The following is a 112,146-nucleotide window of genomic DNA, read 5'->3' as shown; positions in this document are numbered from 1 at the left end:
CGGCCGCCACGACAGCTTCTTCGCCCTCGGTGGGCACTCGCTGCTGGGGGTGCGCCTGATCTCGCGCATTCGTAGCACGCTGGGATTGGAACTGCCGCTGGCGACGCTGTTCGCGCAACCACGTCTGCGCGAGTTGGCCCAAGCTCTGGACAACACGGCCACCAGCACCCTGCCCGCCATCGTGCCGGCAGATCGTCATGCGCCGCTACCGCTGTCCTTCGCGCAGCAACGGCTGTGGTTCTTGAACCAACTCGATCCACGCACCGGCACCACGTATCTGATGCATGACGGCGTGCGCCTGAGCGGTACGCTGGATGTCACGGCGTTGCGCCGCGCATTGGATCGCATCGTCGCCCGCCACGATGCCTTGCGTACACATTTTTCGAGCGTGGACGACGTTCCCTGTCAGATCGTCGCAGCGCCATTTGCATTGGCGCTGCCGTTGATCGACGTGAGCGACGAAGCGGACACGGAGGCCGCCGCGCGTGCACATGCCCTCGCCGAAGCCAGCACCGGCTTCGACCTCGCCAACGGGCCACTGATCCGTGGCCGTCTGCTGCGCCTGGCCGAACATGAGCATGTATTGCTGCTCAGCATGCATCACATCATCTCAGACGGATGGTCCATCGGCGTCCTGATCGAGGAACTGGGCGCCTTGTATACCGCGTTCGTCAGCGATGCGCCCGATCCGTTGCCGCCATTGCCGATCCAATACGCGGACTACGCCGCCTGGCAACGTCGCTGGATCGATGACCAGCAGCAACAGCGCCAATTGGGTTACTGGTGCGATCAGTTGCGCGATGCTCCGGCGCTGCTGGAATTGCCGACGGACCGGCCACGCCCGCCGGTACAGGACACCGCAGGCGACGATGTGGAACTGGTGCTGGACGCAGACCTGAGCATGCGCCTGCAGGCATTGGCGCTGGAGCAAGGCACCACGAGCTTCGCGCTGCTGCTGGCAGCGTGGGCGGTGTTGTTGACGCGCTACAGCGGCCAAACCGATGTGGTGATCGGCACACCGTCGGCCGGCCGTCGCCACAGCGAACTGGAACCGCTGATCGGCTTCTTCGTCAACACCTTGCCGCTGCGCATCGACCTGTCGGCTCGGCCCAGCTTCATTGCATTGCTGGAGCAGGTGCAGCGCAACCTGGTGGCGGCGCAAGCCAACGAAAGCATCCCATACGAACGCATCATCGAAGCGGTAGGCCCGGCGCGCAGCCTGGCGCATGCACCGTTGTGCCAAGCGATGTTCTCCTCCGATACCACGCCGTCGCGCGCACTCGACCTGCCGGGATTGCAACTGTGCGCCTACCCGAACGAGCATCGGGTCGCTCAATTCGATCTGTCGCTGGACATGCAGATTGCGCCATCGAGGATCGGCGGCGTGCTGCGTTACGCCACGGCGCTGTTCGATCGCAACACCATGCAGGGGTATCTCGCGCATTACGCACGCCTGCTGGCCGCACTGGTCGATGCACCGACGCTGGCGGTGGACCGACACCCGCTCGTGGATGCGAGGCAATGGCACGCGTTGCAGCAATGGAACCGCACCACCGCCCTATTGCAGGCACCGACGACGCTGCACCATGCGTTCCAGGCGCAAGCCCGCCGCACACCGGACGCGATCGCCGTCATCGACGGCACGCAGCACCTGTGTTACGCCGAACTGGACGCGCACAGCGACCGGATCGCGCAGCACCTGGTGCAGGCTGGCGTGGCCCCTGGCACATGCGTGGCGACGCTGCTGCCGCGCAGTGCCGCACTGGTCGCCGCGCAACTGGGCATCCTCAAGGCGGGCGCGGCGTATGTGCCGTTGGATCCGCAGCAACCGGCGGCCCGACACGCTCAGTTGGTCGATGCCTGCCAGGCGCGTGCCATCGTGCATGCGCCCGGCGAGGCACCGCCATGGGCGAACGTCCCCTGTCTGCCGATCACGCTGGACATGATCGCGGTGATGCCATTCGCCGCGCCGCCACTGCCAGCCCGCGCACCGGCGTATGTCATGTACACCTCCGGTTCCAGCGGCACGCCCAAAGGCGTGGTCATCCCGCATCAGGCCGTCCTCAACCTGGTGCATGCTCCGGACTACGCCCATTGGCAGGCGCAGGACCGTTTCGCATTCGCGTCCAACCCGGCGTTCGACTCCAGCACGCTGGAAGTGTGGGCGCCGTTGTTGAGCGGCGGCAGCGTGGTGGTCGTGCCGCAGGAGGTGATGCTCGACCCGAGCGTACTGGCAGACTTCGCCCGCGATCACGCCATCACCGTACTGATCCTGGTCGCCGGTGTGCTGCGTGCCTATGCGAGCGAACTGGCACGCGCACTGCCGACCTTGCGCTATCTGATTACCGGTGGCGACATCGCCGATCCGCAGGCGCTCGCCATGCTGCTACACAACAACCCGCCACAGACCTTGCTGCAGACCTATGGCCCGACCGAAACCACGCAGTTCGTCACCGCCATGGCGTTGAGCGACGTGGCGGACGATGGCCGGCGCATTCCCATCGGCAAACCGATCGGCAATCTGCGCGTACATGTCCTGGACCGCCATCGTCAGGCCGTGCCGGTGGGGATGCAGGGCGAACTGCATATCGCCGGCCTGGGCCTGGCGCTGGGTTATTTGGGTCAACCAGGGTTGACCGCCGACCACTTCGTCCCCGATCCCTTCAGCGAAGAACCGGGAGCGCGCATGTACCGGACCGGCGACCTCGGCCGCTGGCGTGCCGACGGCCTGCTCGAATGCCTGGGCCGAGGTGATGCGCAAAGCAAGATCCGCGGGTTCCGGCTGGAACCGGGCGAGATCGAGGCGGCGTTGCAGCGCCATCGGCAGATCAGTCAAGCGCTGGTGCGCGTGCGCGAGGACATGCCGGGGCAACGTCGTCTGGTGGCCTATGTGATCGGGACCGATGCCGTATCGGCACCGGAGCCGAGCGCACTGCGTCGCCACTTGGCCGCCAGCTTGCCCGAGTACATGCTGCCAGACGCCTACGTGGACATGCAGGCCTGGCCACTGACCGCCAACGGCAAGGTGGATGTGCGTGCGCTGCCTGCCCCCGACGACGCCCAGCGTGGCATCGCCGAGGTCGAGCCGCCACAGGGCGAGAGCGAATGTGCACTGGCGCAGATCTGGTGCGAATTGCTCGGCGTCGGCAGTGTCAACCGACACGACAACTTCTTCGACATCGGCGGCCATTCGTTACTGGCGGTGCAACTGACCACGCGCATTCAGGCAAAGCTCGAACGCCGACTGCCGCTGTCGCGTTTGTTCGCCGAGCCCACGCTCGCGCGCATGGCTGCGGCAATGGCCGACAGCCACGTCGCTTCCAGCGCCCCGATCGCCGCATTGGTGGACCGTAGCCGTTACTACGACTGATCCCGAAGACCCGGACACGCACTTGTCTGACCTGGATCCCATGCCAGGCAAGTGCGTGTCACATCGAGTCAAGCGCACCCGCGCGGCAACGGAGAAAAAGCGCACTCACACTGCGCTTTCGGTGCATCGCACGCAATGGGTCTACGTGCGAAGCGTCGCTGGCACCGCTTCTTCTAACTTGGCGAACATTCGCCGACAGCGCTATGGTTGCCGCTGAACTGCCCATCGCCCACCACGTTTTCCATCACATGCCCGCACATCCCACATCACGCCAGCAGGCCGATCCGCAGCTCGGCGGCCCCAACGCACGGGACAGCCATGCGCTCGTCGTCCGCGCCCACGGGACACGTCCGCCGCTGTTCGTAGTGCCGACCGGCGCCGGAGATATCGCCTACGCCTTCGCGCTGGCAGAACATCTCGAAGCGGACATCCCGGTCTATGCCCTGCCCTGGCCAGACCCGTTACCGACCATGATGGAAACGCTGGCCGCACAGATGGTCGAAACGATCCGCGCAGTGCAGCCACATGGCCCGTATCACCTGTTCGGCGACTCCTCCGGCGGCTTGCTCGCCTATGCCATCGCCCAGCACTTGGGCATACACAACGAGTCGGTGGCCTTCCTGGGCCTGCTCGATTGCCACTGCCCTGACCGCGCGCCGGATCCCATGACGTTGGATGAGACGTGCAAACAGCACCTGCTCGCACGCATGAAACTGCTACTGCAGCGCACACCGGCGGACCACGACGCTGCCACCCAGGCGGCGCTCGACGAGCTGGTTGCGAAAGCAGAACAGGCATCGTCACAAGCGCTGGCCGCGTATGCCCACGCGGATCGGCTGTTGAACGATCTGGCCGCGCGCGCGCAGACCAGCGTGGAGCAGATCTTCCACACCAGCCGGATGCGTGCAACATTCGAAAGGATGTGGCCCACGTATTGGGTACAACGGCTTGCCGCGCACTGCCCACTGACGGTATTCCATGCGTCCGAGCCGTTCCCCGAGGACACGACGCTCGGCTGGACACGGCTGTTGCCGGCACGCCAGGTGCAATCGGTGGCCGTCCCCGGCCATCATGGCACGCTGATCGAAGCCGAACATCTACCGCGCCTGGGTCGGTGTCTGTCGAGCGCGCTCTGCGCGTGCGGGTCCACGGTTGCGGCATCGGCTTACGAACCCGCATTCACGCTGCAATCGGCGCGCCCGACCGCGCCCGTGGTCGTCTGTGTGCCGGGTGCGGGCGACAGCATGACAGGCTTCGTCGACCTGAGCACCGCGCTGGGACAGAGCTGCCATGTGATCGGCATGCAACCGCGTGGCACCGACGGCAGTGGCCCGCCGTTCGGTTCGGTGGAACTTGCCGCACAACACTATCTCGATGCCTTGCCCAGCAACGCCAACAATGCCGCTGCCCTGCATCTGATCGGTCATTCGTTCGGCGGCTGGGTGGTGCTGGAGATGGCATTACGCCTGCATGCCCTCGGCCGCCCGCCCGCCAGCCTGACCCTGATCGACACCCGTCCTCCACATCGCGCGCTGGCACCGCACGACTGCAAGCGCGACATCATCGTGGACTATTTCCTCGACGCATTGCAGATGCGTGTACGCACGCCACTGAACATCGACCGCCAGGCGCTGCATCGTCTCGGCCAGGATGCGTTGATTCAATCGGTGCATCGGGTCATGGTGGAACACGGACTGATGCCGCCACGCTCGCGCAGCGAGGCGATCCGCGGCAGCCTGACCACGTTCGCCCAGTGCTGCCGAACCACCTACACGCCGGCCAAGCCCTATCCAGGCACGTTGCATCTGGTCCTTGTCGACAACGCCCTGCACGAAAAAACGCAACTGGCCGACACGTATCAGGGACTGAGCGAAGCCTGGACCCCCCATGCCGCCGATCTACGCCCCTGGCACGGCCCCGGCAATCACATGACCGTGCTTGCCAAACCGCAGAGTCAGACCTTGGCCGAGTGGTGGATGTCCAACGTGCGCGATGCAGCGACCGCCACAACCGCCTCCGCCCTGCCTGCTGCAGCAGTCGGCAGGTAATCGCACGTTTCGGGTTACCGGGACGACGCATCGGCTTCGCCCGGCACAGCGCAGGAGCGTGACCGCGCGAAGCAGGAGGCAGACGCCTCCCTCGACAATGGCGGGCAGGCGCGGTGACACGTGGCATTCGGAACCTGAGCGTGCGAAAACCGCAAGCGCACGCCTTGCGTCCAAGGCAACACGGCACCAGCGCCGTTGCCATCGGCGCCCCGCGCGGACTCAATGATCGCCGCGACGATACCGCAACGGCGAGGCGCCCATGTGCTGCTTGAACAAGCGACTGAAATGCGGAGAGCTACTGAAGCCGAAAGAATAGGCAATCCCGGTAATGCTCTGGTTGCCTGGCCCACGCAACTCTTGCGCGCACTGTTCGACCCGTCGTCGCCACAAATAACTGTTCAGACTCTCGCCGTCGCTGCTCTTGAATGCGCGATAGACCGTGCGTTTGCTCCAGCCCAGCGCACGCGCGATGCTCTCCGGGGAAAGCTCCGGGTCGCGCAAATTGCGTTCGACGAACTGCACCACCATCTCCCGCGACGGCCGGTTGGGTTCCAACGGTGGCTGCACGTCGCTGGACTCTTTGAACGTCAGTTCAAGCAAATTGGTCAGGGCTTGCGCGAGGAAGTGCTCGCTGTCGGAATTGCACAGCCCCGGCTCGCTGAACAAACGCTCGATCAGACTGCATGCCAGCCGCTGCATCGGCGCCGGTCCGCACAGCCGCTGCGATGCGACCTCATTGACCAGCTTCATCGCGCGCCGCGGCTGCGCAAACCAAATGAAGTAATTTTCGACACTGGCCTCACTGGCGAAACAAAACTGCCGATCGATCTGCAACACGGCCAGCTCGCCGGCGCGCAGTGCGGTCGAGACGCCATCGCACACCATCCGGCTCGCGCCCTTTTGCTGCAGCGCCACCAGGATGCGCGGCCGCTCATCGTCGTTGTCGGCCAGAGTCAGATGGAATTCATGTCCTGTCGCCAACACCTTGGCAAGATGCACATCTCCAAGGCGTAGCTGGTTGATACACCCGTCGAACACCGGTTGCACAGGCGAAAAAGAGAATTTGCGCCGCGCCCGTATGCCAGGCCGATCCACGCCGATCGAACGCGCCATCCAATCGAGCCAGCGCGGCACGCGCTCGCCAGGATGCACTTGCGAAGTAAAAAATGCATCGAAGACGCTGGACACGGGAGCAACCCGTGCTTCCACCACATCACGAGGAGACTCTCGCTGCACTCGGCATATCTTAGCCATCTCATCCGGCCTCAGAAGTCAGTTTCTGGGCGGCGCATGCTATGCAGAAATTGCGTCCCTCTTATGACAAATCTCGCACAAGAGAATTGTATCGAAACACAAAATTCATTTCTTAAACATAAGTTTCATGTAAATAAAATTGATTTTAAACGTTGCCACATGCCCCCCCCTTCCCGACTGCGCCTGGCGGCATTGCAACAAACCGCGCCACGGCTGACATGAAGACGCAGGGCAAACTGAAACAACCGCTCTCCGACATCGAGACAGCGCAAAAATCGAACAGGCGAACGCACGCCCCACTGGCTGCCGCGACGCATGGACGCAGATCGTCGGCGACGAACACGCACGCGGTCTCCAGCACCTGAGGTTGCCGCGCAGCAAGCAGTGCCGGCCCTGCCTATCCGAAAATGACGGCCGCGCACGCATCCACAAATCTGCAGGCGAAATTGTCATCGCAGCTTCGCATTGGCAGCGTAGCCTGACCGGGCATGCGCAACTTCCCGTTAGATGCGAACCGCGCAGAACGTCTGCCGCATCCCAAGTTGCCATGCCACTCATTCAGTGAACACACGTTGGCCGACGGTCTCGCCGCACAGACAGATGAATCTCGCGCACGGCATGACATCGATTATCGGCACACCTTGCGACAACGAACGGAGCACTCCATGGCCGATACTGGCAGATCCCCCGAAAGCGCGTTGCAGTACCACACGATCGATCACATCGCGCTTGCCGTACAGGACCTTGAAGCGGCCATCGCGCTGTTTCGCGACCAACTTGGCTTCACCTTGACCAAGCGCCGCCACATCACCGGGCAACGTACCGGCATGCTCTCGGCGGAAATGCAACATGGCGCGATCACCTTCGTCCTGTGTCAAGGCACGGAACCGCAGTCTCAGGTCTCGCGCCTGATCGAACATCATGGCGTGGGCGTGGCCCACATCGCCTTGCGCGTGGACAATACGCACGCCGCTGTACAGCGTCTGCGTGGGCGCGGCTTGCGCTTCGACACCGATGTGATCCAGGGCGATGGATTGCGCCAGGCATTTTCCAGCCGCGACGCGGCCACCGGACTGAGCTTCGAATTCATCGAACGCAATGGCGAAGCCGGCTTCCAGGAGTCTTCCGTCGCCGAACTCTTCGCGCAACTAGAACGCAGCGGCGCCTATTGATCGATCCACGTCCACGCCGGAGCCTGTCCATGCACAGCCCCACTGCCGCCCATGCCACTGGCGGCAATCGCCTGGAGGTCATGAATTTTCTGAATGAAATCGCCTCGCGCCATCCCGATGCGATTTCCTTTGTCTCCGGGCGCCCGAGCAACGACTTTTTCGATCTGCAGGCATGGATGCAGGCGCTGCCGCGCTTTGCCGACCACCTCGCTCGACGGCATCGGCTGACGCCCTCCCAATCGCTGGATACGATCGCACAGTACGGCGCGACCCAGGGCATCGTGAACGACCTGATCGTCGCGCAACTGGCCATCGACGAGGGCGTACCGGCCAGCAGCGAACGTCTGTTGGTCACCGCCGGCTGCCAGGAAGCGCTGCAGTTGTGCGTCACCGAGCTGTGCCGGGAGCCAGGCGATGTCGTGCTGGTGCGCAACCCGACCTATATCGGCATTACCGGCGTCGCCGATAGCCAGCGGATCCCGATCACCGCATTCAACCGTGGCGACCGCGCCGATGTCGGCGCATTGGCCGAAACGCTCGACGCACTGGAAGCCGCCGGACAACGCGCACGCCTGCTCTACCTGGTCCCGGATTTCGACAACCCCACCGGCAGCGTCCTGGCGCGCACGCAACGCGAAGCGATCATTGCCTTGTGCGCGGCACGCGGCGTCGTGATCCTGGAGGACAACCCCTACGGACTGTTCGCGTTCGAGGCCGAACGCCTGCCCACCATGCGCGCACTGGACCGCCACGGCTGTGTGATCTACCTGGGCACCTATTCCAAGACCTTATGTCCCGGACTGCGCGTGGGCTTCGCGGTCCTGCCACCGACGTTATTCGGCGATGCCTGCGCCGCAGATGCCTTGCAGCAGGCGCTGACGCAGCGGAAAAGTTTCGGCACACTGAACACCGGTCAAATCGCCCAAGCCATTGTCGGCGGTGTCTTGCTCGAACACGGCGGCAGCCTGGAGGCGTTGATCCAGGCCCCACGCGCGCAGTACCGGCGTAATCGCGACCGCATGCTGGAGTGCCTGAGCAAAGAACTTGGCACGCTGGCAGCGGATGTGCAGTGGAATGTACCGTCCGGCGGATTCTTCCTGATCGTCTCGCTCCCGTTCGTGTTCGCCGAAGAGGAAGCCGCGCGTTGCGCACGCGACTACGGCGTCCTAGTGATGCCCTTGTGTTTCTTCGCCATCGACGGTGGCTGGCGCCAACACGTGCGGCTTGCCTACAGTCATGTGGCGACGGAAGCGATCGTCGAGGGTATCGCACGCTTTGCGCGCTTCGTGCGCGACCGGCTACACGCACTGGCAACGGCGCAAACGCCGCTGCCCCTGCCCGACTGCGCTTGAAACGGCCGCAACCGCCTCACGACAACATGCGCGGGCGGTGAGCACTTGGCACACCCAATTCGCCCCTGCCCCTCGCGTCGGCCACAAGCATCCACGACACACGCCGCGCCCGCGCCTGACAGCGACGCCATCGGTGCGATCGACGCGCTCGCAGCGCCCTCCTCACGACAACAGGATTCCACGGTCGACCGCCGCGATTTCCGTGCGTCCGCACAATGCCATCGTCAACTCCAGTTCGCGCTGGATCAACGCCAGCACATGTGCCACCCCCGCCTGCCCCAGGGCGGCAAGACCATACAACCACGCACGACCGATATAGGTCGCACTGGCGCCGAGCGCCAACGCCTTGAGCACGTCCTGGCCGCAGCGAATGCCGCTGTCCAGATGCACATCGGCACGGCCAGCGGCCAACTCCGCAATGGCGGGCAACGCGCGTACGCTGGAACACGCGCCATCGAGCTGGCGGCCGCCGTGATTGCTGACGACCAGCGCATCGGCACCAGCGGCAATGGCCTGACGCGCGTCCTCCGCATCCAGCACGCCCTTGATTACCAACGTCCCACGCCAACGCGAACGGACCCATGCCACATCCTCCCACCCGATCCCCGCATCGAATTGCTGCGCGGTCCAACCGGATAGCGTCCGCAAGTCGTTGCCGGCAGGCGCATAGTCCACGAGATTGCCGAAGCAGCGACGACGCGTGCGCAACATCCCCAAGGCCCAGCGCGGATGCGCGAGAAAATCCAGCAATGCCGCAGGCTTGAGCCGCGGCGGCACACTCAGGCCATTGCGCAGATCGGCATGACGCTGGCCCATGAACGGCACATCCAGGGTGAGGACCAGCGCCGCGCAGCCTGCTCGTGTCGCACGCTCGATCAGCGCCGCCACGATGCCGCGATCGCGCATCGGATAAAGCTGGAACCAGCATGGCGCCCGCAGCACCGCACAGACTTCTTCCAGCGCACAGATGCTCATCATCGACAGTACAAACGGCACACCGAACGCTTCGGCTGCACGCGCGCCCAGGATCTCGCCATTGGCCCAGATCAGCCCCGCCAATCCGGTGGGTGCCAGCGCAACCGGCATGCTGACCTGGCGCCCCAGCATGCACGCGGCGGTGCTGCGCCGCGCGACATCGCAGCCGATGCGTTGACGCAGCGCCAGCGCATCGAAGTCACGACGGTTGGCATGCAAGGTCGACTGCGACCAACTACCGGCATCCACGTAGTCATAGAACATGCGCGGCACGCGGCGCCGCGCCAAGGCTTTCACATCGTCCAAGCACGTCAGCGTCTGCATCCGCATAGGCTAGATCCTGTAAATGACCAGAATACGTTCATCCGGCGCAACACACGATTATTCCTGACGACCACAGAAAGAACATCCGCCTACAAAAAAAACATCTTTCCGTCACATAGCGGTCAATACATGGACCGATACTTGGCCTAGCAAGTAAAAAGTGAACACATCAGGCGCGATACCACGAGCATAGCGACGACTGCGGCCAGATACCCGGGCCGAGCAGAACCTACGACATCATATTCACAACACTCGGCGTACTTAAGCACACGCCGACTTCGCTACACGATTAGAGAGCCACATGAGCGATCCTCGCTTGATATTCCAACGCCACGAATCCAACGTCCGCAGCTACTGCCGCTCCTTTGATGCCATGTTCGTCCGCGCATCGGGAAGCCTGATGTTCGATGCACAGGGTCGTCGCTACATCGACTTCCTAGCCGGCTGCGGCTCGCTCAATTACGGACACAACGATCCAGACATGGCCGAGGCACTGATCGGGCACCTACGCAACGGCGGCTTGGCGCTCTCGCTGGATATGTACTCGCAGGCAAAGCACGACTTCATCGATGCTTTCGTGGAAAGAATCCTCAAGCCGCGCGGACTTACCCACCGCCTGCAGTTCACCGGCCCGACCGGTACCAATGCAGTCGAAGCCGCGCTCAAGCTGGCACGCAAGATTACTGGGCGTCACAACGTCATTGCCTTCAGTAATGCCTACCATGGCTTATCGATGGGAGCACTGGCGACGACCGGCAATCGCCACCATCGCATGGAACTAGCGCACACCGGCGTCACCCGACTGCCCTACGACGGCTATCTCGGCGAGAGCGTGGATAGCGCCGCTTTGCTGGAAGGCATGCTCGACGACCCCTCCGGCGGCATCGATCCACCCGCCGCGATCATCCTGGAACTGGTGCAAGGCGAAGGCGGGCTCAATGTGGCGTCCACGCCCTGGTTGCGCCGCATATTCGCCGCTGCCCGCCGCCACGGCGCGCTGGTCATCGTCGACGATGTCCAGGCAGGTTGCGGACGCAGCGGAGGCTTCTTCAGTTTCGATGGGCTGGACCTGGTCCCAGACCTGATCGTCCTGTCCAAATCCCTATCCGGTTTCGGCCTGCCATTCTCGCTACTGCTGGTCGCACCCGAGCATGACCAATGGCGTCCTGGCCAACACAACGGCACCTTCCGCGGCAACAACCATGCGATGCTCACCGCCAGCGTCGCGCTGCATAAATTCTGGGCCGACGACACATTCGCCACGCAAGCGGCAGCGCGTGGTCAGCGCGTGACCGAAGCACTGACGCGGATCGCCGCGCAGGTGCCGGGGGCACGCGTCAAGGGGCGCGGCATGTTCATGGGGATAGATGTCGGGACCACTCAACTCGCCGCCTCGGCACGCGCGCATGCGTTCAAACACGGCTTGGTGATCGAAAGCGCTGGCCCGAACGACGAAGTACTGAAAGTAATGGCTCCGTTGACCACACCCGATGCCCTACTGGATGAGGGCCTGGACATTCTTGCGGATGCGGTACTGCATGCCTGCGAGCAAACGCAACAGGTCAAACTGAGCCGGGTGGCATAAGACCGAGGTACTCCAAGCAGCTCGATGGCCGCGCTGCTGCGGCCGACCCGGCTGTCTTGAGCGTTCCGTGCGCAGCGAGTGCTCACATTGCCCCGGCACTGCCACCACAGGTTCGTTGTTCGTCCACGCCTGCCTGTCATCGCACACAGCGTAGGAAGCCTTTAACGCCGCCCGGTCAACGCACGTCCCGGCCTTTCCTTCGTTGCGTTTGACGCTCGAATCCAGACAAGGCAGGCATCGCACCCCAGGCACGCTGGCCCAAAATGAAAAGCCCCGCAACGCGGGGCTTTTGGGATCTGCGCGACACGGACGAAACCGTGTAACTCAGAACGGAATATCGTCGTCGGCGAAATCATCCATCGGTGCCGATTGCGACGGTGCCGGCTGTTGGCGTCGTGGAGCATAGTCCTGCCCGCCACCGCCCATGTCCGAACGCTCCTGACGCGGTGGTGCCGAACGCGCCGGGCGGTCGCCGCCGCCCATACCGCCGCCGCCTTCGCCACGGCCGCCAAGCATTTGCATTTCATCGGCGACGATGTCCGTGGAATACTTCTCCACGCCGTCCTGGCCGGTGTACTTGTCGTAGCGCAGCGAACCTTCGACGTAGACCGAACTCCCTTTACGCAGGTACTCGCCAGCGATTTCGCCCAGCTTTCCGAAGAACACCACGCGATGCCACTCGGTGCGCTCCTGCTGGTTGCCGTCGCGGTCCTTGCGCACGCTGGTTGTCGCCAGACTGACGCGGGTGATGGCCATGCCGGACTGGGTGTACTTGGTGTCGGGATCGTTGCCGAGATTGCCGACGAGGATGACTTTATTGATGCCGCGGGCCATGAGCTGCTTCCGTCTGGGGTCCCCACGGCCAGAGGGCACGCGGAGCGGTAAAGAACACGATTAGGAACTCCTAATCCGCCAATCCTAACATTGCCGGGCTGGCCCCACCCGCGCCGAACGCCTGCAAAGGCCTAGGGAAACCCCGCGCCACACGACCGCAATGCCGGCAACGCAGCACCGGCAAGGCTCTCCAGCCCCCGCCCCACACCGCCCAGACCAGCCCGATCACGCCCGGCGCAGGACGGATGTCGCCGCGCAGCCTATACTCCGCGCACGCATCCAGCCTTGTCCGCATGAGCATCGCCGAAGACCTCCCCACCCTGGGCCTGCCCCAGATCCAGATGCTCGCCGCAGCCGACATGGCGGCAGTCGATACCTTGATCCGCCACCGTCTGGCGTCGGACGTGGTGCTGATCAACCAGATCGCCGACCACATCATCTCCGCCGGCGGCAAACGCCTGCGGCCGATGCTGGTCATGCTGGCCGGCCGCGCCTGCGATGGACATGGACCAAAGCACCACCAGTTGGCGGCGATCATCGAATTCATCCACACCTCCACCCTGCTGCACGACGACGTGGTGGACGAATCGGACCTGCGTCGCGGCCGCAGCACCGCCAACGCGCTCTGGGGCAATGCGCCCAGCGTGCTGGTCGGGGATTTCCTGTACTCGCGCAGTTTCCAGTTGATGGTGGAGCTGGACAACATGGCGGTGATGCGTTTGCTCGCCGACACCACCAACCGCATCGCCGAGGGCGAGGTGCTGCAACTGCTGCACGTCCACAACCCCGATACCGACGAGGCCGCCTACCTGCAGGTGATCGAACGCAAGACCGCCGTGCTGTTCGCCGCCGGCACTCGCCTGGGCGCACTGGCCGCCGGTGCCAGCGACGCGGTGCAGCAGTGCTTGTACGCATACGGCATGCACCTGGGCTACGCGTTCCAGATTGCCGACGACGTGCTCGACTACACCGCCAATGCCGCCGATCTGGGCAAGAACCTGGGCGACGATCTGGCCGAGGGCAAAGCCACATTGCCACTGATCCACGCCATCGCGCACGCCGACGCCAGCACCCGCGAACGCCTGCGCCAGATCGTCGAACAAGGCGATGCCGACGCCATGCCGGAGGTACTGGCCGCGATCCAGGCCAGCGGCGGACTCGACTACAGCCGCCGCCGCGCGGCCGAGTACGCCACGGCGGCCGAACGCGCACTGGACAGTCTGCCGAACAACGACGCAGTGGCCGCATTGCGCGGGCTGGCCCGCTACGCGGTCGAACGCAAGCACTGAGCGCACGCATGGTGCGACGCTCAGCGCAAGCGCGCACAGCACTGTCCCGCTGCAGGTGAAAATACGCCACGACTACCGTCGCGTGCGCAAGCAACCTATCGGCAAGCCGCCGCCCATGCAGCACAGACCGCGCCGCTGGATCAGGCGATGCCCAACCCCGCAATCGCGCTGATCGCCTGCGGATCGAATCCGGCCAATTCGGCGAAATGCCGGCCACGCGCCACGTAGTCGCGATACGCACCGAAGCTCGGCGCGCCCGGCGACAACAGCACCACGCCTCCCGCCTCGCCCAGCGCCTCACGCGCCAGCGTCAGCGCCTGCGCGAGATTGCTGGCCGCGTGCAAGCCAAAGCCCGCCTCGGCGGCCAATGTCGCCAGCAGCGCATGAATACGTGGCCCGTTGTCGCCCATGGTCACGATCTCCAGCGGTGCGCCATGGCGCATGGATTCGGCGAAGCCCTGCCAATCCAGACCACGGTCATAACCACCGACCAACAACGCGATGCGGCGCCCACGAAAGCATTCCAACGCTGCGAGAGTGGCGTGCGGGGTGGTACTGATCGAGTCGTTCACGTAACTCACGCCGTCGCGCGTCCCCAGTGCCTGCAACCGGTTGGGGAGCGGCCGAAAAGTGGCAGCGGCTGGTGCCAACGCGGCCGCGTCCAAACCCAGCGCCTCGATCGCCGCCAGCACCGCGCACAGGTTTGCGCGGTTGTGCTGACCCGGCAGCGGAGTCTGCGCACTGTCGTAGATCGGCGTGGCGCCGCGATACACCATCTCGCCACGCAAGTGCCAGCCATCCTCGCGGTTGAACCAGCGCACCTGGCTGTGCGGCAAATGCAGCGTCGCCAACTGCGGATCGGCGGCGTTGAGCAGCGCGATGCGTGGCCGCGCCTGCGTCACCAACGCCAGCTTATCGGCGACATAACGCGCCTGACTACCATGCCAATCCAGATGCTCGGGAAACAGATTCAACACCATCGCCAGTTGCGGACGCGCACCGCTGCGGGCAACGTCGCCGGTCTGATAGCTGGACAATTCAATCGCCCAATACTGCGGCGGTTGCGGCGGTGCCAACACGTCCAGCAGCGGCACGCCGATATTGCCGACCAGGCCGGTGCGATGACCGCCGGCGCGCAGCAAATGCGCCAGCAGCGCCGTGGTGGTGCTCTTGCCCTTGGTGCCGGTGATGCAGAGGCTGCCGGGTACGACACCGTCGGCGTCGGCATGCTCGGCGAACCACAACGCGGTACCACCGACGAAGTGCGTACCACGCGCCATCGCCGTCTGCGCCTCGGGCAGATACGGACTGATGCCCGGTGATTTAATCACCCACTCGAACGCGGCCAGGCGCTCGGCGCTGGCGTCTGTCTCCACGCGCAGGTGGGGGTCGTGCAACGCGGCGACCTCGGCGACATCCTCGGCGGAACAGAACAGCGTCAGCGGCAGATCGGCCGTGCTGCGCGCATCGCGCATCGCGCGATACGCCGCCCTGCCCTCGCGGCCCCATCCCCACAGCGCGACACGCCGGCCTTCAAACTGCGAAATTCGCACGCACACGTTCCCACAGCGCAGCCGGAATCCGGTGCTGCTCGTCCAACGCCAGCAGGGGTTCCATCCGCAGTTCGGCGGCATCGAGCTGTGGCTGGATGTCACGAATGAATCGCGCCACCAGCGCATCCTCCTTCCATTCCGCACGGCTGGCCAGCGTGGCCATCGCCGCGCGCGATTCGCGGCCTTCGCCGACGCATTCGAACGGCTTGTGGTCCTGGAATTCCAGCAGCGCGTCGAAGCCCGGCGCCAGCGTTGCATCGTCGAGCAGATTGCGACCGAAGATCCGCACCAGCCGCGTCTTGGGCATGAACGGCGCCAACGCCAGGAACACGAAATGGCACTTCGGACAGATCCCACACCAGCGATGCGCTGGGCGCTCGCCGAGGATATGGAAATTGCGGTTGCAACTGGAAAAATGCGCGTCGTAGTGGTCGTTCTTGGCGAACTGTCGCGCCACCGCCAGTTCCGACAACGGACGCAACAACGAGTAATAGTGCAAGTCCGCGGCCACATAGCGCTGCACGTGCGCGCCGAACGCCTGCTCGAAGGCCCAGCCCTTGGACCACTGGTGATTCACCTCGCCGGTGCCGGCGATCTGGCTGCCGTAGCTGGCCGAGCGCTCGTTGGAGAACACCACCTGGCCAGCATCGTGCAACAAGGCGGCAAACACCAGGATCGCCGAGTTCACCGCCGTCACCGGGATATGTCCGTTCCACGCCCCTTGCCGGTTCAGTTCGAATAATTCCGGTGCCAGGGCACGGCCGATCCCCAGGGTCGGCAAGCCCGTGCGCTCGGCGCAGGCGCGGATCAGTTGCGAACCACCGATCCAGGTCACGGTCTGGGCCACACCGGCCGCACGCAGCGCTTCGATGCTGACCAAGGAGTCCTTGCCGCCGCCGATGGCCACCAGCGCACGATCACTCAAGCCCAGATCCACCGCCTCGGCGTCGCTGCTGGCCGAGGCCGGAAAACGAATGCGCGTGCGCAGGTCCAGGCCGTTGCGGTAAGCGAATTCACCCAGCCCATGCAGATACACGCTATCCAGCAAGGCGGCGGTATCGGCGTCGATGCTGTAATCGTCGATAACGATCCGCTCTGGAACCGCCGCCTTGTAGTAGCTGATCCCCGCCACCAGATGTAACAGACGCAAGGCGCGCTGCAGCGCCTGCGTGCGCTGCGGATCGAGCACGAATGGCGCGCCGGGAATACTGATGGCCTCCACCAACTCCGGACCATCGTCGAACGCATAAACCAGACGTGCCACTCCACTGGCCGCGTCGAAGCCACAGCGCACGAAGCGGAAAGTGGCAATGTGCTGTTTGTCGAATGCGCTCATGGACGTCCTGCAAAAACACGGGCGTGCCGCAAGGTGCGGCGGCACAGGAAAAATTCGCTCATCAAATACCGCAACGCCGCGCGCAGCGGCGACAAACCACCGCGCACGCATCGCATCGGCAAGCGCCGGCTATGCGGGGGCATCTCAGCCTGCGGGCGCATCGATCACTTCCTCGCGGGGCAATTCGCGCTGGTTGTAGGTGCTGGCCATGACGTAGCCGTAGGCACCGGCATCGGCGATCAACATCACATCGTCCGGTGCCGTCTGCGCCGGTAGGCGACGGCGCTGACCGAACACGTCGCTGGATTCGCAAATCGGCCCGACCACGTCGAACACCGTGTCGGCCTCGCACTCCAGCCGACTCAGGTTGACCACGTCGTGCCAGGCGTCGTACAGCGCTGGGCGGATCAGCGTGTTCATGCCGGCATCCAGGCCAACCCGGCGGATGCCGTCCTTCTCGATCACCTGAGTGGCGCGGGACAACAGCACCCCGCATTCGGCCACCAGGTAGCGGCCAGGTTCAATCGCCAGACGGAAAGCCGGATGCATCGCCTTGACCTCGGCCAGACCCTGCGCCCAGGTGTCCAGGTCGAACGGTTCGTCATCGGCGCTGTAGGGAATCGGCAGACCGCCACCGATGTCGATGATCTCGACACTGCCGATGCGCCGCGCAAACCCCGCCAGTTCGTCGCAGATGCGCCGCCAATGCTCCGACGTCTCCACCCCGCTGCCCAGGTGCGCGTGGACGCCGACGATGCGAATGTCCAACGCGCGTGCGGCCTCGACGAACTCGTCCACGCGGGTAGCCGACAGGCCGAACTTGGAACGCTTGCCGCCGGTGTTGACCTTCTGGTGATGACCGTCGCCATGGCCCAGGTCGATCCGCACCCACACACTACGGCCACGGAACAACTCCGGCCAGCGCCGCAGCGCTTCGACGTTGTCCAAGGTGACGGTGACGCCCAGGGCGAAAGCGGCCTCGTATTCGGCCCGCGGCGCGAAGCTGGGAGTGAACAGCACGCGCCGCGGCGATAGCTCCGGCAGCGTCTCGAACACCCGGCGCAGTTCACCGTGCGAGACACACTCCAGGCCGAAGCCCTCCTCCACCAGCGCCTGCAGGATGGCCGGATGCGTATTGGCCTTGATCGCGTAATAGCGCTGATCCACCGCCGCAATCGCCTTGAGCGCGCGCGCGCGTTCGCGCAGGGTCGGCAGGTGATAGACGTAACGCGGCGTACCAACCTCGGCCAAGCGCAGCAGATGCGCGCGCTCCTCATGCCACCACGGCGTCGGCCGCGAGCGCACGCTGCCGGCGATTTCACGCCAGCGCGGGCCGAACACCTCAGTCTCTTCCACCGGCATCGCACCGCTATCGATCAGCGCGGCGTGCAGGATCGGCAGCAGCCCGTCGGCGGCGGCCTCATCGATGACGAAGGTCAGGTTCAAGTCGTTGGACGACTGCGAGATCATATGCACGCGCTCCTTGCCGAACGTGGCCCACACGTCCGAGAGCTTGTGCAGCAGCGAACGCATGCCACGCCCGACCAGGGTGATCGCCGCACACGGCACGATGATCTTGACCCGGCACATCTCCGCCAGATCGGCCGACAACGCCGCCAGCACATCGGTGTTGACCAGATTCTCGCTCGGATCCAGCGACACGGTGACATTGGTTTCGGCCGAGCCGATCAAATCCACCGACAAGCCGTGCTTGGCGAAACGCGCGAACACATCGGCCAGAAAACCGACCTGCTGCCACATGCCGATGCCTTCCATCGACACCAGCACGATGCCATTGCGGCGACTGATCGCCTTGACCCCCGGCACAGTGCGCGCATTGCCGTCGATGCTGGTGCCGGGCAAGTCGGGTCGCTCGGTGTCCAGGATCGCCATTGGCACGCCGCCGTCGCGGCAGGGCTTGATCGAACGCGGATGCAGCACTTTGGCACCAGTAGTGGCGATTTCCTGCGCCTCGTAATAGTCCAGCCGGGTCAGCAAACGCGCATCCGGCACATCGCGCGGGTTGGCGCTGAACATGCCCGGCACATCGGTCCAGATCTCCACCCGGCTGGCACCGAGCAGTGCGCCGAAATAGGCGGCCGAGGTGTCCGAACCGCCACGGCCGAGGATCGCGGTGCCACCGTCCTGATGCCGCGCGATGAAACCCTGGGTGATTAACATGCGCGTGGGCTGGGCGAGGAAACGCTCACGCCAGGCAGCATCGGCCTGCCATTGGCAGGACACCGACAGGCGCCGCGACCATTCGCTCTGGTTCGGCTGCGGCGGCAGCGCGTGCAACCACTGGCGCGCGTCCATCCAGCCGATGTCCAGGCCGTTGCTGCGCAGGTAGGCCGCGCCCAAGGTAGAAGACAGCAATTCGCCCTGGCCCAGCACCTCGGCCTGCCAATCCAGCGTGCGGCTGGCCGCGCGTGGGTCCTCAAGCAGGCCGCGCAGCACCGCCAGACGCTCGCCGAGCACGGCATCGGCATCCAGTTCCAACTCGGCGAGGAAAGCGCGATGGCGCTGTTCCAGCGCGGCCACACGCTGAGCGCTGTCAGCGCTGCCGTCGGCGATCGCGGTCAGCTCGTTGGTGACGCCGGACAAGGCCGAGACCACCACCAACACACGCGCGCCAGTCTCTTCCGCACGTTTTTTCGCCAGCTTCCCAATCGTGTCCCAGCGATGACGACGCGACACCGATGTGCCACCGAACTTGAGAACGATCCAACGACCTGCAATGGAAGGAGCTGACATGGAATGGGGTATCTAACATGGTGGGGGAAACGCCGGACTGACCGGACGCAGCCATCGATTCTACTGCCAACCGGCCAGCGTCAGAACGATCAGCGGGGCAGCCACGATCCAACAAGGACGCTTACCAGGTCACGCCAGCCGCGAACTCGACCGCATCGCGCGCCAGATCGACGCGGCCCGCGAGGTTCGGATTGGATTCACGATGCCCGTGCCGGTCGATAAGCGCATCGCTTGGTAAGCTGCCTTCTCACACCAATATGCGGAATCCATTGCGATGAGCAAACGCCGTTTCGTACAAGTTGACGTGTTCTCCCCGCGCGCCGGCAGCGGCAATCCATTGGCCGTAGTCCTCGATGCGGATGGACTGGACGAGGCCACGATGCAAGCCATCGCACGCTGGACACGCTTGCCGGAAACCACCTTCGTCTTCGCACCGACGCGACCGGAAGCCAGCTATGGCATCCGCATGTTCAGTCCGCAGAAGGAAGTGCCGTTCGCCGGCCACCCCAGCGTCGGCACCGCGCATGTGGTACTGGAAAACGGCATCGCCACCCCGCGCGATGGCCTGTTCGTCCAAGACGGCATCGCCGGGTTATTGCCATTACGCTTGGAGGCAGATGCCGGAGTGCCCAGCATCGCCATCCGCACCCCGCGCGCGCAGGTGGCCGAAATCGCCGACCCGGCGGACGCGCGCCTGAAGGACGCGCTGCGCAACTGGTCGCTGGGGGCGCTGCCACCGGTGCGCATGGACGGCGGTCGTTGCTGGTGGCTGGTCGAGGTCGCCGACGAAGCGGCGCTGCGGCAACTGACACCGGACTGGGATGCAATCGCCGCCCTGGCCGAAAGCACCGCGAGCATGGGCGTGTTCGCCTATGCTCGCGCAAGTGGTCAAGCCTATGCGCTGGCGGTGCGCGCCTTCGTCGGCAACGGTCGTCGATTCGAGGATGCTGCCTCCGGCGCGGCCAATGCGGTGCTGGCCGCATGGCTGGACCACCGCAGCGCCCTGCCCGGGCGCGACGGCCGCTATGTGGCGAGTCAGGGCCGCGAAGTCGGCCACGATGCGCTGCTGACGCTGAGCGTGGATGCCGCAGGCGATATCTGGTCCGGCGGCCAAGTGCAGACGGTGATCGAGGGCCAGATCGACTGGCCCTGATCGTCACGAACATGGTGATGAGAACATATCGCCGCTGGCCTGATCGCATTGCGGCCAACGGTCAACAGAAGGGGCGCCTGACAAGCAGGCGCCCTGTTTGCGGTTAGTAAGGCAGCACGTCCACGCGCACGCGGATGCGGTCGCCCGGAGGCGAGGCGGTGCGAGTGTGGTAGTAACGGCCACCGTACTCGTAGGTCACGTCGTAGCCGTCGACGCGGTCGTAGCTTTCGGTGCGGTAGGACACCGGCTCGCACTCCCTGACCACGCCGCCGCTGACATAGCCGCCGCCATAGGAGCGGGCATTGGAGTCGTAGATCGAACGTCCGGCCAGGCTACCGAGCATGGTGCCGACGGCGGTGCCGACGAAGCGGCCATTACCGCCACCGACGCGGCTACCAAGCAACGCACCGGCGATACCACCGGCAACGGTCGAAGCCGTCCGGCCACCCTGGGTGCCGCCATAGCCGCTGACGTAGGTGTCAGGTGCCTGACGGTCGTAACAACGCTCGGTGGTCTCGCGTGGACCATTGACCTGGACCATGATCGGATCGACGCGTATCACACGCGCATATTCATAGGTGCCGAGACCGTTTTGGTAACGGGTATAACCGTAATCCTGCGCAGCGGCGGAGCCGATCACGCCGATCGTCAGCGCAGCGGTCAACAAGTGGGTCGAGAGCTTGTTCATGGCGATGATTCCAAGCGCGTGGATCGCGCGAGTACATGCTCAATCCTGCGCGGTGAAACCAAACTGAATTGGCGCAAATCGGCCATGCACGTTTAGCGTCGCGACAGCTCGACGCCATCGCCATCGCCATCGCCGGCATCGGCATCGGCATCCATCGAGGCGAGCAAACCGCGCGCATGCAACCGCTACCCGCCGCAGCCACCACGCCGGACCACACGGCTCCCCCATGCAGACCTGCACACACAACACCCAGCCCCATGGAAACCAAGACAGCACCGCCCGCCCTCATCGAGCGGGGTGCGAAAATACGCAACGTTCGTTATCGGCAGCAGCGAACTGAAATTTAGTGCGAGCCATGCACGCTCAAGCGCAACACTTTTCTAGTCGACCACGCGGAATAAGCAAAACGCCCGCCTGCGCGGTGACGATCCACGCTTGGCGATGCCCCCATCTCGTCACCGCGACGGCGATTGAATCCGTCGACAGCGCATCCCGACAAACTCGTGCTGTTAGGTATTGGAGCGTGCCTCGGTGATCTTGTAGATCGCCTTCCAAGCACCCGACGACACAACGCGCCTCATACACTTCCACTCTGACGAGTAGCACCCCCTCAAAGCAGGCAGCGCGCCCTCGCCACACTACGCGACAGCATGGTCATCCCATCTCAGATGGGACGAAAAAACCCGGCATACACCTACGTTTTTGCCACCGGGAACGCCGATCCAGAAAAAAAATCGCTTTAAAAAGCGTTTTTTCCGCTTTTTTTGCCAATTACCTATTGGCGCGGCGTAGCACATGCCCTACATTTCGCCATGCCGACGGGGTCGGCGCGACCCACACCACTCATTTACGGAATCAGGACATCATGGCAAAGACCGCAAAAAAGGCTGCCCCGAAGAAGGCAGCGAAGAAAACAACAACCAAGGCAGCAGCTAAACCGGCCGCTCCCAAGCCCATCAAGGACGTGCTGAGCAAGTCGGCTCTGGTCGCACATATCGCCGAAACCAGCGGCGTGATCGCCAAGGACGTGCGCGCCGTGATGGCCTCGCTGGAGCATGCCGTCGCCGGTTCGATCAGCAAGAAGGGTGCCGGCTCGTTCACCCTGCCAGGCCTGCTGAAGATCACTTCGGTCAGCGTCCCGGCCAAGCCGAAGCGCAAGGGCATCAACCCGTTCACCAAGGAAGAGCAGTGGTTCGCGGCCAAGCCGGCTACCACCAAGCTCAAGGTGCGTCCGCTGAAGAAGCTCAAGGACGCCGCGCTCTGAGCCGCATCGCCTGATCCAGGCAAACGCACACCGACGAGACGGCTCAGGCCGTCTCGTTTTTTTTGCCACCAGAAAAACCCAACGACTGCCAGCCACATGCACTGCTGGCACCGCTCGCCCAGCCTTACCCAGGCCGGCGTTGCAGCTCGCAGCACCGCCGCCGCACGCCCCCACTGGCACCCATCCCCACACTGCGCGCGACCTAGCCGATTGCGCTAATGGCACATTCACCGGCAGCGGTTATGGTGAGAGCCCAACTTCAAACAAGGCGCTACACCGATGACATTTCGCCAGTGGACACTGCGCACTGTGGTGCTGATGACCTTGATCGCCGCGCCCTGTGCGCAAGCCACACCGACGATCCAGGGCCGGCAGATCAATGTCGGTGCCGCCGATGTGCAGCACTACCTCGATGGCAGCTTTCCACAGACGCACAAGGCATTGGGTGGGCTCATCAAGATGACCATCCGCAATCCGAAGCTGGCCCTGCCGCCGGGTAACCGGCTGAAGATGCAATTTGACCTGAGCATGGCCAGCGGCGGCGGCGCGGCGACGCCATTGGGCACCGTGCTACTGACCAGCGGGCTGCGCTACGACCAACAGAGCCAGGGTTTCCATCTGCAATCGCCGACCATCGACGATTTCCGCCCCGCCGCCAATGGCGAAAAGCTCGACGCCAACACCCGCGAGTTGCTCAACGTGTGGCTGGACGATTACGCGCGCCGGGAACCGATCTACAAACTGGACCCACGTCTGGCCGCCGCGATGGGCAAGCTACAGATCGAGTCGGCGGGAGTGGAGAACGGCGCGCTGGCCATCCATTTCAATCAGGACATCGCCAACCTGGTGCCGGCCGGCTTGTTATCGGGCCAATGAGGCGGCGAACGGCAGGAACGACGCACGCTCCTGTGCCATCGAGCGAACAAAAACGGCGGCCTGCGGGCCGCCGTTTTGCGTGACAACGCCGGAGAGTGCATCGCACTCCAAGCAGCAACTCAGCGCTTGGGTTGCAGCATCGTGCCCGTGCAGTTGATCGCGCCGCAGCGGCATGCCCAGATCTTCTTCAACCGTGGCGTGTGCCGCTCGGCCAGGGTGATGCCGTAGTTGTAGGTCAACTCCTCGCCGGGCGCGATGTCACGCAGCGCTTCGATCACCACTTTATCCTTGCGCCGGTCCTCGCCTTCAGCCTCCACGATCACCGCCTCGCAGTTCGGCGCGCAACTGTGATTGATCCAGCGCGCATCGTTGCCTTCGTAATTGGCGTCGATCACGTATTCGTCGCTGAGGGTGAAAAGGAAGGTATGGCCAGTCTCCACGTCGCCAGCATCGTCGCGGTCGACTTCGGCATGGGTACGCAGACGTCCTTTGTATTCGATGATCCGCTCGCCGTGTTTGAGCGGCGCTACGGCGAAAACGCCGTTGCCATGAATGCGGGACTTGCGCGCGGCAATCTTGCGGGGCATACAGCAATCCAAACAGGAAAGTGTCGATTCTGAAGCACATCGGCCACGATCCCAAGCCTGCCCGCAGCGCGGTGCAGGAACGATACGGCGGATGCCATCACACCCGCCCATGACTGCGATAGAAACCATCGCACACGGCGCGCTTGGACGCCGCGGCGCAAAAGCGTACAATTTCGGTCCGCATTGACATCGCCGCTTCTGCCATGCTCCGCGTCACCAAGCTGACCGATTACGCCACCGTCGTGCTGACCGTGCTCGCCGCGCGTCCAACCGAGGTGCTGAGCGCGACCGAACTGGCCGAGCAGGCCGGGCTGGAGCCGCCCACCGTCAGCAAGCTGCTCAAGCCGCTGGCCCAGGCCGGGCTGGTCGAAGGCCTACGCGGCGTGCATGGCGGCTACCGGCTGGCGCGCCCAGCCCACGCCATCAGCCTGATCGAGATCGTCGAGGCAATGGAAGGCCCACTGGCGATCACCGAATGCAGCCACCACGGCAACCAGTGCAGCATCGCCCATACCTGCGGGGTGCGCTCGAACTGGCGGCTCATCAACGACGTGGTTGCCGATGCGCTGCGCGCCGTGACCCTGGCGCAGATGCTCCACCCTCTTCCGCCTCCCGGCGATCCCAAACGGCGCCCGATCGCCGTGCGATTCGCGACCACCTGACCCTGTAGGCAGCCCCATGGCCACCGAAAACGCTGAAATCCTGGAACGGCTGGGACGTCGCTACGACGCCGGCTTCGTCACCAACATCGAATCCGACGCATTCCTGCCTGGCCTCGACGAAGACGTCGTGCGCGCCCTGTCCGCGAAAAAAGACGAGCCTGAGTGGATGACCGAATGGCGTCTGGCCGCCTACCGGCACTGGCTGAACATGCCGATACCGCATTGGGCCAAGCTCGACATCGCCCCGATCGACTTCCAGGCGCTGAGCTACTACTCCGCGCCCAAAGGCCCCAAGTACGCCTCGCTGGACGAGGTGCCGAAAGAATTGCTGGACACCTACGACAAGCTCGGCGTGCCGCTGCACGAACGCGCCCGACTTGCCGGCGTGGCCGTGGATGCGGTCTTCGACTCGGTCTCGGTCGGCACCACCTTCCGCAAGGAACTGGCCGAGAAGGGCGTGATCTTCTGCTCGATGTCCGAGGCAATCAAAGAGCATCCGGAATTGGTCAAGCAGTATCTTGGCAGCGTGGTGCCGGTCGGCGACAACTTCTTCGCCGCGCTCAATTCGGCGGTGTTTTCCGATGGCAGCTTCGTCTTCATCCCAAAAGGGGTGCGCTGCCCGATGGAACTGAGCACCTACTTCCGCATCAACGCCGGCCATACCGGCCAGTTCGAGCGCACCCTCATCGTGTGCGAAGACAAGGCGTATGTGTCCTATCTGGAAGGCTGCACCGCACCGATGCGCGACGAGAACCAACTGCATGCGGCGGTGGTCGAGCTGGTCGCGTTGGAGGATGCGGAAATCAAATATTCCACCGTACAGAATTGGTACCCGGGCGACGAGGAAGGACGCGGCGGCATCTACAACTTCGTGACCAAGCGCGGCGAATGCCGTGGCGCACGCAGCAAGATCGCCTGGACCCAGGTCGAAACCGGCTCGGCGATCACATGGAAATATCCCTCGTGCGTCCTGCTCGGCGACGACTCGGTCGGCGAATTCCACTCGGTGGCACTGACCCACCACCGCCAGCAGGCCGACACCGGCACCAAGATGATCCACGTTGGCAAGCGCACCAAGAGCAAAATCGTCAGCAAGGGCATCAGCGCCGGCCACGGGCAGAACACCTACCGCGGCCTGGTCAAGGTGGAGCGCAGCGCCGAGGGCGCACGCAACTATACCCAGTGCGATTCGTTGCTGATCGGTAAACACTGCGGTGCACACACCTTCCCCTACATCGAGGTCAAGCACCCGACCGCGACGGTGGAGCACGAGGCCACCACCTCCAAGATCAGCGACGACCAACTGTTTTATTGCCGCGCCCGAGGCATCGATCAGGAGAATGCGGTGTCGATGATTGTCGACGGCTTCTGCAAGCAAGTGTTCCGCGAACTGCCGATGGAATTCGCAGTCGAAGCGAAGAAGCTGCTGGAAGTCTCGCTGGAAGGGTCGGTCGGATGAGGAGGACGTTGCTCGCTCTGGCGCTCTTGGTCAGTGTCGCTGCACCCGCCTGGGCCGACAGCGTCGGCTGCGATCCCGCAGGCGCGCAGGCGCAACTCGATGCCTGCGCCGCACAGGATCTACGCAAGGCCGATGCCGAACTGAACACGGTTTACCGGCAGATCATGGCCAAGCTGGTCAAACAACCACTGGCGCTGGACAAACTCAAGACTGCGCAGCGGCTGTGGTTGCAACTGCGCGATGCCGACCTGGCGGCGCGTTATCCGCTCGGCAACAATCAAAGTCCGCAGGTGCTGTACGGCTCGATGTACCCAACGCTGTACGCCAGTGCCAAAGCCGAACTGACCGCTGCGCGCACCGCCTATCTACACGCCACTTTCCTGGAGCACCGCGAAGGCGACCGCTGAGTCGCACCGCCGCCCCTTCCCCTCATTGGACAAGACGAACATCGCCATGCTGAAGATCGACAACCTCCACGCCCGCATCGGCGACAAGGACATCCTCAAGGGCCTGTCTCTAGACGTGCAGCCCGGCCAGGTACACGCCATCATGGGCCCCAACGGCGCCGGCAAGTCCACCCTGGGCAACGTCCTGGCAGGCCGCGACGGCTACGAGGTGAGCCAGGGCAGCGTGCACTTCGACGGTGCCGACCTGCTCGCGCTGGAGCCGGAAGCGCGCGCCGCCGCCGGCCTGTTCCTGGCCTTTCAGTACCCGGTGGAAATTCCCGGCGTCAACAACACCTATTTCCTGCGCGCCGCGCTCAATGCCCAGCGCAAGGCGCGCGGCGAGGACGAACTGGATTCGATGCAGTTCCTCAAACTGGTCCGGCAAAAACTGGCCGTGCTGCATCTGAAGGACGAACTGCTGCACCGCGGTGTCAACGAAGGCTTCTCCGGCGGCGAGAAAAAGCGCAACGAAATCTTCCAACTGGCGGTACTGGAACCGAAGCTGGCGATTCTGGACGAGACCGACAGCGGCCTGGATATCGACGCACTCAAGACCGTCGCTACCGGCGTCAACGCACTCCGCTCGCCCGAGCGGGCGTTCGTGGTCATCACCCACTACCAGCGCCTGCTCGACTACATCAAGCCGGACGTCGTACACGTACTGGCCGACGGGCGCATCGTGCAGACCGGCGGCCCGGAGCTGGCACTTGAACTGGAAGCACACGGGTATGCCTGGCTGAAGGAGCGCGTGGCGCCCGAGGCGGCACTGTGATGAGCGCTCTGCTCGACTCCCTGGCCGCGGCATTCCACGGCGATAGCGTGCGTCGCGCGCCACTGGAGCAGGCACTGCGCGATGGCCTGCCCGGTCAACGCAGCGAGGCATGGAAATACACCTCACTACGGGCACTGGAGCGGCGTCGCTTCGTCCCGGCAGCAGACGCCGCAGCGGACGTGGACGCGACCGTGATCGCCGGCATTCCGGCGCCTCGGCTGGTCTTCGTCAACGGCCGCGCCAGCGACGCGCTCTCGGACCTGAGCGAGCTGCCCTCCGGCGTGGTGCTGCAACGCCTATCGGCGCTGTTGCGCGGCGGCGAGGATGCGATGCGCTTGCTTGGTCGCCGCTTCGAGCACATCGACGAGGTCTTCGCCCGGCTCAACGCCGCACTGGCCGACGAAGGATGCGTGCTACGCGTGGAGGCGGGTGTACGGGTGGAAGCGCCACTGCACCTGGTGTTCGTCTCCACCGCGGCGGGCGCCGATCTCGCCTGGCACCACCGCCACCTGATCGAATTGGGTCACAACGCGGCACTCTCGCTGGTCGAACATCACCTGCATCTCCAAGACGCGCCGCACCTGAGCAACAGCCTCACCCACGTCCACCTGGCCGCAGGCGCGCAACTGACGCATGCGCGCGTACAGGAAGACGCACCCGGCATCACCGCGCTGCTGCGCACCGACGCGGTGCTGGCACGCGAAGCACACTACCAACGCGTGGACCTGGAACTGGGCGGCGCGCTGGTGCGACACGAACTCAACGTGCGCCTGGAAGGCGACAACGCGCGACTGAGCGCCAACGGAGTATTGCTCGGCAATGGCCGGCGTCAGCTCGATACCCGCCTGGGCATCGAGCACATCGCCCGCGACACCGCCTGCGAACTGCTTTGGCGCGGTGTCGCCACCGCGCGCAGCCGGGTCGCTTTCCACGGCGGCATCCATATCCGCCAAGGTGCCGACGGCACCGATGCGCAGCTATCGAACAAAAACCTGCTGCTGTCCGCCGATGCCGAGATCGATACCCAACCGGTGCTGGTGATCGACGCCGACGAGGTCAAGGCCGCGCATGGGGCCACCGTCGGCCAACTCGACAGCAACGCGCTGTTTTACCTGCGCTCGCGCGGATTGCCACAAGCACGCGCGCAGCAACTGCTGACCACCGCGTTCTGCCGCGAACCACTGCGTGCACTACCATCGGCATTGCACGAATTACTCGCCACGCGCCTGGAACGCGCGCTCAGTGAGGCGGGCGTGGCATGAACGGCACCGCCACGCACGCCACTGCATCGCAGGCACCGGACTGGGACAGCGTCCGCAACGACTTTCCACTGCTGCAGCGCAATGTCCACGGCAAGCCGCTGGTGTATTTCGACAACGCCAACACCGGGCAGAAACCGTTGCCGGTCATCGCGGCAACGGACACGTTCTATCGTCGTCACAACGCCAACGTCAGCCGCGCGGTGCATGCGCTCGGCAGCGAGGCCACCGAAGCCTACGAGGGCGCGCGGTCCAAACTAGCCCGCTTTCTCAACGTGCGCGCCGACGAATTGGTGCTGTGCAGCGGCGCCACCTTTGCGTTGAACCTGGTGGCCTACTCGTGGGCGCTGCCGCGCCTGCAGCCGGGCGACACGATCCTGGTGTCGCGCATGGAACACCATGCCAACATCGTCCCCTGGCAACTGGTCGCACAACGCACCGGTGCCACGATCAAAGTTGCCGAGATCACCGCTGAAGGCGCACTCGACCTGGACGCGCTGCGCGCGGCGATGACCGGCGAGGTGAAACTGCTGGCCCTGACCCACGTCTCCAACGTGTTGGGCACCGTCAACCCGGTCCGCGAAATCTGCCGCGAAGCACGCAAGCGCGGCATCGTCAGCGTCATCGATGGTTCGCAGGCGGCGCCGCATCGGCCGCTGGACGTGACCGCGATTGGCTGCGACTTCTATGCCATTACCGGGCACAAGATGTGCGGCCCAACCGGCACCGGCGCACTGTGGGCACGCCGCGAACATCTGCAAGCAATGCCACCATTCCTCGGCGGCGGCGAGATGATCAAGGAAGTCAGCTTCGACGGCACCGTGTTCAACGACCCACCGCACAAGTTCGAGGCCGGCACGCCGAACATCGCCGGCTTCGTCGGCCTCGGTGCAGCGGTGGATTACCTGCAGGCACTCGGATTGCAACATGTGGAAGCGCGCGAAGCCGAGTTGCTCGCGCACTTGAGCGAAGAACTGCAGCAGATCGACGGCCTGCGCCTGATCGGCACCGCGCCGGGTAAAGCGGCGGTGGTCTCGTTCCTGATCGAAGGCGCACATGCCCACGACCTGGCTACCCTGCTCGACCTGGAAGGCGTGGCGGTGCGCTCCGGACAACACTGCGCGCACCCACTGCTGCAGTTCTACGGCGTCGCCGCCACCTGCCGCGCGTCGATGGCGTTCTACAACACCCATGCGGAAATCGAACGCTTCGTGATCGCGTTACGGAAAGTGCGAACGCTGCTTGGGTAAAGCAGAGACGGATGACGTTGAAGAACCAATGCAAAAAGCACTGCGCCGCTGGACAAGCAAACAGCGCTTGCCGCGCTCTGCGGCGTTTTGCTCAGCGCATCTGGCGTTGCAGATTTACGACATAATCGCCACATGCACACCATCACCTTCCGCAATGCCAGCCTAGACGATCTGGACGCCATTGCCGCTCTGGTCACATCGGCCTATCGTGGCGACAGCAGCCGTCTCGGCTGGACCACCGAAGCCGACTTACTCGACGGCGCCCGCATCGATCCCGACCTGCTGCGCGCGGACATCCTGGGTCCACGCAGCGCGGTGTTACTTGCCGAGCACGACGGTGCGCTGATCGCCTGCGCGCACATCGCCAACAACGACGACGCTGGCTACTTCGGCATGTTCGCGGTGCAGCCGCAAGCGCAAGGCCAAGGCCTGGGGAAAGCCGTGCTGGCCGAAGCCGAGCGTATCGCCTGGCAGACATGGCGAGTGCCGGTCATGCGCATGACCGTGATCGACGTGCGCGAGGAATTGATCGCGTTCTATCAACGCCGCGGATACCGTCGCACCGGCATCAAGCAGCCGTTCCCCTACGGCGATGCCCGCTTCGGCCTGCCCAAGCGCGACGACCTGCGTTTTGAAATACTGGAAAAACCGCTGGAAGGTGCTGCATGAGCGAGACATGGACCTTCGTCTGTGCCGACGGCGAACTGCTGCCCGGCGAAATGAAAACAGTGTGGGACGAAGTGACCGCCACACCAATCGTCGTGTTCAATTTCGACGGAAACTTCTATGCGCTGGAAGATCGCTGTAGCCACGAAGACTACGAACTATCGCCAGGCACCTTCGACGGCACCGCAGGCAGCATCGAATGTGTACTGCATGGTGCGCGTTTCGATGTGCGCGATGGCCGCGCGCTATGCGCCCCGGCCTACAGCCCGGTCGCGAAGTTTCCAGTGAAATTCGAGCACGGCGGCGTGTGGACCCGAGACGATCGCGACTGAACGCGAACGCGTCACTTCACCCCAGATCGGGCCGCGCGCATCCGTGTGCATCGGCGCACGCAGTGCACGCATCGGTGCCAAGTGCATCGCAAAGATCAAGGGATTGTTGGTCAGGCTCTTCGTCCGGAGCAGATCGCCGGTCGCATCGGCGATTGGGCACTGGATAGCGGACGACATCTACTCCACTGATCCGCATTACGCCTGGTCGCCAGGCAACAACGAAACCGCTATCGGATTGGCCCGGCAGTAACTGTCACGACACACCGCTTCCAGCACCATCACCGATCCATACCCGCGATGGATCGAGCAAGGACTGTGCAATAGTCCGCGCAAGAGACTCGGATTCAAAAAATTCCCGGAGTCTTCCCCGAAATCCTCCCCGACAGCATTGCGAATCAGAACCAGATCCGCCGCAACGACGTCCATGTTCATCGCGCAGATAGGCGCCACCATACCCGCACCACGGCCACCGACATACGCAACTGCACAACCTAGCTGAATATATCCTAGACACACAGATAGAGCGCACCAATACGCACTAGAACATTGACGCCGATGACGCACACAGCAAATCAAGCGTCACAACTCACACATGCGGAAAATATCGCCAAGCCCGCGCAAATTCGCGCGATGAGATAGCGAGAACACACTGCGACACACTCCTCGCACCACGCCATCCCCAAAAGATCAATTCTTCAGCACCAAGCTACAGAAGCGCAAAAATATTGTGCAATTTACTGACTTGAATCGCCATCAATAGCAAGACACCCGCATAACTCGCACGATTTCACAATCCATCAGCAGACATGGAAACGCGCGCAAACTCGAACAAGACATGGCGCGCGAACAAGATTCTTGCCTGCATCCATTACCGTAGCGAGTCGCTCGCTCTGAATGCACTATAATATCAGCGCCCGCATCACCATCCGTGCATGACGGTATCGATACCACGATACGCAACTCCACGATGACGCAACTAAAATGCCCTCGCGCGCACGAGATACGCACTCCTGTCACGTCCCGGCGGAGCTTTCCCCGCACGCAATGGCAGCGACCTTCAATGATCGCTAAATAACCTAAAACACCATTACAAAAAGCAGTGGTGACGTTACCTTCGCCATCAAGAGAATCTGCAAGAAGAGTGCTTTTTTAAAGGACTCTTCGTTAATCGTTCATCGAATATGACACTGTCTACCACGCATACTGCATCGCGCGGTTATGGTGTTGATGAGGTCATGCCTGCCCGTCTAATGCCTGCACTTGCAGTGCGAGCTTCAGTTCGGGAAACGGAATGCAACACGGCATCTGATCGGACAACTACATCACCGAGCACGCACGCGAAAAATCGCATCGCGTGCGAACGTGGCATTGTCCGACTCCGCCGCGACCGCACCGTTTCCAGATCCGTAACGGCATGTTTCTCGACTCGTGGCGCACATCAGCGCCGCGGTATATGCGCCCCCCTCGCATCACTAAGCACCCCCATGCAGTTAATCCACTTCCCCCGTCATCGCCAAGGAGCGCCATCAATGGCACATAGCAGTTCCAATGTGTCCAACCCCCATATGAGCCAGACTCTCTCCAACGACTCGCACCGATCACTCGGTGTCGCACCCAGCGTGTTCGAGCGCGACGATCCACTCTCGATCGCGCAATCACTCAAACAATCCGCCGATCAGAATGCACGGCGTCGCACCGGCCCCTATCGATCGGCGATGTCGATGCTCACCTTCTACATCAATCGCACTGGCAGTCAGTTGTCGGCGCATCGCCGCAAAATTCTGGAACAAGCCAAGGACGAACTGCGCAGCCTGTATGGCAAGCCGCGCAAGGGCAGCAGCAGCCACGGCTGAGTAGCCAGCTCGCAGCGTGATGGCCCCCATTCCACACGCTGCGACACCAAACATGCAACGAGGCATCGCTGTACTCCAACGCATTCCCACGTGATGCCAACATGTCACAGGCACCCGACACTCAGGACGAAGTCCAGCGCATTACCACCATCGCGGCGAACGACGACGCGGTGTTGCTGTCGCGCATTATTTTGGCGCAGGGTGAGATCGCCGCCGCTGGCGCAGATCCGCTGCACGTCGTCGATGTGGTGGCACGACGCGCGCAGGAGTTGACCCGTTCCACCGGCGCGGTGGTGGAAATGTGCGACAGCGGCGACATGCTGTACTGGTCGGCCAGCGGCATCGCCGAGCAGCATCTAGGCCTGCGCCTGTCAAGCAACGCCAGCTTGTCCGGCCTGTGCATGCGCACTGGCCAGGTACTGCAATGCGATGATTCGGAAACCGATCCGCGCGTGGATCGCGGCGCTTGCCGCAAGATCGGACTGCGGTCGATGCTGGTGGTTCCACTGCGCTACAGCGAACGCGGCATCGGCGTGCTCAAGGTGATGTCGCCTTACCGTTTCGCCTATACCGCACAAGATGTACGCACACTGGAGATGCTGGCGACGCTAGTCGGCGCGACGCTGGCGCTGGCGATGGATCGCGCGGCACTGCAGACCGATATCGCGCGCCGTCAGAATAGCGAGAAACACGCGTTCCGCGAAAAAGCGGCAATCGCCACGCGTATTCGCGAGACGGTCGCCAACACACGTCTGCAGATCGTGACCCAACCGATCTTGGCGCTCCCCTCGCAACGCATCGTCGGAGTGGAGGCACTATCGCGGTTCCCCTCCAATCTCGCTATGCCACCGCTGCGATGGTTCGACGACGCCACTCGGGTCGGGCTGGCGCTGGAACTGGAGTTGACTGCGGCAAGGCAGGCGCTGGAGTTGCTCGTACAGCTACCGGCACCACTGTACCTGGCGATCAACGTCTCCACGCAAACACTGCTGCATCCGCAACTGCAGGAGGTATTGCATGGTTACGATCTATCGCGACTCGTCCTGGAGATCACCGAACAACTACAAGCGCCGGATTATCCGCGCCTGTCCGAGCACATCGACACACTGCAACGCCAGGGCCTACGTATTGCGCTGGACGATGCCGGCACCGGCTTCGCCAGTCTGCGCCATCTACTGCATCTTGCTCCGGACATCATCAAGCTGGACCTGACCCTGATCCGTGGCATCGATGCCGAGCCCCGACGTCAACGGCTCGCACTGGCGATCCTCTCCTTCGCCACCGAAACCGACGCCGACGTCGTCATCGAGGGCATCGAGACCGAAAGCGAATTGGTCACGCTACAAGCGCTAGGCGCACGCTACGGACAGGGTTACCACCTGGCACATCCAGGGCCGCTGTCAGCGCATCTGGCGCGCTATCCAACGATCGACGATGAGGTGCACTGAGAATAAGCAGCTAAAGCCGCTGGGCGATACGCACGCCGCTGCGGCGATGCGCGAGCGCAACGTCATCGCAATGGACAGTCCCTACTTCACGACGAACGCGCGCGCCGCAGCAAACGCGGGGCATGAAAAAAGCGGGCCGAAGCCCGCTTTTTCTTGAAAGCACGATGGAGACCGGCGACTTACTCGGCCGCCACTCCCTCGCCTTCCTCAACCGCCTTCATCGACAGGCGAATACGGCCCTGCTTGTCGACTTCCAGCACCTTGACCTTGACCACGTCGCCTTCCTTCAGCTTGTCGCCGACCTTTTCCACGCGCTCGCTGGAGATCTGCGAGACGTGCACCAGGCCATCCTTGCCGGGCAGGATGGTGACGAATGCGCCGAAGTCCATGATCTTGGCGACCTTGCCTTCATAGATCCGGCCCGGCTCCACGTCCGAGGTGATCTGCTCGATGCGCGCCTTGGCGGCCTGCGCGGCGATGGCGTTGACCGAGGCGATGACGATGGTGCCGTCGTCCTGGATGTCGATCTGGGTGCCGGTTTCCTTGGTGATCGCCTGAATGGTCGAACCACCCTTGCCGATCACTTCGCGGATCTTGTCCGGATGGATCTTGATCGTCAGCAGGCGCGGCGCGTAGTCGCTCAGTTCCGCACGCGGGCTGGTCAGCGCACTGGCCATTTCGCCGAGAATATGCAGACGGCCGGCCTTGGCCTGCGCCAGGGCCTGCTTCATGATCTCCTCGGTGATGCCTTCGATCTTGATGTCCATCTGCAATGCGGACACGCCTTCGGCGGTACCGGCGACCTTGAAGTCCATGTCGCCCAGGTGATCTTCATCGCCCAGGATGTCCGACAGCACCACGAAGTCGTTGCCCTCCTTGACCAGGCCCATGGCGATACCGGCCACTGGCGCCTTCACCGGCACACCGGCGTCCATCAGTGCCAGCGAGCTGCCGCACACCGAGGCCATCGACGAAGAACCGTTGGATTCGGTAATTTCCGAGACCACGCGAATGGTGTACGGAAACTCCTCCATGGTCGGCATCACCGCCAGCACGCCGCGCTTGGCGAGGCGGCCATGGCCGATTTCGCGACGCTTGGGCGCACCGAAGCGACCACACTCGCCCACCGAGTACGGAGGGAAGTTGTAATGGAACAGGAAGTTTTCTTTGTATTCGCCGGAAACCGCGTCGATCACCTGACCATCGCGGGCGGTACCCAACGTGGTCACCACGATCGCCTGCGTCTCACCGCGCGTGAACAGCGCCGATCCATGGGTGCGCGGCAGCACGCCGGCTTTCACGCTGATCGGACGCACAGTGTCCAGCGCGCGGCCATCGATACGCACCTTGGTGCTGAGCACCGAACCGCGCATGGTCTGGTATTCCAGCTCGCCGAATTCCTTGGCCAGGTCGGCCGCGACCCAGTTCTCTTCCGTAGCGCGCGGCGCCAACTGCGCCAGCACGTCCTTCTTGATCGCAGCAATGGCATCGCGACGCTGCAGCTTGTCGCGCACCTGGAACGCCGCAGCCAGTTGGCCGCCGACGGCTTCCTTCAACGCGGCGATCATGGCCGCGTTCTTGGCCGGAGCAACCCAATCGGACGGCTTGGTGCCGGCTTCGACAGTCAGTTCGTTGATCGCGTTGATGACCTTCTGCATCTCGCGATGGCCGAAGGTGACCGCACCCAGCATAACCTCTTCCGACAACAGCGCGGCTTCGGATTCGACCATCAACACCGCGTTCGCGGTACCGGCCACGACCAGTTCGAGCTGTGAGTCCTTCAGATCCGTCACGGTGGGATTGAGAATGTATTCGCCATTCTTGTAGCCGACCTTGGCGGCGCCGATCGGTCCATTAAACGGAGTACCCGCGAGCGACAACGCCGCCGACGCGCCGATCAACGCAGCGATATCGCCGTCGATATCGGGGTTCATCGACATCACCGTGGCGATGATCTGCACTTCGTTCTTGTAGTCTTCCGGGAACAACGGCCGGATCGGACGGTCGATCAGACGCGAAATCAGCGTCTCCTTCTCGGTCGCACGGCCTTCGCGCTTGAAGAAGCCGCCGGGAATGCGACCGCCTGCGTAGAACTTCTCCTGATAATCGACCGTCAGCGGGAAGAAGTCCTGCCCTTCGCGCGCACTCTTGGCGGCGACGGCAGTGACCAGCAGTACGGTGTCGTCCATCTTGACGATGACGGCGCCGCCGGCCTGGCGGGCGATCTCGCCGGTTTCGAGGGTGACGGTGTGCTTGCCGTACTGGAAGGTTTTGGTGATTTTTGCCACGGGGTTTCCTTGGAAGATACTTTCTACAAATGGACCGCAAACGGCCCATGCCGCTGGCGGGTGGTGGCCTGGGGGATCCGGCCGGTGGCGCGGAGCATTCCCCGGACCACAGTGCTACTTAAAACAAAACAGTGTTACCTAAAACAAAACCGCGGCGCATCGCTGCGCCGCGGTGGGTTGGGTTGACTCAGCGGCGCAGGCCGAGCTTCTCGATCAGCGCCTTGTAACGCTCGCCGTCCTTCTTCTTGAGATAGTCGAGCAGGCTGCGGCGGCGGTTGACCATCTGCAGTAGGCCACGACGGCTGTGGTGGTCTTTCTTGTGGGTCTTGAAGTGGCCGGTGAGCAGCTCGATGCGCGCGGTCAACAGCGCGACCTGGACTTCAGGCGAACCGGTATCGGCGGCGCCGCGCTTGTTTTCTTCGATGACTTTCTGGGTGTCGATGGACATGATGCGTTTTCTCTTGAGATGCGGGGCCGGCAGGAACGTGCGGAGGACGCACCACCTGGCTCGCCGATTGCGAAGGATTGCGCCGAAGCGCGTAGTGCCTGAAAGGCTGCGGAATTGTACCGGCACCGGCCTTGCCGAACAAGACGTTAAGACAGCGTCATGACGACCCGCCCGGTGACGTATCGGATTGAATCACAGATTGAACATTCGCTGCGGCGCCAACAGCCCACCGGCATCGACCTGGCCCAATCCTAGCGGTTCGCCCTCGGCATCGAACACCGCCGCCAGGCCGGGCGTCCACGACGCATCGCGCAGGCGTTGCCCCATACGGAAGCGCTGCGCCGCAGCGCCCTCCAGCCGTAACAGCGGAAAATCCGCCAGACCAGCCGCCAACGGCAACAGCAACGCGTCCAAACCGGCAGGATCGTGCACGGCAAGCTGCTGCAACTGCTCCAGAGTGACCATCTGCGGCGTGCGGAACGGTTCCACCCATAACCGTCGCAGCGCAGCGATGTGCGCACCGCAGCCTAACGTCTCGCCCAGATCGCGGGCCAGACTACGGATGTAGGTACCGGAGCCGCAGACCACGTGCAGGCGCAGGCGCTCACCGACATGCGCGAGCACCTCAATCGCCTGCACCTCGACCTCGCGCTCAGGCGCCTCGATGGTTTCGCCGCGACGCGCCTTCATGTACAGCGGCTCGCCGCCCTGCTTGAGCGCCGAATAGATCGGTGCCCGCTGCCGGATACGTCCGCGCAGCGGTGCCAGCGCTGCCTGCAGCGTGGCCGCGTCGAGCGGCGGCAGCGGACGGGTGCGCAACACCGCACCGTCGGCATCGTCGCTATCGGTTGTCACCCCGAGCACGATCTCGGCCTCATACGCCTTAGCCGAGCCGAGCAACAACCCGGCCAGCTTGGTCGCCTCGCCGAAGCACAGAGGCAGCAGGCCGGTGGCGAGCGGATCCAGACTGCCGGTGTGGCCACCTTTCTCCGCGCGCAACAGGCGTCGCGCCGCCTGCAGCGCAGCGTTGGAACTCATACCGGCAGGCTTATCCAGCAGCACGATGCCATCAAGACGGCGGAAAGCAATGCGCGGCAAGCGGGGACCGATGAGAGGCATGATGACGGAACTCGGGACTCGGGGCCGGTGACCCGGGAAAGCGGAAACTAGAGCAGCGGATGGGCGCGACTGGCCACGATGCGGCAGGTGCATCCATCAGCACAGCAGGACAATCTGCTGAACTGCGCCGCATGCTGCATTCGCGGCGACGCCTCAGCGCTTGGGAGAATCCGACGTGTCGGTGGCGTCACTACCGTCGGCCTCGACGCCGGACTGCAGCTCGGGCATATCGCGCAGCAAGTTGTCGATACGCTCGCCGCGATCGACCGAATCGTCGTAATGAAAATGCAGTTCGGGGACGTGACGCAGCTTCATCGCCCGCGCCAACTCGGTACGCAGTTGCGGGGCGAGTTCTTTCAGCCCCTTGACCGCCTCGCCCGAGCGCTCGGGCATCAGCGCGGTGACGAATACCTTGGCATGGGCCATGTCACGGGTGACTTCAACGTCGGAGACACTGACCGACGGCAGGCCATGATCGCGCACGGCGGCATGCACGATCGTGCCGAGATCGCGGCGGATCTGCGCGGCAACGCGATCGGTGCGGCGGAAGGATTTGGTGGGCATGGATCCGGAATCTCGTTATTCGGAACCCGTGACCCGGAATCGGGAACCCGGAAAAGCAAAAGCCGTTGCACCTGACTCTTGCTTTTTCCGGGCACCGGGCCCCGGATCCCGGGCCCAGGCTTTCAAAGCGTGCGCTGCACTTCGATGCGCTCGAAGCACTCGATCTGGTCGCCGGCCTTGACGTCGTTGTAAGCCTTCACGCCGATACCGCACTCGGTGCCGTTGCGGACCTCTTCGACGTTCTCCTTGAAGCGCCGCAACGATTCCAGTTCGCCCTCGAACACCACGGTGTTGTCGCGCAGCACGCGGATCGGCTTGTTGCGCTTGACCACGCCCTCCACCACCATGCAGCCGGCAACCGCGCCGAACTTGGAACTGCGGAACACATCGCGCACCTGCGCGATACCGATGATTTCTTCGCGAATCTCCACACCCAGCAGACCCGAGGCCACCTGCTTCACCTGGTCGATCACATCGTAGATGATGGAGAAGTAGCGCAGGTCGATGCCGTTGGTCTCGATGATGCGCCGCGCCGACGCATCGGCGCGCACGTTGAAACCGATCACCGTGGCCTTGGAAGCCAGCGCCGAATTCGCATCGGACTCGGTGATGCCGCCCACGCCGGAGTGGATCACGTTGATGCGGATACGCTCGTTGGACAGTGCGGTCAGCGACTGTTTCAGCGCTTCCACCGATCCCTGCACGTCGGCCTTGATCACCAGATTCAACGACAACTGGCCCTCGCCCTTGCCGAGCTGGGACATGATGTCTTCCATGCGGCTGCCCGCCGAGGACACCAGACGCGATTCGCGGCGCTTGGTCTCGCGCTGCTGCGCCACATCCTTGGCCAGACGCTCGTCGTCGACGACCACGAAATCGTCGCCCGCATCCGGCACGCCGGACAGACCAAGGACCTGCACCGGAATCGATGGACCCGCTTCAGCCGGCTGCCGACCGGTTTCGTCGAACAATGCGCGCACGCGACCGTATTGCACGCCGCACACCAGGTAATCGCCCTTCTTCAGCGCGCCCTGCTGCACCAGCACCGTCGCCACCGGGCCACGCCCCTTGTCCAGCGAGGACTCGATCACCACACCGCTGGCACGACCTTCGGCCACCGCGCGCAATTCCAGCACTTCGGCCTGCAACGAAATCGCATCCAGCAGCGTATCGATGCCTTGACCGGTCTTGGCCGAGAGTTCGACGAACTGGGTATCGCCACCGAACTCCTCGGCCACCACGTCCTGTGCCAACAGTTCGTTCTTGACCCGCAACGGATCGGCCGCGGATTTATCGATCTTGTTGACCGCCACGATCAGCGGCACGCGCGCGGCTTTGGCGTGCTTGACCGCTTCGATCGTCTGCGGCATCACGCCGTCGTCGGCCGCCACCACCAGCACCACGATGTCGGTGAGCTTGGCACCGCGCGCGCGCATCGAGGTGAACGCGGCGTGGCCCGGGGTATCCAGAAAGCTGATGACGCCACGGCCGGTTTCGACGTGATACGCACCGATGTGCTGCGTAATACCGCCCGCTTCGCCGGTCGCGACCTTGGTGCGGCGAATGTAGTCCAGCAACGAGGTCTTGCCGTGGTCGACGTGGCCCATGATGGTGACCACCGGCGGCCGTGGCTGCTTTTCGCCCTGATCATCCTCGGTGTGCGCCAACAGCGCGTCCTCGGCATCGGCACTGCCGGCACGCAGCGGCTTGTGACCGAGTTCTTCGGTGACCAGCGCAGCAGTATCGTGATCGATGGTCTGGGTGATGGTGGCCATCACGCCCATCTTGAACAGCGCCTTGACCACGTCGCCGCCCTTCAGCGCCAACTTCTGCGCCAGATCGGCCACGGTGATGGTGTCACCGATCGCCACTTCGCGAACGACCGGTGCGGTCGGACGCTCGAAGCCGTGCGAGCCGCCGCCGCTACGCGACGGTTCGCTCTGACGGCGTCCACCGGCATTGCCACCGCGCGGCTTGCTGCGGACATTGGAGCGGCGCGCACGATCAGCCGCAGACAAGTGCAACTGACCAGCGAAACGGCTGGTGCTGTCGTCGTCCTCGACCCCTGCGACCATCACATGCGAACCGCGGGTCTTATGCTTTTGCCCGGTGGTACGGTCATCACCGCGCGGGGCAGCCGGCTTCGGCGGATGATGCGGCGCAGACGCCGGACGCGGCGGCGCGGCCGGACGCGGCGCACGCGGCGCGGCAACCGTGCTCGGCGCGGCAGGCGTGGACGCTGCCACTTCCTGGATGTCGGGCTCCTGCTCGGCTTGAGCGGCCTTGCGCTCGGCTTCGGCACGATCCAGCACGTCCTGCTCGGCCTTGCGCTTGCGCTCCAGTTCGTCGGCACGCGCACGGTCCTGTTCGGCCAGACGCTGCTGCTCGGCCAGGTTGCGCTGTTTGGATTCCTCCAGCTTGCGCAGGATCTCGGCGCGCTCGTCGTCCACCCGTCCGCCCGACGCGGCAGCACCCGCACGATCAGCCGCCAGATCCTCGGCCGACTTCACGTAGGTGCGCTTCTGCCTGACCTCGACGTTGACCGTGGTCTTGCTGCGCCCGGCGCTGACCGTCACTTCCTGCAGCTTGCGCCTGTTCAGGGTGATCTTCTTCGGCGCCGCCTGGGCCTCTTCCTCGACCGGCTTGTCGGTCTTGCCGTGGGTACGGCGCAGGAAGCCCAGCAGCTTCATCTTTTCGGTACTGGTAACGACTTGGTCGGGCCCGCTGAACTTCATCCCGGCCTCGGCCAGTTGAATCAGCAGTTTTTCGACCGGCGTATTCACCAGTTCGGCCAACTTGCGGATGGTGGTTTGCTGCGACATTCGGATCCTATGATCTGGTTGGCGCCCCCTCGACACGTGCGAAGGTAGCGCGGATTCTAAGCCCTGATCGGGTCAGGGCGGTGGTCATCGCGGACTCATTCGCCGCGCTCCAAACGGGCGATCTCCTCGGCACGGGCGGCCAGGATCAGCGCAGCGGCGCGCTCGTGATCCATGTCCTCGATACCGAACTCGAGGATTTCGTCGGCCGCCAAATCCGACAGGTCCTCGCTGGTGCACACACCATGGCCAGCCAGCGCATACGCGGTGGCTTCGTCCATACCCGCAAGCGACAGCAGATCCGCCGCCGGCACGCCGCCGTCGTCGCTTTCTTCGGCGGCCAGCGCCTCGTTGAGCAACGCATCCCGTGCACGGGCACGCAGTTCCTCGACGATGTCCTCGTCGAAGCCTTCCACCGCCAACAGCTCGCCAACCGGGACGTAGGCGATTTCCTCGACCGAGTTGAAGCCTTCGGCGACCAGGATCGCGGCGATTTCCTCGTCCACTTCCAGTTTGTCCATGAACAACTGGCGGGCGACGCTCTGCTCGGCCTCGGACTTGGCCGCGACTTGCTCGGCAGTCATCACATTGAGCTGCCAGCCGGTCAGGCGGCTGGCCAGACGCACATTCTGGCCGCCCTTGCCGATCGCCTGGGCCAGGCGATCTTCCGCCACCGCCAGGTCCATCGAGTGTTTTTCTTCATCGACGATGATCGACTGCACCTCGGCCGGCGCCATCGCATTGATGACGAAGTTGGCCGGGTTGTCGTTCCACAGCACGATGTCCACGCGCTCGCCGTTAAGCTCGTTGGAGACCGCCTGCACGCGCGAACCGCGCATGCCGATGCAAGCGCCGATCGGATCGGTGCGGGTGTCGTGCGCGAGCACCGCGATCTTGGCGCGGTCGCCCGGATCGCGCGCGCAAGCCTTGATCTCGACCAGACCCTGGCCCACTTCCGGCACTTCCAGCTTGAACAGCTCGATCATGAACTCCGGTGCAGCGCGACTGATGAACAACTGCGGGCCACGCGGCTCCGAGCGCACTTCGGCCAAGTAGCCGCGCACGCGGTCGCCAGCGCGCAATACGTCGCGCGGAATGCCCTTGTCCTTGGGGATGAACGCCTCGGCATTGCCGCCCAGGTCCACGTAGATGTTGCCGCGCTCAGCGCGCTTGACCACACCGGTGACCAGTTCACCGACGCGATCTTTCCAGGCATCCACCACCTGTTGGCGTTCGGCCTCACGCACACGCTGCACGATCACCTGCTTGGCGGCCTGTGCGGCGATACGACCGAAATCGGGATTTTCGATCTGCTCTTCGATGTAGTCACCGACGTCCACGCCTTCGGCTTCGTCGACTGCATCCATCAGACGGATCTGCCGGTCCGGCGATTCCATCACCACATCGTCGGCGACCACTTCCCAGCGGCGGAAGGTCTCGTAACTGCCTTCCTTGTGATCGATGGTGACGCGCGTCAGCACGTCCTGATCGGGGTAGCGTTTTTTCGCCGCAGAGGCCAGCGCAGCCTCGATCGCATCGAAGATCACTTCGCGCGGCACGCCCTTCTCGTTGGCGACCGCATCGACTACCAGCAACAGTTCCTTACTCATTCTTTCGCTCCGCGCGCAGCCGTATCGGCCGCCGGTTCGTTGGATGGTTTCTTATTGGATTTTGCGTTTTTGCCGGCAGGCTTCGGCGCCTTGCCCGGCTTGGTCGGCGCCAGACCCAGCGCCGCCCAGTCGGGCAGAATCCGCGCTTTGTCGATATTGTCGAAGTCCACCGCCAGCTCGGCGCCATCGACCTCGAACACGATCCGACCGGCGTCCACCTCGACCTGCAGAATGCGGCCCTGCAGACGCCTGCGACCCTGCTGCGGCAGTTTCAGCACAACTTTCGCCGACTCGCCCCGATGCCGCGCGAACTGCTCGGCGGTGAACAACGGACGATCCACACCCGGCGAAGACACCTCCAGCGTGTAATTACCGCTGATGGGATCCTCCACGTCCAGTTGCGCCGACACTTCACGGCTGACCCGTTCGCAGTCGTCGATGTTGACCATGCGCTCGGGCTGTTCACCCAGCGGCACGTCGATATACAGGCGCAACGTAGCGCCACCGGACGCTGGCAGATACTCAGCGCCCAGCAGCTCCAGACCCAATGCATCCACGGTCGGACCCAGCAGATTCGCGATTTCGTTCGCCTTGTCGCTCACAGCCTGCCTTGCATCAGAATGGAAAAGGATCGGTTTAACGCAGTTCTCGCTCCCCGGAAACGACAAAGGGCCCGCTGGGCCCCTTATCCGGTACGACTCCGGTCACGCTGGATTCCGGTTGCGACGACGGGAACATGCGTCATCGCGAAGCCCAAACTTCTCTCCTGCAAACAACCGATGTCTTGGTTGTTGCAGCAAACAAATATGGTAGCGGGGGCAGGATTTGAACCTGCGACCTTCGGGTTATGAGCCCGACGAGCTGCCAGACTGCTCCACCCCGCAGCAGAAGCGGAATTATGAAGACTTAGCGACGTACTTGCAAGCCCTGATCGCATTTTGATGTGACCAAGATTCCATCTGATCGAAAGGCGCATACCCAAGGCCTACGATCACAAGCGCAATCGCGTCACATCGCCATCTGGATAAAACAACGACGCCGCCTTTCGGCGGCGACGTCGCAAACAATTTCGAAAACCGTGCGCGGCAGGCCGGCTCAGGCCAGGTGCGCGAAAGCGCGCTGGCACCACGCCATCAACGGGCTCCACGCAAATCCGAACGCCAACAGGCCCAGCGCATTGACGCACAGCGTCACTCCCAGCACACGATCCTCGTTGGCCGGCAACGGCGCGCCGACTGGCTCGTCGAAATACATCACCTTGATGACGCGCAGGTAGTAAAACGCGCCGATCACCGCGCACAGCACTGACAGCACGGCCAGGCCGGTCCACCACAGGGTTTGGTCGGGTACCGCAACTACCGCACCCAGCACGGCCATCTTGGCCCAGAAACCCAGCAGTGGCGGCACGCCTGCCAGCGAGGCCATGATGCACAACACTAGCAGCGCCATCCACGGGTTACGCGCGTTCAACCCCTTGAAATCGTCGATCCGCTCGGCCTCGAAGCCCTTGCGCGACATCGCGATGATCGCGCCGAACGCGGCGGTGGACATCACCGCATAACAGATCGCGTAGAACAACGCCGCCGCATAACCACGCTCACCACCGCCGGCCACACCGAGCAGCAAGAAACCAATATGCGACACCGTGGAGTAGGCCAGCATGCGCTTGAGGTTGCTCTGCGCCACCGCCATCAAATTGCCGATCACCAGCGACAGCGCCGCCAAGCCACCAATGACCCAGTGCCATTGCGAAGCCAGCGGACCCACGCCCACTTCCAGCAAACGGTACGCCATGCCGAATGCGGCGACCTTCGACGCGGAACTGATGAACAACGCGACCGGCGCGGGCGCACCTTGGTACACATCGGGCAGCCACATGTGGAACGGCGCAGCGCCCAACTTGAAGGCGATGCCGGCAATCAGGAACACCGTACCGGTGAGCAGCAAAGTGCGCTCGTGACCACTGCCAATCGCATCATGGATGGCGCTCAGACTCAGCGTACCGGTCGCACCGTAGATCAGCGACATGCCGTAGAGCAGCAGGCCGGAAGCCAGCGAACCAAGCACGATGTACTTCATCGCCGCTTCGGCCGCCATGCCATTGTCACGACTGGAGGCGACCAGCGCATAAGAGCACAGCGCCAGCAACTCCAGCCCCAGGTAGACCATCAGCAGGCTACCGGCCGAGACCAAGATCATCATGCCAACCGTGGCGAACAACACCAGCACCGGGATCTCGCCCTGGTACAACTTACGCTCGCGCAGGTAGCTCCAACCGTAGATCAAGGTCAACGCGCTGAGGCCGACGATCACCGTCTTCATCACCTCGGCAGCGGCATCGCGCACGAACATGCCGTTGAACACCGTGCCCTGCCCGCCAACGCCGGCCAGCAGCATGGCGAACACCGCGAACAGAATCGCCACCGAGACGATGTGGGTCCAGGCCTTGTTGCGCTCGCTGATGAACAAATCGAGCATCAGCAGAGCAAAGGCACCAGCAGTCAGCGCCAACTCGGGGAGCAGGGGCGGCAGGTCGATGGTGGTCAGGGGCAGCAGCGCAGGGGTGGTCATCATCAAGTCTCTGGAATCAATACGCTCGACAGCCGCTTACAGCTTGCTGGTGGCAATCTGCGCCGCCAGCTTTGCGATCGAGGGCTCCATCAGGTCGGTCAACGGCTTCGGATACAGGCCAAGAGCGAGCACGCCGAGCGCGAACACGCCCAGCACCAACGCCTCGCGGCCATTGATGTCCTTCAACTCGGCCACGTGTGCGTTGGCCACTTCGCCAAAGAACACGCGGCGATACAGCCACAGAGTGTAAGCAGCGGTGATCACCAGGGTGGTCGCCGCGCCGAAGGCCAGCAGCGGATGCGTCTGGAAGCTGGCCATGATCACCATGAACTCGCCGACGAAACCGCTGGTGCCCGGCAGGCCCGCGTTGGCCATGAAGAACAGCATGGCGAACGTCGCGAACCATGGCATGACGTTGACCACGCCGCCGTAATCGGCGATGCGCCGGGTATGCATGCGGTCGTACAGCACACCAACGCAGGAGAACATCGCGCCGGACACGAAACCGTGCGAGATCATCTGCACCATCGCGCCCTGCAGGCCCAGCCGCGCGGCATCGACGCTTCCGAATCCGACCAGGGCGAAGGCAACGAACACGCCGAGGGTGACGAAGCCCATGTGCGCGATCGACGAATATGCGATCAGCTTCTTCATGTCGTCCTGGACCAAGGCGACCAGGCCGACGTAGATCACCGCGATCAACGACAGCGCGATCACCAGCCACGACCACTCGTTGCTGGCATCGGGCAGAATCGGCAGGTTGAAGCGCAGGAACCCGTAGCCACCGATCTTCAGCGCGATCGCCGCCAGGATCACCGAACCGGCGGTCGGTGCCTCGACGTGCGCATCCGGCAACCAAGTGTGCACCGGGAACATCGGCACCTTCACCGCGAACGCGATCAGGAAGGCGAAGAACAGCCAGGTCTGCTCCTTGGCCGTCAGCGACAGGTGATACAGGTCGGCGAGCTGGAAGCTGCCGCCTTTCAGGTACAGGTAGATCAACCCGACCAGCATCAGCACCGAGCCGAGGAAGGTATAGAGGAAGAACTTGACCGCCGCATAGATGCGACGCGGACCACCCCAGATTCCGATGATCAGGAACATCGGAATCAGCATCGCTTCGAAGAACACGTAGAACAGCATCGCGTCGGTGGCGGAGAAGATGCCGACGGTGACGCCTTCCAAGATCAAGAACGCGGCCACGTACTGGTTGACCCGCTTGTCGATCGAGGTCCAGGCACCGATCAGCGCCAACACCGTGACCAGCGTGGTCAGCACGATCAACGCCACCGCGATGCCATCGGCGCCGAGGTTGTAGCCGATGTTGTAGGCCGGGATCCAAGCGTGGGTCTCGACGAACTGCAACGCATCGCTGGCGTAATCGAAGCCAGTGAGCAGCGGAACGCTGAGCGCGAAGGTCAACAGCGCCACCAGCAGCGACGCCCAGCGTGCCGCACGCGGATCACGCAAGGCGAGGACCAGCGCGCCACCGACGATCGGCAGCCAGATCAAGAGAGAGAGTAGAGGCCAGTTCGACACGTGATCTTATTCCGTACAGGTCAACGCCAGAAATGCATCAGCACGCCCAACAGGGCAATGAGACCGATGATCATCGCGAAGGCATAGTGATAGAGGAAACCGGACTGCGTGCGACGCAGCAGATTGGCCGCCAGGTCGACCACGCGGGCCGAACCGTTGACCATGACGCCGTCCACGACATGGGTATCGACCGCGCGCGACAGCTTGCCCAGGCGCAGACCACCACCGGCGAAACCGCCGATCCAGAGCTTGTCGAAACCGTATTTGTTCTCGAGGATCCGCACCGGCAGCGCGAAGGTCTTGCGCGCCTTTGCCGCCAGATCCGGCCTCCACAGGTACAGGAACCAAGCCAGAGCGAAGCCAGCCAAGGTCAGCCAGAACGGGGGCTGCAACAGTCCGTGCAACGCGGAAGCGACCGGCCCATGAAATTCCTCGGCCAATGCGCCGATGGTGTCGCGCGCCGGATCATAGAAATCGACAATGCCGGTGAAGAAGCTGACCGCCTGACCCTTGATCGCCTCCGCAGCAGGATGCCCCGCCCAGTCGGTGCCGTAGAGCATCGGGCCGATAGTGAGGAAGCCAATCGCGATCGAGGGGATCGCCAGCAACACCAACGGCAAGGTCACCACCCACGGCGACTCGTGCGGCTCGTGCGCGCCGTGATGACCATGCCCATGATCGTCGTGCGCATCGTGGGCATGCGCGTCATGAGCGCTACCGTGATGGGCGTGATCGTCGTGTGCCGCATGCGCGTCGCGGAAGCGCTCCTGGCCGTGGAAGGTCAGGAACAGCAGGCGGAAGCTATAGAAGCTGGTAATCAACACGCCACCGAGCACGGCCCAATAACCATAGCTGGCGATGCTCCAGAACGGGGCACCCTCGGCATGATGCTTGGCCGCTTCGATAATCGTGTCTTTGGAGTAGAAGCCGGCGAAGAACGGCGTACCGACCAGGGCCAGGGTGCCGATCACGCTGGTCCAGTAGGTAATCGGCATGTACTTGCGCAGGCCGCCCATCTTGCGCATGTCCTGCTCGTGGTGCATGCCGATGATCACCGAGCCAGCGGCTAGGAACAGCAGCGCCTTGAAGAAAGCATGGGTCATCAAGTGGAATACCGCCGCCGAATACGCCGATACCCCGAGCGCCACGGTCATGTAACCCAATTGCGACAGCGTCGAATAGGCGACCACCCGCTTGATGTCGTTCTGCACGATACCGATCAGGCCGGTGAAGAACGCCGTGGTGGCACCGACGAACAGTACGAAATTCAACGCGGCCTGCGACAGTTCGAACAACGGCGACATCCGCGCCACCATGAAGATGCCAGCCGTCACCATGGTCGCGGCGTGGATCAACGCCGAGATCGGTGTCGGACCTTCCATCGAGTCGGGCAGCCACACGTGCAACGGCACCTGTGCCGACTTGCCCATCGCACCGATAAACAGGCAGGTGCAAATGATGGTGGCCACGTTCCAGGGATGGCCCGGCAACAGTTGCACATTGGCCATGCCGCCAGCGGCATCGCTGCCAAGGACGGCGGTGGCATTGGCGAACACAGTGGCGTAGTCGAGCTTACCGAACCACAACAGCACACCTGCGATGCCGAGGATGAAGCCGAAGTCGCCAACGCGATTGACCAGGAACGCCTTCATGTTGGCGAATACCGCAGTCGGGCGCTTGAACCAGAAGCCGATCAACAGATACGAGACCAGACCCACCGCTTCCCAGCCGAAGAACAACTGTAGGAAGTTGTTGCTCATCACCAGGCTCAGCATCGAGAAGGTGAACAACGAGATGTAGCTGAAGAAGCGCTGGTAGCCCGGATCGTCGGCCATGTAGCCGATGGTGTAGACATGCACCAGCAGCGAGACGAAGGTCACCACCACCATCATCATCGCAGTCAGGCGGTCGACCATGAAGCCAACATGCGCCGAATACTGGCCGACCTCGAAGAAGGTGTAGAGGTTCTGATTGAACGGCGCGGCGCCCTGCCCGACCAACTGATACAACGTCCAGCACGACAGCGCACAACTGACCGCCACGCCGAGGATGGTCGCGACCTGAGCGCCCTTGCGCCCGACCTGACGGCCGAACAGACCGGCAACGATGCTGCCGACCAGCGGTGCGAGCACCACTGCGATCAACAGACTCTTGGAGAGAGTGATATCCATCTGCGGGTCAGCCCTTGAGCGAATCGACTTCGGCCACGTTGATCGTGTGGCGGGTACGGAACAACGTCACCAGGATCGCGAGGCCGATGGCGGCTTCGGCCGCGGCCACGGTCAGGATGAAGAACACGAACAACTGGCCGGCAGCGTCGCCGAGTTCGCGCGAGAACGCGACGAAGTTGATGTTGACCGACAACAGCATCAATTCGATCGACATCAGCAGCACGATGACGTTCTTGCGATTGAGGAAGATGCCAGCCAGGCTGATGCAGAACAGCACCGCGCCAAGCGCCAGCAAATGGCCTAGGGAGATCATGGCTGGCCCTCCTGCGATGCCGCCGCCGGGGTGTGGAGCGTGGGCTTTTCCGCATCCATCTTGACCATGCGCAGACGATCGCCGGCCTTGACGCGGGATTGTTCGCCCGGGTTCTGGGTCTTGATGCCGCTGCGCTTGCGCAGGGTCAGCATCACCGCCGCGACCACCGCCACGGTCAGGATGATGGCGGCGAACTCGAACGGCAGCAGGAACTGCGTGAACAAGGTCTTGGCCAGCCAGGCGATGTTCGAGGTGTCGGCGGCCTGCGCTGCGGCGTTACCGACCGGGAACGGCGCGGCGGTGCGCGCCTTGACCCCGATCAACGTGACCATCTGCACCAGCATCGCCACCGCCACCACCAACCCGACCGGCAGGTAGCGCACCCAGCCCTCACGCAATCGGGCGCTGTCGATGTCGAGCATCATCACCACGAACAGGAACAGCACCATCACCGCGCCGACATAGACCAGCACCAGAGTCACGCCGAGGAACTCGGCGCCCACCAGCAGCCACACGCAGGCGATGGAGAAGAACGTCAGGATCAGACACAGCACCGCATACACGGGGTTGCGCACGCTGATCACCGCGCCAGCGGCAACCGCGGCGATGGTGGCGAAGATCCAGAAAGCGATATTGACCCAATCCATGTCGGAACCTCAGCGGAAAGGAGCGTCGGCGGCGCGGCGCTCGGCGATCTCGGCCTCAAGCCGGTCTCCGATGGCCAGCAACTGCGGCTTGGTGACGATGTTCTCGCCGCGCTTTTCGAAGTGGTATTCCAGCACCTGGGTCTCCACGATCGAATCCACCGGGCAGCTTTCCTCGCAGAAGCCGCAGTAGATGCACTTGAACAGGTCGATATCGTAGCGGGTGGTGCGGCGGGTGCCGTCCTCGCGCTTGGTCGAGTCGATGGTGATCGCCAGCGCCGGGCACACCGCTTCGCACAGTTTGCAGGCGATGCAGCGCTCCTCGCCGTTGGGATAACGGCGCAGCGCATGCAGGCCACGGAAGCGCGGCGACTGCGGGAATTTTTCCATCGGGTACAGCACGGTGTACTTGGGACGGAACGTGTACTTCAAGGTCAGCCACAGGCCGCCGAGTAATTCCAGCAGGAGCAGGCTCTTGAAGTAATGGGTGATTTTATTCATCGCTTACACGCCCTTGTGGATCACGCCGTAGAACACCATCAATGCCGTCACCGCGATCCACACGATCGTCAACGGGATGAACACCTTCCAACCCAGGCGCATGATCTGATCGTAGCGATAACGCGGGAAGCTGGCGCGGAACCAGATATACGCGCTGGCGAAGAACAGCACCTTGCCCAACAGCCAGGGCCAGCCGCCCTTCCAGATCCAGTCGATCCACGGCGAGATATCGGCCTGCACCCAACCCTGGATCGGGCTCAGCCAGCCGCCCAGGAAGAAGATCGAGACCAGGAAGCTGACCAGGATCATGTTGGCGTATTCGGCCAGGAAGAACAGCGCGAACGCACCGCCGGAGTATTCGACCATGTGGCCGGCGACGATTTCCGACTCGCCCTCGACCACGTCGAACGGCGCGCGGTTGGTTTCGGCCACGCCGGACACCCAGTACACGATGAATAGCGGGAACAGCGGGATCAGGAACCAGTCGAAGAAGCCGGAATTACCCACCTGCGCCTGCACGATCGTGCTGAGATTCAAGCTGCCGGCGGCGATCATCACGCCGACCAGGGCGAACCCCATCGCGATCTCGTAGCTGACCACCTGTGCCGCCGAGCGCATCGCACCGAGGAACGCGTACTTGGAGTTGGAAGCCCAGCCGGCCAGGATGATGCCGTACACGCCCAGCGAGGTCATCGCCAACAGATACAACAAGCCGGCATTGGCGTTGGACAACACCAGCTTGGCGTCGAACGGCACCACCGCCCAGGCCGCGAATGCCGGCGCCAGGGTAATCAGCGGCGCGATCACGAACATCGCCTTGTGCGAACTGCTGGGCTGGATGATTTCCTTGAACAGCAGTTTGAACACGTCGGCAAAGGCCTGGAAGATGCCCATGCCCACGTACATCGGCCCGTGGCGCACGTGCATCCAGCCGATCAGCTTGCGCTCCCAAACCACGTAGAACGCCACCGCCGTAATCACCGGCACGGCGATCAGCAGGATTTTCAGCACGATCCACAGCACCACGCCGAGGGCGCCCAGGCCGAGGAACCACTGATGCAGCGGGTCGACCACGTTCAACAGCATCTCGTTCATGCGGCCACCACCGTCACCCGACCGGCACCCAGCGGCGCGGTCGCGCCGTGGCCCGTTTCGATCCAGGCCGCGCCCGGCGCGACCCGCTGATCCGTTTCCAGCGGCAAGGTGGCGCTACCCGCCGCAGTGCCGACCTTGACCATCTGCCCCGCGTGCAGACCGAGCCGCGTCGCGTCCTGCGGATGCAGGGTCACGCTGGGCGCGCGATTGAGCGGATGCTGCTGCAATGCCTGCGCACGACGCACCACCGCATCGGTGCGATAGATCGCCGGACTCGCCGCCAGTTCCAGGCCATCGTCCTGCAGTAACGGTTGCGGCGAGGTCGACGCGGCAACCTCACGCGGCTGCAAGCTATCGCGCAAACCAGCCAGATCGGTGAATGCGAAACCGGGCAGGCCCAACTCGCCACCGAGCGCACGCAGTACACGCCAGCCTTCGCGGGCCTCGCCTGGCAATTTGCCGCCAGCGCGGGTGCGCTGGTCGTCGCCATCGAGGTTGGTCAGCGTTGCTTCAATCTCCGGCAGCGCGCCAATTGGCAGGATCACGTCGGCCACATCGCGGGTGGAGGCACAGGCGAAGTGACTGAAAGCGACCACCTTGGCGCCGGCCAGCGCGCGACGCGCCGCCGCCGCGTCGGCGAAGTCCAAGCCTGGCTCCAGGCCATACAGCACATACGCGCTGCGCGGCTGCTCAAGCATCGCCGCGACGTTGCGCGCACGCGGCAGCACACCGTAACGCGCCAGACCGAGCGCATTGGCGCCCTGCGGAATACGACACAACGCAGCACCGGTGGCAGCGGCGAAGTCACGCGCAGCGGCACGCACTGCCGCAGCCTGCGGATGGTTCTCGGCCAACGCACCGACGATCAGCACCGCGCGGGCGGCGGCCTGTGTGACCTGACGCAACGCGCCATCGGCCAGCACCTCGGCAAAGCGCGACGGCGCCACGATCTGGCGATCCGTCAGGTTGAAAGTAAACTCGAAGTCGACCGGATTGATCGCATACACCTGGGTGTGGCGCTGCATCTGCGCCTTGCGGATGCGGGCTTGCAGCAGCGGCAGTTCATGGCGCAAATTGCTGCCCAGGATCACCACCACGTCGGCCTGTTCGATCTGCGCCAGCGGCAGCGCGAACGGTTCGGCGAGCGCGGCATCGGAGAAGTCGCGGTTGTACACCCGGTGATCGAGATTGCCGCTGTCCAGGCCATCGGCCAAGCGTGCCAGCAGCGCGCCTTCTTCGTTAGAGGTGGACGGATGCGCCAGCACACCCAGCGCATCGCCACGGTTGGCCTTGAGAATTTCGCCAGCGGCGGCAAGCCCTTCGGCCCACGACACTTCGCGCCACTGCCCATCGACCTTGCGCAACGGCCGCAGTGCGCGGTCCTCGGCGTACAGACCCTGGTGCGAATAACGGTCGCGGTCGGACAGCCAGCACTCGTTGACCGCCTCGTTATCGCGCGGCACGGTGCGCAGCACTTCGCCGCGACGCACATGCAGGAACAGATTGGAGCCCATCGCGTCGTGGTAGCCCAGCGACTCGCGCGCGGTGAGCTCCCACGGGCGGGCACGGAACTGGAACACCTTGTTGGTGAGCGCGCCAACCGGGCACACATCGATGACGTTACCGGACAGCTCGGTGGTCAACGGCTTGCCGTCGTAGGTGCCGATCTGCAGGTTTTCGCCACGGTACATGCCACCCAACTCGTAGGTGCCGGCGATGTCAGCGGTGAAGCGCACGCAACGGGTGCACTGAATGCAGCGGGTCATCTCGGTGGCGACCAACGGACCGATGTCCTCGTCGGCGACCACGCGCTTGCGCTCGTTGAAACGGCTGACCGAACGGCCATAGCCCAGCGACACGTCCTGTAACTCGCACTCCCCGCCCTGATCGCAAATCGGGCAATCCAACGGGTGGTTGATCAGCAGAAATTCCATGACGCTGCGCTGGTACTTCAGCGCCTTGTCGCTGCGCGTTTGCACTTTCATGCCGTCCATCACCGGCGTGGCGCAGGCCGGCGACGGCTTGGGCGACTTCTCCACGTCGACCAGGCACATGCGGCAATTAGCCGCAATCGGCAACTTCTCGTGGTAGCAGAAACGCGGAATCGGGATGCCGGCTTTGTCGGCAGCCTGGATGATCATCGCGCCTTTCGGCACGACCAAGGACTGGCCGTCGATCTCGACGGTGACGTGCCCTTCCGGCACCACTGCCGGAGTTGCGCCGGGATTGTTGGGTTGCGCGCTCATGCGGCGGCTGCCTCCACCTTCTTGCCATCGACCATGGAATGACCGTTGACGATGTAGTACTCGAATTCGTCCCAGAACTGGCGCAAGAAACCCTGAATCGGCCAAGCCGCCGCTTCGCCGAAGGCGCAAATGGTGTGGCCTTCGATCTGCCCGGCGACGGTACGCAGTTGGTGCAGGTCTTCCATGGTCGCCTTGCCGGCGACGATGCGCTCCAGCACTCGATGCATCCAGCCGGTGCCTTCGCGGCACGGGGTGCACTGCCCGCAGGATTCCTTGTGGAAGAACTGCGAGATACGGCAGGCGAACTTCACGCAGCACACGCTGTCGTCCAGCACCACGATCGCGCCCGAGCCAAGGCCGGTACCCAACGCGCGCAGGGTGTCGTAATCCATCTGCAGGCCCTTGAGTTCCTTGGCCTTGAGCACTGGCATCGACACGCCGCCCGGAATCGCGCCCTTGAGGGTGCGGCCTGGCTTCAGTCCGCCAGCCATCTCCAGCAATTCGTCGAAGGTGGTGCCCAGCGGCACCTCGAAGTTGCCGCCCTTCTGCACACAACCGGAGACCGAGAAAATCTTCGGCCCGCCGTTCTTGGTCTTGCTCAGCCCCAGGAACCATTCCGGACCGTTGCGGATGATCGCCGGCACCGAGGCGTAGGTCTCGGTGTTGTTGATCGTCGAAGGCTTGCCGTACAGACCGAAGTTGGCCGGGAACGGCGGCTTGTAGCGCGGCTGGCCCTTCTTGCCTTCCAGCGATTCCATCAGCGCGGTTTCTTCGCCGCAGATGTAGGCACCAGCGCCCAGCGCACCGTAGATATCGATATCCACACCGCTACCGAGGATATTCTTGCCCAGCCAGCCATTGGCGTAGGCATCAGCCAACGCTTGTTCGAAGTGTTCGAACGGCTCGTGGTGGAACTCACCGCGCAGGTAGTTGTAGCCCACGGTCGAGCCGGTGGCGTAGCAGGCAATCGCCATGCCCTCCACCACCGAATGCGGGTTGTAACGCAGGATGTCGCGATCCTTGCAGGTGCCCGGCTCGGACTCGTCCGAATTGCACAGGATGTACTTCTGCGGCGCGCCCTTGGGCATGAACGACCATTTCAGCCCGGTCGGAAAGCCGGCACCGCCGCGGCCACGCAGGTTCGACTGCTTGACCATCTCGATCACCTGTTCCGGCGGGATCTTCTCATCGAGGATCTTGCGCAGCGCGGCGTAGCCACCGGATTTCAGATAGCTCTCATACGACCACGGGGTGTCGTAGTGCAGCGTGGTGTAGACCACTTGGTGCGGCAGCGGCGCGGGACCGACTGGACCGGTGGGAGCGTGGTGATGTTGTGCCATTGCCGTTACTCCAACCCGTCCAGCAGCGCGTCGACCTTGTCCTTGGTCAGGTTCTCGTGATAGTGGCCGTTGATCACCATCATCGGCGCGCCAGCGCAACCGGCCAGGCATTCTTCCTCGCGCTTGAGGTAGACGCGGCCATCTGCGGTGGACTGACCCAGCTTGCAACCGAGTTTCTTCTCGGCATGGGCAACCAGATCTTCGGCACCGTTGAGCCAGCAACTGATGTTGGTGCAGAAGGCGACGTTGTGACGGCCAACCTTTTCGGTTTCGAACATCGAGTAGAAGCTGGCGACTTCGTAGGCCCACACCGGCGGCAATTCCAGGTACTTGGCCACACCAACGATCAACTCGTCGGTCAACCAGCCCTGATTCTGCTCCTGCGCCGCATGCAGACCTTGCAGCACAGCCGAGCGCTTGCGCTCCGGCGGGAACTTGCTCAGCCAGTGATCGATGTGTGCGCGCGTCTTCTCGCTCAGCACCACCATCGGATCGACGTCGCGCGCCGTTTCAAAATTGCCTGTCGCTTTCATGCCAAAACCTCCGCGACTCGGAACCCGGGACCCGGGACCCGTGAAAGTCCTCTCCCGCTCACCGCTGCCGCATCAAAATTTCCAGTTCCACCTACCGGTACGAGCGCCGCAGCGCCGCTCTTCGCCGATCCCAGGCCAAGGGCTACAGGACCCGACCTCATCGGTCCACCTCGCCGAACACCAGGTCGTAGGTGCCGATCATCGCCACCACGTCGGCCAGCATGTGACCACGCACGATCGCGTCCATCGACGACAGATGCACAAAACCCGGTGCGCGCAGATGCACGCGGAACGGCTTGTTGGCGCCGTCGGACATCAGGTAGCAGCCAAACTCGCCCTTTGGCGCTTCAACCGCGCAATAGGTCTCGCCGGCCGGTACGCAGTAGCCTTCGCTGAATAATTTGAAGTGATGGATCAACGCTTCCATGTCGTCCTTCATCTCGGCGCGCTTGGGCGGCGCCACTTTGAAGTTCTCGACCATCACCGGCCCAGGATTGGCCTTCAACCACTGCACGCACTGCTTGATGATGCGGTTGGACTCACGCATCTCCGCAACGCGCACAAGATAACGGTCGTAGCAATCACCGTTGGTACCGAGCGGAATGTCGAACTGGACGCTGTCGTACTTGGCGTAAGGCTGCTTCTTGCGCAGATCCCAGGCGATACCCGACCCGCGCAGCATGACGCCGGTCATGCCCCAGGCATAGGCTTGCTCCGGTGCGACCACGCCGATGCCGACGGTACGCTGCTTCCAGATGCGGTTGTCGGTGAGCAGGGTCTCGTACTCATCGACCCGACCGGGGAAGGTGTTGGTGAAGTCTTCCAGGAAGTCCAACAACGAGCCTTCGCGCGCGGCATTGAGCCGCTTCAGCGCATTGCCCTTGTGCCAGCGCGATTCCTGGTACTTGGGCATGCGGTCCGGCAGATCGCGGTAAACGCCACCGGGACGGTAGTAGGTCGCGTGCATGCGCGCGCCGGATACCGCCTCGTAGGCGTCCATCAGCTCCTCGCGCTCACGGAACGCGTACAGCATCACCGCCATCGCGCCCAAATCCAGACCGTTTGAACCAACCCACATCAGGTGATTCAAGATGCGGGTGATTTCATCGAACATGGTGCGGATGTACTGCGCACGCTCCGGCGCTTCGATGCCCATCAGGGTCTCGATCGCGCGCACGTAGGCGTGCTCGTTGCACATCATCGACACGTAGTCGAGGCGGTCCATGTAACCGATCGACTGGTTGAACGGCTTGGACTCGGCAAGCTTTTCGGTGCCACGATGCAGCAGGCCGATATGCGGATCGGCGCGAACCACGGTCTCCCCATCCATTTCCAGGATCAGGCGCAGCACGCCGTGCGCGGCCGGATGCTGCGGGCCGAAATTCATCGTGTAGTTGCGGATCTCCTGCTTGGCCTCGGCAGGATTACTGGCGAACCCGTCGTGCGCCTGATGGTACTCGCTCACTTGGCGGACTCCTTCTGTGCTTCGCCCGCCGCAGTCTGGTAGCGCGCATCGTCGCGGATCACCCGTGGCACGCCCACGCGCGGCTCGACTGAAGTCACCGGCTCGTAGATCACCCGCTGCTTCTCTTCGTCGTAACGTACTTCGACATTGCCAATCAGTGGGAAGTCCTTGCGGAACGGATGGCCGACGAAGCCGTAATCGGTGAGGATGCGCCGCAGGTCGGGATGGCCGGCGAAGACCACACCGAACAAGTCGAACGCCTCGCGCTCGAACCAGTTGGCACCGGGCCAGATGTCGGTGACCGAGGCCACCACCGGCAAATCCTCGTTGGGCGCATAACAGCGCACGCGCAGACGCTGATTGTGGCGGTAGGACATCAGTTGCGCCAACACCGCGTAGCGCTGCTGCGGCACCGGCAACGGCTGGGCGCCGCCATCGGCTTCGCCACTGGGGAACTCACCCCAAGCGAAACGGCCCACGGCCTTGCCTTCGACTCCGCGGCTGAAGCCGTGCGAAGACACGTCCGAGGTATCCCACTCGTCGCTGCCATAGCCCAGATAGTCGACGCCGCACAAGTCGGTCAATTGCTCGAAACCGAACTCATCGCGCAGCGCCAGACAGGTGGCGTGCCAGGCATCGGCTGCCACTTCCAGGGTGACTTCGCCGCGCGGAAAGGCTACGAACACACGGCAGCCCGGGAAACGGGCACCGAGTCGGTCGCTAAAGGAAGATGCTTGCTCTGCCATGGGGACTTGGCGTGCTCTCGAAGAAATGAGGAATCAGCGCGCGATGGTCTGGGTTCGCCAGATCTTCTTCTGCAGCTGCAAGATGCCGTAGACCAGCGCCTCGGCGGTCGGCGGGCAGCCCGGGACGTAGACGTCCACCGGCACGATGCGATCGCAGCCGCGCACCACCGAATACGAATAGTGGTAATAGCCGCCGCCGTTGGCGCAGCTACCCATCGAGATGACCCACTTCGGGTCCGGCATCTGGTCGTAGACCTTGCGCAGCGCCGGGGCCATCTTGTTGACCAGGGTGCCGGCGACGATCATCACATCGGATTGGCGCGGCGACGGGCGAAACACCACACCGTAGCGATCCAGGTCCAGGCGCGCGGCACCGGCATGCATCATCTCCACCGCACAGCAGGCCAAGCCGAAGGTCATCGGCCACATCGAGCCGGTCCGCGCCCAGTTCAGCAGCGCATCGACACTCGTGGTGACGTAACCCTTTTCCAGCAGCGGGTTCTCACCTTCCGGGCGCAGGATGTCGTCCACCCGCCCTTCCGGGATCGGGTTGGTCATCAGGCGATCCAGGGTCTGAATCACTCCCATTCCAGCGCTCCCTTCTTCCACACGTAAACAAAACCGAGGAACAGCATGCCGACGAACAGGCCCATGGTGACCAGGGAGCGAGCACCCAGGTCCATGAACACCTGCGTCCAGGGCACGATGAAGATGATTTCCAGATCGAAGACGATGAACTGGATGGCGATCAGGTAATAGCGCACGTCGAACTTCATGCGCGCATCCTCGAACGCCTCGAAGCCGCACTCGTAGGGCGACAGCTTCTTCAGGTCCGGACGCCGGGGACCGAGGAACCGCCCTATCAACATCAGCGCAACGCCGATGCCGGTGGCCACGATCAGAAACAGCAGGGTCGGCAAATATTCGGCCAGCACTCGCGATTCTCTCTTGCCTTTGCCCACGCGCGTAGCGCGCAGACATGGGGTAGGCGATCTCCTGGACGAAGGCAAAACACCCCTTCGCACAAAAAACCGCAGCCAAACAATGGTGCCCAAGAGGGGACTCGAACCCCTACGACCTAAGTCGCTACCACCTCAAGGTAGTGCGTCTACCAATTCCGCCACCTGGGCCTGCATCACATGCGCGGCAATCCCGCCGCGCAACATAGTGTAACCGTCTTCAGTGTTTCTGCGATGGTGCAGGCGACTTTTCTTGCTCCTTCTCCGCTGCCGGGGCGGCGGGCGGAGCCACCGCCGGCGCGACCGGAGCCGACGATGGTGCCCGCGGAATCTGCAATTCACCGGCCGGCGCGGCCTGCACCGGGACCGCACCCTGCGACATCACGCCCAGGTTGGCATCGGCCGGACGCGCGCTGTGAGCAGCGTACCAAGCCATGAAAAGGCTGATGGCAAAGAACGCCACCGCCAGCCACTTGGTCGTCTTGGACAGGAAGTTGGACGCACCACGCGACCCAAACACCGTACCGGACGCGCCTGCGCCGAACCCAGAGCCCGCCGCCGCACCGGCACCGCGCTGCATCAGGATCAGCGCGATCATTGCGATCGCCACCAACACGTACACCACATTGAGGATGACAATCAGCATTTCGAGATCCGTCCAGACAGTACGACTTGAAGTACGAGCAATCGCCAGCGGCGATGACCAAATTAACGGGAGGCCGCCGCTTGCACGATGGCCAGGAACTGCGCGGCATCCAGCGAGGCGCCGCCGACCAGCCCGCCATCGACATCGGGCTGTGCGAACAGCTCGGCGGCGTTATCGGGCTTGACACTGCCGCCATACAGGATCGGCAGCGAATCGGCGATTCTAGCATCGCGGACAGCCACTTCGCCACGAATGAAGGCATGTACCGCCTGCGCCTGCGCAGGGCTGGCGGTACGTCCGGTACCGATTGCCCACACCGGCTCGTAGGAGATCACCGCGTTGGCGAAGCCCTCGCCCCCGACCAGGGACAGCACCGGCGTCAGTTGCGCGGCGATCGCAGCCTCGGTCTGCTCGGCCTGACGCTGCTCCAGGGTCTCGCCCACGCACAGGATCGGGCGTAGCCCGGCAGCGCTGGCCGCGGCGAACTTGCGCGCCACCAGCTCGCTACTCTCATGGTGATACTGACGCCGCTCCGAGTGCCCAACCACCCCATAGTGGGCACCGACATCGACCAGCATCGCCGCCGACACCTCACCCGTATAGGCGCCCTGCACGTTGCTACTGACATCCTGGGCTCCGAAACGCAGCGCAGGACGCTGGAAGGTCTGGATCAGGCCGGCCAGATACGGCAATGGCGGCAGAATCACCACCTCCACCGCATCGTCGGACAGCCCTGCGACCACCGCCTGCAGCAGCGCGTGGGCAACCTGGCCAGTGCCATGCAATTTCCAATTTGCAGCTACGATCTTGCGTCGCATCGGCGCATTTCTCGGCAAAATTTACCCAAAGAATAGCCGATGCGGCACCAAGGCCCGCCATCCCAGCTCCCCGCACCGAGACCGCACCACCATGCCCACGCCTCCAGGGCTACGCCCTGCTTACCGGCGCATCCAGCGGCATCGTCCGCGAAATCGCCCGCGAATACGGCGGACGTGGCATCCCGCTGATCCTGAGCGCACGCCGCGCAGCGCTGGCCGAGGAGCTGCGTCCACAGCTACCCGTGGACATCGTGATCGGTGGAATAGCGCACCGCCTACCCGTCCGGCGGCGGCCGCCGCCATCCGCATGCTGCGGTGGGCGGCGGGAAGCGTGGCACGCGCCTATGGCTGATTGACGATATCGCCATGCAGCGGAGCCAGCCTTGCCAGCAGCCGGTTCTGGGTGCGACGTGGGATGCCGCGCTGGTCCATCGCCCACACCAGATCCTCGACCAGCGCGTTGAAGTCCGCCTCGTGGATCGGCAAATGCTGGTGCGCCTGCTTCATCGGCTTGGCGGTGTCGGCGCACGGGCCATCACTGAGGTGGCAGAACTTCTGTACCAGGCGCTGGTTCAGCATCACGATGTTGACCCGGGCGAAGTGCTGGACGATCCGTGGGTCGTCGGCGATGCGCGACAGCAGCGTCTCCACCAGCGCATCGATGCCGGGCTGGCCGCCCAGGTCGGTGTACAGCGTGCGCGGCGGCGGCGGCGGAGCGCTGGCACAACCGGCCAACAGCACTGCCGTCGCCAGCAGGATCGGGGTCAGTACACGCATCGGCCGAATCATGTCAGAACGCCACCTGCAGAGAGAGATAGGGCCCGCGCTGGTCGCGCAGGGTGGCCACGTCCCCGAGCTCGGCCCAGGCGCCGACCACAGACACGCGCTTGTTGGGGAACCATGCCACGAACGCGTCCGCCCAGGCCTGCTCGCGGGCGAATCCGAGGTTGTCCGGCTTCTGCCGGTATTCCAGGCCAAGTACCCAGGACGGATCCAGCACCACCGCAACGCTGGCCTCGGCCATCAGCCGGTACGCATTGCCACGGTCGCCGCCGAAACCGAGCAACCCGGTCTGGTTAGCGCGGGTGGCGCGCACCGTGCCATTGACCAGCAACTGGTAGCCACCAGCCGCATCCAGCCACAGCTTGGCGGCGCTGAGATAGACGTCGGTACCATGGTCAGCGCGCGCGCCGATCGCAAGCGGCAGGGTGCCGTCGCGCAGCCGCTTGTACTGAACGCCCAGCGCGACCTGCGGCGCGGCCCCATAGACCAGATCGCCGCCCAGCCGCAACTTTGCACCGACCACGTCCTGGCCGAGCGCATTCCACGGCAGCGCCAGGCGCCGCTGCAACGTACCCAGGTCCAGGCGCTGCCGCGCCAGCGACAGTTCCAGACGGTTGTCCAGGGTCAGCGCCGCACCCTGCACGTCCAGCCGGTAATCGCCGCTGTCCAAATGTGTGGCGAACAGCACCGCACCATCCTGATCGCGCGTGCCGTAGCCGGACAAGCTCGCCCACGGCACGATGCCGCCACCGCCGCTGCCCTCCACGCTGGAAGCACCACCGGTGGCCAGCAGCCGTCCCTGCCCGCCCCAGGCCAACGCCGGCAGCAAGGCCGCAGCCACCAGCAACGCACTTCGTGGAAGCCGGGTTCGGGTCATCGGGAAGTCTCCTTGATCGGCGCAGACGTTACCGCGCCCGCCTCCGCGCGCTGAGCGCACCAGGCCAGCAATGCTGGCGGGTCGAGTGGCTGAGCATACAGATAGCCCTGCGCCATGTCGCAGCCGTAGGCGCGCAGCAAAGCCTCGGCCGCCGCATGTTCCACGCCCTCGGCAACCACCTTCAAGCCCATGTGGTGCCCCAGGTCGATGGTACTGCGGACGATCACCGCGTCGTCGCTGCCTTCGGCCAACTGCAATACGAAACTCTTGTCGATCTTCAACTCCTGAACCGGCATGCGCTTAAGCTGCGCCAGCGACGAATACCCCGTGCCGAAGTCGTCGATGGACAGGCGCACGCCGCAGCGCCGCAGTTGCTGCAGCATGTGCAGGGCGTGCTCGACATCGCGCATCAGCGCGCTTTCGGTCAGCTCCAGGGTCAAGCGCGGCGCAGACAGGCCATACCGAGCCAGGCAACCGCTGACGAAGGCCGGCAAGCCCGGATCGTTGAGGTCCAGCGCCGAGAGGTTGATCGCCAGACCAAGATCCAGGCCCTGACCGCGCCACAGCGCCTGCAGGCGCATCGCCTCGTCGAGCACGAACTGGGTGAGCTGCTGGATCGCACCGGAGTGCTCGGCCAACGCAATGAACTCGTCCGGCCCGATCGGGCCGAGCTGCGGATGCTGCCAGCGCAGCAATACCTCCACCTGTTCGACCTCGCCGCGCGCCAGGCAGATCTTCGGCTGGAAGCGCAGCGACATCTCGCCGCGCGCGATCGCCTGGCGCAGATCGCCGGTCAGGCGCAGGCGGCGCAGGTGCTGCTCGTCCTGCCCGTCGCGGTACACGGATGCACCAGTGCCGAGTTGCCGCGCCTGCTGACGGGCAATATCGGCGCGGCGCATCAGGGTGTCGGCATCGGCGCCATGCGCGGGAATCAGTGCGATGCCGATGCTCGCATCGGCCAGGATGCGCGCCTGCGGCAGGATCAGCGGGTGCCGCAGTTGCGCCAGCAACCCGGCGGCATAGGCATCCACCTCTGCGGCATCGCAGCGCGCCAGCACCACCATGAATTCATCGCTGCCGAGCCGACCGACCAGATCCGGCGCACGTACCGCCTGTTCCAGCCGGCGCCCGGTATGGACCAGCACCTGATCGGCGAAATCATGGCCGAAACTATCATTGATTTCCTTGAAACGTTCCATGTCCAGCACTAACACAGCCGCAGTGCTGGCATCGCTATGGCACGCCTCGACCACGGCCTGCAAGTGCTGCAGCAGCGCCGTGCGGTTGGGCAATCCGGTCAGTGCATCGTGCCGCGCCTGATGCAGGATGTCCTGCTCGCGGCTGGCGATGTGGCGCTGCATGGCGCCGAAGCTGTTCGCCAGTTCGGTCAGCTCGGCGCCGGCTTGCAGCGGCAGCAACGTCTGATAATCGCCGTACTGGATACGCCGCGTCGCCGCGACCAGTTGCGCGACCGGGCGGCTGACTCCACGCGCCAGGAAGATCGCCACCACCAACGCGGCCAGGGTGGCCACACCAGCCAGGATCAGAATGCGCAGCTTCAGCAAGCGGTACGGCGCATCGGCGCGGTCCAGCGATGCCTGCAGCGCGACCATGACGCGGCCTTCGTCGGACGCCGGTCGCACCCGCACGAGGTACCGCGCCTGCCCAAGCAGGAGCGGCTGTGCGGCCGTCGGTGCCAACGGCGTGCGCTGCAACTGCTGCTGGAACTGCTCGGCCCGCAACGGATCCAGGGTCGAGGCCAGCACATGCGGCGTGCCCTGAATGCTAAAAAAGGTCGCATCCAACCCGGTGGTGCTGGTGAAGTCCTGACCGAGCTCGGCGCCGGATTCACCGCCGATGGCGACCCAGCCGACCCGTTGCGGCGCAAGCACCTGCACCAGTGCCAGACGCATGAGGCGTCGGTCCAGCACCACGATGCCAGACGCGCTGCCGTCGCGCTGTGCCTGCCGCAACAGCGGCTGCACGGCACGCAGTTGTTGCGCCTGCGGCAGCGGTGACAGTCCGGCCAGGAACTGGCCGTCGGCCGATAACAGCAGGGCACTGGGCGCGTGCACGCGCGCGGCATGATTACGCAGCGCCGACTGCATGGTCGGCACGTCACCACTGGTCACTGCGGCGCGGAAACCGAAATCGTCGGCAAGCACCGAGGCGGCCTGCAACAATTGCTCGTCGCGGCGCTGGTCGATGCTATGCCACACAAGCTCGCCGGTGCGCAGCTCATCATCCAGTTGCGCGGCGACACTGCGCTTGGTCGCCACGTGCACGACCAAGAACGTCAGCGCCTGTGCCGCCAGCACCACCAGCACCACCAGTGCGGCGATGCGGGTGTGCAACCGCCAAGGCTTCATCGCGTCGGCGCCGTCTGGCTGCGACGGAATTTGTCCTGCAATGCACGAATACGCGGATCCTCCGGGACGACCTGCGCCGGCCCGCGGGTGGACAGCAGCACCGCTTGGCGCAGCGGGGCACGCGCCACCTGCAGCGCCTGCGAATAACCGGCACCGCTCAGGCGCGGATGCCATACCCGCAGTTCGTATACGCCGGGCGGCACGTCCAGTCGCACCTGCGCGTCGGCACCAGTCACGGCGAAATACGGGGTATCGAGCACCATCACGTAGCCGACCATCCAGTCATGGATGTTGCAGCCCACCGTGACCAGGCCCGGTTGATCGAAGCGCACCGGCTTGGCAGTGCTGCCCTGGTATAGCGGCAGCTCGAAGCGCTTGGCCGGCGAGAAGGAATATACCTGGTGACGGATCTGATCGCGGTTGGGAAAGCGCACCAAGCTACCGACCTGCACCGCCAGCACAGCAGGCACGAACTGCGAGTTGACCTGATCCATCGTCGCCGTCACCGACGAGGCCGGCGAGGCCTGACGTGTCGGCGTAGCCGGTTGCAGACTGACCACGGCATCGGCCAGCGGCCCAGCGGCATCGGTCACGACCACAGTGACCGGCGTGGCCGCTGCCGGCAACACAGCCAGCCCAAGCACCACTGCGAGCCAGCAGTGGCGACCTTGCCGCCCGAAGGATCTCGTCCGCCTTGTCATCGCACCCTCTCTACGGGCCCGGCTAGCAGCGCCCGGACCTTCCGGACGGCGCGTGGAGGGCGACCTGCCAACAATATCGGCCGTGACCGGACCCGGCTTTAGGCCGTTTCCTGCCGCTGGGCGTCCCGGCGGCGGCACGGAGCGTTGCGGGCGAGGTTACCTCAGATTGATCTCGCGCAGGCGCTCTTCCAGATAGCCATGCGCAGTGATCGGCTCGGGATAGCGATTGGGATTGTCGGCACTGATGCACACAGGCAGCACGTCGATCAGGAAATCCGGGTTGGGATGCAGGAAAAACGGCACCGAGTAACGCGGCGCGCGCGCCTGCTCCCCCGGCGGATTGATCACGCGATGCGTGGTCGAGGGATACACATGATTGGTCAGCCGCTGCAGCATATCGCCGATGTTGACCACGATGGTATCGGCGTCGGAGGTAAACGGTACCCATTCGCCCTGCCTGGACTTCACTTCCAAACCAGCGGCGCTAGCCCCGACTAGCAGCGTGATCAGATTGATGTCCTCATGAGCGCCGGCACGCACATTGGGGATGTCGTCGGCAGTAATCGGCGGATAATGGATCGGACGCAGGATCGAATTGCCCGAGTCGGTCTTGTCGACAAAATAGTCCTCGGGCAGGCCGATATGCAGCGCCAGCGCGGACAGTACCCGCGCACCGAGTCGATCCAGCGACTGGTACAAGCCATAGCCGTGTGCGCGAAACTCCGGCACTTCGCTCGGCCACACGTTAGGCGGCATCACCTCGCGGTGCTTGGCATCGTCGGCGATTTCGCGACCGATATGCCAGAACTCTTTCAGGTCGAAGTGCTGAGCACCCTTGGCGGTTTCTACGCCAAAAGGGGTGTAGCCGCGCGCACCGCCACCGCCGGGCACGTGGTATTTGCGCTTGACCGCTTCGGGCAAGGCAAAAAACGCCTTGAATACAGCATAGGCAGCATCGATCTGCGCCTGTGCGATGCCGTGGTGACGGATACCGGCAAACCCCCACTCGCGGTACGCCGCGCCCAGTTCGGCGACGAAGGCGTCGCGGTCGCTGTCAAAGCGGGTGATGTCCAAGGTGGGAATGCGCGCGGTCATGGCAACAATGGTCATCGTCTTCAAAAGGATGCAAACACCGCACTCAACACAATAGGCGATACAGCAGGTAAAACGTGGCCGCCTTGGCGATCACCACCACGATGCCGATAACGATCGACTCACGCCGCGTCACGGACCGCCTCGACGAGTGCATCCAAGGTGCGGCGCATCAATTCGACATCGTCGGCTTCGACCGTGACCCGCACCACCGGCTCGGTGCCGGAAGCGCGCAGGAAAGCACGCCCGCGCCCCTGCACTGCCGCCTGCGCCGCCACCTGCGCGGCCTGCACACTGGCCGCCTCCAGCGGGCGCACACCGGGCTGCAAGCGCACGTTGATCGTCTGCTGCGGCACTTTGTGCAGGTCTTTCAGCGCCTGACGCAAGGTCTGACCGGAGCGCTTGAGCACTTCCAGCACTTGCAACGCACTCACGATGGCATCGCCTGTGGTGGCCCGATCCAGGCACAGCATGTGCCCGGAGGTCTCGCCGCCGAGCACCCCGCCGTGTTCGACCAGCGCCTGATGGACGTTGCGGTCGCCGACCTTGGCGCGCAGGAAGGGCAACTGCAACTGCGCCAACGCCTTTTCCAGCCCGTAGTTGGTCATCAGCGTGCCGACCACCGGGCCACGCAAGCGGCCAGTGGCGTGCCAGCCGCACGCCAGCACATACAGCAAGTCGTCGCCATCGACCGGATTGCCCTGATCGTCGGCCATCAACACGCGGTCGCCGTCACCGTCGAAGGCAATGCCCAGGTGCGCGCCGTGACGGCGCACGTGATCGGCCAGGGTATCGATATGCATCGAGCCGACGCCGGCGTTGATATTGAGCCCGTCCGGCGCCGCGCCAATGGCGATCACCTCCGCGCCCAGTTCGCGGAACAACAGCGGCGCGATGTGATAGGTCGCGCCATGCGCGCAGTCCAGCACCAGCTTCAGCCCGCGCAAGTCGAAACCGCGCGAGACGCTGGCCTTGCAGAATTCGATGTAGCGGCCGATCGCATCGCGCGCGCGCATCGCCTTGCCCAGACGCTCCGATTCCACCGTGGCGAACGGCGCATCGAGTGCCGCTTCAATCGCCAGCTCGGTCGCATCGTCGAGTTTCTCGCCCTCGGCGGAAAAGAACTTGATGCCGTTGTCGTAGTGCGGATTGTGCGAGGCGCTAATGACGATGCCGGCATCGGCCCCGAGCGTGCGGGTCAAAAACGCTACGGCCGGCGTCGGCATCGGACCGAACAGCTGCACGTTGGTGCCTGCCGCGACCAGCCCGGCCTCCAGCGCCGACTCGAACATGTACCCGGAAATGCGCGTGTCCTTGCCGATCACCACGGTCGGCTGTGCATTGCCCGAGGCGACCAATACCCTGCCCAGCGCGTTGCCCAGGCGCATGACGAAGTCGGCCGAAATCGCGCCCTGGCCGACCCGGCCACGGATGCCATCAGTGCCGAAATACTTGCGCACGCTCATACCGCCGGAACTCGGGAATCGGGACCGCAGACCCGGAAAAAGCGCACAGCGCTGCCAGCGATGGACGCACGCGCGCTGATTGCGCGATACATCCGCTGCGAGAAACCGCCTGACCCGGGACCCGGGTCCCCAGCGTCACGCGGCCTCCGTCTTCGCCGGTGCCGGCTGACGCATCAGCATCGCCAACAGTTCGGCCAAACGGTCGCGCATTTCGCGACGGTCGCAGATCTGATCGATCGCGCCGTGATCGAGCAGGAACTCCGAACGCTGGAAGCCTTCCGGCAAGGTCTCGCGCACGGTCTGCTCGATCACCCGCGGGCCAGCGAAGCCGATCAAGGCATGCGGCTCGGCGATATTGATGTCGCCCAGCATGGCAAAACTGGCCGACACACCACCCGTGGTCGGATGTGTCAGCACCGACACGTAGGGCAGACCCGCCTCACGCAGGCGCCCCAGCGCAGCGGAGGTCTTGGCCATCTGCATCAGCGAGAACAAGCCTTCTTGCATGCGCGCACCGCCACTGGCGGAGAAGCACACGAACGGCGCACCGATCTTCAACGCGGCCTCGGCGGCCAGCGCGAACCGCTCGCCCACCACCGAGCCCATCGAGCCGCCCATGAAGGCGAAATCGAACGAGGCGGCAACCAGGGGCTGGCCTTTGAGCAGTCCCCGCATCGCGACCAGCGCATCGTATTCGCCCGTGTTCTTCTGCGAGGCTTTGATGCGCTCGCCGTACTTCTTCTGGTCCTTGAACTTCAGCGCATCGGTCGGGCCAAGACGCGCACCGATCTCGGTGGGTGCCGTGTCCGCATCGAACAGCGCCGCCAGGCGCGCACGCGCGCGGATCGGCAGGTGATGGTCGCACTTGGGACACACTTCCAAATTCTCTTCCAGCTCCGGCCTGTAAAGCGCGGCGCCGCAGTTGGGGCACTTCTCCCACAAACCTTCGGGAACACTGCGCTTTTTGCTGGGGGTGCTATCGGTACGGATACCCGAAGGCATCAATTTGCTGAGCCAACTCATGCTGAATGACGATCCAGTCGCGCGGCCCGTCGGGCCACTAAGGGGCGACAGTCTAGCGCAGGGCGCGGGCCTGGGTGGCACGTGCCCTGGCCGGACACGTACGGGGCCGGGGCTCAGCCGTGCGTGTCCAGCGCCTGTCGCAGAGGCGCCAGGAACGCCAGGGCGGCAGCGCGCGCCGCCTGTGGGGTCGCAGCCTCGGCGAGTGCGGCAACCAGGGCGCTGCCGACCACCACGCCATCGGCATCGGTCGCCATGGCCTTGGCGCTGGCGGCGTCCTTGATGCCGAAGCCGGCCACCACCGGCACCGGACAACGCGCCCGTAACTGGCGCAACCGATCACCGGCAGCGTGCGTATCCAGCCGGTCGGCCCCGGTCACGCCGGCGAAACTGACGTAGTAGAGGTAGCCACGCGCCGTATCGCATAACAGGTTCAGGCGCGCATCGCTGGTGGTCGGCGAGGCAAGCACGATCAAATCGAGACCGGCGTCGGCGAACACCGCCAGGGTCTCGACCGACTCTTCCGGCGGCAAGTCGACCAACAGCACGCCATCCACGCCAGCGGCCACCGCCTCCTCGGCAAAACGCGCAGTGCCGTGGATTTCGACCGGGTTGAGATAGCCCATCAGCACCACCGGCGTAACCGTATCGTCGCGGCGGAATGCACTGACTGTCTCCAACACGTAGCGCAGCCCGGCACCGCGCGCCAGCGCGCGCTCTGAACTGCGCTGGATGGTCGGACCATCGGCCATGGGATCGGAAAACGGCACGCCCAGTTCGATCACATCGGCCCCGGCCTCGACCAGCGCATGCATCGCCGGCACGGTCGCCTCCAGCGAGGGATCTCCGGCGGTCAAGAACGGAATCAGCGCCTTGCGTCCAGCCTGGCGCAACAGCTCCAACCGCGCGGCGATGCGCCCAACAGCCACACTCACGGACGACCTCCGATGCAGGCCAGCGCATCCACGATGCTGCAACACTTCGTTTCCACGTTGTTTTCTCCCATTACGTCCTCGTTCTGCGCACCATCGCCAACGCGCGACCACGCGGTACAGCAGCGCATCACAGCAAACGCGCTCACAGCGTCAACCCTTCGCGCGCGGCGATGGTGTGCACATCCTTGTCGCCGCGACCGGAAAGGTTGCACAGCACCAGCGCGTCCTTGGGCAAATCCCGCGCCAGCTTGATCGCTTGCGCCACCGCGTGACTGGACTCCAGTGCAGCGAGAATGCCCTCGGTATGTGCCAGCAGATGGAACGCGGCCAGCGCCTCGTCGTCGGTGATGCCCTGATAGGTGGCGCGACCGCTGTCGGCCAGGAAGGCATGTTCGGGACCGACACCTGGGTAGTCCAGGCCAGCGGAAACCGAATGGGTCTCGATAATCTGCCCATCGTCGTCGCAGATCACGTAGGTGCGGTTGCCATGCAGCACACCCGGACGCCCGGCGGCGATCGAAGCGGCGTGGCGACCGCTGGCGATGCCGTCGCCTGCGGCTTCGGCACCGTAGATTTTCACCGAAGCATCGTTGAGAAAGGCGTGGAACATACCGATGGCGTTGCTACCGCCACCGACGCAGGCGCTGATCGCATCCGGCAGGCGACCGTAGTCCTGCAGCATCTGCGCGCGTGCTTCGCGCCCGACGATGGCGTTGAAATCGCGCACCATGCGCGGATACGGATCGGGACCGGCAACGGTACCGATGATGTAGAAGGTGTCCTGCACATTGGTCACCCAATCGCGCATGGCCTCGTTGAGCGCGTCCTTGAGCGTGGCCGAACCGGACGTCACCGGCACCACCGTGGCGCCGAGCAGCTTCATCCGGTAGACGTTGATCTTTTGCCGCTCGATATCGGTGGCGCCCATGTACACCACGCACTCCAACCCCAGCCGCGCGGCCACGGTGGCACTGGCCACGCCGTGCTGACCCGCGCCGGTCTCGGCGATGATGCGGGTCTTGCCCATGCGATTGGCCAGCAAAGCCTGGCCGATGGTGTTGTTGATCTTGTGCGCGCCAGTGTGATTGAGGTCTTCGCGCTTGAGCAGGATCTGCGCGCCGCCAACTTCGCGACTAAGTCGCTCGGCATGGTAGATCGGGCTGGGCCGGCCAACGTAATGGGCAAGATCCTTGTCGTAGGCGGCGATGAACGCCGGATCCCGGCGCGCAGCATCGTAGGCGGCAGCCAACTCATGCAGCGGGCCGATCAGGGTCTCGGCGACGAAACGACCGCCATAGCGACCGAAATGGCCGGCGGCATCGGGATAGGCATGGAAGTCGCTGACGGGAACAGAGGACATGGCAGTCGCTGGGCAGCGGAAGCAGGGAAACACTTTAGCGCACATGTTCCCACGTAAAAACCTATAAAATCTGACCATATATGTCAGGAAAATTCACATGAACGCCCTGCGCCGCCTCCCCTCGCTCAATGCCCTGCGCGCATTCGAGGCTACCGCCAGACTGCGCAGCGTCGGTGCCGCAGCGGCGGAACTGCACGTTACCCATGGCGCGGTGAGCCGTCAGGTACGCTTGCTGGAGGAGGACCTGGGACTGGCACTGCTGCGCCGCGCGGGACGCGGCATTTGTCCGACCGCCGCCGGCGAACGCCTATGCGAGGCGGTCGGCAGCGCCTTCGCCCATTTGCACGATGCCGTGGCAGAACTGCGCCAGCCGAGCCGGCCGTCGGCACTGGTATTAGGCTGTCCAGGCAGCATTCTGGCCCGCTGGATGATCCCGCGCCTGCAGGCACTGCAACGCGATTTACCCGCGCTCACCCTGCACTTGTCCGCACACGAGGGCGAGTTCGCCACCGACCTGGAGGGACTGGATGCCGTGCTGCTATTGGGTCAGGCGCCATGGCCGCAGGATTGGCAGGTTCACGTGCTGGCACCGGAACGGATCGGCCCGGTGCTCAGCCCTGCGCTGCCACAGGCGCAGACGCTGTGTGCAGCGGCACCGACGGCGCTGCTGCAGTGGCCGCTGCTACATACCGCGTCGCGGCCACAGGCTTGGCCGGCCTGGGCTCAGACACAAGGCATGAGCCCGACGCAGTTGCGCTACGGCACCGGCTTCGAGCATCTGTACTACCTGCTCGAAGCGGCACTGGCCGGGATTGGCGTGGCGATCGCGCCACAGCCCCTGGTCGCCGACGATCTGACCAACGGACGCTTGCTGGCGCCATGGGGCTTCGTCGAAACCGGCGGGCAATGGGCACTATGCACGCGACGCGAAAGGCAAGACCCCAGAGTGGAAGCGCTGGCCGGCTGGCTGGCCACCGAATTGCGCGGGTGAGACGCCCACACTAACGCGGCGCCCTGCAAATTGACGACAGGAACGAACGCGAGCCAGGATGCGTCCGCCGCATCACGCGGCGGACGTTGCCGCACTCAGGGACTGTGGGCCAATTCGTGGCAGTCGGCGCGGCGGACTTCCTCGACGAAACGGCGCATCTTGTTGCCGTCCTTGATCCCCGGCTGGCTTTCGATGCCACTGGAGACATCCACACCCCACGGTAATGTGGAGACGATCGCATCGAAGACGTTGTCGCCGGTAATGCCACCAGCGAGCAGCAACGGCCGATGCAGCCCGGTTGGCAATCGCGCCCAGTCGAACGTCTTGCCCGACCCGCCGCTCTCGCCGGGAGCATGGCTATCGAACAGAAACCCGGCCGCGTTGGGAAACTGCAACTGCAGCGTGCGCGCATTGACCTCGCCGCCGCCCATCGGCACCGCCTTCAGATAAGGCAGGTTGAAGCTGCGGCAAAACCCATCGTCTTCATCGCCGTGGAACTGCAACAGCGTCGGACGCAGCGTGCGCAGCACCTCGCGCACCTCATCTTTGGGATTGTCGCGAAACAATGCGACCACATCCACCATCGGCGCAGCCGCCTGACGCATCGCCCGCGCCTCGGTCGGCGCGACCCGCCGCGCACTGCCATGGGCGAACACGAACCCGACCGAATCCACGCCCAACTCGCCTGCAAGGCGGATGTCGCCGGCACGCGTCATGCCGCAGAACTTGATGCGAGTACGATATAAGGTTCGGTTCATAGAGTGACCTCCTCCGGAAGCGTCCAGTGGGCGGGATAGAGCGGACCGACGAAGACCAGCCCATGCGGCGGTGCGGTCGGACCTGCGACACGACGATCGCGTCCAGACAGAAGTTCGCCAATCCAGGACACCGGCTTTTCGCCCGTTCCGACCATGACAAGCGACCCCACGATATTGCGCACCATGTGATGAAGAAATGCATTGGCCTGGAGCTGGAACTCGACAAGTTCACCGCTGCGCGTGACCACGATTGACTGCAATTGGCGGCGCGCATGTAGAGCTTGGCACTGGACGCTGCGAAACGCACTGAAGTCCTGCTCGCCCAACAGCGCCTGCGCGGCGATGTGCATCGCCTCGGCCTGTAGTGGCCGCCGCTCCCAGCTCAGCGTCTGCCGGTACAAGGCCGGACGCACCTGACGGTTGAGCAGACGGTAACGGTAACGACGCGCACGCGCAGAAAACCGTGCATGGAAATCGTCTGCGACCGGCACGCACCAGCGCACGCACACCGAGGGAGGTAACCGCGCCGTGGCGCCCAACATCCAGCCACGAGGCGGGCGCAGCACAGGGCAATCGAAATGTACCACCTGGCACTCGCCATGCACGCCGGCATCGGTACGCCCGGCACAGACCACACTCACCGGCACATCGGCCACCGACGACAGCGCCGCCTGCAGCGTCGCCTGGACGCTCGGGCCGCCGGATTCGCCAAGTTGCTGCCAGCCCTGGAACGCACTGCCGTCGTATTCCACGCCTAATGCGTAGCGCATGGCAGCCCCCCTGGCAACACGAGCCAAGCGCCGAGCGCTGTCAACGCGCATCCCACCTGGAGCGGCCCAACCAAGCCATGCAGATCCACACCGATGACAGCGGCAAGCCGCCGCCTCGCCCCGCAATGACACAGGCCGCTGGCTGGCATGAAAAAAGCAGCGTGCCTTAGCGCCGTCCCGATGCCATCAGGACGGCGGCGGCAAGCGCGCCGCGCGCCGCCTGCCTGCATCAACCTAGACGCTCCAGCAACTGCCGCGCTTCCGCTTGCGCGGTGGGATCGCCACTCGCGGCCACCTCGACCAACAAAGTGCGCGCAGTCTCGTGATCGCCCAGATCCATGTAAGCCACCGCCAACTCCAGTCGCTCGCGACCGACCGGCGGATACGGTGATTCCGGCACGGCGACCACTGGCACCTCGGGCGGATGCCAGGTCGGTTCCTGCCGGCCGACTGCAGTCGGCGCGGGCGACGGGGACCAAGGCGCCTCGGCAACGGGCAGCGACGTTTCCGCCGATGTCGGCTCGGCCGCAGTCGCAGCATCGCCACGCTGGAGGTCGATCGGCGGTACCAACGACACAGTCTCCACCACATCATGACGATGCGCGTGTTGCGCCATCTCGCGCTCGAATGCATCCATGGCATCTTCTTGCTGTGCGCGATCACTCTCGTCGGCAGCCGCAGCGTGGCTCGTCTCGTGCGGGACTGAAGCGTCATGCGATTCGGTGCGATCGAGGTGATCCAGCGGCGACGGCTCCAGCGCATCCACCTCGTGATGCGCAACCACGGGGACCGATGCCGCCAGCACCGCCGCCTCGTCGTCGTATTCCGACAAGGGCGGCAACGGCGAGGGCTTACGTCGGCGCGACAACCACCAGGCGCCAACGCCCACTACCAACAGGCTCAATCCAGCCCATGGCCACAGCGACGAACCGGCCGATCCATGGACAGGAGCCGGCTGCACCGGTGCGGCTTGGGCCAGACGCTTCTGTGCCACAGCCAAATCACTGTCCTTGAGCGCGAGCAGTTGCTGCTGCTGGGTCTTGAGCTTTTCCAGTTGTTCGACCCGCGAGCGCAGTTCCTGGACCTCGGCATCGCGTACTGCGAGATCTTCGCGTGCCTGCTGCAATTGTTGCGTTGCCACCATGTCTCCTTCATTGCCAGCACCAGTGCCGGACTTAGCTCCCGCCCCACGGCGCGGTGCCGGTACCGCCGGCGCGATTTCAAGGCGTGCGCCGGACGCGGCAGTAGACGTCGCGGCAACTGGCTTGATCGTTGACGCCGCACTGCCCTGCTGCGCCTGCACAGGCTGCGGCACCGATGTCCGAGCATCGCGCCAGTGTGCGGCCTGCTCGCGCACCAACGCGGCGGCGGCGGCGGCATCCAGGCGAGTCAACTCCTCCGGGGGCGGCTTACGCAACACGGCGCCCCGCTTGAGCAGGTTGAGATTGCCACGAATGAAGGCGTCGGGGTTCGCGCGCAACAGCGCGACCATGGTCTGGTCAAGCGAATGACCGTTAACGCGCGCCAGTTGCCCGGCAATCTGCGACAACGTTTGCCCGGCACGCACCGGCGCCAGCGCGTCGGCAGACGAAGCCGCTGACGCGGCGGCTGGTGTCACCGTCCGGTTCGCCTGCACCTGTGCCGGAGCAGCCGCCTCCGCCGACGGCGGCACTGATGAGGATGCGCGGCGGGCAATGCGATCAGACGGCACTGCAGCCGGAGCCTTGATTGCCGGCGCATCCACCACCGTGGCGGTGTTGGGCGTGTCGATTAACGCGGAATATTCCCGGACCAACCGCCCCTGCCCCCAATCGACCTCGATCAGAAAGCTCAGCGACGGCAGGGTGACTGGCGTACTGCTGCTGACCCGGATCACCGCGCGCCCCTGTTTGGTCTGCGCGAAACGGAACTGCAACTCGCTGACCAAACCTTGCGGACGCTCCAGGCCAACACGCGCGAAGGTTGCCGGGGAAGCCAGCGCGACCTGCGCTTGCTCAAGCTCGCCCGGCTGGTTGGAGATCACCGGGATCTCGGCCAGAAATGGTTCACCCGGCCTGGACAGCACGCGGATATCGCCAAGACCCAGCGCAAACGCCGCCTGGCTGCATGTCAGCAACAGCAGCGCACACAGCGTCCGCCAGGCATGACCGGCAGCAAGCGCAATCGGCGCATGGCCGGCGACAAAGCTGGGACGGAACAAGGGGGGTCCTCTGCGCATCCCGTCATTGCCAGTTGGTGTCATGCCGCTAAATATATATGAAAGCCGGGACGCGGGATTCCGGGGCCGGAAGACCAAGGCCAGGGGATGCCCTGACCTTGGCTGTATTCCACCTCGAAAGGCCCCCTACGGGCGCGCCTGCAATCGCACCAAGCCGCGCCCGGGTTGCTCAGCCCTCCTGCGCCACCAGCTCCGCCAACTGCACCGCGTTGAGCGCGGCACCCTTGCGGATGTTGTCGGAAACGATCCACAGATTGAGCCCGCGCGGATGCGAAATATCCTCGCGGATGCGGCCGACGTAGACCGCATCGTTTCCAGAAGCGTGGGTCACCGGCGTCGGGTAACCGCCGGGTTTGCGCTCGTCTACAACCTCCACGCCCGGGGCGGCAACCAGTAACGCGCGTGCTTGCTCCGCAGTCACCTTGCGCGTGGTTTCGATCGCCACCGCTTCGGAATGACCATAGAACACTGGCACACGCACCGCAGTCGGATTCACTTGAATGCTGTCGTCACCGAGGATTTTGCGTGTCTCCCAGACCAGCTTCATCTCTTCCTTGGTGAAGCCGTTGTCCAGGAACTCGTCGATATGCGGAATGAGGTTGAATGCAATCTGCGCCTGAAATTTCTGCGGCTCGATGTCCTGGAACGCCAGCAACTGCGCGGTCTGCTTGCCCAACTCTTCCATGCCCGAACGACCGGCACCGGAAACCGATTGGTAGGTCGCCACGTTGATGCGCTCGATGTTGAATGCGCGGTGCAGCGGCGCCAGGGCCACCATCATTTGCATGGTCGAGCAATTGGGGTTGGCGACGATACCGCGCGGGCGCTGCTTGAGCGCGTCCGGATTCACTTCCGACACCACCAACGGCACATCGTCGTCATAGCGAAAAGCCGAGGAATTATCGATCACCACCGCACCAGCCGCAGCGAATTTCGGTGCGTATTGCTTGGAGATATCGCCGCCGGCGGAGAACAGCGCGATGTCCACGCCCGTGGGATCGAAGGTGGCCAGGTCGAGCACCGTGACCTTCTGGCCCTTGAACTCGATCTGCCCACCGGCGGAGCGCTCGGATGCCAGCGGGAACAACGTGGCGACAGGGAAATCGCGCTCGGCGAGGATACTCAGCATGGTGTCGCCGACGGCACCGGTGGCACCGACGACAGCGACGTTGAAACGACGAGTTGGGTTGCTCATGGGGATGTTGGATTCGCAGGAAAAATGTGGAGGAAAAACCGCCGTACTGTCAGATGGATTCGGGGAACCTGCCATGCACATCGCACGGACCGCCGCAGGCTCCCTATCGTTTTTTGTCCACTATCGCAGACGCGGCGTTGACCGAAGCCGCCGCCGTGATCGCATCCAGGTTCAAGGCATTGGGCGGATGTCCCGCGTCGGCACCAATGCCCAACGCAGCAAGCAAATTGTCTACCGCCAGCACCACCATCGCGCGACGGGTCGCCGCGCTGGCGCTGCCGATATGCGGGGTTAGCACCACGTTGCGCAGCGCCAGCAATTCCGGACGCACCGTTGGCTCACCTTCGAACACGTCCAGTCCCGCCGCGGCCAGACGCCCCTGCGCCAAGGCATCAGCCAACGCAAGCTCATCGACCAGACCACCGCGGGCGATGTTCACCAGCGTCGCCGTCGGCTTCATTTTGGCGAGCGCGGCGGCATCGATAATGTGGTGCGACTGCACGCTGTAAGGCAGTACCAGCAGCAGATGGTCGGCACGCGCCAGCAGCGCGTCGAAGCCGACGTATTCGGCGCGATGCGCTTGTTCCAACGACTCCGGCAGACGACGGCGGTTGTGGTACAGCACACGCATCGAGAAGCCGGCGGCGCGACGCGCGATGGCCTGACCAATCCGGCCCATGCCGAGGATGCCGAGGGTGCTGCCATGCAGATCGGCACCCAGCATGGTCTGGAACGACCATTGCCCCCAGTGTCCCTGGCGCAACCAGCGCTCGGCTTCGGTGATCCGCCGCGCGGCGGCCATCAATAGTGCGAAGCCGAGATCGGCGGTGGTCTCGGTCAGCACATCGGGGGTATTGGTGGCGACGATGCCGGCGGCGCTGAGCGCATCCAGGTCCAGGTTGTTGTAGCCCACGCCGACATTGGCAATGGCGCGCAAGCGCGGTGCGTCGGCGATCTCGGCAGCGCCGATGCGCTCGTTGAGGGTGACCAGTGCGCCATCCAGCGGTGCCAATGCAGCGGCCAGTTGCGCCGAGGTGTACGTGTTCACCGTGGTGGTGGTGGTCAGCGCGCAATGCGCGTCCAGCCGAGCGACGACATCGTCGAACAGCGGCTGGCTGACCCACACCCGTGGGCGCAGGTCAGCCATCGCCAGTGCCGGGAATACGCGGCCCGACCTCGCCGACGTCGCCGCACTGCGCGCGGTGACGTAGCGCTTGATCCATCAACACCAGCGCCATCATCGCCTCGGCGATCGGGGTGGCACGGATGCCGACACAGGGATCGTGGCGGCCGGTGGTGATGACATCCACCGTCTGCCCGTCCACATCCACCGTGGCGCCGGGCAAACGCAAACTGGAGGTGGGCTTGAATGCCAGCGAGGCCACGATCGGCTGGCCGGTGGCGATACCGCCGAGCACGCCGCCGGCATGATTGGATTGGAAGCCGTCGGGAGCGATCAGATCGCGATGCTCGGTCCCCTTCTGGGTGACCACCGCGAAGCCGTCGCCGATCTCCACGCCCTTGACCGCATTGATGCTCATGAAGGCACCGGCCAGTTCGCCATCGAGCTTGCCGTAGATCGGCTCACCCCATCCGGGCGGTACGCCGTCGGCGATCACCATGACCCGCGCACCGATCGAATCACCGGACTTGCGCAGCGCGTCCATGTACGCCTCAAGCGCCGGCACCTGCTCCGCATGTGGCCAGAAGAAATCGTTGCCCTCCACCGCGTCCCAGGCAAAGCCTTGCGGCAGCAGATCCCCCAACTGCGCAAGATACCCGCGCACGCTCACGCCATAGCGCTGCGCCAGCCACTTCTTCGCGATCACGCCTGCAGCCACGCGCATCGTGGTTTCGCGTGCAGAAGAGCGGCCGCCGCCACGCGGATCGCGAATGCCGTATTTTTGCCAGTAGCTGTAGTCCGCATGTCCCGGACGGAACTGGCGCGCGATATGCGTGTAGTCCTTGCTGCGATGATCGGTGTTACGGATCAGCAGACCGATCGGAGTGCCGGTGGTGCGCCCCTCGTAGACACCGGACAGAATTTCGATCTCATCAGCCTCGCGCCGTGCCGAGGTATGCCGGCTCTTGCCGCTGGCGCGGCGCTGTAGATCGTGGGTGAACTCGCTGGCATCAAGCTCCAATCCAGGCGGGCAGCCATCGATCACGCAGCCAATGGCCGGCCCGTGCGATTCGCCGAAGGTGGTCACAGTCAATAGGGTACCGAAGCTGTTCGCGCTCATGGCTGTGGCATCACCGATGTGCGGCCAGCGCGACGATACGCGCGTGGTGCGCAACCAGGGCGCTGCGCTCCACGGCGAAAATGCCCATCTGCCCGACCTTGAATTCGATCCAGGCGAAGTCCACTTGCGGCAACAACTGCACCAGCGCACGCTCGGATTCACCGACTTCGCAGATCAACACCCCATCCTCGCTGAGATGCGCTGGCGCGTCGCGCAGGATCTTGAGCACCAGATCCAGACCATCGTCGCCGGCACGCAGGCCCAGTTCCGGCTCGTGCGCGTACTCCGGCGGCAGTGCGTCGGTTTCGGCATGGGTGACGTAGGGAGGATTGGTGACGATCAATTCGTAACGGCGCCCGTCCAGCCCAGCGAACAGGTCGGATTTGACCAGCGCGACGTTGTCGGCAAGCAAGCGTTGTTTGTTTTCCGCAGCCAGCGCCAGCGCGTCGTCGCTGATGTCGACCGCATCCACTTGCCAGTCCGGGTTGTAATGGGCCATCGCGATGGCGATGCAGCCCGAGCCGGTGCATAGGTCCAGCGCGCGGCTCACCGCACGCCCGGCCAGCCACGGCTCAAAGCCAGCCTCGATCAATTCGGCGATTGGCGAACGCGGCACCAACGCACGCGGATCGCTTTTGAAATTCAATCCAGCGAACCAGGCTTCGCCAGTCAGGTAGGCGGCCGGGATACGCTCGGCGATGCGACGTTCGAACAGCGCCAGCACCTGCGCCTTCTCCGGCGTGGTGACCCGCGCACTGCCATAGGCTGGCCCCAGATCGTGCGGCAGATGCAGCGCGTGCAGGACCAGCTGGGTGGCCTCGTCCAGCGCGTTGTCGTAGCTGTGACCGAAGCTCAACTCGGCGGCATTGAAACGGCTGGTGCCGTAGCGGATCAGGTCGATGAGCGTGTGGAGTTCGGCGGCCGCGTCGGCAGTCATGGCAACAAGCAAGGCGATTGAGACCCCGATTATAGAGGCCCGACCGCTATGATGAGCGTTCGTTGCATGGGAAATCAGCATCCGTATGTTCAATCGCACCTTCGGCATCGTCCTGGTGGTTGCCCTGGCCGCTGGCCTGGGATTGCTGCTAGCGCAAAGGTTCTTCATCGGCGGCCCCGCCCCGGCCTGGCCGCAAACCCGCACCGTGACCCTGTATCCACAGCCGCGGGCCCTGCCCGAGGTCCATCTACGCCAATCAGACGGCAGCGCGCTGATGCTGCCCAGCGCGCTGAAGGGCCATTGGACACTGCTGTTCCTCGGCTTCACCGCCTGTCCGGATGTGTGCCCCACCACGCTGGCGATCCTGGCCCGTGCGCAGACGCAATGGCAGACGATCCCGGACAGCGTGCGCCCGCGCGTGCTGTTCGTCTCGGTCGATCCGCAGCGCGATACGCCGACGCGGCTGGGCGAATACGTGCACGCCTTCCACAAGGACACGCTCGCCGCCACCGCCGACGTACCCGAACTGGAACGCTTCGCCACCTCACTGGGCTTTGTGTTCCAGAAAGTACCCGGCACGCATTTCGCGCAGAATCCCAATGACTACAGCATGGACCACTCCGCCGCGATCGCGGTGCTCGATCCGCAGGGTCGGCAAGCTGGATTGATCCGCCCACCGTTCGACGCGGCGGCGATCGCAGCCGATCTGCAAGCGCTGACCAAGACCACCACACCATGAGCCTCACGACCCGTTTGACCTACGTGCTACCGCATCGGCTGCTGTCGTCGCTGGCGCGGTGCCTGGCGTATTCGCCGCGACCAGCACTGAAACAATGGCTGATCGACACCGTGGTACGCCGCTTCGGCGTGGACCTGAGCGAAGCAGCGCAGCCCGATGCGCGCGCCTACCCCACCTTCAACGCCTTTTTCACCCGCGCATTGAAGCCTGGCGTGCGTGTCGCCGATGCCGATCCACAGACGCTGCTGATGCCGGCGGACGGCCGCATCAGCCAACTCGGCCAGATCGAGGATGGACGCATTTTTCAAGCCAAAGGCCAGTCGTTCACTGCCGCGGAATTACTCGGCGATGCCGCAGCCGCAGCGCCCTTCGCCAATGGCCTGTATGCCACCGTGTATCTGTCGCCACGCGACTACCACCGCGTACACATGCCCTGGACCGGCACCCTGCGCGAGACTGTGCACGTGCCGGGGCGCTTGTTCAGCGTCGGCACCGATGCGGTGCGCAACGTGCCACGACTGTTCGCGCGTAACGAGCGCCTGGTCTGCCATTTCGAGACCGACTTCGGGCCGATGGTGTCGGTCATGGTCGGCGCGCTTTTGGTATCGGGTGTGGAAACGGTGTGGAGCGGCGTGGAAATCCCGCGCTACGCCGAGCGCATCACCCGCAAGGACTGGCGCGGCAAGGGAATCACCGTGCCACGATTCGAGGAGATGGCGCGCTTCAACTATGGCTCCACAGTCATCGTCCTGCTCCCGCCCGGCGTGGCCGCGTTCGACCCAACGCTGACGGCGGAATCGCCGGTGCGGCTCGGCCAAGCGCTGGCACGACGGCTGCAGCACTGAAGCACGACAGCGGTAGACGGCCCGAGGTTGCGTCGAGAAATCCGCATCGCCCCCATCACATCCAAACCAATCGCTCCGGACTGTCGCCTCAGCGCCAGTCAGCGAACGAGGCACTCGAAAAGAAAGTGACTGGCGACCTTCTGGTGCAAACTTCAGGCGCACCACCGGCCTGAAGCAACCAGGTCAACGGCTATTTTCAGCGACTATTTTTCACAGCCGGACAGTTTCAGCGACTGCCCCGGCTTCAACGCATAACCAGGCGCACGCAAACCGTTGGCCTTGGCCAACTCCTTGATCTCGCAGTCGTGACGGTCAGCGATCTTACCCAGCGTGTCGCCCTTGCCGACGCGATAGTTTCGCACCGGCTTCTGCTTCTCCTTGGGCTTGACCGGTGCCGGATGAGCACTGCCCGCAGTGGTCCGCACACCGGCGACCTGACTGACATCGCCCACTGCAACATTGCCGGTGAAATCTGCAGTCGGCGCACTGCGACCACTGCGCACGGCGGCATTGACGTCGGCGGTGATCAGCGCGCGGGCCAGATCGGCGCGCGGGCCGCTCACGCAGTAACGGCTGTACAGGCCAACGATCTTGGTGGTGGCGTTGAGGGCGACCCCGGCTGGAATCCAACCATCGGGCTCGTAACGCGGGTTGAGATTGCGCAACACCCGCATATAGCCCTCGCGGGTGCCATCGCTGCCCAGGCAGATGGTCAGCTCGTAGATGGTGGTGGCTTTGGTCAGACGCAGGATCGCCGGTTGCGCATTGACCTTGGGGAATGCCACGCCGTACTGCTGCGGATGCAGGAAGATCCAGGCGGCGGCGATCACCATCGGCACATAGTCCTTGGTCTCAGGCGGGAACTGGTTGTACACCGCCGCATCCCAGAAACTACGCCCTTGCATCTGGTTGAACACCCGCGCGGCGCGACCTTCGCCGCCGTTATAGCCAGCCAGCGCCAGTTCCACGTTGCGATTGAGTTCGGCCATGCGCTCGTTGATGTAGGTAGCGCTGGCCTCTGCGGCACTACGTGCGTCGTAACGGGTATCGAAACCGCTGCCATCCGGGCCCAGGCCGAAACGGCGTCCAGTGGCCGGCATGAACTGCATCAGCCCAGCCGCACCCACACGCGAACTGGCGTGCACACGACCGTTGGATTCTTTGGCGATGATGCCAAACAGCAGCGCCTCGGGCAGGTTGCGCTTCTCCCATTCCGGCCACATCACCGCGCGCAGGTTCTGGTAGTTCTCATAACTGCTCATCAGCGACGGACGCATGTCGGTGAGCCAGCGACGGATACCGGCCTGCACTGCCGGGTTGTATTCCACCATCGAATCGAAAGCATGACGCTTGTCGTTGAGCAGACGCGCCGCGCGCAATGCCTCTGGCACGTCGGCGGCCAGCGGACTGATGTGATCGGGATCGGCCTGCAACGGCTGTGCGTCGTCGGTAGCGACATCGGCATCGGCATCACTGGCCGCACCTTGCGCATCGGTCTTGGCCTTCAGCAGACGCTTGTATGCCCCCAGATAGGTACCGACCTGGCAATTGCGCAGCTTGATGCAGGCCTGGATCACATCCTCGATATCCTCCAGCGCGGCATCACTCTCCTGGGTGCCCTTGGGGTCGTTGTTACCGACCCGCACCATGGCATCGTTGTAGCGCTTCTCTGCGGCGGCAAGACGCTGATCGAGAACCGCCATGGCGGCCTGATCGCGAGCGGAGACACGAGCAGCATGGGCAGCGGGGACGGCACAGAGCAGCACCATGGCGGCCCCGACGGACCACACGTTGGAGAGGCGGAACGTAAGGGGCATGGCGGAACGCAGCGACGGAAAGGGCGCAGAGTAGCCCCCGTGATCGCATCGCGGCAAGCCGATGACGATTGTTGTGCTATCTGCGGAGGGACAACGTTCATCGCCGCCCACTCCGTGCCGACCAGCCCAGCAGCACACACAGGTGCGCACGCCAGACACACGCGCTAGCATCGCCGCTTTGCTTCTGCGTCATTACATCCCGATGAGCCGCTGGCGCCCTCCTGCCGAAAAAAGCACCGCACTGATCACCCCGGAAGGCCATGCCCGACTCAAGGCAGAACTGGACGAGCTGTGGCGCCTGCGCCGCCCGGAGGTGGTCAAGGCGTTGGCCGCAGCTGCGGCCGAGGGCGACCGCTCGGAGAACGCCGAATACACCTACCGCAAAAAGCAATTGGGTGAGATCGACCGCCGCGTGCGCTACTTGAGCAAACGCCTGGAAGCGCTGCGCGTGATCGCCGGCGCTCCATCGGACCCGCAAGCCGTGTTCTTCGGCGCGCATATCGCACTGGAAGATGCCGAGAGTGGCGAACGACGCCGCTACCGCATCGTCGGCCCGGACGAAACCGACGCCGCGCGCGGCTGGATCAGCATCGACTCGCCGCTGGCGCGGGCACTACTGAAAAAACGCATTGATGACGAGGTGGAAGCGCTGCTGCCCGGTGGCCACCATAGTTTCGTGGTGGTGGCGGTGGAGTATGGCGCGACTTGAAACTGCGACGCCAACGCGCCGCATGTGCCGATCCAACCGACCTCAGAGTACCCGCAAATCCAGTGGCGAACCCCCGTCCCAATGGATAATCCCCCGCATCGTCCGCCACAGGAGCGCAGCATGGGCCACTGGATCACTCTCGCCACCGCGCACGGCCAGGTCTGCGCCTGGCAAGCTCAGCCCGACGCCACACCACGCGCCGGCTTGGTGATCATCCAGGAAATCTTCGGCGTCACCGCCTACATCAGCGAAGTCGCCGAGCACTATGCCGCCCAGGGCTACGCGGTACTGGCGCCGGCACTGTTCGACCCAATCGAGAAAGACGTGCAACTGACATACGATCAGGACGGCGTACACAAGGGCCGGGAGTTGGTCGGTGCGCTCGGCTTCGAGCGGGCCTTGGACATCGTGCAGGCCGCCGCCCAGGCGCTGGCCCCCGCAGGCAAGGTCGGCACCCTCGGCTACTGCTGGGGCGGCAGCGTCGCATTGCTGGCGGCACTGCGCCTGGGCCTGCCCTCGGTGAGCTACTACGGCGGGCGCAACACCCAATTCTTGGACGAGACGCCGAAAGCACCAGTGCTATTCCACTTCGGCGCGCACGACCAGAGTATCCCGGCCGAAGCGGTGCAGCAGCACCGCGAGAAGCTGCCGCAGATGCAGACCTTCGTGTATCCAGCCGGGCACGGCTTCGACCGCCACGTCGATCCGCATCATCACGATCCCGACAGCGCCGAGCGCGCACGCGAACGCAGCCTGACGTTCCTCGCCGAGCATTTGAGTTGAGCCACCACCATGGCTGAGTTCGTACTGGATCCACGCCTGGACGCCGACAGCGCGTTCGTCGCCGACGGACCGCTATCGCAGGTCCGGCTGATGGACGATGCCCGCTTCCCATGGCTGCTGCTGGTGCCACGGGTGGCCGATGCCCGCGAGTGGATCGACCTGGATGGTGCTCAGCAACGTCTGCTACTGGCCGAGATCAATCAACTCTCGCAGTTACTGCGCCAGGAGCCGGACGTGCACAAGCTCAATATCGGCGCACTGGGCAACGTGGTGGCGCAGTTGCACGTGCATGTCCTGGGACGGCACCCGGACGATGCGGCGTGGCCGGGGCCGGTCTGGGGCAGCGGCCCAGCACAGCGGCTCCCCGCCGATCTGCTGCAGGCGCGTGTCGCCGCCTGGCGCCAGCGGCTACGATAAGCCACCTTAAATTTGCGGAAACCGCACTCCAATGAAATCCAATGCGATCGCCGCTATCGTGCTGATCCTGATCGGCCTGGTGTTCCTGGCCAACAACCTAGGCTGGACCCATCTGAGCCTGGGCCGATTGATCGCCACCTGGTGGCCCGCGATCCTGGTCGCGGTCGGCGTCGGCATGCTGTTCGGTCGCGGCAAATAACCGCGACTGTGCTGGCCGCTGACACACGGCGGCCAGCACGAGGAATCAGCGGGGAACGTTGACTCCTGCGGCACCAGCGCTCGGATCGTGCAGGCAGCGCTTGTCTGGCAAGCGCTCGCCGCGACCGGCCATCGAGATCGAGAGGAAAACTCAGGTTCTCGGCAACGTCACGCCGGTCTGGCCCTGATACTTGCCGCCACGGTCCTTATAGCTGGTCTCGCAGACTTCGTCGGACTCGAAGAACAGCATCTGCGCGACACCTTCATTGGCATAGATGCGCGCCGGCAACGGCGTGGTGTTGCTGAACTCCAGGGTCACGTGCCCTTCCCACTCCGGCTCCAGCGGGGTCACGTTGACGATGATGCCGCAGCGCGCGTAGGTACTCTTGCCCAGGCACACCACCAGCGTACTGCGCGGAATACGGAAGTACTCCACCGTGCGCGCCAGGGCGAAACTGTTGGGCGGGATGATGCAGACATCCGACTCGATGTCGACGAAACTGCCGCTGTCGAAGTGCTTGGGATCGACGATGGTCGAATTGATGTTGGTGAACACCTTGAATTCGCGCGAACAACGCACGTCATAGCCATAACTGGAGGTGCCGTAGCTGACGATGCGCTCGCCGTTGACCTGTTTGATCTGGCCCGGTTCATACGGCGCGATCATGCCGTGCTGTTCGGACATGCGGCGGATCCAACGGTCGCTCTTGATGCTCATGGGGAGTCCTGATGCCAATGGCGGCAGGCCGCAGCCTGGAAGCCGGAAACGCGACCGACGCCGGAAGCGGGCCGCAACGACCGGCGATTCTAGCCGGTCGCAGGCCATTCGCGGAGGCACCTCGCCCTTCAGCGCAACGTTGCGGCAATCGGGATGGCCGCGCGTGGCCGCTTGCGCAACTCCTCGACCAGACGCTGCGCCGTAGCCAGATAGGCCTGCGCCGCCACCGACTCCGGTGCCGCCACCACGATCGGCGTGCCTGCATCGCCCTGCTCGCGGATCGAGATCTCCAGCGGCAGCGCCCCCAGCAGCGGCACTCCATACTCCTGCGCCATACGCTGGCCACCGCCTGCGCCGAACACATGCTCGACATGGCCGCACTGGCTGCAGGTGTGCATCGCCATGTTCTCGACAATGCCCAGCACCGGCACCTCGACCTTCTCGAACATCTTCAGCGCCTTTTTCGCATCCAACGTGGCGATATCCTGCGGGGTGGTGACGATCACCGCACCGGCCACCGGGATCTTTTGCGCCAGGGTCAACTGGATGTCGCCCGTGCCCGGCGGCAGATCGATCAGCAGGTAGTCCAGGTCGTCCCACAGCGTGTCGGCGAACAACTGGGTCAACGCCGAGGTGGCCATCGGCCCGCGCCAGATCATCGGCGTGTCCTGGTCCACCAGCAGGCCGATCGACATCGCCTCGATGCCAAAAGCCCGCATCGGCTCGATCGTCTTATCGTCCGGGCTGTCCGGTCGCCCACTCAACCCGAGCATGGCCGGCACGCTAGGCCCATAGACATCGGCATCCAGCACCCCGACCCGTGCCCCCTGGCGCTGCAGGGCCAAGGCCAAATTGACTGCGGTGGTGGACTTACCCACCCCGCCCTTGCCGGAGCCGACAGCGATGACATTGCGGATACGGGGATGCGGCGCGAGTTTGGACTGGACGGCGTGAGCGGGAAGGCGGGGATGTTCGGTCATCGGGAAACTCATCGAATGAAATGAAGCACCTGCACGCAGAACCCCTGCGCGGCAAGCGGGAGACGGGGGACAAGACCGCGCAGCGGCCATGGCGACTGACCCTCGTGTCGCGACGCGACGGGTCAAACTGACACGCGACTATACAAGTGCGAGGCATTGGCCATCCTCGGCGATCCGCCTCGGCAACCACGTCGGCTGCGCAAATTTGCGCAATCGGCGGTCGAACGCCCCGTGTACCGACGCGATAGCCCGACGCGGACACGTTGATCAAAACGGAGCGAGGATGGCGCGCAGGGCAACTGTGGTCATCGTCACGCGCTGCTCTTGCCCTATCCGGAAGAAACAGGCTCCCCAATCTGGTGCGCGCCATGCGTCACCCACAGTCACCCACAGCATCTCCATAAACACATCCATCAGGACGACCGAGATCGCTCGCTTTCTCGCCCAACCCACCCATTCAGCATCCTGTACATGCAACGCCCCAACATGATGCGAATCAGCCATCAGCCGCACGTCATCGGCTGTTGCATCGATGTTTGCCATCGCATCCAGACATATGCGGCCCGTAGACAAAAAAGACGATGTCGACATGCAGGCATCCGTTAAGTCCGTGTTACGTTTGGTCGCATCGCCGGAAGCGATCCCACTTTCGACACACATGTCGTGGCACGAGGCCGAGTCCCCCCTCTCATCGATTGATTTTCGGGAATAGAAACATCATGACTGCTCGTCACACTCGTTATTTTCCCCATCGCCCGCTCAGTGCCGCACTGCTCTCGGCCATGATGGTCCCCGTCGCATTCAGCGCCCTCGCCCAGGACAGCGGAACCGACGGCAAGTCGACCGACAAGGCGACGAACCTGAGCAAAGTCACCGTGACCGGCTCGCTGATTCCACAGGCTCAGATCGAGATCGCCACCCCGGTCACGACGATCAATGCCGAAGAAATCAAGGCACGCGGCTTCAGCAGCGTCGCCGACGTGCTGCAGAAGAGCTCCTTCGCCACCGGCGGCGTGCAAGGCGGGCAGAGCTCGGGCACGTTCACTCAGGGCGCGAAGTCGGTCAGCTTGTTCGGCCTGCCGCAGGGGTACGTGAAGTACCTGATCGACGGCCGTCCGATGTCGAACTATCCCGCGCTCTACAACGGCACCGATACCTTCAACAACATCAGCGGCATTCCGATCGACCTGATCGACCGCATCGAAATCCTGCCAGGCGGCCAGTCGTCCCTGTATGGCTCCGACGCCATCGCCGGCGTCATCAACGTGATCCTCAAGAAGAAACTGGACGGTGCGGTGTTCAGCATCCGTGGCGGTGGCTACTCCGAAGGCGGCGGCAGCAACTTCCGCACGACCTTCGCCGATGGCTGGACCTCCTCCGACGGCCGCACCAGCCTACTCGGCGGCGTGCAGTACGAGGAAAAGGACCCAATTTGGGGCTACCAGCGCGACCTGACCAAGCAGTACAACACCCATGGTTACTCCCGACAATTAGTGGGGCGCGACTTTTTGGTTTACGGCCAGAACACCAGCTACAGCTTCCAGGACCCGGCCAGGTGCCAGAACCTCTCTCGCCTCTTCGGCGGCACCGAAACCTTGCAGCGCAGGGTCGGTTTTGGCGATGAATATTACTGCGGCTCAGCATACAAGCCTGGTTATGCCACCCTCAGCAACGGTCTCAAATCCGCGCAAGTTTACTTGCATGGCACTCACGACATAAATGACAACATTCAACTCTACGGCGACACGCTCTATAGCCACGAAGAAACCAAGTATCACCCCGGGGCTAGCTTCATCTTTTGGACCACATCGGCGGATTTAGGCTATTACTACGATCCCAATATAAACGACCTCGTCAATATGCAACGGAGTTTCGCGCCAGAGGAAATGGGCATCAATGGCATCAAAGACACCATGAATCGCGACAAGAGCGAGTCGATGCGTGTCACTTTTGGCGCAAAGGGAACCCTCGGCCAGTCGAATTGGGACTACGATGCCGGCGTCACGTACACCCAGTACAAACTCCAAGAAAACAGCGCTATTCGCTATAAGAATCCAGTCGATCAATTTTTCATCAATAAGGTTCTCGGGCCGCAACTCGGCGTGGATCCGATCTACGGCACCTACCCGGTCTATTCGCCGAACTACGCGGCGCTGTACCAACCGCTCAGTCAACAGGAGTTCGCCAGCTTCACCGGGCGTGTCACCAACAAGAGCAAAACCTCCGACGGCATGCTGCGCCTACAAGCGACCGACGCAAAGCTATTCAGCCTGCCGGGCGGTGACGCCGGCTTGGCCGTGGTCGGGGAATACGGCAAGCAGAAATGGGACTACAACCCGGACCCTGCGATCCTCAACGGTGATATTTGGGGCATGACTTCGGTAGATGGCGGCGGCCAGCGCGACCGCTACGCGCTGACATCGGAATTGCGCATGCCGGTCTTCGCCCCACTGACCGTCACCCTGGCTGGCCGCTACGACGCGTTCAAGGCCAGCGGCCACACCATCGACAAGCCGACCTACAGCGTCTCGCTGGAGTACCGTCCTTTCGAATCGCTGCTGCTGCGCGGCAAGTACGGCACCGCGTTCCGTGCACCGACCCTGTCCGACCTATACCAGCGCAAAAGCGGCTATTACAACACCGTAACCGACTACTATCAGTGTGCACAGCGCGGCTACCTGCCGGGCAACACCGATAATTGCCCACAACAATATTCGAGCGCCCAGTTCTTCGGCACGCAGTCCGGCAATTTGGGCCTGAAACCGATCAACGCCACCGTGTGGAGCGCGGGCTTCGTTTGGTCGCCCCTGGATCGCATGGCTCTCACCATCGATTATCTCAACTGGAATATCAGCGATGAAGTCACCCTGCAAAGCGCCGATGCGCTGAGCCTACAGGACTACCGCTGCCGCGCTGGCATCGACTCCCCCACCTCGGCACTGTGCCAGGCGGCCGAATCGCAGGTCGCTCGCGATTCGGCGGGCAACCTCGCCACGATCTATACGCCGAAGATCAACATCTCCAACCAGAAACTGGAAACCGCCATCGCCTCGTTCCGTTATGGCTACGATCTGGGCCGCTGGGGTGACCTGAGCACCGTCACCAGCTACACCCAGAACCTGCGCCACAAGTACGTGCGCTACGCGGGCGACAGCCCGGTGGATCTACTCAACGATCCGTACTGGAGCAGCGATCCGAAGCGCAAGGCCGATACGGCGCTCACCTGGGAAATCGGCGACTTCACGACGACTTGGTATGCCAATTGGTTCGACAAGACGCCCAACTACGCTGCGACATTGGACGCCACCGGCTATGCTGGGAAGCGAGCTGCAAAACTTCCCTCACACATCACCCATAACGCCAGCATCACCTACAAGGCGTTCGAAGGCATGGAGCTGTCGTTGATGGTGACCAACGTTTTCAACAAGATGCCGCCTCTCGATAAGTCCTATCCTGGCAGCACCTATTGGGCGTACAACGATTACAACTACGACGTGTACGGTCGCGCGTACTACCTGGAAATGCATTACGCGTTCGGCAAGTAAGCCGATACGCACAATCAAAAAAGCCCACCCGCGCGGGTGGGCTTTTTTACCTCTGCCATCCTTGCAATGCCGCAGACACGACGATCATCGCTGCACAGCAGCCCATGGCACATCGCCACCAAACAAGCATGACGCGCGTTTAATGAGCGCGCACATTCTCCGTCTAGCCCGATAAATTAAGCGACGGTGTTTTCAAATCCGCAGACAACGCGGGCATATCGACAAGCATCGCCATGCGTTCGCCATCGCGCCACGCATCGCCGCTGGGCCGCGCGCCCTTTTCCACGACGCTCGGACCGATGCCAGCTCGCTTGCCATACTCCGCGCAGCTCAACCCCGCAGCAGCGCCATCGCCGCATTGTGGCCAGGCGCGCCGGTCACGCCACCGCCAGGATGCGTGCCAGATCCGCATAGGAACAGGCCCGCAATCGCGCCGCGATACGCGGCCTGACCGAGCATCGGCCGCGCACTGAACAACTGATTGAGACTCAGCGCGCCATGAAAGATATCACCGCCGACCAAACCGAACGTGCGCTCCAGATCCAGCGGCGTCAGTATCTGCCGCCCTAACACCGAAGCGGCGAAACCCGGCGCATAGCGCTCGACAGTGGCGATCATCACGTCCGCGACCACGTCGCGATACGTGTCCCACGAATGCCCCTGCGGCAACTGCGGCGCCACGTGCTGGCAGAACAGACTGGCCACGTGCTGACCAGGCGGTGCCAGCGATGCGTCCAACGTACTCGGGATGAGCAGTTCGATGATCGGGTCACGCGACCAGCCCTGCGCACGCGCATCGTGGTAGGCACGATCCATGTAATCCAGGCTCGGCGCCAGCACGATGCCAGCAGTGAGATGATCGCCCGGCTCGGGCAACGCGCGGAACGTGGGCAAGCGCGACAGCGCCACGTTCATGCGAAACGTGCCGGAACCGCAGCGCCAGTGCGCCATGCGCTCCACAGTGGCGGCCGGCACGTGCCTGGGGTCGAGCAGGCGTTCGTAGAGCAGCTTGGGATTGACGTTGGCGACCACGTGCCGTGCGTACACACGTTCGCCGTGCTCGGTGAGCACACCGACCGCGCGCCCGTCCTCGACCAAGATTTCAGCCACACCGACATCGGTGCGGATGCTGGCGCCAGCCGCGAGCGCCGCCTTGGCCATCGCCTGCGTGATTGCGCCCATCCCCCCCAACGCGTGCCCCCACGCGCCCTTGACCCCGTTGCTTTCACCGAACACATGGTGGAGCAGCACGTAGGCCGAACCTGGCGTGTAGGGGCTGGCGTAGTTGCCGACGATGCCGTCGAAACCGAACAAAGCCTTGACCGGATCGCTCTCGAACCAGCGCTGCAGATATTCGGCGGCGGAGAGGGTGAACAAATCCAGCAACTCCTGGCGCAATGTCGTCTCCAACGCATGCAGGTGTCGCCCGAGGCGAGCGGCACGCAGCAGCTCCGGCAGTGCCTGCAGCCAACCGCCATCGGTGAGGTTGGGTGGCGGCTGCAAGGCCAGCGCCCGCAGCACGTCGGCAATGCGCTCCAGCCGTGCCTCGTAGGCGGGCAGACGGGCGGCATCGCGCGCGGAGAATTTGGCGATTTCGGCCTGGGTCAGGCCAGGTCCGGTCAGGAGATAACGGTCGTCCGGCAGCGGCAGGAAATTGTTGCGGCGTCGCGGCACGATACGCAGGCCATGCCCGGCCAGATCGAGGTCGGCCATCACTTTGGGCTGCAGCAGCGATACCGTATAGGAGGCCACCGAGTTACGGAACCCGGGATGGAACTCCTCGGTGACCGCGGCACCGCCAACCACACCACGCCGCTCCAGCACCGTCACCGTCCAACCAGCCCTTGCCAGATACGCGGCGCAGACCAGACCGTTGTGGCCGGCCCCCACGATCACGGCATCGCATGGCGGCTTGCTACGCATGCCGGACATAGTAAGCCAGTGCTTCGATAGCGCGAGCGTGGTCGCCCGCTCCAGCACACCCATGACCTTCGACACCCCTGACCATCCCTTCAGCGCGGTAGAGTCTTGTCGCGGCCCGGTCCTGGGCCATTTCGTATCCCTGCCGGCCTGGAGCCTCCCCTGTGACCCTTCGCACTCCCAATATCTTGCTGTTGTCCCTGGCCGTGAGCGCCGTACTGAGCGGCTGCGGCAAGCACGACGCGACCGCCCCCGCCGCCGACACTCCCAAGCCCACCGCAACAGCCGCCCCCGCCCCAGCCCCCGCTGCGGCCGAACTCACCCTCGACACCAGCAAACTGCCAGCCTACAGCGCGTTCGACATCAACGACCTGGATCCCAGCAAGAACGCCTGCGACGACTTCAACGGCTACGTCAACGGGAAATGGCTGGCCACGCACGAAATTCCCAAAGACCGCAGCAGTTGGGGCTCGTTCTCGATCCTGGACGAGCGCTCGGTCGCCGTGCAGCATCAACTGGCCGAACAGGCCGCCGCCGCGACCAACGCAAAAGGCGTGGAAAAGATCGTCGGCGACTTCTGGGCCTCCGGCATGGACGAAGCCAAGGTCAACGCGCAGGGCATCGCCCCGCTGAAGGCCGAGCTGAGCGCGATCGACGGCCTCAAGGATGGCCCGGCGGTGGCCGACTACCTGCGCCAGAGCGCGGCCAAGGGCGAGAACCACCTGTTCGCTTTCTACGCCGGACCCGACTACAAGAACTCGTCCGTGAATATTGCATACGCGACGCAAGACGGCCTTGGCCTGCCCGACCGCGGCTACTACCTCGATGCCGACAAGAAAGACAAGCTGAAGGCATACCAGGCACACGTGGCCAAGGTGCTGGAACTGTCCGGCGTGCCGGCAACCGACGCCGCCAAGCAGGCGCAGGACGTGGTAGCGCTGGAAACGCGCCTGGCCAAAGCCTCCAAGTCAATCGAGCAACTGCGCGACGCCAAACTGTCCTACAACCCGATCACTCCGGCCGAGGCCGACAAGCTGACCCCGAACTTCCCCTGGACCAAATTCTTCGAATCCCAGGGCGTGGCGACACCGGAGAAGTTCTCGCTGGCGATCCCCGCCTTCCACCAGGAAGTCAGCAAAGCACTGGGCGATACCGATCCGGCGGTGTGGCGCGCCTACCTGCGCTTCCACACCGTGGATAACGCCTCGCCGTACCTGAGCGATGCCTTCGCACAGGAGAACTTCGCGTTCTACAACAAGGAACTCAACGGCCAGGCGGAGATGAAGCCGCGCTGGAAACGCGTGCTCGGCAGCATCAATCGAGGTGCTGGCGAAGCGATGGGGCAGATGTACGTCAAGGTCGCCTTCTCCGCCGACGACAAGGCCAAGATGGAGCAGTTGGTCGACAACCTACGTCAGGCCTTGAAGGCACGGATCGAAAAGCTCAACTGGATGAGCGAGGAAACCAAGGCAAAAGCCCTGGACAAGTGGAAGACCTTCACCCCGAAGATCGGCTACCCGGACAAGTGGCGCGACTACAGCGGCCTGAGCACACAGCGCGACAGCTACCTGGACAACGTGCGCGCGGCCAAAGCATTCAACTACAAGTACGACCTAAGCAAGATCGGCAAGCCGGTGGACAAGACCGAGTGGGACATGACCCCGCAAACGGTCAATGCCTACTACAACCCGCAGCGCAACGAGGTCGTATTCCCCGCCGCGATCCTGCAAAAGCCGTTCTTCGACTCGAAGGCCGACGACGCGTTCAACTACGGCGGCATCGGCGCGGTGATCGGCCACGAAATGACCCACGGCTACGACGACCAGGGCGCGCGCTTCGGGCCGACCGGTAACATGGAAGACTGGTGGACCCAGGCCGATGCCAAGAAATTCGCCGCGCTCACCGGCAAACTGGTCAAGCAGTTCGACGCCTACAAAGTCGACGGCAAACCCGTCAACGGCAGGCTGACCTTGGGCGAAAACATCGCCGACCTGGGCGGCATCACCACCGCCTACGATGCCTTCAAGAAATCCAACGAGGGCAAGGAGGACCCCAAGGTCAACGGCATGACCCGCGACCAGAATTTCTTCATCAACTGGGCCACGGTGTGGCGGACTAAATACACCCCGCAGAGCGCGATGATGCTGCTGAACACCGATCCGCACGCCCCGGCGCAGTTCCGTGCGATCGCAGCCCCATCGAATCTGCCGGCATTCGCCGCAGCGTTCCAATGCAAGCCGGGAGCACCGATGGTGCGCAGCGGCGACAAGCAGGTGGTGATCTGGTAAACCGCGCACACGCGATGCACCATCGAAAAGGCCCGGCACGTCCGGGCCTTTTTGTTGCCTGGCAAATGCGCGCCGCCGTCCTGCCGAGGCATGCGGCATGACACATGCGCGCGCCATCGCCACAGTTATACGTCGCGGCTTGTTAAACTTGTCGACTTGATTCCTGACCGGATGCGTTCCAGATGCTCAATGCTCGTCCGCTTGCCCTTGCGGTCACCCTCGGCCTGATCGCCCTGGCGTCCACTGCCGATGCTGCGCCCAAAAAGAAACATGCCGCGGCCCCCAAGCCTCCCGTTGTCAGCGCCGCTTGCAGCGATTTCTACGATGACGCCAATGCCGATTGGTTGAAGCGCAACCCGGTACCGCAAACCGACGCGGTCACCGCCCTGAGCCAGCTCGCCGAACGCGCCCAACAGCAGCAGCGCGACCTGCTCGACGCGGCGATGCAGTCGCCGCAAAACCCGGTACAGAAAGCACTCGGCGACTTCTGGGCCAGTGGCCTGGACGAGGCTGCCGTGGAGAAAGATGGTTCCACGCCAATCGCGCCACTGCTCAGCCGTATCGATGCGATCAAAAAAGCCAAGGACATACCGGCCTCGATCGCCGCGCTGCATCAAATCGGCATTCCGGTCGCCTTCAATTTCGGCGCCGACGTGGACCTGAAGGCGCTGGACCGCCACATCGGCTACTTCATGCAAGGCGGCATGGGCCTGCCCGACCCCGCCTTCTACACCCGTACCGACGCCGACACCCTGGCACTGATGGGCCGCTACCGGAGCTACGTCAAACAAATCCTGACCCTGACCGGCACACCAGCGGCCACGCTCGACGCCGACGTGCAGTCCGTGTTGCAGATCGAAACCGCATTGGCGCGCAGCGCCAAATCCCTGGCCGGCATCAACAATCCGTTCAACAACTACGCGCCGATCTCCACCAAGGACTTGAACAAGCAATACCGCAATCTGCAACTGGACGCCTTCCTCAAGGCACAGGGCGTCAAGGACGACCTGGTGTCGATGGCCGATCCGGACATGTTCAAGCAACTCGATGGCATGATCCTCAGCATGCAGCCCGCGCAATGGAAGGCCTACCTGCGTTGGCGCGTGGGCGATGCGATGGCGCCGTACCTGTCCAAGAGCTTCCGCGACGCCAGCTTCGATTTCCGCGGCCGAGTGCTGGAAGGACAACCGCTGCCGCCGCCACGCTGGGCGCAGGTGCTGGACGCGATCAACGTCGCCGCCGGCCCAATGCTCGGCCACGAGTACGCCGCCCGCTATCTCAACGCCGAGACCCGCCACAAAGCCGAAACCATCGCTGACCAGGTGCGCGATGCGCAAATCGCCGCAGTCAAGCGCAGCAGTTGGCTCAGCGAACCGGCACGTACCGAAGCGCAGGCCAAGCTGGCCGCCCTGAAGATCGAAGTCGGCGTACCGCATCGCGATCTCGACTACACCTTGCAACCGACCGGCCGCGGCAGTTTCGGCGGCAACATGCTGATCGCCTCTACCTGGCGCCATCGCGAAGAGATGAAGCGCATCGGCAAGGGCAACGCCGACCGCCGCTGGGACGTGCTGCCGCAGCAACCGGCGCTGACCTACGACATCGCACAGAACCGCCTGATCGTCACCGCCGCCGTGCTGCAACAGCCCGTATTCGCCAACAATGGCGACAGTGCCGTGCTGTACGGCAGCTATGCCGCGCTGGTCGCGCACGAACTGATCGGCGCAATCAACGACAAGGGCAGCCGGGTCGATGCCCAAGGCCAGTTGCGTACCTGGTGGAGCGCCGAGGACAAGAACGCCTGGGACGCGCTGGCCGCACGCGCCGCCACGCAATACAGCGCTTATGATTTCCCCGGAGTGAAAGGCGCCAAAGTCAACGGCCCGCTGACTCAATACCAGGACCTGACCGACATCGGCAGCGTCGAACTCGCTTGGCAGGCCTACACTGCCGCACAGCCCAACGCCAACGACGCCGGCAAGCAAGCGTTCTACACCGCCTGGGCTGGCCTGTGGGCGCAGCAGCTATCGCCGAACGAAGCAGTGCAGCGCCTGACTGCCGACGTGCACGCCCCGGGCCGCTGGCGCACCAACGGCCCCCTGGCCAACCAATCGGCCTTTGCCGCGACCTTCAGCTGCAAGCCCGGACAGCCGATGGTGCGCAGCGACGCCGAGCAGATTCACCTATGGCCGTAATCGCTATCGCATAAGCAACTCGGTGCACGACGGCGCGGACAACCGCGCCGTCGTCGTGTTGGTCGCCGACTTTTCTTCGGCACACGGGGTTAGACACGAGATGTCATGCTCTGGCGATTATTGCTCAGCTCATCCGCTGAATCGCGAACATCGGCCAAGAACGGCAACCCACTGAATTTCAACGCTTGACTCCTCGTGACGACGGGTGCCCATGCCGGCAAATCCCCTACTTCACCATGACCCAGTTTCTGTGTGCGGGCCAATGAATATCGTCACCATTGATGAATTCTATTGATTATATATACATCATTAATTAACATCACTTTATGTGATACAAACTGTATTTTTGAATTTTCCATGTTGCACTCAAATAATTGATTCGACATTATAGATTTTCAATGCAATCTGGAGATTTCTCGGAAAATAATCTAAGCGTTTTGAAACAATGTGCGGCCGCATGAACAAGTTACGCATCGCCGCCTGGGCATGCCTCAGATGCTTCTCGACAGGTTTTCCGGCAATCGCGCAGCGCTGTTGACCAACCCATAATTGCTTGAAAGCGCATCACATGCTCTAGTCATGCGAACGATGCGGCGCACCCTGCGCTTGTCATTTAATAACTTCAACTTGAATTGTCGTTGTATTTATTAACTTATTTCGGAGCGACATGATGGCCATTCGTAATTCTATTTTCAATCTTCGTCAGATCGTGCTGTGCGCCACGTTTGCACTGACCACAAGTGCCGCTACAGCGGCTGGCGCACAACAGCCCAACCTTGTGATTTATCAAGTGCAGAACTGGAGGCGGGACGTCGTGGCCATAAGGATTACCAACAATAACTCCACAGGGTGCGGGCAAGTGAACTCTTACAACGGAAACCCCCAACACAATGACACAATACCCTTACAGGTCGGCGTCCAAACAAAAATTGAGGCGATGTCACAGCGTGATTGCAGCGATCTCAGCAAGATAGATAGATTAAATTCCTCCGTTTCCGAATCCAAACCAGGGACCATTATTATCCGGGGCAATCAACTCCAAGTCGTCCCTAGACGTTGATCCGCGCGGGGAGATTTGACCTCCGACGCCCCCACTCCCAGTAGCGGTCGGCTTTAGAGTCCTGAGAGTCCTGGGGGGGGGGGCACCATCCTCTTGGATGACGGACTTTACAGCTTCAACTGGTACGGCTTAGTGGGGGCAGGTCAGGGCCTGCTCCAGCGCGTCCAGGACGAAGTCTGTCCGGGCTGAACCGGAGAACTTCCAGCCCGCGATCCGGCTGGCGTACACGTCGATCACGAAGGCCACGTACGCGAACCCGGTCCAGGTCGAGACGTAGGTGAAGCGTGACCTGCCGCGCCTACGCCGACCGGATGGCCTCTACAGGCGTAACCTGCGAAGCGCGCAGCGCTGGCACGAAAGCCGCCGCCAAGCTCAACAACGACAACATCGCCGCACCGATCAGTACGTATCCCCACGACAACCTCGACAGCTCAAACTGTGACATCATCCATTGATTGAGGCCGTATGCTAGCAACACCCCGGCGAAGATGCCGGAGCCACAGATGAGCCCATTTTCAAGCATGAAGTAACTGAGTATTTTCCGTCGCGTCGCTCCCAGTGCGCGGCGCACACCTATCTGCTGTCGGCGCTGTCCAACCCAGAAACTGGACAGGCCCGCGACACCGGCCCCAGTAACGGCGAGCAAGATAATGCTCATCCCGCCCATCAACAGTGACAGCCGGCGATCACTACGATACGCGTCACTCCGGATCTGCTCGAAAGTACGCACTCCCGCGTCTGTGCCTGAATATCCATCCGGGATCACGCGCTCGGGATCCCGGAGATACAGCGCAGCCAGTACGCTTTTCATTGCAGCGGCCTCTCTACCAGGCTTGGCGCGAATGACATAGTAGCGCGATGGAGCAATCAGCCGCTGCGGGATCAAGGCCGAACTCCACACCATGTCATCTGCAGATCCATTTGCCGCTGCGCTCTGGAGGCGATCGACGATACCGATGATGGTGCTCGCCTTGGTCGCGTTGCTGAAATAGATCTGTTTGCCAAGCGCATCTCCCTCCGGGAAATGCCTGTCGGCAAGGGCTTTGCTAACAATGATGACAGACGGCTGGACGATATCGAGAAGGCTGCCGCTGCCTACTTCGTTGTTTTGGAAGTTTCGGCCAGCGATCAGCCGCAGACCAAGCGTCGATAGCGTGCGCTCATCGGCGCAGTACATGGAAACGAGGGTTTCAATGTTCATGCCCCTACTCAGGCCTGAGCCTAGTGTCCAAGTCATACCGGTAAGGGGCAATGCGTTGGTTTCATAGGCATCTTCGACATCCGCAAGCTGGCGCAGGGCGATCAGATCACTATCGACGGAAGACCGCATGGCCTCTTTCCCTGCGTCAGTGTTCATATCCGACTTTGGGGATGACGACGCCACGAACAGCAGATCCTTCTCGACGATACCAGTGGATCGAGAAATGGAGTCGAACCGAGCACGAATGATGAACAACGCGTTGCACACGATGGCCAGGGTCAGCGCGACCTGCAAGGCAATCAGCAGAGCGCCTGCCTTGTGATGACGAAGCGCGGAGATAATTGGAGGAAGAGTCATGGCACAGATCAACCTTGCTTCAGCTGCATGGATGGATGCAAATGCATGGTGCGCCACGTGGGATACAGGCCAGCAAGCACAGTGGTCACTATGGCCAGTATCAGCGTCTGCAGAAGCAACGAAATATCGACGTGGACAAGCCTTGCAATCTGCGGCGCAAGCAGTCCCTTCATCAAGCCAACGCCTATCCAGGTCAGGAACAATCCAAGTCCACCACCCGCCAGGCCAATTGCCGCCGACTCCATACCGAACTGGTAAGCAATATTGGAACGATTCGCGCCAAGGGCACGGCGCACACCGATCTCGCTGGATCGCCGCAGGAACTTCGCAAGAAGTAAGCCCACCGTGTTGACCATGCAGACGACCAACAGACAGATGGCCACCATCATCGACAACCGGGTCTCCGACGATACGATCCGCTGGTGACTGAGGAATTGGCGAAGGTCGCGCAGCCGGTTGTTAACCGCCCAGCCAGCGTAGTGCGAGCGCGCGTAATCCTTGAGGTAATCCCGATAGGTGGCCACCGTCGCGGGGGAGTCGAGCTCGACCAAGTAGCTGATCCAGATACAGCTGGACGTCAGCGCACCGGCAAATCCGGGCTCTGCCAACTTCGCGCTGCAACCGAACACGCCACTTGTCGGGATTTTCTGGTCGATGGCGGTCGCGAATGGGATGAACACGTCATCTGCCGGACCAAATACGTACCCGACAGAGGCGAAGTAGAACTTCGGCTGAGGATCCCAATCGCCAATGACGCCGATCACACGGTAACTGGAGTTATCGAGACTGATCTCGCGGCCAACACTGTTCTCGCCGCCGAAGGTTCGCTGATTCAGCGACTTACTGATGACAACGACACGCGAACGTTGCGCCTCATCACTCTTGGACCAGCCAGCTCCGTAAAGAAACGGCACCTCAAGCATTGGGAAGAAATCGCTATGGACCGCCGCACCCGACATGGTCTTCGGTTTCTGGGCAGGATCAGTCGGATAGAGTGTCGGACCTACCGGGTAGATGGCCGATTGCTTTGCTGCGCGCTCATGGCGCATCAGCGCTACTACATCCGTGTAGGTGAGAGCATCTGCAGGTTCGGTGTCGCCGCGCCTTGATGAGGGCCCCCATACGTCGATCTGGGGGAAGAAGAGCCTGCTTGACTTCGAAGGAATCGGGTCACCCGAGACAGCACGAAATACCGTGTATGTCGTCATCGATGACGCTACGCCAAAGCCAATGGACATGACCATCAGCAGCGTCAACACCGGATTTCGTCGCAAGTTGCGCAGGCCCAACTTCAAGTAATACTTGAACATGTGATGCGTCCCTTCCCTTTAGCTTTTCTGGTTGCTGCCATCAGTACAACGCGATGGCCATCATGTTGCACTGACAAGATCCCCTGCGACACCGAGCGAGCGGTGGGTGACAGGATGGCAGCATCCGCAGCACAAGACTGCCATGGATACCTCATCATCTGGTAGCGCTCCAGACTGGGCGTGCGGCAGTAGTTGGTGGAGAACACCTTGCCTAATGTCGCCCAGCGACACGCCAGCCCCGGCGAGGGCCGCCGCATTCACCCTCTTGCGCCGGTCGAAATCGTCCTCTGCGTGCATGCCCCGAACATCTGCGTACTGCGCGAAACCGCGCACCTTGAAATCCAACGGCTCCTGCGCAGAAACCAGGCAGGCTGACGCAGCATCGCTGACCACGCCAAAGGACTGGATGCGATCGGCATCCACTCCACCGCGGCCGTACGATGCGATGAGAATCCACCGCGCAAGACCACGCCGAATATGTGCCTGCTTGCGATATGGATGGCAGACAACAGTCCGGTGCATTCCTGCGACACGATGGCCATGGGGCCGCACGAACCAGCACATGGCGGGCCAGCAGGGACGGAACCAGTTTGTGATCGGCTAGACCAGCGGGTGACTCAACATCGCAAGACGCCGACGTCGCACCAACGCGCTCATCCGCAGCATGCGAACATGGAGGCATCGCCACTGGGCAGGCCGAAGCTCCAATACAATCGATAAAATAAAACTATCGATTCAGTAATTTTATTCAAATTACACCAATAGACATTTCGTTCTATCGTCTACGCACCCCCGCCACATGGTGTTCGCCAGATGCGCTTGTCCACCACAGCATCACCGCACGCGCTCACTCTTTGCCGCACAGCCAGCAAACGAACACCTTGCCACTGACCCGTCCTTGCCACCCTCGCACACGACCCGTGTTTTTCCATCCCCGCCACTGCGGCGACCCATCGCTCCCCACATGCTTACGCACAGAGGTAATTGCTCATGACGACCGAAGCGAAGTGCCCCTTCAACCACGCCACGAACGGCACCGGGACCAGCAACCGTGACTGGTGGCCCAAGCAACTGCGCGTGGATCTGCTCAACCAACATTCCGACCGCTCCAATCCGCTGGGCGCGCACTTCGACTACGCCAAGGCGTTCAACGGGCTGGACTTCAAAGCGCTGAAGGAGGATCTGCGCAAGCTGATGACCGATTCGCAAGAGTGGTGGCCAGCCGACTTCGGCCACTATGGTCCGTTGTTCATCCGCATGGCCTGGCATAGCGCGGGTACCTATCGCGTGGGCGATGGTCGCGGCGGCGCCGGTCGTGGGCAACAACGCTTCGCGCCGCTCAACAGTTGGCCGGACAACGTCAACCTGGACAAGGCGCGGCGCCTGCTGTGGCCGATCAAGCAAAAATATGGACAGGCAATCTCCTGGGGCGACCTGCTGATCCTCACAGGCAACGTGGCGCTGGAGTCGATGGGCTTCAAGACCTTCGGCTTCGCTGGTGGTCGTGCAGACACCTGGGAGCCGGACCAGGACGTGCACTGGGGCCGCGAAACGACATGGCTGGGCAGCGAAGAGCGCTACGCACACGGCAAGCAGGAACATACCCGTGATCTGGAATGCCCACTGGCCGCAGTGCAGATGGGGCTGATCTACGCCAACCCGGAAGGTCCCGATGGCAATCCGGATCCGCTGTTGTCGGCCAAGGATATCCGCATCACGTTCGCAGAGATGGCGATGGACGACGAGGAAACCGTCGCGCTGATCGTCGGTGGCCACACGTTCGGCAAGACCCACGGTGCCGCCTCGGCCGATCACCTCGGCCCCGAACCAGAAGCCGCCGGGCTGGAAATGCAGGGCCTGGGGTGGTTCAACTCGTTCCGCAGCGGCAAAGGCCCCGACACCATCACCAGCGGCCTGGAAGTGACCTGGACCACCACGCCGACGCAGTGGAGCCACGACTTCTTGGAACTGCTGTTCAAATACGAGTGGGAACTGAGCAAGAGCCCGGCTGGTGCGCACCAATGGGTGGCCAAGAACGCCGAAGCGGTGATTCCGGACGCATACGATCCGTCCAAGAAGCATCTGCCGACCATGCTCACCACCGACCTGGCGCTGCGCGCCGACCCGGCCTACGAGGCGATTTCGCGGCGCTTCCTGGCGCATCCGGAGCAATTGGCCGACGCCTTCGCCCGTGCCTGGTTCAAACTGACCCATCGCGACATGGGGCCACGCACGCGCTATCTGGGCCCGGAAATTCCGGCCGAAGAACTGATCTGGCAAGATCCAATCCCCGCCGTGAATCACCCGCTGGTCGACGCACAGGACATCGCCGCATTGAAGCAGACCCTGCTCAACGCCGGCCTGAGCATCGCCCAGTTGGTTTCCACAGCATGGGCCGCAGCCTCCACCTTCCGCAGTTCGGACATGCGCGGCGGCGCCAATGGCGCTCGTCTGTTCCTGGCACCGCAAAAGGACTGGGAGGTCAACCAGCCTACGCAACTGGCACAGGTGGAGGCCACGCTCAAGCGCATCCAGGCGCAATTCAACGGCGCCCAGAGCAACGGCAAGAAAATCTCGCTGGCCGACCTGATCGTGCTCGGCGGTAGCGCAGCAATCGAACAGGCCGCCAAGCAGGCCGGACAGACGCTGAGCGTACCGTTCGTTCCAGGACGCATGGACGCCTCGCAGGCACAGACCGAAGTGGAATCCTTCGCCGTCATGGAACCGAACGCCGATGGTTTCCGCAACTACGCCAAACCCGGCTACACGGTGTTGGCCGAGGCCATGCTGATCGACAAGGCACTGTCACTGACCCTCACCGCGCCGGAAATGACCGTGCTGGTCGGTGGCCTGCGCGTGCTCGGCGCCAATAGCGGGCAATCCACACATGGCGTTTTCACCGACCGTCCTGGCGTGCTCAGCAACGACTTCTTCGTCAACCTGCTGGATATGCGCACCCAGTGGAAAGCGACCTCGCAGATGCAGGACCTCTACGAAGGCCGTGATCGCAGCACCGACCATCTGAAATGGACCGGCACACGGGTCGATCTGGTGTTCGGTTCCAACGCGATACTGCGCGCAGTCGCCGAGGTCTATGCCAGCGCCGATGCGCAAGAAAAGTTCGCGCGCGACTTCGTCGCCGCCTGGACCAAGGTGATGCAGCTAGACCGCTTCGATCTTCCCGCATGAGATGACGGCTCGGGCGCCGGCTACGGCGCCTGAGCCTGCGGCAATAGCGCAAAGCCCAATCGCCACGCACGGCATCACACCTACAGCGCGTCGAGATCGCCCAGCGCGCGGATCAGCCGCCGCGCACGCTTGTCCGGCTTGCTCTCCGGTGCCTGGTAACCATTGCGTTCGGCACGCTGTTGCGCGCGTACCTGTGCGCGCCGTTCACGCGACTGCTCACTTTCCTGGTAAAGGGCCTGCGCCACGCTGGCCGGGCCACGGGTGTCGCTGAGTCCCAGCACCTGCAGCTCGAACAGTTCGTCGCCTCGTTGCACACGCATGCACTCGCCCACGCGTACCGCGCGCGAGGATTTCGGCCGCTGCCCGGCGACCTCCACCTTGCCGGTCTCCACCGCCTGCTTGGCCAGGCTGCGGGTCTTGAAGAAGCGGGCGGCCCACAGCCAGACATCCAGCCGAACCGCCGCCGCTTGCGCGATCAGCTCATTCATTCGTGTCCACGGAAATCCGCCCGCATGGGCGGTTCGCCCGACCGCGCGCTGCTCACTTGCTGCACCTGCTCAGGATGGCAGCGCTGCTGACGCTGATTCGCCACCAGCCCATCAGCGCGGGCCGGAATCGCGCTGGGCACCTCGCCGACCAGGCACTCCGGACGATCCGGCCGCATGCTGGTATCGCTCCAACCCGCCCTGTCGGCGCAACCGCTCAATCCTGATAGCAGCGCAACCCCTAACGCGCTTGCTCCCATCCACTGCACATGACGAGGCAACTGCCGCATTGCACACTCCTGCTTTTTGTTTGGTACCACGCGCCTTGCCCCACATCCGCATGCCGGATAACGGGCCTAGGCAACGATGCAAACAGTCTAGGACGTTGGCGAACGCAGCGCATCCGTCATCGTCCGAGGTGGGCTAGCGAGTGCTAGTCTGCAAGACTGACCATTCTCGCAGGCATGCGCGATGCAAAAGCCAAGCGCACTTATCGAAGGCCCCATCGGCCGACAGTTGCTGCTGTTTTCGCTACCGATTCTGGCCGGCAACATCGCGCAATCGCTCAACAGCTCGATCAATGCGATCTGGGTCGGCCACTATCTCGGCGAGACGGCACTGACCGCCGCGGCCAACGCCAACAGCATTATTTTTTTCGTCCTCGGCTCGGTGTTCGGCATCGGCATCGCCGCCACGATCCTGATCGGCCAGGCGATTGGCCGCAACGACATGGCCCAGGCGCGTCGCATCATGGGCACCAGCACAAGCTTCTTCATCGGCATCTCGGTACTGATCGCCGCCAGCGGCTGGTGGCTGGCGCGACACCTGTTAGCGGCAATGGGGACTTCAGCAGCGTCGCTGCCGCTGGCCGAAGCCTATCTGCAAGTGTTCTTTCTCGCGATGCCACTGCTGTACACGTTCGGATTTGTTGCCGCCGCGCTGCGCGGCACTGGCGATGCGCGCACGCCGTTTCGTTTCCTGATGCTGTCGGTGGCGCTGGACATCGGTTTGAATCCGTTGCTGCTGTTCGGGCTGGGACCGTTCCCGCGCCTGGGAATCGCAGGCGCGGCCTGGGCCACGCTCATCGCACAAGGCGTCGCACTCATTGGACTGCTGCTATACCTGCGCCACAAGCGCCACGTACTATGGCTTGGTCGCCATGACCTGCATCTGTTCCGGGTGGATCTACCGATCCTGCGCGCGCTGGTCGTCAAGGGGCTGCCGATGGGCCTGCAGATGACGCTGATCTCGCTGGCGATGATCGTGCTGATCTCGCTGGTCAACACCTATGGCACCGACACCTCGGCCGCTTACGGCGCGGCCTTGCAGTTGTGGTCCTACCTGCAGATGCCGGCGATGGCGATCGGCGTCGCCTGCTCGTCGATGGCCGCGCAGAACGTCGGCGCACAGCGCTGGGACCGGGTCGCGGCAATCGCACGCAAAGGCTTGCTGTTCAATTTCCTGATGACAGGCGCCCTGATCGCGCCGCTGATCCTACTCGACCGCTGGACGCTCGCGCTGTTCCTGCCACCCCACAGCGCGGCACTGGAAATCGCCCGCCATCTCAACCACATCACACTGTGGTCGTTCCTGTTTTTCGGTGTGACCTTCGTGATTTCCGGCGTGGTTCGTTCTACCGGCGCGGTGATCCCGCCTTTGCTGATCCTGGCGCTGGCGCTATGGGGCATCCGTGTGCCATTCGCACAATTGCTGCAGCCACACCTTGGTGTGGAGGCGGTGTGGTGGAGCTTCCCGATCAGTTCCATCTGCGCGATGCTGTTGTCATTGGCCTATTACCGCTGGGGCAACTGGCGCAAGGCGCGGATGCTGGCGCAACCGAGTCTGGACACTGCAGCACACCCCACCAACGTCGCAACACAGGTGACAGCGACAGTCGTCGTCGGCACCACCACGCCGGACCCGACGCGCTGAGAGCAATGAGTGACACAACGCAGGCATGCAATCGGCCGGCTACAGCGATTGAGCGCAACCCTGGTGACCGATGCAGATACCACAACCGCTGCTGGGCGAAACTCGTGTTCGATGCAAAAAAGCCGCGATCACTGCCAAGCCCCACCCTGCGCCACATCACCGCAGCGGAAACCGCACAAACGCAAACGGCCGCCCGAAGGCGGCCGTTACAGCAGGCGACCAACGAAGGCCGCCGTGAACGTTACTCGGCCTTGGCGGCGGCCGCAGCGGCCTGACGCGCGACCTTGGCCTGCGCAGCGGCGGCCAAGTCTTCCTTGATGCGGGCGGCCTTGCCTTCCAGACCACGCAGGTAGTACAGCTTACCGGCGCGGACCTTACCGCGACGCTTCACTTCAACCGACTCGATGGTGGCGCTATGGGTCTGGAACACGCGCTCGACGCCGTAGCCGTGCGAAATCTTGCGCACGGTGAAGGAGGAGTTCAGGCCAGCATTCTTGGTGCCGATCACGACGCCTTCGTAGGCCTGCACGCGCTCGCGGTTGCCTTCCTTCACCTTGACGTTGACGACGACGGTGTCGCCCTGGTTGAACTCCGGCAGCTTGCGCTGGATCTGGGCGGCTTCGAAGTCGGCCAGGATGGTCTTGTTGAGCTTGCTCATGATGGGCACCGCTTGTGTCTGGTGAGGTGGTCCGGCAGTCGCCGCACGGCGATTGCGCGATATCGGATCGGGTCCAATACGGAACGTACTGGCCGGAAAGCCGGGCATTTTAACCCAGCACAACGGCCATGGCTAGGGCTTGGAGGGATTCTCTGGCGCGATTGGCGGCGGAACGTCCAGGCTCTGGCGAAATTCCTGCAGCAAACGCCGGTCGGCCGCGCTCAACATGGCCTCGTCCAGCAATTCCGGACGCCGCTGCCAGGTCCGCCCCAGCGCCTGCATGCGCCGCCAACGCGCAATCTCGGCATGGTTGCCGGAGCGCAGCACGGCCGGCACCTCGCCCAGTGCGTGCGTGCGCGGGTGGGTGTAGTGCGGACAGTCGAGCAGGCCATCGGACCCTTCGAAACTGTCCTGGGCGGCGGATTCGGCATCGTTCAGCGCACCCTCCTGCAAGCGGGTCACCGCATCCACCAGCACCGCCGCCGCCAACTCGCCGCCGGACAACACGTAATCGCCGATCGAGATTTCCTCGTCCACCGCAGCGGCGACGAACCGCTCATCCACTCCCTCGTAGCGTCCGCACAGCAGCAGCAAGCGCGGCAGCGCGGCCAGCTCGCGCACCTTGGCCTGGGTCAGCGGCCGCCCCTGCGGAGTGAGGTAGATCAGCGGCGCTGGTTGTGCATCGACTGCGCGGACCGCCTGCAAGCAGGCCCGCAGCGGCTCGATCATCATCACCATGCCGGGACCGCCGCCGAAGGGACGGTCGTCCACCTTGCGGTAGCCGCCGCTGGCGTAGTCGCGTGGATTCCAGCCATGCAGATCCAACAGCGCACGCTCCTGGGCACGGCCAACCACGCCGAACGCCGCACACTGGGCGACGAACTCGGGGAACAGGCTGATGACGTCGATGCGCATGGTGAACTCGGGACTCGGAATTCGGAACTGGCAGAGCCTAGGCAAGTGCCGCGTCCGTGCAAGCCCCTGCCGGACTCAGAACTCGGGATCCCAATCGACCACGATCAAATTGGCCTGGAAATCCACCGACTTGATGTAATCCGGCTGTACGAACGGCACCAGCCGCTCGCGCTCGCCGCGCACCACCAGCACATCGTTGGCGCCGGTGGAGAACAGGTGCGACACCTGCCCCAACGCCACACCGTCGATGGTGCGCACGTCCAGGCCCTCCAGATCCACCCAGTAATATTCATCCGCACGCGGCGGCGGCAAGCTACTACGCGCTACATAGATCTCGGTGCCACGCAAAGCTTCGACCGCATCGCGATCGTTCACCTCGGGCAGGCTGGCGATCAGGGACTTACCGGAAGCGCGACCACGCACGCCGGTCAGAGTGTCCTCGCTGCCGTCGGGTTTGCGCACGATCCAAGGCTGATAACGAAAAATGGCCAGGCGCGGCTCGGTCCACGACTCGAGCTTGGCCTCGCCACGAATGCCGAAAGCGCCAAGAAACCGACCAAGCAGAATAAGGCGCTGGCTGTCTTTCATCGGAGCAAACGCAAGGGCCGCGCGCAGATGGCGCGGCCCGCAGGATCAGGCCGCGGTGGCCTGGGCCTTGCTGGCGTCCTTGTACAGGTTGCGCACCTTGTCGGTCAGTTGCGCGCCATTGGACACCCAATGGTCGACCCGTGCCAGATCCAGCACCACGCGCGGCTCGGCACCCTGCGCAACCGGGTTGTAGTAGCCCAGGCGTTCGATGTTACGGCCGTCGCGCGCGCTGCGCACGTCGGTGACGATGATGTGGTAGAAGGGGCGCTTCTTGGCGCCGCCACGGGTAAGGCGGATCTTGACCATGGTTGAATTCCGGTATTGCCCAGTCGCCAGGATGGCGCGGTGAACTGCCAATGATAGCTACCCCGGCGCCCTGTGCCAAGTCGCCGCAACCGTTCAGATCGTCTGCCATGGCTGGGTGCGCAATGCGGCCTCCAGCAGTTCCAGCACTTCCCCGGCAGGCCGCAACGCGCGGCCATCCACCGTGGCGATGGCCTGCTGACCACGGGCATTACAGACAAATGCGGCCATGCCCGCATCCAATTCGTGCAATTGCAACGGCCGCACCTGCTGCGCCACGCCCAACGCATCCAAGCCGGCCTGCAACAAACGCTCCTGGGTGCCACGCAAAGCAGGTGCCTGCGGCCAATGCACAGAGTGTCCATCCCACGCGCCCAGGTTCCAGGTCGTGCCCTCGGCCACTGCTCCATTCGCATCGATGAACAACGCATCGTCACATCCGGCCTGCATCGCCAGACGGCGCTGGTGAAAGGCAGCGAAGGTGCCGACATGCTTGACCTGCGGCAATTCGCGCGCGAACACGCTGCTGCGCAGGCGCAATGGCGCGAGGTCCGCCACCGCTGGCACATCCAGCGAAACCAGCAACTCCGGCGCGCACACCGCATCGGCACGACGCAAGGTAAAACTCGGCGAGAACACGGTGGCGCGCAACGAGGCATCGGCATGCCCGAACTCGATCAGCGCCGCGCGCAGTTCGTCACGCACGCGCTCGGCCGGCAACGCACTGCCCAATAGCAATCGACTGGCATCATCTAACCGCCGCAGATGCAGATCCAGACCGCGCACTGCACCGTCGCGCACCTGCAGCGTCGTGAAGTGACCATAGTTGACCAGCGCCGCCGCTGCCAACACGTCCGCATCCGCAAGCCGCCCGGCATGAAAGATTCGCGCGCTCATCGCAAGGCCTGCGCTTGCGCCCACCACTGCGCCACCAGGTCCGCCGCTGGCTGCGCCTGGGCCATCCATGCCGATTGTCCAGCCCATGCCTGCATCGTCGGCAGATAATCGGCCTGCTGCGCGGCTTGACGCATCGGCGCGGTCAAACCGCGCTGCACAGGGTATGGCCGTGGCTCTGGCGCCCCAGGTGCAGCGGCGGCGCGGACATACTCATTGCTCAGCGCGCGACCCAGGCGGCCAGAGAAGGCGCGCGTCAGCACTCCATGTTCGGGTTCGGCCTGAGCCAAGGCATTGGCCCAGGCCGGGGCCAATGCCGCTTCTGGCGTGCGTAACAAGGCCGTGCCGATCTGCACCGCACTGGCCCCCAGAGCCAATGCGGCGGCGATGCCGCGACCGTCACCGATGCCGCCAGCGGCGATCACCGGCACCTGCAGGCAATCGACCAGACGTGGCAACAGCGCGAACAATCCTGTCAATTGCCGCTCGGCGCTGGCCGCATCAAACGCACCGCGATGGCCACCAGCCTCCGCCCCCTGCGCGACCACCGCATCGGCACCCGCCTCCTGCGCAGCCAGCGCTTCCTCCAACGTGGTGGCACAGGCAAACCAGGCGATGCCGGCCTGCTTCAATTGCGCGACAAAATCGGGCGGGAAGAGTCCCATGATCGAGGAGGCCACCAGCGGGCGCGCCTCCAACACGGCGGCGCATTGCGCAGCGAAGTCAATTGGCGCCGCGTCGCCAGCGCCAGGCTCCACCGACACCCCCCAGGCGCTCAGAAAAGCACACATCTCGGCCTCGGCGGTCGCATCGCGCAACGGCGGCGGATCGGGCACCCAGAGATTGATCTGGACCGCTCCGCCACCGACAGCACGAAAAGCCCGCATCCACGCGAGGATGTCCTGCGGCGAGGACAACACCGCGCCCATTGCGCCCATACCACCGGCCGCAGCGACTGCTGCCGATAGTGGGACCGGACAGGCGCCTGCCATCGGGCTGAGCAGCACCGGCAGACCCAACCCGAACCGCTGCCGAAAGGCATCGACCCGCGACAAGTCCCTCATCATGCGCCTCCAGCGACCAACACAACGCGCATGGTAACGGCGGCAGAGCGCACCCATCGCGCAATCACAACCGCATCGCCCCGCCTCACCTCGACTACAGCGGCAAGATCACGCACAGGCAGCAAGCACCGACAAGGACACACGGGCCGTGCCGTAATCGGCACTCAGCGGAACGGCATGCCGCCCCCCATACCGCCCATCATGCCCTTCATCCCACGCATCAGCCCCTTCATGCCGCCGCCAGCGAGCTTGCCCATCATCTTTTCCATCTGCTGGAACTGCTTCATCAACTTGTTGACGTCGGCCGGCTGGGTACCGGAACCAC

Annotated in this window: 96 protein-coding genes, 2 tRNA genes and 2 pseudogenes (1 of these 100 cut by a window edge); 33 read left to right on the top strand and 67 right to left on the bottom strand. The window is 63.6% G+C overall.

What is annotated here, in order from left to right:
• Both XALGPE39_RS15925 and XALGPE39_RS04820 read left to right on the top strand, forming a co-directional pair.
• A partial coding sequence (locus tag XALGPE39_RS15925; RefSeq protein WP_161795318.1) for a non-ribosomal peptide synthetase occupies positions 1–3,370 on the top strand: 3,370 nt, incomplete at its 5' end.
• Between the two features lie 248 nt (positions 3,371–3,618).
• Positions 3,619–5,418, top strand: a complete 1,800-nt coding sequence (locus tag XALGPE39_RS04820; RefSeq protein ID WP_161795317.1) for an alpha/beta fold hydrolase — start codon at positions 3,619–3,621, stop codon at positions 5,416–5,418.
• Positions 5,419–5,637: 219 nt separating this feature from the next.
• Here XALGPE39_RS04820 and XALGPE39_RS04815 read toward each other — a convergent pair whose 3' ends face one another.
• A complete protein-coding gene (locus XALGPE39_RS04815; RefSeq protein WP_235429746.1) occupies positions 5,638–6,606 on the bottom strand; it encodes a helix-turn-helix domain-containing protein in 969 nt (322 codons plus the stop codon).
• Between the two features lie 731 nt (positions 6,607–7,337).
• Between XALGPE39_RS04815 and XALGPE39_RS04810 the strand changes: the two genes are divergently transcribed.
• Both XALGPE39_RS04810 and XALGPE39_RS04805 read left to right on the top strand, forming a co-directional pair.
• Positions 7,338–7,844, top strand: coding sequence for a VOC family protein (locus tag XALGPE39_RS04810; protein WP_045728968.1), 507 nt, complete (start codon positions 7,338–7,340; stop codon positions 7,842–7,844).
• 29 nt (positions 7,845–7,873) lie between these two features.
• Complete coding sequence (locus XALGPE39_RS04805) at positions 7,874–9,196, top strand: PLP-dependent aminotransferase family protein (RefSeq protein ID WP_045728967.1); 1,323 nt, start codon at positions 7,874–7,876, stop codon at positions 9,194–9,196.
• Between the two features lie 162 nt (positions 9,197–9,358).
• Here the strand turns inward: XALGPE39_RS04805 and XALGPE39_RS04800 are convergent, their stop codons facing one another.
• Complete coding sequence (locus XALGPE39_RS04800; protein WP_304413338.1) at positions 9,359–10,501, bottom strand: alpha-hydroxy acid oxidase; 1,143 nt, start codon at positions 10,499–10,501, stop codon at positions 9,359–9,361.
• A gap of 295 nt (positions 10,502–10,796) precedes the next feature.
• Between XALGPE39_RS04800 and ectB the strand changes: the two genes are divergently transcribed.
• On the top strand, positions 10,797–12,080 hold the full coding sequence (gene ectB, locus XALGPE39_RS04795) for a diaminobutyrate--2-oxoglutarate transaminase (protein ID WP_045727210.1): 1,284 nt from the start codon (positions 10,797–10,799) through the stop codon (positions 12,078–12,080).
• A 324-nt stretch (positions 12,081–12,404) separates the two neighbouring features.
• Here the strand turns inward: ectB and XALGPE39_RS04790 are convergent, their stop codons facing one another.
• Positions 12,405–12,914, bottom strand: a complete 510-nt coding sequence (locus XALGPE39_RS04790; protein WP_045727209.1) for a single-stranded DNA-binding protein — start codon at positions 12,912–12,914, stop codon at positions 12,405–12,407.
• A 293-nt stretch (positions 12,915–13,207) separates the two neighbouring features.
• On the opposite strand from XALGPE39_RS04790, the gene XALGPE39_RS04785 reads away from it, so the two are divergent.
• Positions 13,208–14,203: a polyprenyl synthetase family protein gene (locus XALGPE39_RS04785; RefSeq protein WP_045727208.1), complete on the top strand. Its 996-nt coding sequence runs from the start codon at positions 13,208–13,210 to the stop codon at positions 14,201–14,203.
• Between the two features lie 140 nt (positions 14,204–14,343).
• Here the strand turns inward: XALGPE39_RS04785 and murD are convergent, their stop codons facing one another.
• The 3 genes from murD to XALGPE39_RS04770 form a co-directional block, all read right to left on the bottom strand.
• Complete coding sequence (gene murD / locus XALGPE39_RS04780) at positions 14,344–15,756, bottom strand: UDP-N-acetylmuramoyl-L-alanine--D-glutamate ligase (protein ID WP_045727207.1); 1,413 nt, start codon at positions 15,754–15,756, stop codon at positions 14,344–14,346.
• Positions 15,737–17,092 (bottom strand): UDP-N-acetyl-alpha-D-muramoyl-L-alanyl-L-glutamate epimerase, encoded by a 1,356-nt coding sequence (gene murL, locus XALGPE39_RS04775; RefSeq protein WP_045727206.1) that lies wholly within the window; start codon positions 17,090–17,092, stop codon positions 15,737–15,739. The genes murD and murL overlap by 20 nt, the downstream gene beginning before the upstream one ends.
• 144 nt (positions 17,093–17,236) lie before the next feature.
• Positions 17,237–19,846, bottom strand: coding sequence for a bifunctional aspartate kinase/diaminopimelate decarboxylase (locus XALGPE39_RS04770; RefSeq protein ID WP_045727205.1), 2,610 nt, complete (start codon positions 19,844–19,846; stop codon positions 17,237–17,239).
• A 274-nt stretch (positions 19,847–20,120) separates the two neighbouring features.
• Between XALGPE39_RS04770 and XALGPE39_RS04765 the strand changes: the two genes are divergently transcribed.
• The gene (locus tag XALGPE39_RS04765; RefSeq protein ID WP_045727204.1) at positions 20,121–20,999 is read left to right on the top strand and encodes a PhzF family phenazine biosynthesis protein; all 879 of its coding nucleotides are present in this window, start codon (positions 20,121–20,123) and stop codon (positions 20,997–20,999) included.
• Positions 21,000–21,102: 103 nt separating this feature from the next.
• Here the strand turns inward: XALGPE39_RS04765 and XALGPE39_RS04760 are convergent, their stop codons facing one another.
• A complete protein-coding gene (locus tag XALGPE39_RS04760) occupies positions 21,103–21,687 on the bottom strand; it encodes a glycine zipper 2TM domain-containing protein (RefSeq protein WP_045727203.1) in 585 nt (194 codons plus the stop codon).
• 865 nt (positions 21,688–22,552) lie between these two features.
• On the opposite strand from XALGPE39_RS04760, the gene XALGPE39_RS04755 reads away from it, so the two are divergent.
• Complete coding sequence (locus tag XALGPE39_RS04755) at positions 22,553–22,951, top strand: HU family DNA-binding protein (RefSeq protein ID WP_045727202.1); 399 nt, start codon at positions 22,553–22,555, stop codon at positions 22,949–22,951.
• A 318-nt stretch (positions 22,952–23,269) separates the two neighbouring features.
• Complete coding sequence (locus tag XALGPE39_RS04750; protein WP_045728966.1) at positions 23,270–23,827, top strand: DUF1439 domain-containing protein; 558 nt, start codon at positions 23,270–23,272, stop codon at positions 23,825–23,827.
• Positions 23,828–23,946: 119 nt separating this feature from the next.
• On the opposite strand, the gene XALGPE39_RS04745 is transcribed toward XALGPE39_RS04750, so the two are convergent.
• Positions 23,947–24,414: an SET domain-containing protein-lysine N-methyltransferase gene (locus tag XALGPE39_RS04745; protein ID WP_045727201.1), complete on the bottom strand. Its 468-nt coding sequence runs from the start codon at positions 24,412–24,414 to the stop codon at positions 23,947–23,949.
• A gap of 203 nt (positions 24,415–24,617) precedes the next feature.
• Here XALGPE39_RS04745 and XALGPE39_RS04740 point away from each other — a divergent pair, with 203 nt between their 5' ends.
• From XALGPE39_RS04740 to XALGPE39_RS04690, 10 genes are all read left to right on the top strand, one after another.
• Positions 24,618–25,076, top strand: coding sequence for an SUF system Fe-S cluster assembly regulator (locus tag XALGPE39_RS04740; RefSeq protein WP_045728965.1), 459 nt, complete (start codon positions 24,618–24,620; stop codon positions 25,074–25,076).
• A 16-nt stretch (positions 25,077–25,092) separates the two neighbouring features.
• Positions 25,093–26,535 (top strand): Fe-S cluster assembly protein SufB, encoded by a 1,443-nt coding sequence (gene sufB / locus XALGPE39_RS04735; protein WP_045727200.1) that lies wholly within the window; start codon positions 25,093–25,095, stop codon positions 26,533–26,535.
• Positions 26,532–26,942, top strand: a complete 411-nt coding sequence (locus tag XALGPE39_RS04730; protein WP_045727199.1) for a lysozyme inhibitor LprI family protein — start codon at positions 26,532–26,534, stop codon at positions 26,940–26,942. The genes sufB and XALGPE39_RS04730 overlap by 4 nt, the downstream gene beginning before the upstream one ends.
• A gap of 46 nt (positions 26,943–26,988) precedes the next feature.
• Positions 26,989–27,753 (top strand): Fe-S cluster assembly ATPase SufC, encoded by a 765-nt coding sequence (gene sufC / locus XALGPE39_RS04725; RefSeq protein ID WP_045728964.1) that lies wholly within the window; start codon positions 26,989–26,991, stop codon positions 27,751–27,753.
• Entirely contained in the window at positions 27,753–29,015 is a 1,263-nt protein-coding gene (gene sufD, locus XALGPE39_RS04720) for a Fe-S cluster assembly protein SufD (protein ID WP_045727198.1), read from the top strand. Before sufC ends, sufD begins: the two co-directional genes overlap by 1 nt.
• Positions 29,012–30,262, top strand: coding sequence for a cysteine desulfurase (locus XALGPE39_RS04715; protein ID WP_045727197.1), 1,251 nt, complete (start codon positions 29,012–29,014; stop codon positions 30,260–30,262). Before sufD ends, XALGPE39_RS04715 begins: the two co-directional genes overlap by 4 nt.
• 132 nt (positions 30,263–30,394) lie before the next feature.
• Entirely contained in the window at positions 30,395–30,931 is a 537-nt protein-coding gene (locus XALGPE39_RS04710) for a GNAT family N-acetyltransferase (protein WP_045727196.1), read from the top strand.
• Positions 30,928–31,260 carry a non-heme iron oxygenase ferredoxin subunit gene (locus tag XALGPE39_RS04705; protein ID WP_045727195.1) on the top strand — a complete coding sequence of 111 codons (333 nt, stop codon included), beginning with the start codon at positions 30,928–30,930 and terminating at the stop codon, positions 31,258–31,260. Before XALGPE39_RS04710 ends, XALGPE39_RS04705 begins: the two co-directional genes overlap by 4 nt.
• Positions 31,261–32,789: 1,529 nt before the next feature.
• Positions 32,790–33,113 carry a DUF3175 domain-containing protein gene (locus XALGPE39_RS04695; RefSeq protein ID WP_045727193.1) on the top strand — a complete coding sequence of 108 codons (324 nt, stop codon included), beginning with the start codon at positions 32,790–32,792 and terminating at the stop codon, positions 33,111–33,113.
• 101 nt (positions 33,114–33,214) lie between these two features.
• Complete coding sequence (locus tag XALGPE39_RS04690) at positions 33,215–34,561, top strand: EAL domain-containing protein (protein ID WP_045727192.1); 1,347 nt, start codon at positions 33,215–33,217, stop codon at positions 34,559–34,561.
• Between the two features lie 179 nt (positions 34,562–34,740).
• Here the strand turns inward: XALGPE39_RS04690 and pnp are convergent, their stop codons facing one another.
• The 25 genes from pnp to tpiA form a co-directional block, all read right to left on the bottom strand.
• Positions 34,741–36,849 (bottom strand): polyribonucleotide nucleotidyltransferase, encoded by a 2,109-nt coding sequence (pnp, locus tag XALGPE39_RS04685; RefSeq protein WP_045727191.1) that lies wholly within the window; start codon positions 36,847–36,849, stop codon positions 34,741–34,743.
• A gap of 187 nt (positions 36,850–37,036) precedes the next feature.
• Positions 37,037–37,297, bottom strand: coding sequence for a 30S ribosomal protein S15 (gene rpsO, locus XALGPE39_RS04680; RefSeq protein WP_003467392.1), 261 nt, complete (start codon positions 37,295–37,297; stop codon positions 37,037–37,039).
• A gap of 192 nt (positions 37,298–37,489) precedes the next feature.
• Positions 37,490–38,416, bottom strand: a complete 927-nt coding sequence (truB, locus tag XALGPE39_RS04675) for a tRNA pseudouridine(55) synthase TruB (RefSeq protein WP_045727190.1) — start codon at positions 38,414–38,416, stop codon at positions 37,490–37,492.
• 153 nt (positions 38,417–38,569) lie between these two features.
• Positions 38,570–38,980, bottom strand: a complete 411-nt coding sequence (rbfA, locus tag XALGPE39_RS04670; RefSeq protein ID WP_045727189.1) for a 30S ribosome-binding factor RbfA — start codon at positions 38,978–38,980, stop codon at positions 38,570–38,572.
• A 122-nt stretch (positions 38,981–39,102) separates the two neighbouring features.
• Positions 39,103–41,802 carry a translation initiation factor IF-2 gene (infB, locus tag XALGPE39_RS04665; RefSeq protein ID WP_045727188.1) on the bottom strand — a complete coding sequence of 900 codons (2,700 nt, stop codon included), beginning with the start codon at positions 41,800–41,802 and terminating at the stop codon, positions 39,103–39,105.
• A gap of 95 nt (positions 41,803–41,897) precedes the next feature.
• Positions 41,898–43,409, bottom strand: coding sequence for a transcription termination factor NusA (gene nusA / locus XALGPE39_RS04660; protein ID WP_045727187.1), 1,512 nt, complete (start codon positions 43,407–43,409; stop codon positions 41,898–41,900).
• Entirely contained in the window at positions 43,406–44,011 is a 606-nt protein-coding gene (gene rimP / locus XALGPE39_RS04655; RefSeq protein WP_045727186.1) for a ribosome maturation factor RimP, read from the bottom strand. Before rimP ends, nusA begins: the two co-directional genes overlap by 4 nt.
• 205 nt (positions 44,012–44,216) lie before the next feature.
• Positions 44,217–44,293 (bottom strand) — tRNA-Met (locus tag XALGPE39_RS04650).
• 211 nt (positions 44,294–44,504) lie between these two features.
• Complete coding sequence (gene nuoN, locus XALGPE39_RS04645) at positions 44,505–45,980, bottom strand: NADH-quinone oxidoreductase subunit NuoN (RefSeq protein WP_045727185.1); 1,476 nt, start codon at positions 45,978–45,980, stop codon at positions 44,505–44,507.
• 36 nt (positions 45,981–46,016) lie between these two features.
• On the bottom strand, positions 46,017–47,519 hold the full coding sequence (locus tag XALGPE39_RS04640; protein ID WP_045727184.1) for an NADH-quinone oxidoreductase subunit M: 1,503 nt from the start codon (positions 47,517–47,519) through the stop codon (positions 46,017–46,019).
• 20 nt (positions 47,520–47,539) lie between these two features.
• On the bottom strand, positions 47,540–49,690 hold the full coding sequence (gene nuoL / locus XALGPE39_RS04635) for an NADH-quinone oxidoreductase subunit L (RefSeq protein ID WP_045727183.1): 2,151 nt from the start codon (positions 49,688–49,690) through the stop codon (positions 47,540–47,542).
• Positions 49,691–49,697: 7 nt separating this feature from the next.
• Positions 49,698–50,003 carry an NADH-quinone oxidoreductase subunit NuoK gene (gene nuoK / locus XALGPE39_RS04630; RefSeq protein WP_012915534.1) on the bottom strand — a complete coding sequence of 102 codons (306 nt, stop codon included), beginning with the start codon at positions 50,001–50,003 and terminating at the stop codon, positions 49,698–49,700.
• On the bottom strand, positions 50,000–50,650 hold the full coding sequence (locus XALGPE39_RS04625; protein WP_045727182.1) for an NADH-quinone oxidoreductase subunit J: 651 nt from the start codon (positions 50,648–50,650) through the stop codon (positions 50,000–50,002). Before XALGPE39_RS04625 ends, nuoK begins: the two co-directional genes overlap by 4 nt.
• 9 nt (positions 50,651–50,659) lie before the next feature.
• Positions 50,660–51,148, bottom strand: coding sequence for an NADH-quinone oxidoreductase subunit NuoI (gene nuoI, locus XALGPE39_RS04620; RefSeq protein ID WP_012915532.1), 489 nt, complete (start codon positions 51,146–51,148; stop codon positions 50,660–50,662).
• A gap of 3 nt (positions 51,149–51,151) precedes the next feature.
• Complete coding sequence (gene nuoH / locus XALGPE39_RS04615; RefSeq protein ID WP_045727181.1) at positions 51,152–52,243, bottom strand: NADH-quinone oxidoreductase subunit NuoH; 1,092 nt, start codon at positions 52,241–52,243, stop codon at positions 51,152–51,154.
• Positions 52,240–54,489 carry an NADH-quinone oxidoreductase subunit NuoG gene (gene nuoG / locus XALGPE39_RS04610; RefSeq protein ID WP_045727180.1) on the bottom strand — a complete coding sequence of 750 codons (2,250 nt, stop codon included), beginning with the start codon at positions 54,487–54,489 and terminating at the stop codon, positions 52,240–52,242. The genes nuoH and nuoG overlap by 4 nt, the downstream gene beginning before the upstream one ends.
• Positions 54,486–55,829, bottom strand: a complete 1,344-nt coding sequence (nuoF, locus tag XALGPE39_RS04605; RefSeq protein ID WP_045727179.1) for an NADH-quinone oxidoreductase subunit NuoF — start codon at positions 55,827–55,829, stop codon at positions 54,486–54,488. Before nuoF ends, nuoG begins: the two co-directional genes overlap by 4 nt.
• Before the next feature lie 5 nt (positions 55,830–55,834).
• On the bottom strand, positions 55,835–56,362 hold the full coding sequence (gene nuoE, locus XALGPE39_RS04600; protein ID WP_045727178.1) for an NADH-quinone oxidoreductase subunit NuoE: 528 nt from the start codon (positions 56,360–56,362) through the stop codon (positions 55,835–55,837).
• A gap of 157 nt (positions 56,363–56,519) precedes the next feature.
• Complete coding sequence (locus XALGPE39_RS04595; RefSeq protein ID WP_045727177.1) at positions 56,520–57,827, bottom strand: NADH-quinone oxidoreductase subunit D; 1,308 nt, start codon at positions 57,825–57,827, stop codon at positions 56,520–56,522.
• A complete protein-coding gene (locus tag XALGPE39_RS04590; protein ID WP_045727176.1) occupies positions 57,824–58,573 on the bottom strand; it encodes an NADH-quinone oxidoreductase subunit C in 750 nt (249 codons plus the stop codon). The genes XALGPE39_RS04595 and XALGPE39_RS04590 overlap by 4 nt, the downstream gene beginning before the upstream one ends.
• A gap of 33 nt (positions 58,574–58,606) precedes the next feature.
• Entirely contained in the window at positions 58,607–59,161 is a 555-nt protein-coding gene (locus XALGPE39_RS04585; RefSeq protein WP_010343006.1) for an NADH-quinone oxidoreductase subunit B, read from the bottom strand.
• A complete protein-coding gene (locus tag XALGPE39_RS04580; protein WP_012915525.1) occupies positions 59,152–59,508 on the bottom strand; it encodes an NADH-quinone oxidoreductase subunit A in 357 nt (118 codons plus the stop codon). The genes XALGPE39_RS04585 and XALGPE39_RS04580 overlap by 10 nt, the downstream gene beginning before the upstream one ends.
• A gap of 110 nt (positions 59,509–59,618) precedes the next feature.
• Positions 59,619–59,703: transfer RNA gene (locus tag XALGPE39_RS04575), tRNA-Leu, on the bottom strand.
• Between the two features lie 49 nt (positions 59,704–59,752).
• Entirely contained in the window at positions 59,753–60,178 is a 426-nt protein-coding gene (secG, locus tag XALGPE39_RS04570) for a preprotein translocase subunit SecG (protein WP_045727175.1), read from the bottom strand.
• 62 nt (positions 60,179–60,240) lie between these two features.
• Positions 60,241–60,996, bottom strand: coding sequence for a triose-phosphate isomerase (tpiA, locus tag XALGPE39_RS04565; RefSeq protein ID WP_045727174.1), 756 nt, complete (start codon positions 60,994–60,996; stop codon positions 60,241–60,243).
• A 59-nt stretch (positions 60,997–61,055) separates the two neighbouring features.
• Here tpiA and XALGPE39_RS16380 point away from each other — a divergent pair.
• Positions 61,056–61,250: pseudogene (locus tag XALGPE39_RS16380) on the top strand (hypothetical protein); the annotation flags it as partial.
• Between the two features lie 88 nt (positions 61,251–61,338).
• On the opposite strand, the gene XALGPE39_RS04560 reads toward XALGPE39_RS16380, so the two are convergent.
• The 9 genes from XALGPE39_RS04560 to trpB form a co-directional block, all read right to left on the bottom strand.
• Entirely contained in the window at positions 61,339–61,773 is a 435-nt protein-coding gene (locus tag XALGPE39_RS04560; protein WP_152624816.1) for a group 1 truncated hemoglobin, read from the bottom strand.
• 13 nt (positions 61,774–61,786) lie between these two features.
• Positions 61,787–62,656 (bottom strand): DUF3034 family protein, encoded by an 870-nt coding sequence (locus XALGPE39_RS04555; RefSeq protein WP_045727172.1) that lies wholly within the window; start codon positions 62,654–62,656, stop codon positions 61,787–61,789.
• Positions 62,653–65,025, bottom strand: a complete 2,373-nt coding sequence (locus tag XALGPE39_RS04550) for an EAL domain-containing protein (RefSeq protein WP_045727171.1) — start codon at positions 65,023–65,025, stop codon at positions 62,653–62,655. The genes XALGPE39_RS04555 and XALGPE39_RS04550 overlap by 4 nt, the downstream gene beginning before the upstream one ends.
• Complete coding sequence (locus XALGPE39_RS04545) at positions 65,022–65,660, bottom strand: methylamine utilization protein (protein ID WP_045728963.1); 639 nt, start codon at positions 65,658–65,660, stop codon at positions 65,022–65,024. Before XALGPE39_RS04545 ends, XALGPE39_RS04550 begins: the two co-directional genes overlap by 4 nt.
• 222 nt (positions 65,661–65,882) lie before the next feature.
• Entirely contained in the window at positions 65,883–66,821 is a 939-nt protein-coding gene (locus tag XALGPE39_RS04540; protein ID WP_045728962.1) for a 2-oxoglutarate and iron-dependent oxygenase domain-containing protein, read from the bottom strand.
• 119 nt (positions 66,822–66,940) lie between these two features.
• Positions 66,941–68,284, bottom strand: a complete 1,344-nt coding sequence (gene glmM, locus XALGPE39_RS04535) for a phosphoglucosamine mutase (protein ID WP_045727170.1) — start codon at positions 68,282–68,284, stop codon at positions 66,941–66,943.
• A gap of 135 nt (positions 68,285–68,419) precedes the next feature.
• Positions 68,420–69,307, bottom strand: a complete 888-nt coding sequence (gene accD, locus XALGPE39_RS04530) for an acetyl-CoA carboxylase, carboxyltransferase subunit beta (RefSeq protein ID WP_045727169.1) — start codon at positions 69,305–69,307, stop codon at positions 68,420–68,422.
• Positions 69,308–69,420: 113 nt separating this feature from the next.
• Positions 69,421–70,239, bottom strand: coding sequence for a tryptophan synthase subunit alpha (gene trpA / locus XALGPE39_RS04525; RefSeq protein WP_045727168.1), 819 nt, complete (start codon positions 70,237–70,239; stop codon positions 69,421–69,423).
• Positions 70,240–70,381: 142 nt separating this feature from the next.
• Positions 70,382–71,599, bottom strand: coding sequence for a tryptophan synthase subunit beta (gene trpB / locus XALGPE39_RS04520; protein WP_045727167.1), 1,218 nt, complete (start codon positions 71,597–71,599; stop codon positions 70,382–70,384).
• 97 nt (positions 71,600–71,696) lie between these two features.
• On the opposite strand from trpB, the gene XALGPE39_RS04515 reads away from it, so the two are divergent.
• The gene (locus XALGPE39_RS04515) at positions 71,697–72,590 is read left to right on the top strand and encodes a LysR family transcriptional regulator (protein WP_045727166.1); all 894 of its coding nucleotides are present in this window, start codon (positions 71,697–71,699) and stop codon (positions 72,588–72,590) included.
• Positions 72,591–72,685: 95 nt separating this feature from the next.
• On the opposite strand, the gene XALGPE39_RS04510 is transcribed toward XALGPE39_RS04515, so the two are convergent.
• The 7 genes from XALGPE39_RS04510 to prmB form a co-directional block, all read right to left on the bottom strand.
• Positions 72,686–73,348: a phosphoribosylanthranilate isomerase gene (locus XALGPE39_RS04510; RefSeq protein ID WP_045727165.1), complete on the bottom strand. Its 663-nt coding sequence runs from the start codon at positions 73,346–73,348 to the stop codon at positions 72,686–72,688.
• Positions 73,345–74,118, bottom strand: a complete 774-nt coding sequence (truA, locus tag XALGPE39_RS04505; RefSeq protein WP_045727164.1) for a tRNA pseudouridine(38-40) synthase TruA — start codon at positions 74,116–74,118, stop codon at positions 73,345–73,347. The genes XALGPE39_RS04510 and truA overlap by 4 nt, the downstream gene beginning before the upstream one ends.
• Positions 74,119–74,347: 229 nt before the next feature.
• A complete protein-coding gene (locus XALGPE39_RS04500; protein ID WP_045728961.1) occupies positions 74,348–76,240 on the bottom strand; it encodes a FimV/HubP family polar landmark protein in 1,893 nt (630 codons plus the stop codon).
• Between the two features lie 265 nt (positions 76,241–76,505).
• A complete protein-coding gene (locus XALGPE39_RS04495) occupies positions 76,506–77,531 on the bottom strand; it encodes an aspartate-semialdehyde dehydrogenase (protein ID WP_045727163.1) in 1,026 nt (341 codons plus the stop codon).
• A 103-nt stretch (positions 77,532–77,634) separates the two neighbouring features.
• Positions 77,635–78,678: a D-glycerate dehydrogenase gene (locus XALGPE39_RS04490; protein ID WP_045727162.1), complete on the bottom strand. Its 1,044-nt coding sequence runs from the start codon at positions 78,676–78,678 to the stop codon at positions 77,635–77,637.
• Positions 78,671–79,774: a chorismate synthase gene (aroC, locus tag XALGPE39_RS04485; RefSeq protein ID WP_045728960.1), complete on the bottom strand. Its 1,104-nt coding sequence runs from the start codon at positions 79,772–79,774 to the stop codon at positions 78,671–78,673. Before aroC ends, XALGPE39_RS04490 begins: the two co-directional genes overlap by 8 nt.
• A 10-nt stretch (positions 79,775–79,784) precedes the next feature.
• Entirely contained in the window at positions 79,785–80,711 is a 927-nt protein-coding gene (gene prmB / locus XALGPE39_RS04480) for a 50S ribosomal protein L3 N(5)-glutamine methyltransferase (protein WP_045727161.1), read from the bottom strand.
• An 85-nt stretch (positions 80,712–80,796) separates the two neighbouring features.
• Between prmB and XALGPE39_RS04475 the strand changes: the two genes are divergently transcribed.
• Together XALGPE39_RS04475 and asd are read left to right on the top strand one after the other, a co-directional pair.
• Complete coding sequence (locus tag XALGPE39_RS04475) at positions 80,797–81,450, top strand: SCO family protein (protein ID WP_045727160.1); 654 nt, start codon at positions 80,797–80,799, stop codon at positions 81,448–81,450.
• The gene (gene asd / locus XALGPE39_RS04470; RefSeq protein ID WP_045727159.1) at positions 81,447–82,295 is read left to right on the top strand and encodes an archaetidylserine decarboxylase; all 849 of its coding nucleotides are present in this window, start codon (positions 81,447–81,449) and stop codon (positions 82,293–82,295) included. The genes XALGPE39_RS04475 and asd overlap by 4 nt, the downstream gene beginning before the upstream one ends.
• A 203-nt stretch (positions 82,296–82,498) precedes the next feature.
• On the opposite strand, the gene XALGPE39_RS04465 is transcribed toward asd, so the two are convergent.
• Entirely contained in the window at positions 82,499–84,112 is a 1,614-nt protein-coding gene (locus tag XALGPE39_RS04465; protein WP_045727158.1) for a transglycosylase SLT domain-containing protein, read from the bottom strand.
• 202 nt (positions 84,113–84,314) lie between these two features.
• Between XALGPE39_RS04465 and greB the strand changes: the two genes are divergently transcribed.
• The 4 genes from greB (at position 84,315) to XALGPE39_RS16070 (ending at position 86,220) form a co-directional block, all read left to right on the top strand.
• On the top strand, positions 84,315–84,821 hold the full coding sequence (gene greB, locus XALGPE39_RS04460) for a transcription elongation factor GreB (RefSeq protein ID WP_045727157.1): 507 nt from the start codon (positions 84,315–84,317) through the stop codon (positions 84,819–84,821).
• Positions 84,822–84,941: 120 nt separating this feature from the next.
• A complete protein-coding gene (locus tag XALGPE39_RS15495) occupies positions 84,942–85,604 on the top strand; it encodes a dienelactone hydrolase family protein (RefSeq protein WP_045728959.1) in 663 nt (220 codons plus the stop codon).
• 9 nt (positions 85,605–85,613) lie between these two features.
• The gene (locus XALGPE39_RS15490; protein ID WP_045727156.1) at positions 85,614–86,021 is read left to right on the top strand and encodes an HIT family protein; all 408 of its coding nucleotides are present in this window, start codon (positions 85,614–85,616) and stop codon (positions 86,019–86,021) included.
• A 31-nt stretch (positions 86,022–86,052) separates the two neighbouring features.
• Complete coding sequence (locus tag XALGPE39_RS16070; protein WP_012915497.1) at positions 86,053–86,220, top strand: DUF5668 domain-containing protein; 168 nt, start codon at positions 86,053–86,055, stop codon at positions 86,218–86,220.
• A gap of 150 nt (positions 86,221–86,370) precedes the next feature.
• Here XALGPE39_RS16070 and dcd read toward each other — a convergent pair whose 3' ends face one another.
• The 3 genes from dcd to XALGPE39_RS04430 all read right to left on the bottom strand — a co-directional run bounded on the left by dcd (position 86,371) and on the right by XALGPE39_RS04430 (position 88,508).
• Positions 86,371–86,937, bottom strand: a complete 567-nt coding sequence (dcd, locus tag XALGPE39_RS04440; RefSeq protein WP_045727155.1) for a dCTP deaminase — start codon at positions 86,935–86,937, stop codon at positions 86,371–86,373.
• A 128-nt stretch (positions 86,938–87,065) separates the two neighbouring features.
• A complete protein-coding gene (gene apbC, locus XALGPE39_RS04435) occupies positions 87,066–87,917 on the bottom strand; it encodes an iron-sulfur cluster carrier protein ApbC (RefSeq protein ID WP_045727154.1) in 852 nt (283 codons plus the stop codon).
• A 267-nt stretch (positions 87,918–88,184) separates the two neighbouring features.
• The gene (locus XALGPE39_RS04430; protein ID WP_152624815.1) at positions 88,185–88,508 is read right to left on the bottom strand and encodes a hypothetical protein; all 324 of its coding nucleotides are present in this window, start codon (positions 88,506–88,508) and stop codon (positions 88,185–88,187) included.
• 191 nt (positions 88,509–88,699) lie between these two features.
• Between XALGPE39_RS04430 and XALGPE39_RS04425 the strand changes: the two genes are divergently transcribed.
• Positions 88,700–91,462, top strand: a complete 2,763-nt coding sequence (locus XALGPE39_RS04425) for a TonB-dependent receptor (RefSeq protein ID WP_045727152.1) — start codon at positions 88,700–88,702, stop codon at positions 91,460–91,462.
• 330 nt (positions 91,463–91,792) lie between these two features.
• Here the strand turns inward: XALGPE39_RS04425 and XALGPE39_RS04420 are convergent, their stop codons facing one another.
• Complete coding sequence (locus XALGPE39_RS04420; RefSeq protein WP_045728958.1) at positions 91,793–93,385, bottom strand: NAD(P)/FAD-dependent oxidoreductase; 1,593 nt, start codon at positions 93,383–93,385, stop codon at positions 91,793–91,795.
• A gap of 161 nt (positions 93,386–93,546) precedes the next feature.
• On the opposite strand from XALGPE39_RS04420, the gene XALGPE39_RS04415 reads away from it, so the two are divergent.
• The 3 genes from XALGPE39_RS04415 (at position 93,547) to XALGPE39_RS15480 (ending at position 98,925) form a co-directional block, all read left to right on the top strand.
• Positions 93,547–95,670 carry a M13-type metalloendopeptidase gene (locus XALGPE39_RS04415; protein WP_082061826.1) on the top strand — a complete coding sequence of 708 codons (2,124 nt, stop codon included), beginning with the start codon at positions 93,547–93,549 and terminating at the stop codon, positions 95,668–95,670.
• A gap of 182 nt (positions 95,671–95,852) precedes the next feature.
• On the top strand, positions 95,853–97,865 hold the full coding sequence (locus XALGPE39_RS04410; RefSeq protein WP_045727150.1) for a M13 family metallopeptidase: 2,013 nt from the start codon (positions 95,853–95,855) through the stop codon (positions 97,863–97,865).
• A gap of 670 nt (positions 97,866–98,535) precedes the next feature.
• A complete protein-coding gene (locus tag XALGPE39_RS15480) occupies positions 98,536–98,925 on the top strand; it encodes a hypothetical protein (RefSeq protein ID WP_152624814.1) in 390 nt (129 codons plus the stop codon).
• Positions 98,926–99,069: 144 nt separating this feature from the next.
• Here XALGPE39_RS15480 and XALGPE39_RS15475 read toward each other — a convergent pair.
• From XALGPE39_RS15475 to XALGPE39_RS04395, 4 genes and pseudogenes are all read right to left on the bottom strand, one after another.
• Positions 99,070–99,213, bottom strand: a pseudogene (locus XALGPE39_RS15475) (IS3 family transposase); the annotation flags it as partial.
• A 10-nt stretch (positions 99,214–99,223) separates the two neighbouring features.
• Complete coding sequence (locus XALGPE39_RS04405) at positions 99,224–100,483, bottom strand: FtsX-like permease family protein (RefSeq protein WP_045727149.1); 1,260 nt, start codon at positions 100,481–100,483, stop codon at positions 99,224–99,226.
• 8 nt (positions 100,484–100,491) lie between these two features.
• A complete protein-coding gene (locus XALGPE39_RS04400; protein WP_045727148.1) occupies positions 100,492–101,793 on the bottom strand; it encodes an ABC transporter permease in 1,302 nt (433 codons plus the stop codon).
• 60 nt (positions 101,794–101,853) lie between these two features.
• Entirely contained in the window at positions 101,854–102,315 is a 462-nt protein-coding gene (locus XALGPE39_RS04395) for a hypothetical protein (RefSeq protein ID WP_152624813.1), read from the bottom strand.
• 468 nt (positions 102,316–102,783) lie between these two features.
• Here XALGPE39_RS04395 and katG point away from each other — a divergent pair, with 468 nt between their 5' ends.
• Positions 102,784–104,982: a catalase/peroxidase HPI gene (gene katG / locus XALGPE39_RS04390; protein ID WP_045727146.1), complete on the top strand. Its 2,199-nt coding sequence runs from the start codon at positions 102,784–102,786 to the stop codon at positions 104,980–104,982.
• Positions 104,983–105,062: 80 nt separating this feature from the next.
• Here the strand turns inward: katG and XALGPE39_RS04385 are convergent, their stop codons facing one another.
• A complete protein-coding gene (locus XALGPE39_RS04385) occupies positions 105,063–105,470 on the bottom strand; it encodes an RNA-binding S4 domain-containing protein (protein ID WP_045727145.1) in 408 nt (135 codons plus the stop codon).
• On the bottom strand, positions 105,467–105,757 hold the full coding sequence (locus tag XALGPE39_RS15105) for a hypothetical protein (protein ID WP_045727144.1): 291 nt from the start codon (positions 105,755–105,757) through the stop codon (positions 105,467–105,469). The genes XALGPE39_RS04385 and XALGPE39_RS15105 overlap by 4 nt, the downstream gene beginning before the upstream one ends.
• 181 nt (positions 105,758–105,938) lie before the next feature.
• Here XALGPE39_RS15105 and XALGPE39_RS04375 point away from each other — a divergent pair, with 181 nt between their 5' ends.
• Positions 105,939–107,399 (top strand): MATE family efflux transporter, encoded by a 1,461-nt coding sequence (locus XALGPE39_RS04375; RefSeq protein ID WP_045727143.1) that lies wholly within the window; start codon positions 105,939–105,941, stop codon positions 107,397–107,399.
• Between the two features lie 241 nt (positions 107,400–107,640).
• On the opposite strand, the gene rplS is transcribed toward XALGPE39_RS04375, so the two are convergent.
• The 7 genes from rplS to ffh all read right to left on the bottom strand — a co-directional run.
• A complete protein-coding gene (gene rplS / locus XALGPE39_RS04370; protein WP_045727142.1) occupies positions 107,641–108,057 on the bottom strand; it encodes a 50S ribosomal protein L19 in 417 nt (138 codons plus the stop codon).
• A gap of 132 nt (positions 108,058–108,189) precedes the next feature.
• A complete protein-coding gene (gene trmD, locus XALGPE39_RS04365; RefSeq protein WP_045727141.1) occupies positions 108,190–108,972 on the bottom strand; it encodes a tRNA (guanosine(37)-N1)-methyltransferase TrmD in 783 nt (260 codons plus the stop codon).
• 75 nt (positions 108,973–109,047) lie between these two features.
• Entirely contained in the window at positions 109,048–109,560 is a 513-nt protein-coding gene (gene rimM, locus XALGPE39_RS04360; protein WP_045727140.1) for a ribosome maturation factor RimM, read from the bottom strand.
• Between the two features lie 45 nt (positions 109,561–109,605).
• Positions 109,606–109,866 carry a 30S ribosomal protein S16 gene (rpsP, locus tag XALGPE39_RS04355; RefSeq protein ID WP_045727139.1) on the bottom strand — a complete coding sequence of 87 codons (261 nt, stop codon included), beginning with the start codon at positions 109,864–109,866 and terminating at the stop codon, positions 109,606–109,608.
• Between the two features lie 93 nt (positions 109,867–109,959).
• The gene (locus tag XALGPE39_RS04350) at positions 109,960–110,760 is read right to left on the bottom strand and encodes an aminotransferase class IV family protein (protein ID WP_045727138.1); all 801 of its coding nucleotides are present in this window, start codon (positions 110,758–110,760) and stop codon (positions 109,960–109,962) included.
• Positions 110,757–111,821, bottom strand: a complete 1,065-nt coding sequence (locus XALGPE39_RS04345; RefSeq protein ID WP_045728957.1) for a nitronate monooxygenase — start codon at positions 111,819–111,821, stop codon at positions 110,757–110,759. The genes XALGPE39_RS04350 and XALGPE39_RS04345 overlap by 4 nt, the downstream gene beginning before the upstream one ends.
• Before the next feature lie 164 nt (positions 111,822–111,985).
• A protein-coding gene (gene ffh / locus XALGPE39_RS04340; RefSeq protein ID WP_045727137.1) for a signal recognition particle protein crosses the window boundary here: on the bottom strand, positions 111,986–112,146 show its 3' portion. It continues 1,213 nt past the right edge of the window; 161 of the gene's 1,374 nt are visible here — the last part of the coding sequence; its start codon lies off the right edge, out of view; its stop codon occupies positions 111,986–111,988.

Source organism: Xanthomonas sp. GPE 39 (genome assembly GCF_000963005.1).
Taxonomy (GTDB): Bacteria; Pseudomonadota; Gammaproteobacteria; order Xanthomonadales; family Xanthomonadaceae; genus Xanthomonas_A.
Note: the sequence above shows the minus strand (reverse complement) of the source record. Positions and strands in the feature narration are given on the sequence as shown.

Excerpts from the sequence above, each read along its gene's own strand:
- XALGPE39_RS04820 (WP_161795317.1), top strand. The coding sequence starts at position 3,619 with ATGCCCGCACATCCCACATCACGCCAGCAGGCCGATCCGCAGCTCGGC.
- XALGPE39_RS04810 (WP_045728968.1), top strand. The coding sequence starts at position 7,338 with ATGGCCGATACTGGCAGATCCCCCGAAAGCGCGTTGCAGTACCACACG.
- XALGPE39_RS04805 (WP_045728967.1), top strand. The coding sequence starts at position 7,874 with ATGCACAGCCCCACTGCCGCCCATGCCACTGGCGGCAATCGCCTGGAG.
- XALGPE39_RS04800 (WP_304413338.1), bottom strand. The coding sequence starts at position 10,501 with ATGCGGATGCAGACGCTGACGTGCTTGGACGATGTGAAAGCCTTGGCG.
- ectB (WP_045727210.1), top strand. The coding sequence starts at position 10,797 with ATGAGCGATCCTCGCTTGATATTCCAACGCCACGAATCCAACGTCCGC.
- XALGPE39_RS04790 (WP_045727209.1), bottom strand. The coding sequence starts at position 12,914 with ATGGCCCGCGGCATCAATAAAGTCATCCTCGTCGGCAATCTCGGCAAC.
- XALGPE39_RS04785 (WP_045727208.1), top strand. The coding sequence starts at position 13,208 with ATGAGCATCGCCGAAGACCTCCCCACCCTGGGCCTGCCCCAGATCCAG.
- murL (WP_045727206.1), bottom strand. The coding sequence starts at position 17,092 with ATGAGCGCATTCGACAAACAGCACATTGCCACTTTCCGCTTCGTGCGC.
- XALGPE39_RS04770 (WP_045727205.1), bottom strand. The coding sequence starts at position 19,846 with ATGTCAGCTCCTTCCATTGCAGGTCGTTGGATCGTTCTCAAGTTCGGT.
- XALGPE39_RS04765 (WP_045727204.1), top strand. The coding sequence starts at position 20,121 with ATGAGCAAACGCCGTTTCGTACAAGTTGACGTGTTCTCCCCGCGCGCC.
- XALGPE39_RS04760 (WP_045727203.1), bottom strand. The coding sequence starts at position 21,687 with ATGAACAAGCTCTCGACCCACTTGTTGACCGCTGCGCTGACGATCGGC.
- XALGPE39_RS04755 (WP_045727202.1), top strand. The coding sequence starts at position 22,553 with ATGGCAAAGACCGCAAAAAAGGCTGCCCCGAAGAAGGCAGCGAAGAAA.
- XALGPE39_RS04750 (WP_045728966.1), top strand. The coding sequence starts at position 23,270 with ATGACCTTGATCGCCGCGCCCTGTGCGCAAGCCACACCGACGATCCAG.
- XALGPE39_RS04745 (WP_045727201.1), bottom strand. The coding sequence starts at position 24,414 with ATGCCCCGCAAGATTGCCGCGCGCAAGTCCCGCATTCATGGCAACGGC.
- XALGPE39_RS04740 (WP_045728965.1), top strand. The coding sequence starts at position 24,618 with ATGCTCCGCGTCACCAAGCTGACCGATTACGCCACCGTCGTGCTGACC.
- sufB (WP_045727200.1), top strand. The coding sequence starts at position 25,093 with ATGGCCACCGAAAACGCTGAAATCCTGGAACGGCTGGGACGTCGCTAC.
- XALGPE39_RS04730 (WP_045727199.1), top strand. The coding sequence starts at position 26,532 with ATGAGGAGGACGTTGCTCGCTCTGGCGCTCTTGGTCAGTGTCGCTGCA.
- sufC (WP_045728964.1), top strand. The coding sequence starts at position 26,989 with ATGCTGAAGATCGACAACCTCCACGCCCGCATCGGCGACAAGGACATC.
- sufD (WP_045727198.1), top strand. The coding sequence starts at position 27,753 with ATGAGCGCTCTGCTCGACTCCCTGGCCGCGGCATTCCACGGCGATAGC.
- XALGPE39_RS04715 (WP_045727197.1), top strand. The coding sequence starts at position 29,012 with ATGAACGGCACCGCCACGCACGCCACTGCATCGCAGGCACCGGACTGG.
- XALGPE39_RS04710 (WP_045727196.1), top strand. The coding sequence starts at position 30,395 with ATGCACACCATCACCTTCCGCAATGCCAGCCTAGACGATCTGGACGCC.
- XALGPE39_RS04705 (WP_045727195.1), top strand. The coding sequence starts at position 30,928 with ATGAGCGAGACATGGACCTTCGTCTGTGCCGACGGCGAACTGCTGCCC.
- XALGPE39_RS04695 (WP_045727193.1), top strand. The coding sequence starts at position 32,790 with ATGGCACATAGCAGTTCCAATGTGTCCAACCCCCATATGAGCCAGACT.
- XALGPE39_RS04690 (WP_045727192.1), top strand. The coding sequence starts at position 33,215 with ATGTCACAGGCACCCGACACTCAGGACGAAGTCCAGCGCATTACCACC.
- rpsO (WP_003467392.1), bottom strand. The coding sequence starts at position 37,297 with ATGTCCATCGACACCCAGAAAGTCATCGAAGAAAACAAGCGCGGCGCC.
- truB (WP_045727190.1), bottom strand. The coding sequence starts at position 38,416 with ATGCCTCTCATCGGTCCCCGCTTGCCGCGCATTGCTTTCCGCCGTCTT.
- rbfA (WP_045727189.1), bottom strand. The coding sequence starts at position 38,980 with ATGCCCACCAAATCCTTCCGCCGCACCGATCGCGTTGCCGCGCAGATC.
- infB (WP_045727188.1), bottom strand. The coding sequence starts at position 41,802 with ATGTCGCAGCAAACCACCATCCGCAAGTTGGCCGAACTGGTGAATACG.
- nusA (WP_045727187.1), bottom strand. The coding sequence starts at position 43,409 with ATGAGTAAGGAACTGTTGCTGGTAGTCGATGCGGTCGCCAACGAGAAG.
- nuoN (WP_045727185.1), bottom strand. The coding sequence starts at position 45,980 with ATGACCACCCCTGCGCTGCTGCCCCTGACCACCATCGACCTGCCGCCC.
- nuoL (WP_045727183.1), bottom strand. The coding sequence starts at position 49,690 with ATGGATATCACTCTCTCCAAGAGTCTGTTGATCGCAGTGGTGCTCGCA.
- nuoK (WP_012915534.1), bottom strand. The coding sequence starts at position 50,003 with ATGATCTCCCTAGGCCATTTGCTGGCGCTTGGCGCGGTGCTGTTCTGC.
- XALGPE39_RS04625 (WP_045727182.1), bottom strand. The coding sequence starts at position 50,650 with ATGGATTGGGTCAATATCGCTTTCTGGATCTTCGCCACCATCGCCGCG.
- nuoI (WP_012915532.1), bottom strand. The coding sequence starts at position 51,148 with ATGAATAAAATCACCCATTACTTCAAGAGCCTGCTCCTGCTGGAATTA.
- nuoH (WP_045727181.1), bottom strand. The coding sequence starts at position 52,243 with ATGAACGAGATGCTGTTGAACGTGGTCGACCCGCTGCATCAGTGGTTC.
- nuoG (WP_045727180.1), bottom strand. The coding sequence starts at position 54,489 with ATGAGCGCGCAACCCAACAATCCCGGCGCAACTCCGGCAGTGGTGCCG.
- nuoF (WP_045727179.1), bottom strand. The coding sequence starts at position 55,829 with ATGGCACAACATCACCACGCTCCCACCGGTCCAGTCGGTCCCGCGCCG.
- nuoE (WP_045727178.1), bottom strand. The coding sequence starts at position 56,362 with ATGAAAGCGACAGGCAATTTTGAAACGGCGCGCGACGTCGATCCGATG.
- XALGPE39_RS04590 (WP_045727176.1), bottom strand. The coding sequence starts at position 58,573 with ATGGCAGAGCAAGCATCTTCCTTTAGCGACCGACTCGGTGCCCGTTTC.
- XALGPE39_RS04585 (WP_010343006.1), bottom strand. The coding sequence starts at position 59,161 with ATGGGAGTGATTCAGACCCTGGATCGCCTGATGACCAACCCGATCCCG.
- secG (WP_045727175.1), bottom strand. The coding sequence starts at position 60,178 with ATGCTGATTGTCATCCTCAATGTGGTGTACGTGTTGGTGGCGATCGCA.
- tpiA (WP_045727174.1), bottom strand. The coding sequence starts at position 60,996 with ATGCGACGCAAGATCGTAGCTGCAAATTGGAAATTGCATGGCACTGGC.
- XALGPE39_RS04560 (WP_152624816.1), bottom strand. The coding sequence starts at position 61,773 with ATGCGTGTACTGACCCCGATCCTGCTGGCGACGGCAGTGCTGTTGGCC.
- XALGPE39_RS04555 (WP_045727172.1), bottom strand. The coding sequence starts at position 62,656 with ATGACCCGAACCCGGCTTCCACGAAGTGCGTTGCTGGTGGCTGCGGCC.
- XALGPE39_RS04550 (WP_045727171.1), bottom strand. The coding sequence starts at position 65,025 with ATGAAGCCTTGGCGGTTGCACACCCGCATCGCCGCACTGGTGGTGCTG.
- XALGPE39_RS04540 (WP_045728962.1), bottom strand. The coding sequence starts at position 66,821 with ATGACCGCGCGCATTCCCACCTTGGACATCACCCGCTTTGACAGCGAC.
- glmM (WP_045727170.1), bottom strand. The coding sequence starts at position 68,284 with ATGAGCGTGCGCAAGTATTTCGGCACTGATGGCATCCGTGGCCGGGTC.
- accD (WP_045727169.1), bottom strand. The coding sequence starts at position 69,307 with ATGAGTTGGCTCAGCAAATTGATGCCTTCGGGTATCCGTACCGATAGC.
- trpB (WP_045727167.1), bottom strand. The coding sequence starts at position 71,599 with ATGTCCTCTGTTCCCGTCAGCGACTTCCATGCCTATCCCGATGCCGCC.
- XALGPE39_RS04515 (WP_045727166.1), top strand. The coding sequence starts at position 71,697 with ATGAACGCCCTGCGCCGCCTCCCCTCGCTCAATGCCCTGCGCGCATTC.
- XALGPE39_RS04510 (WP_045727165.1), bottom strand. The coding sequence starts at position 73,348 with ATGAACCGAACCTTATATCGTACTCGCATCAAGTTCTGCGGCATGACG.
- truA (WP_045727164.1), bottom strand. The coding sequence starts at position 74,118 with ATGCGCTACGCATTAGGCGTGGAATACGACGGCAGTGCGTTCCAGGGC.
- XALGPE39_RS04495 (WP_045727163.1), bottom strand. The coding sequence starts at position 77,531 with ATGAGCAACCCAACTCGTCGTTTCAACGTCGCTGTCGTCGGTGCCACC.
- XALGPE39_RS04490 (WP_045727162.1), bottom strand. The coding sequence starts at position 78,678 with ATGGCTGACCTGCGCCCACGGGTGTGGGTCAGCCAGCCGCTGTTCGAC.
- aroC (WP_045728960.1), bottom strand. The coding sequence starts at position 79,774 with ATGAGCGCGAACAGCTTCGGTACCCTATTGACTGTGACCACCTTCGGC.
- prmB (WP_045727161.1), bottom strand. The coding sequence starts at position 80,711 with ATGACTGCCGACGCGGCCGCCGAACTCCACACGCTCATCGACCTGATC.
- XALGPE39_RS04475 (WP_045727160.1), top strand. The coding sequence starts at position 80,797 with ATGTTCAATCGCACCTTCGGCATCGTCCTGGTGGTTGCCCTGGCCGCT.
- asd (WP_045727159.1), top strand. The coding sequence starts at position 81,447 with ATGAGCCTCACGACCCGTTTGACCTACGTGCTACCGCATCGGCTGCTG.
- XALGPE39_RS04465 (WP_045727158.1), bottom strand. The coding sequence starts at position 84,112 with ATGCCCCTTACGTTCCGCCTCTCCAACGTGTGGTCCGTCGGGGCCGCC.
- greB (WP_045727157.1), top strand. The coding sequence starts at position 84,315 with ATGAGCCGCTGGCGCCCTCCTGCCGAAAAAAGCACCGCACTGATCACC.
- XALGPE39_RS15495 (WP_045728959.1), top strand. The coding sequence starts at position 84,942 with ATGGGCCACTGGATCACTCTCGCCACCGCGCACGGCCAGGTCTGCGCC.
- XALGPE39_RS15490 (WP_045727156.1), top strand. The coding sequence starts at position 85,614 with ATGGCTGAGTTCGTACTGGATCCACGCCTGGACGCCGACAGCGCGTTC.
- XALGPE39_RS16070 (WP_012915497.1), top strand. The coding sequence starts at position 86,053 with ATGAAATCCAATGCGATCGCCGCTATCGTGCTGATCCTGATCGGCCTG.
- dcd (WP_045727155.1), bottom strand. The coding sequence starts at position 86,937 with ATGAGCATCAAGAGCGACCGTTGGATCCGCCGCATGTCCGAACAGCAC.
- apbC (WP_045727154.1), bottom strand. The coding sequence starts at position 87,917 with ATGACCGAACATCCCCGCCTTCCCGCTCACGCCGTCCAGTCCAAACTC.
- XALGPE39_RS04430 (WP_152624815.1), bottom strand. The coding sequence starts at position 88,508 with ATGTCGACATCGTCTTTTTTGTCTACGGGCCGCATATGTCTGGATGCG.
- XALGPE39_RS04425 (WP_045727152.1), top strand. The coding sequence starts at position 88,700 with ATGATGGTCCCCGTCGCATTCAGCGCCCTCGCCCAGGACAGCGGAACC.
- XALGPE39_RS04420 (WP_045728958.1), bottom strand. The coding sequence starts at position 93,385 with ATGCGTAGCAAGCCGCCATGCGATGCCGTGATCGTGGGGGCCGGCCAC.
- XALGPE39_RS04410 (WP_045727150.1), top strand. The coding sequence starts at position 95,853 with ATGCTCAATGCTCGTCCGCTTGCCCTTGCGGTCACCCTCGGCCTGATC.
- XALGPE39_RS15480 (WP_152624814.1), top strand. The coding sequence starts at position 98,536 with ATGGCCATTCGTAATTCTATTTTCAATCTTCGTCAGATCGTGCTGTGC.
- XALGPE39_RS04405 (WP_045727149.1), bottom strand. The coding sequence starts at position 100,483 with ATGACTCTTCCTCCAATTATCTCCGCGCTTCGTCATCACAAGGCAGGC.
- XALGPE39_RS04400 (WP_045727148.1), bottom strand. The coding sequence starts at position 101,793 with ATGTTCAAGTATTACTTGAAGTTGGGCCTGCGCAACTTGCGACGAAAT.
- XALGPE39_RS04395 (WP_152624813.1), bottom strand. The coding sequence starts at position 102,315 with ATGCACCGGACTGTTGTCTGCCATCCATATCGCAAGCAGGCACATATT.
- katG (WP_045727146.1), top strand. The coding sequence starts at position 102,784 with ATGACGACCGAAGCGAAGTGCCCCTTCAACCACGCCACGAACGGCACC.
- XALGPE39_RS04385 (WP_045727145.1), bottom strand. The coding sequence starts at position 105,470 with ATGAATGAGCTGATCGCGCAAGCGGCGGCGGTTCGGCTGGATGTCTGG.
- XALGPE39_RS15105 (WP_045727144.1), bottom strand. The coding sequence starts at position 105,757 with ATGCGGCAGTTGCCTCGTCATGTGCAGTGGATGGGAGCAAGCGCGTTA.
- XALGPE39_RS04375 (WP_045727143.1), top strand. The coding sequence starts at position 105,939 with ATGCAAAAGCCAAGCGCACTTATCGAAGGCCCCATCGGCCGACAGTTG.
- rplS (WP_045727142.1), bottom strand. The coding sequence starts at position 108,057 with ATGAGCAAGCTCAACAAGACCATCCTGGCCGACTTCGAAGCCGCCCAG.
- trmD (WP_045727141.1), bottom strand. The coding sequence starts at position 108,972 with ATGCGCATCGACGTCATCAGCCTGTTCCCCGAGTTCGTCGCCCAGTGT.
- rimM (WP_045727140.1), bottom strand. The coding sequence starts at position 109,560 with ATGAAAGACAGCCAGCGCCTTATTCTGCTTGGTCGGTTTCTTGGCGCT.
- rpsP (WP_045727139.1), bottom strand. The coding sequence starts at position 109,866 with ATGGTCAAGATCCGCCTTACCCGTGGCGGCGCCAAGAAGCGCCCCTTC.
- XALGPE39_RS04350 (WP_045727138.1), bottom strand. The coding sequence starts at position 110,760 with ATGAGCGCGCGAATCTTTCATGCCGGGCGGCTTGCGGATGCGGACGTG.
- XALGPE39_RS04345 (WP_045728957.1), bottom strand. The coding sequence starts at position 111,821 with ATGAGGGACTTGTCGCGGGTCGATGCCTTTCGGCAGCGGTTCGGGTTG.